Origin of the sequence: Paraburkholderia caffeinilytica, assembly GCF_051027425.1 — a bacterium.
GTDB classification, from domain to species: Bacteria; Pseudomonadota; Gammaproteobacteria; order Burkholderiales; family Burkholderiaceae; genus Paraburkholderia; species Paraburkholderia caffeinilytica_A.
The window spans coordinates 224,301-339,643 of record NZ_CP186553.1 but is presented as its reverse complement, the minus strand read 5'-3'; the positions used below and the strand labels follow the sequence as shown (position 1 = coordinate 339,643).

Genomic DNA, 115,343 nt, shown 5'->3' with positions numbered 1-115,343 from the left:
TCAGGAGCCCAGCCCTCCGATTTCAGGGGCCAAGTTGACGCAGCGCATTCCAAAGGGCAATTTGATCTTGCCCGCTGCGACTCAAAGATACGACTGCTCTCGCCGCCTAGTATGCCCCCGCCTATTTAATGCGATATCCTATCTATATTGAGTCATCCTGCCCCATTTCCCCCATGAACCGGTACTGACTGCGGATTCCAGATTGAGCTTTCAGGGAGTCGTTAGCACCCAGCAGCAAGGCTTGGCTATGGGATATATCCGAATTGTGTCGGGCTTGTCTCCGGAACACATCAAACACGTCGTCGGCTATTGCGCCGCCCCACTAGGCATTCGTACTATCTCCGCAGAGAATGGAAAATTTGTGCGAGCAGTACGCAGGGACATACGGCGACTGCGCTCGCCTGATCGAATGGAGAGTGGTGTGAACAATACGAGATATCTGGTGGTACTGTGCGCGTTGACCGCCCTACTCACTGGCTGCGGCAAGCCGCCAGCGCGGGAAACCACGTCAAGCACATCAATCTGGGCCGGAGTGTCGACACCGGTGGCCGTAGGCGAAGGCGCGCCCCACGGAGCGACAGGTAAGCCGCGCCACAACTACGTGTTCGATGGCGGACACGGAAAATACGGCTATCCTCAGCCCATCAGCGAGGACGATGCGCAGCAGGGGCGACTTTCTGGCGCGCTATTACTGGTGCGGTACATGGGGCAGCACGGCGGCATGCATACGTTCCAGGTCGATGCAGACGAAAATTTCAGTGAGTTGACACGCATTGAGTGCGCCACGCCATGTGATTCCGTGAAAGAGGACAGCATATCTGATGGCCATGTCGTTCACTCGGAAACCATGGCGCTAGTCGAGGGGACTGTGCTGGCCGCGATGTTTGAGGATGCTGGCAACGAGGTCCTCACACCATACATGGCGACAACCGACTCTGGTTCCCCGGGGCATCAGTTTTCCGCTGTTACTGACCGGGATGGCGGAGCTGGCGAGATAGGTAACTCCGATGATTGAGTTACAACGCAAATCTTACGCGGACACCACCACGAGGCGGCTGGCATGCTGGGGGGCACTCGCTGCACTGGCTTGGCTGTCCGTGCGCAGGCACTATGCCCTGCCGCGATAGACACGATTCGGCATACCGCCTGTCGGCAACGTGACATTCGCGGCGTGTCCTCACACGAGCGCGAGAGTCGGTCGTCTTGCAGTCGATGCCCGTAAACAGCAGAGTCTTGCTCTGGCTTTTTTCGTCTCATTGGAAAAAGACAATGTCTCAACACAAAGCCCCGGACAGCCGGTTATCCGATGCAATCCTGCGGATCATGAAACCGTTGAATATCTACACCGTTCAACACCTTGCGCCGCACCTGTCTGCTTTCGTGCCTTCAAATCTCGATATCCGCACAGCTCTCAACAGTCTTATCCATGAAGGGAAAGTCGAAGTGGCCGGCTTCTTCATGAGAAGCGCCACTTACCGCTTGAGTGCAGGCAACGCCGCAGAGCGTCGCGAAGAATTGGTTGGCTATACCGAATCACTCGCACGCAGATCGGCACTGGCGATGCTTGTCCGTCGCAAATAATCGTTGCCTCACTATCCAGGATAGGAGACGTGACTCGTGAACACATCTTCCTTGAACTTATCTACGATGCCCTGAGGTAGGCGAAAAAAGTGGAGACCAACGTTTCGTAAAATGGACGAAACGGAGAACACAATGCACAATGAATCGAGAACCCAAAGCGAGCGACACGAACGAGTGTCACGAACAGACATTGACGACCGTGGGTTACCAGCGAGTATGGTAAAGCACTGCCAACTCTTGGTTGACGTCATGAGAGGATGAGGCAAACTCGCCATCAGCCTATAGCGAGACTCTCTCTGCAAGCGATCAATGTCCGCGCTCTTTCGCCGGAATTGAGGCTAGGCCATTCCGGTGTTCACCTATTTGTCGGCAATGAGCATCAACCTGCTCAAGCGCCCAATTCATGGCAATTGCTTGCGCTTTCGTCTCGGCAGGACAACAAGAGCCGATGAGTCCCGAGCGGGCAATACGGTTTCCGTCGTATAGCACCTCCGCCGAGGCGCGATACATAGAATTTGCAACGGGCTCCACAATGACACGTATAACATACCTCTCCCGGAAATCGATTTCTATCCCCGGAGGCGAACTCTTCAAGCCGTATGGCCGATAGACCCGGCCGTGGGCAAGTGCAAGAACTCCCCATGCCGCGACGATATCGGGTTCCTCACCTCGCCCTTTGAAGTTTTCGGTATTACCTGACTCTTCGAGGTCTGCCACGGGTTGACTATTTCCAAGCGAAGAAACCGGATCAGGCCGGTTCGTGACCCTATCGTGACCTAGTCTGATCCGCTCCGCATACCCATCAGCCAGCGGATGACCATTTTTCTCCAATATATGAAAAATTCTTTCAAGCACGCCGTCCTGTTGCCATTTTCCAAATCGTCTGCGGACAGTCGGAACCGACGGATAGCGCAACGGTAATTCTGACCAAGGTTGTCCGGTAGTGAATATCCAGATGACCGCATTGACAATTCGACGAACATCCACGTTCGGCCTGCCTCGTCGATTTGCATGTTGCTCAAAACAATTGACAAGCGGCTCGACCAAGGCCCACTCGTCATCGCGCAATTCTATGTGGTCCATCGATTCTCTCAATACAGGACGGTAAGAGTGTTTAAAGTCCGCTCCAGCTTGCGGGGGAACTGCTTTCATATCATTCTCCATAACAATTTGGACAACGAAATATTTTCCTGTTCGCTCCATGGGCATCGCTCGGGCGCCACGCGTTCCTTTGGGGCGACTGGTGCACTGACGACATCATTCATGCGCCCACGAGATTCACCGTCTCGTTGTTCTTCCCAAGTACGCTGAAAACCCACGCCATACGTCTGCACCATGGGTTCCAGCGGCAAAGAATTTCCCGCGATTCGATAATATGGGTTTTGTGTTAATGGCTTGTACAATCACAAACGTCGTCATTCCATGCACGGTAGTTATGTTGCCAACCCAGTTCATGAGCGACCGGGCCGGCACACAGGAAACAGCAAAAAATCCAGTAGGCATAATGCTCGCATCCTTGAACATGAAAAACAGACGGAACCTCAAAGACCCAGAACAGCCAAGTTTAAATGCAGTCTGCATTAAATTTGATATGCGCGATGAATCAGGCTCCAATCGCTCTTAATGCATATTCGATCCCCAAGCAAATTCGTACACAGACGGCCCCCGGCATGATGAGCGAGCGCCCGTCTCCCGGATTCACATCAGGGGATTTATCACCACAGGCATTTACTTCAGTAGTTCGCCCAGCGCGGTACGTCGGGGGCCGGCGCGAGAGCTGCAGGTAGCGTCGCTGATAGTGTCAGATAACAGCCCAAATAATTAGGTATCCTAATAAATCACTCCAACATAATTTCTATCGCCCCAAGGATCTGGATAGATTGCGCACCATAATCTATCTATATGCCCGGCAAATAGAAGGGTCGGCACAATTCTCGCACCACACCGCCGTTTCGCCGTTCACAAATCGTAGATCCTCTACCGGCTCATGGCTCCGTGGAAAACCGGCGCATTGCGGCCGAAGAAATTTGTCCCCAGAAGAAAACGCCGAACATTCGTAATTGCAGTTCGCCAGCCCATATGATCGGGACTACATGTATCAAGTCCCGCGACTTCGACATCAATACCGTCCATGTTTAAGGCGAGTCCGATTCATCAGGATGCTCTCATGAAATTGAGTTCGCATCAATATTTATTTTGTCTCGCGCAAAATATAGGATTGATGCGAGAAATTTTCGCGTATGATAAGCGCTACATTGTGTAACCCCAAGCAAACAAGAAGGCGTGAAGTGGCGCAAAACATCAGAAATATGGCGGAATTTTCCCAACTTACCGGTATTTCCCGGCCTACCATCGCGAAGTATTTCGATGACCCTGAGAGCGTTCGCCCGTCGATACGCCAGCAGATCGAAGCAGCTCTGGAACGTACCGATTACAGGCCGAACCTGTTCGCGGTCAACATGAAGAAAAAGCGTCCCAAGCTCCTCGGCGTAATCGTGCCGGACACGGGGGACACGTTTTTCACGGAGTTGGTCCGACGAATCGAGCTTCGCTGCATAGAACTGGGATATCTGGCTCTTGTTCTTTCATCTCACGGTGACGAAAAAACTGAAGCGAAGTCCTTACAGACATTTATGTCCCTACCGATTGCAGGCGCGATCGCGGCCCCCCTTGGGGAACGTTCGGACCTGAATCTGTTTCGTCGTCTCCGGGCGAAAATGCCCATCGTTTTTCTTGATTCGCGACTCGACGTCGATGCACCATTCGTCGGCACCGACAACGGTCAGACGATATCAACAATTACCGAATATCTTTACCGCACGGGAAGCCCACCAACCTATTTCGACATGCCTGCTGTGAACCACAATGCCACGGAACGCAGGCAAGCGTACGTCCGCGTAATGCGTGCGCTTGGCTTGACGCCAGAGATTGTAGATATTGGCCCCAATAATTGGCGCTTCGAGGACATAGCGTTTGATCGAACGCTCGCACTGCTGGATGGCAGTGGCTTTCCCACGCAGACGATCCTGTGCGCCAACGATCGCTGTGCGGTTGGCGTGATGGCCGCGGCCTTTCAGCGAGGGCGGCGCGTAGGTCGTGGAGAAAATTGCGATCTCAGGGTAGCCGGTCACGATGACCAGCCTTCCAGCAGGTTTGGCTGTCCGCCGCTCACGACTGTTGCGCAGGATTTCGATCTGCTCGCCAGGTTAAGTGTGGACCAGTTGCTAGACGAAGTTGCGCTTGACAGGAAAGACCCGGATCCCGCGCATCCTCCTGGAACCTGGTTGCCAGGCAAACTGGTCATGCGGGGGTCCGCCTGAAGGGATTGATTCATGGTGACGTGGCGCAGGAAATGGGGTCGCAGGTCGCGGTTGACACAAACACACTGCAACGACCAAACAACAAACCACACAACTTCCACGTCGCACAAAAGAAACCTGCATAGTGCCTATGCCTGATTTCAGAGGGATTTTCCCAGCCCAGTTGCTTTAAGCGCTCCAGGTCGCATAACTGTCCCTATGATTTATAACAACAATATTGAAAAAACAGAGAGCGAATTCGCGAATTTCCCTGCGGCAGCTTCCGCTCAACAGAACTGTCACGCGGGCGGCTCGAACTCATTTCGGCCTTCCTGCGCTCACTGTGCTACCGGTAATGGCGACTTTGCATCACTTTCGATGAACCGTTTCAGCTGTTCCCATGCGGCGGCGTAACGGTGCGCCGGAATCGATATCAATTGTCGGTCATGCAACGCGAGTATCGACTCGATGGCCCCACACTCGTCCTCCGCCAACGCCCATCCCCGGTGCTGCTCTGCATGGGTTGCGTAGCATTCGAGAGCGCATTCAGCTTCCCGAAAGAAGTCGACATGCTCACCCGCTCCCCCGTCGCGTAGGAACCATGCGAGATACACAGCTTTCAGAAGGCAACTCATCTGGTCAACGTTGCCGTTACCAGTGCGCATGGCTGCCAATGCGAGGTGATTCTCGAGCGAAACAGCGCGCATCTTTGCGGTTGGCAACGGCAGTAGCATGTCACGTGTAACCGGCTTTCGGGCGAACTTGCGTGTGGCGGAACGGGGCATGGAAGTCAGTCAGGAGAACGAGTGCGGGAAACTGGAAGTGGAACTCCGCCGACGATAATGCAACAAATCGCACGTGTCTATATTCGATTCTGAAAGGATCCCGCTCCTTGCCGGTGATCCACGCAGGTTCGCACCCCGGTCCGCTCCATGTCCGTTCATTCACCGGGTCCCGATACTTCTACTTCGCCCCGGGGGCACGCCGGACAGGGCGGCCGCTGTTTCCGAATCCCAGTTTACGCCCACGACCGGTAGCTCAGGTCATGCCAGGACGATTGCGAGAATCATCATAATTCTAAAAGTTATAGGTTAAAAAATATGACTGATTTCTGACATAGAAAGTTGAATGCCAAAATCACAGCACCTTTCATCGAAGGCATAGTGAAAGATATTCCAGCCTACATTAAGCGCGCCAGGGCAGCCGTAATCGAGGTCCGTGCCGCATCTCATCGTTGCAGAACGTCAAAAAAACCTGCCTGTCGGCGCTAGCGAGATCGCAAGCAAAACGAAGTTCAATCCGATGCCATTCAAGATATCCGGATAGTTGCCGATAAGTACGTCTTGTGCGGCTTGTTCTCGAGTCGCGTGTGTGTGTTGACCGCAGCCTGTCCGGGGCGGTCCTTTTTCCCACGAAGATCTGCTCGAATCATGACGGGAATGCGAAAATGATCGACCGGCCGCTCGCAGCCGAACTGGGTGCCAGAAAGGCGACATTGAGGCAGGAGCGTGAGACCGTACTTCGCCGCCTGCGCGCAACGATAATGGCCTAGCCATTGAGGCAAACGGGCCGGGACCATACAGGCGCATTTTGTATCACACCAGACCGGTCAATCAGGATGAAGCGCGCACTCCAGTCGCAAGTGGAGCAGACGCGACGATCCGCCGGCAGGGATCTAAGGTAAGCGCTGTATCGTTTCCAGATTGCCAATGAGCGCCGTAAACTCGTATATTCTGGCAATCGTCGCAACACACCGACACAGCCTCCCTCAGGCTCCACCATTTTTTGGACACCTCAGAGAAGGTGGAGTTTTTTTGCGGTCACCTCAGCGACCGCTTTTTTGCGCGTGGTCATGCCCTTACCCGACCGGGCTCGGACTGATTTGAATGGGAAGTCAATGGTCGGGGGCCGGTGCTGTTGACGACGATGCCTGCCCGTCAATCAGGACGTTCGTCGGCTCCTGGCGACCACAGATACGGGAAGTAGCGGATCGTATAGGCAGCGAAGGTGCCAATCCAGCATGCGCCGGCAACATCGAGCCAAACCATGTATGGTACACTGGGGAGAAGCGGCCCGAATACACGGGAAACTGCCGCGCCGATCACCAGCCAATAGCACGCCTGCTCCCACCCTCCCGCGGCGAGCTTGCGCCCCGTATGTCCGAGTGCCGTGCGCGTGATCATCGCGACGACCGCCCCGCCGATGGCGCCGACCGCCAACGCATGGACGGCGAGCGAATGCGGCACGACACCGGCCGCAGACAAGCCCAGCATCGCGAAGCCAACCGGAATCCATAGGCAGGACGCGTGCAGGATCCACACGATTGGCCGGTTACCCACGCGCCAAGACCGCCAACTCGCGATCCGGACTGCATGCAGGAGCGCGGTCACGCATGCGGCACCGGTCACGACCGCTGCAGACGCGCCGAACGCATCCGCAAACAGCGTCAGCATGACAAAGGGCGCGGCCATTGCGTCGACGGCGCGAAAGCGCCGCATGGCGAAACCGGGAATTGCATTCACCGTGAACATCGGCACGATGCGCCCGGTGATGACCACAACGAAAAACACGATGACGCCCGTCGCCGCATACGCGGTGTGCAGCGCGAGGTCAGAACGGCCGATCATGACCGAGACATGGAACATGACGTTCAGGCCACCGAGCAATGCAAGCTCGACCGGGAGAAAGACGTTGAGCCGGCTCCGAACGGAAATCAGCACGCGCAACAGCACGAAGGCTGTGGCCGGCAGGAACAGCGAATCGACCACCGCGCCGGCCCACTCCGGCCCTGACCAGATGAGCACCCGCCCCACCGCCCACAGTAGCCACAACGCACCGAGAGGGGCACCCTGCAACGTGTCGCGCGAAGTCCACGCGCGCACAGCAGTCAGCAGAAAGCCGACGACGATCGCCGCGACGAAGCCGAAGATCATTTCATGCACGTGCCAGATCAGGCCCGCCATGGCTGCGTCGCGTCCAGCATATGGCCAACCGTGCAACGCCGCCAGCCAGAACGCAAGCGCGATACTCGCGAACAATGCGCCGCCGAGATAGAACGGCCGCATCCCGAGTTGCAGGACCGGTAGCGCGACGTGTGCTGACGACGGCTTCATCGGTTCGCGGATATTCATACCGATCTCCTAGAATAAATGGACAGCCACGCTCATCGTAGACCCGTGCGAGTCGCACACGGCTAGTGCCCTTGCGGTCCGCGGTGGCATCATGCGAGTAATGACTACCGTCAACGTCGCGTGGCATGAATATGTTGGCGCTGCGATGCAGGTGACTGCGACAGAATGCGCGTCGCAAACCCTGTCGGGAACGCCTGCGCATGAATCACGCGCAGCGTCGATTGATCTCACCCGTTCCTGCGAGCCCGTGAGTCGAGTCTATGAACGGCATTGACCTACCGTCTCTATCCGAGCTAACGACCCGCGGCACACCGCTCTGGTGTCTGCGCCACCATTACAGCACCATGAAGGGGATGGACGCCGGAATCCATCATGAGGCGGCCACCGCTTGAGGTCATCAGTCTTTACGGGTGGAGCTACTGCCCGGAAAGTCGTGAAGGTGGGCCCTCAATCAGCCGGACGAGTTTGGTGCGACAATTTTTACATCGCCCATGAAGTATGAGGTCGCCTCTACCCATGCGGGCGCTGGTAACAATGATGGTTACTGCTTTACAACAGGAAGTGCACTGCACGCCTGTCAGAAGCTTGCGTTGTGTGCGTGTGGCTATCGCATCCCAGAAACGTTGAGCCGTCGCCGAGAATTTATTCATACATTCTGGTTTCCAGTGTTAGAGGGTGCGTCAGGTGCAAAACCTGCACAAGGCATCGGGCTGTGAAAGCATTACACAATCGGTATCCGCAGAATCTTCGCTGCTGAATCCGGACTGGCATCGGCTGCGCTGGAAGCTATGGCTGGCTGTGTGCCCCGCACACATCGCCTACAGAAGACTTCGCGGTTTTGTGATGGAAAAGTTGCTCACCGATGCGAGTAGCCATATGCGCGACGGTATTGCCCAAGGTATCCGGCCTGCCGTGGCGAACACTCCGGCGGGCATCGTCAAACCATTTTCAACAACGCTCTTCAGTGCCGAACCTCCGTCACGTACCACGCGAAGCACTCAACCAGTTGCACAGGAATGCAAAGTACATTTCTTCTGAGACTCGCGTACTCATATAAATGATACTCCACCGGTCGACGCGGAATGAGCGCACTACCTCAACGGACGGTACGCGAACTAACTGTCTGGCGATCACCGGAGCGAGCCCGGCCGTGCGGGCGACAGTAATATCGCGAGTCACGCAGTCGCAGGGCCCCGCGAGACAGGTAGAACAGATCAGGGCCAGCGCTAGGGCGGCAAAAGGCATCCGGTACATTATCACGCCGCAGTTTGCCGACCGGCTCTGGCGCGCACGTCGGCGGCAGTGGCGATGGTTAGCGCGATGAAGCGTTCCGGCAGTTCGCTGTACGTGCGCTCAAACGGCAGATAAAGGCGCGCGATCCATTGTTCGCAATCCTTGCGGGCCGCGTATGGACGAAGCATTTTGCCGTCCGATGTAAGTTTGTCAAAGCACAACACGCCCTTGTACGGGTAAGGCATGACGACTTCCTCGAAGCGAGCATGCATCATGTGATTGATTTCGTCGTCGGAGTACCCCGAATGGCTTGACGTGTCGGCTTCATGGATTGCGGCCTTGCGCCCCCCCGGTCAGATCGCACCGTTCGATTTCCTGCTCATCGAAGACGACTTCCTTCGCGACGTAGGGCGACCGCGCGATACCAGAGCGAACCATCGTTATCAAGCTGGATTGCAACGATGGTGCGCGTGCCGACGCCCGTACAGCACCACCGCCGAAAAATTCGAGACCGATATGAAGGTCGGCATCTTTCATTCATTCAGTTTCCATAGAGCGAACCGATGCCGCCGATGAGCGCCACATGATAGATCTGGTTGTTCATCTGGCACCTCTGCCTTTGACCGAAGCCACACAGCGTATATGAACGGTAGTGAGCGAACTTAACCTGCCACTCCAAGTCGGATCGTACGCGATCAGAAAGCAGGATAGCCTGTCATACCTCAAAACTTGCGATGCTGGAGCCTGTTTCGAGACTTTTCCCAAGTCCGTTGTCGTGAAAATACGCCTAGTCTTGTCCTCTACTCTACATCTGGAGAATCTGCGTGGCGACCATGGAGCGCACCGCTATTTCGCACACTCCCAAAGTGCTTGCGACCAGCGAACTCGTGGCCTGTTACGTACCTCTGCCCGAACCTGAATGGGCAAAGCGCAATCTTCCATTCGACGGAGCCATCGGAAATGCCAGCATCGTGATGTCGGGGAGCCCGCGCGCGACCTCAGCCTCGGCCTGCGCCAGCGCACTGGTTGCCGGATCGCGCGCACCAAGCCACGCGCGAAGTTTCCGTACCGACACGGCCTTACGGAACCGTTCGCCGGTGGGCCGCACTGCATCGCCGGCCTCGGAGAGCATCGGCCGCACGGCGGAACAGATCTGTTCGGGGGTAACGGCGGCCGGACGGGGCATGCAGGACTCTTGGTGGCGAAAAGAGCGATTTCGGCCATGCGACGAAACGTTGACCTCCACTTTTTTCTGCCTACCTCAGTGAATGGGCGGCTGCTCGATGCCGTCAATGATGGATGAGTCCATAGGACCATCTGAATACCAGAATTTTCCCATTCCCCTGAGCGTGCCGACGCGATATTCTAGCAACCGGGCATGTGTGGTGCGGCGCCTTGAACGTCCCGCCGTGTTTGCGTGCGGCGCGCTACACATGTCCACCCCAATCACCAGAACCCACAGTACCTCGCTTCCGGCAGGGCAACGCTTCTTCTTGCCCCCAAGAATGCTCCGCTGGCCGCAACCTCGAAACCAGAAGATATGCCAGTTGATGTGCATCAAGTCTGGCGGCTGCTCCTGTTGCAGTTTCGCAGACTCGCGAATAGATTGTCCTGCGTGGAGCGTTGTCGTCTGGCCTTGCGCAATGCACGGCCACGCTTGGCAGGCGCAACGTGCGACATACGCTTCACACTCGCATCCTGAACTGCCCCATGACGAAATTCGGACTGTATCAGTCTCAGGCGAATACGTTTTTTCTCACGTAATTCCTGCATTGAATCACTATCCTAATCTGCGACAAACATTAGTCGCGATGCTCATTGCCTGCGGTCGTACGCCGGATTACGCTTGCGGCCAGCGTAGATCCTCAATCACCTGTGGTAGCGTGGCAAGCGGTCGCCGGTTCGGCTGACACGGCGAGCATCCTCTGGGGCTACGCGTACCCTTGTGTAGAAGTAAACTTTGACCTCATCCGCTTGACCTGCGCATGATGTTTTTTTGGAAGCGTCATTACGGGAAATTGTGCTGTTCATGGCACTACGCGCACGAGAATGCAATCGCACTTCAGTACTGGCAAGCGTTTTTTGGATGCCAGCCCCATATTTCTGATAGCGTGTGTCCCTCACCGATCCAACTGGCCGCCCGGCCGTATCGCATTCCGCACCGCAAGTGCGGCGCGAAAGTTCAATAGACCCTTCATGATGAAAAACAGACACTACTTTCTGCTCGGTGCTGCCGCATTACTGGCCGCCTGCTCCGCTATTCCGGTTCGACATGATGCGCAAATGGTGCGCCTGACCAACACCGAGCCGACCGGTTGCAAGTTTCTTGGCGATGTCACGGGCGGTCAGGGTAATTTCCTGACCGGCGATTTTACTTCCAACACCGCACTGGAGACGGGCGCACGTAACGACATCAAGAACAAGGCTTCCGCGATGGGTGGCAACGTCGTATACCTGCTCACTCAGCGAGCCGGGCAAAGCGGCGGCATTCATAACGGCAGCGGACATGCTGCACAGACCAACGTCACTCTGACCGGCAACGTCTACACGTGCCCCTGACTGGCTCAGGCCAGTCGCATGCCGTGTTGTGACTGGCATCGACACTGCTATAACACGCGCGGCACGTCAGTCTCCAACCTCAGAAACGACTGGACAGACATGACCCTTATCGGAAAATCAATCAGCCTCGCGCTCACCTCACTCCTCCTGATGCTGGGCGCGTGCGGCCACGGGTTCGGAGGCCACCCCGCGTCGACACAGAGTCGAGACTCGGTGGCCAGCCAGACCATTCCATTTGATCGGCTTGACTTCCCGCAATACCATTTCTTCGCCAGCGCATGGGACGACTCAAGGCAACCGGTCAGGTGTGCGCTGATACGTACGCCGTCCGAATGGCGGGCCATCATGCACCCGGCGCCCGTCATGTTCTGGTCGCAGCCGCGATTTGCTCTTCCGGACGCGTTCTATGACAGCCAGCAGATCCTGCTGGTTGCGCGCGTCACGCCGGCGGACACTGACGATGCACGCGTGCTGGACATTCACAGCGTGACGTTGCACGAGGGCACGCTGAACGTGGATTACCAGTATCGGGAGCCGTTAGAGACAGCTGGATTTATGGTCACGAACAGTTTGCTCGTTGCCATCCCCCGATTGAAGACGCCTCTGGCACGCATCCAATTCATCGAAAACGGTCGTACCGTATGTTCGCTCACGCCGGCAATCTGACTGATGGCTGTGGTGCATCACGTGCGGGTTCCTGACGGCGGCCGTCACTTACAGACCGGGGGAAATCGCGCCGTTGCGGCTGAATCGCGGCACAGGGCGCGGGGTACTCTATTCCGGACTATCGCAAGCGCACAAAGAATCCTATGATCAATCTGACAGATACGGCATGGCCCGTTCTGGAGTACCGATTGATGTCAAAACCAGCTACTCAACGCAACTCTGTTGCAGGAGTTCGACATGAAGAAAATCCGCAAGGCATTCGCCTTGATTCTGCTGATCGGCGTTTGCGGCGGAGCCACCAGTGCCTATGCCGACACTTTCGACGGTCTCGACAGTTTGGCCGGCGCAGCAGTTGATAGCATTCTGGGGACAGTTTTTGCTGGCATGGAAAACATTTTCGGGTAACCGTATTTATCTGGACATTAGCGCAGCGCGACAATGACCACATGGCCTTGCCGCGTTGCGCTTCGCTTGCCCCGATCGTCATTCAGTTCGCTCCACCTATTTGAGCCTCTCTGAGGCTCCACACCCAAAGCCCGATGCGGTACTGCTCCGACACTTACGGGGGGCGGTATTCAGAAGGGAACCATGACACGCCCGGGACTCACCCGACTGGACGCCACAAGCGGCCACGCTCGCCCATCGCTTGCAAATGGCTCTCCGTTCGGTGCGCTTAAATTACCGCTTACCTCCAGATCGTCATCACCATCATGCCTCATGCGCACACGGCATGGGAGCGGCCCTCTCGAGGCGCTTACGTCCATTATTGTGTCCGCGATTTTGGATTGCGAACGCAATAATGAGCCCATTCATCGGTCATGGCCACGTGTGGAATATTTCGCGCTAACGACTCACGAAGTCCTGTGTGATAAGACTGAGCAACCGGCATGACCGTTGTCACACGGAATGTGGGCGATTTTGTCCGAACGGGTGTTGACCTTCTCAACCCATGGGCACCGGATAAGAATACACTATGACTGAGCCGAAGTCGGCAAAGCCCCATATGAGGAGAACAGAGGACGTCGCTATTGAAAACCCGTCTGGCCGCGACGGACGAGAAGTTGGTAGCCTTGAAGGACGCGCGCAAGGCCGCTGATAAAGCGCGTCGCAAAACTGTGAAGGAAAGCCGGGCCGATCGCGAACGTAACCCAGGCTGGTTGGCGAGGTAGTCCTTCACCGAGTTGCTTGCGGCGCAGTACCACCTCGCCTTATCAGATGCTTTCCGGCTGTCCCTCAGGCCCTTGAGTCGCTGATCGGTCGCAGCCAGACGATCTTTAAGCGTGGCCACAGATTTCAATGTTATGGGCGCGGCGCCAGAAGCGGCGCATCATGCTCCGTATTCGGCTGTTTGATGCCGCCACCGAACTCGGGGCGGCCCTGTTCGTACAATGCAACGAGGCGTTCCAGTGGAGCGGTTCGCGCGAAACGCCTCAACTGCGCGCGGTACTCGCGATCCCTCGTAGTTGCTTCGATCTGCCTCTCCAATTCTTGACGCACGCGCTGTTCACGTTCGGCAATAAAGGACATCAGCACGCGCGCGTACAGCGACTCCTTGTCGGAGATCACCATGTACTCATTCATCAAGTCGACGAGTTCATTCATGCTTTCTTGCGGTCGTCCGTGGCTGCTGGGCCACACGGTATAAAGGAACCTGACAAGTTGCCCCCCCTAGAATGGAGAATCGCAGCGGCGAGATGGCCAGGATGAGTAGCCAAATACTAAGTGGCCAATTTATGAGAAATTGTACAGGAATACGAATCATATGCCGAATGGAAAACGCCTTGTAATCACCCGTCTAGTTGCAACGCTGATCTCTGCCGCGCCGCTAGCCCCTGTATAAGCGTGAACACGATAACTGTTCAAGGACCGCCAATTTTCTTCGAAACAACATACACGTCGACACCGCTCATGGAGCACTCGGACGACGAAGATTCGCTTGCCGTGATGACTTCGATTGTGCGGCCCGACTTCTCGTAGAACGTAATGTCGTACACGTCGCGATACAGGTCCTTGCCGATCTTCTGGGAGGCAAGACGCACGCTGCGGGTTTTCGATTCATCAAGCTGATCAGGGGCAGTGATACCGGCGTTTTTGAGATGAACCTGTGCCATATTCATGGGCCAACTTACGCATTGAGAAGGCGATGACGCAAGGCACAGAGCAGGCACAGCCAGCGTGAAAGCGGCAACAAACGTGATGGCCTTCATTGCTTCACCATGAGCGTTCTATCGCCACTTGTCCATACCTGACGACGGACAGTGAGGTTCTGGACAATACAGCAGTCCGATGCCTGACCAAGATGATGCACGCTGTCACCGCGCATCATAAAGCCCGAGCGGCCAAAAGTACGCGGCCCAGCTTGCGAAGTAAGCTTCATCGAGTAGACGCCCGTGAGTGGATGCGTGAAGGGCGCGCTGATTATATAAGTGCCTCGCGGGATAGGTCCGATACTTTCCTGTGTCTGCGCCATCGGGTTGTTCTTTCCCACATCACGGCCAGAGTAACCGATTCCTTTGAAAGATCCGTCGTGCAAGAGACGACCAGTATTCTGGCTGTACGTCCACGGCATTATTCGCATCCTCACAAGTTGGGTATGTGTTGTTTATTCAGGTGAAAAATCATATAGCGGGCATCCGTTGTTCCTACCTTAAAAAGACAAGCCCTATCCGCATTTCTCCACACATAACAACAGATCACTTTTAGCGACCATCGTACTCTGACCAGTACCGATCGGAGTACGATGGCGCATGAAAATGAGGCAAACGTCCACCGTCGACCGGATGAGCAAGATGACAACGGGGGGGAACGTGTCCGGTCGAGAACAGTTTAAAAAATGACCCACCCCGGCTGGGAGCGGGTCCAAACGCCGGCTCTCAGACCAAGAAGCCACGTTGCTGCAAATCCATCCGGGATCATGGAGTGACAGCAGCTAGGATGTATTGGGCCATCGTTAAAATCACGAGGATATGGGAAACATCTGATTTTGATCGTTTGAGGATCGGAATAGGCAGGGCTTTCGCATGAATTGTTAAAGCACCATGAGCCCTACCAGCCAATGATCTGAGCGCGATAGCGATCACAGGAGGCGGCTTTAAGTCGACGTAGTTTGAGGCTGTTTTTTGTCTGCGTATCGCGCCTGAACAGATTCATTGCTATACGCCGCAGGATGGCAAAGTTCTGCGAGGCGTTGTCGATTCGCGCCCGGCACTGGTCTTCGCCGAATGTCATATCGAGCACCCAGTGTGAGCTGTTCTCGATGGCCCAGTGTGCACGTACCGCGTGTGCGATGTGTGTCGCGTTGGGCGGCAGGCTGGACACATAGAAGCGGCGCTCGGTTGCCACGTTGTCGCCGATTTCACGCGTGGACTCGATCATCACAATCGAGCGCATCCCAGGCCAGGGTTCGGGCTCAAACTGCAGGTCGGCCAGGATGTCGGTGGCAAGGCAGCGGCGCGTCTCAATGCGCCCGTGGCCTTTCTCGACTTCGCAGTGCTCGCTTACGGTGGCGAGTTTCCGGTAGCCGTCATGGAACCTGTCAACGGCCTCGAGCGCGGTGCGCATGCGTGCCAGCAGCGTGGGCAGGTTGCCCTTCACGGCCAGCACATAGTGGGCGCCGGCCTCAGGAATCCGTGTGGCGATGTTACGCTGGCAACCCATCGCGTCGATCGTCACGATCGCGCCCCTGAGCAGCAGGGCGTCAGGCAGTTCAGGTATCGCAGTTATTCCGTTGGACCTGTCGGCGGTACGCACCTGGCCGAGCACGGCACCCAGGCCACTGCCATAGGCCGAAACCAGATGGATGGCACGTTCGCCGCGCTGATGCGAGCCGCGTACAGTCTTGCCGTCGATAGCGACAATCTGCCCGGCCAGCGCCGGACACAGGGTGCTCATCCAGCGGATGAAGCAGGCTTCGAACTGCCGGGAGTTCAGGGCGGCAAAGACCCGCCCGAAGGTGTCGTGAGACGGAATGCCGTGCACCAGCGGGATATGGCGACGCAGCCAGTCGAGTTTCGTCTCGCCCCATACCTGAATACCGAGCCAACTGTCGGCCCCCGGGAGGATCGCGCATAACGCCACCACCAGCATCTCCGACAGATTGTGCGCCGGCGTTCGGCTACGCGGGTCTCGCAGATCACCAAACGCCTGCTCGATACTCAGGATACCTTGTTCTTCTTCCATCACTTCTGTCGCAAAAAGACAGAAGTAAACCCTCAATTACACACGGTTTTGTAAACCATTGATTGTTAACGGCCCTTCATGCGAAAGCCCTGTCGGAATAGGGGTCCGGGGAGCAATGGAACGGCCAATCGGCTTAAGCCACACGTATCACCCGTGCCGGTCGGAGTCTTCCATACGAGCCTCATTCTGCGAGAAGATGTTCTACGCCAGAACCCCCGAACCGTCCCTTGCTCCCAAGACTCGCCTGATCTGCGTTATCGCGACAGAGCCGTTCAATTCACAGACTCAAAAAATCCGATACATCACTTCGTCCGTAATATCTGGCGTACTGAGATGAAGGAAAAAGAAGGGTGCGGATTGGTATTGTTCCTTGCTCAGTGTCGGAAAAGAAACAGTGCCCTGTCCGTTGGTAACCCGAGTCTGCTCACCGACCACAGAGCCGTGGCGACCAATGAGTCGCCACGTCACATTCTTGCCAGCAGCCGGTATACCCTCACGCCGATAACGAACCTCAAGGTGTGCGGCGTCGCCCAGCTCCGCGGGAGATAACGGGGGCGAGATCAGTTCCAGGACCGCGTCGTCGACCGTGATCAAAAATTCAACCATTGGGTACGGTGCCATTGTAATGGAGATCCAGGCAGGCCCACTTTGAAGGGTCGTCTGAAACGTCAGACTCCCTATACCTGTTTTAGCGTCTGGCGTATTGTCCGGGGAGAGGATTTTGATAACGTCAGGAGTGGCCGTTGCGATTTTTGCGGGATGCACAGGAAGAGGGTTCCCTGGACTTTCTCCTAGCGGATGTTGCGGAAACAGCCGGTACTGCAAGGTGTATTCCGATCCGGTACAAAAGCGTAAGGGGACGACTGGCCTATCTAACATAGTGTTTAGCGACAACGTCAAAGCAAAGTCCACCGTCGGGGAGGCTAGGACGTAGGTGCGCTTCAAATGATGATCCTTTTCCAGGGTCATTGTCAGGCTACTGCCGCCCACGTTCAGCGGCAACAATCGGCCATCTAGTTCCCAGAACGCTACCTCTCCGGGCTGACGCGCGTGCGGTTCGGCGGGAGCCTTATAGTTGATGCTGCAGACCGTGCCGGATTTTACGGTGCTGGCAGGGGCCACCTCGATCGTCCCCTCATCGCTCTCACAGGTCAGGGTACAGTTGACCGAAGAGCTTTCCTTGAACACCGCCGTAATCGTCTGGGCCGCGTCAACAATCAGGTCGACGACCGGCATGCCACCCAGCAGCACGTCCCCACGACGCCACTGGACAAACTCGTACCCTGCCCGAGGAATGGCGGTAAGACGGATGGTGTCATATGGGCCGTACGGCCCGAGCCGGTCGGGCAGCACCGTGCCTCCCAGTTCGGGGGCTACCTCCGTATCCACCGCAAGGACCGCCGTTGCGGGTGCCGGATGGCTTCTGTATCGGGCCACTTCACGGGTGCTGAGGCGGAAGAGTCGGGCAGCATCTGCCGCATCGGGTTGTCCAACGGCGATGCCGGTAGGCTGACCGAACGATGTCCCTTCTGGGGTCGAGTACGTCGGGATCATTGCATACTCGATCTTGGGAATACCCCGCTGGAGCGTTACCATACTGTTCCTTTCGTAACCCATTATGGTGGTAAATTCCTGATTTTCAGGCACATACCCCCTGGCAAAGTCATATTGCCGTTCCCTTCCCCCTGCATCAGAGTGGGGAGTCCAGCGATCATGAGCCCCACCCAGCAAATGGCCAAGTTCGTGTGCAACAACCCATGATTGCGGCAGGTGCGACGACCTCGCACACACGAAAAGTGCATGGTCCAATCCGGAAGCGAGGTGGCTGACCGGGTGGGGGATCGCACTGGCTAGGCCTTCCAGCGGTTCGCCCGACGGCGCATCAGGCGCAAGCATCATGAGGATGTCTGCGTTATGTGTCTCACGCAGCGTCTTGAGCCTATCAATTGCCTCCTTTAACCAGTCAGGTGGTTTGACATCCCGGGCGGCGCTGATCAGGTCGGATAACTGATCCGCCGTGCTGCCCGGCAACGCGCACGCTTCATGCTGCAGTACAACCTGTGCGGGGATTGCGCTGTTGGCAAACACCAGATTGACCCCGGATTGCAATTCGGCAATCAAGGCGTCCAGGAGAGCCGGACTATAGTGGCTAAACATATGGTCCGGATAAACCACCAGGAGGTGAAGCTTTGCCGTATCTTGATCTGCCTGGAAGGGGTTCTCTACCGGGTTTTCCTCTCCGGAAAACCGGCTTGGGGCCACCGATCGTTGACTGATGGGCATGCGTTCAATATGGACACTCTCCGATACTCCCGGCCGCACGTGATAGACCAGCCCCTTCAGATATAGGGTTCCGGATATCACCGTCGATCCGGGGGTATCCAGTCCACCGATCCCCAAATTCGCGCAGATCCCGGGATCCCTTGGGTCTGCCCCAATCCATGCCATCACACCTGGTTTGAGGTGCTCCACTCGAACCGTGTGTAGGTTGATTAAATCCCTTGGGAGCCCGAGCCCATCCAGATGTAATGTCACGGCAGGAAGTGCAACAGCTGTAGGATCGCGCAGCAATTGAAGGGCTGGCGTGTCGATGTGCATAGTTAACCGCCCGTCTAACGGGAGGCGTTCGGCTGGCTTGCCCGAACGGTGGGTGAAGAAACTGGGTTGAGACATGGTGAACTCCAATGCTGAGGGGGCAGACAGGTTCGAGTACAAATTTAGCCGTGCAGAGGGGGGGTTCCGAACGTGCCGAGCCGCTCATGCCGAAAGCACGGCGTTCCCGATTGTAGGCATAGTTTGATCTTTGAGGCGCAGACGGCTGTCAACGTCGGACGTAATCTCGGTCTAGCCACGAGATGGCTAGACCTCTCGTGGCTAGGGCGACAGAACCCGATTTTTTCATGTACCTTTCCTGGTTATTGAAGAAACCTGCCTACGATTCTTCGTGGCCACCGGTGAGCGGTCGTAGCTCGCCACACGCGACAGCTTCCGGCACCGAAAACGAGTAGCGCCCAAGCATGTTGATATGCTCATGGCCGAACGGTGACAGCCGCGCTTCGTCTTCTGGCCTCATCGGGTAGCCCTCGCTGCGCAACTGCGCCAGCACCGCGTCCATGTACAGCGTGTTCCACAGCACGATCATGTTCACGACCAGACCGAGCGCGCTCAACTGTCTTCCTGCCCTTCGCGGTAGCGCTGGAACAGCTTGCCACGCTTGCCGTGGAAGACCTCGCGCGCCAAACCGGGAGCTAACGAAGATAACAGCGAAAACCATCATAAGCCTAGAAGTTATCAGTAAAGCTGGATGTGGCGAATTTTGGGCATAAAGAGATAATTGCTGATCTCGGCCAGGATCGCCGCGCCCCGCTCCAAGTTTCATCTAATAATCAGTGCCCCTCAAAATAACATCGAGCTCAAAGGGCGTCATTGCGCAGAAGATCGCCTTTTTCATCTGCTGCGGTGCAAACGTAAGCGTCATTTCGTGGCCGCACGGACAGAGCTGAAGCCGGTGTCCAAAGTGATGTCCGTTACTTCAAGTGGTGGGGACTACTTTGGACACACGGAATGCGCGACCATCGAATCGTAAAGGCCGACCGAACTACACACCGGAGTATCGACGGCAAGTTGCCGTCGCGGCGTGCGAGCCGGGTATCTCGGTGGCCAAGCTCGCACAGGCGCACGGATTGAATCCCAATATGGTGTTCAAGTGGCGCCGGCAACTGCGGGCGGGCCTTTTTGAAGATGTGGCGCACAGCACAGCGGTGTTGCTGCCCGTAGCGCTACCTGATGCACCGACCGGCGAGACCGCAGAACCGGCGTCGCTCGCTCTACAGCCTGTCCAGCCACATCGCGAGAGCGTACCGGCAGCGTCAGGCATCGAGATCGAACTGAACGGTGGCCGTGTACGCGTCACGGGCATGATCGACCCCGTGCAGTTGCGCCTCGTGCTGCGCTGCCTGATACCAGCATGATCGCCGCTAGGCGGTACCCGCGTGTGGCTGGCAGCGGGCGTTACCGATATGCACCGTGGCATGGATGGACTTGCCGCGCTGGTGCAGTCAGCACTCGGTCGTGATCCCTTCTCGGGGCACGTCTTCCTGTTTCGTGGGCGTCGCGGCGACCTCATCAAGATTTTATGGTGGAGCGGCGACGGCATGAACCTGTACGCGAAACGACTCGAGCGTGGACGCTTCGTGTGGCCGCAGTCGGATTCGGGAACAGTCCATCTGTCAGCCGTCCAACTGTCGATGCTGCTCGAGGGGATTGACTGGCGGCATCCCGAGCGGACGTGGCAACCGACGCACGCAGCATAAGGCAGGGTGCGGGAACCCACAAGCGCGTGGCCTTCATTTACACTGGCATGCATGCCAGCCATCTGCCCGATGACATCGCCGCTCTCAGGCGCATCGTTGCCTCGCGCGACGAGACCATCGCGCAATTGCTGGCCGATATCTCGCGCCTGAGGCGATAGCAGTATGGCCGTTCATCGGAGCGCATGACAGAACTGATGGACCAACTGCAGCTCGCGCTCGGTGAGCTGTCTGTTCATGAGCCTGATATGGCCGCACCGGCGAAGGCGCCTGATGCCGACGCGACTGCGGATACGTCGGCCACTACGAACCTTGTCCCACTGCGCCGCAAGTCACGGGACTTCCCTGTCCATCTTCCCCGCGAAACGGTTGTGCATGCGCCGTCAAACTGCGGATGCCCGGATGCGTACGCTGGGCGAAGACGTCTCCGAGGTGCTCGACTATGTGCCCGGCTACTTCAAGGTACTGCGTCACGTACGTCCGAAGCTGAGCTGCCCGTGCTGTGCCGCAGTAGTACAGGAGCCGGCGCCTTCGCGGCCGATAGCACGCTCGATGGCGGGTGCGGGGCTGCTCGCACAGTTCGTCGTCGCAAAGTACGCTGACCATATGCCGCTATACCGGCAGGCCGGCATCTATCGGCGCGCGGGCATCGAACTGGACCGGGCAACACTGGCTTCGTGAGTGTGTGAAGCGGCAGCGCTGCTGCAACCCCTGTCCGACACACTCGGTGGTTACGTGCGCACCGCAGACAGGATCCATACCGACACGCCCGTGCTGGGGCGTGGCAAGGCACGCACGGCGCGCCTGTGGACCTATGTGCGGGATGACCGCCCGGCAGGGAGCCGCGCGCCACCAGCAGTCTGGTACAGGTACTCACCCGACCGCAAAGGTGAGCGACCTCGGGAGCATCTGGCGGGCTCCTGCAGGCAGATGCCTTCAGCGGGTATGACACGCTGTATCGTGACGGCACGGTCATCGAGGCCGGGCGCTGGGCGCATGCGCGGCGCAAGTTCTACGACCTGTACAAGCTGGACAGTTCGCCAATTGCCGAGGAAGCACTGCGCCGCATTGGGGCGCTGTATGCTGTTGAACGCGAGGTTCGCGGCCAGACGCCGGACGAGCGTCTGTCTGCGCGTCAGTTGCGCTCGACCCCATTGCTCGCTCAACTGAAGACTTGGCTCGAACACACGCTGTCACATGTATCAGTGAAGTCGGGGCTGGCGAAGGCGATCAGATACTCGCTGGGGCACTGGCATGCACTTACGCGCTACTGCGAAGACGGGCGCGTCGAGGTGGACAACAATACGGCGGAGCGCGCGATCAGGCCGCTCGTTCTCGGCAGGCGCAATTACCTGTTCGCAGGCTCCGACGGCGGTGGCCAAAGCGCGGCGGTGATCTATAGCCTCATCGGTACGGCGCGCCTGAACGGCATCGAGCCGTTTGCCTACCTGCGCACGGTGTTTGAGCGCATCGCCGATCATCCCATCAACCGCATCGACGAGTTGCTGCCGTGGCACCTGATGCCGGCTGCACAAATCGAGCAGCAAGCCGCCTGACAATCAATCCGATGGTCCAACCCCGCAAACCTGCCGTGCACCTGGTCAAGGCGCTAGTGCCCGATTACGTACTGCGCGTTGAACTGAAGTACATCAAGCCGGTGATCTGGCGACGAATCATCGTTCCCGGCTCGGTCAGGCTGGGCAAGCTGCATGTTGTGCTGCAACTGGCCATGGGCTGGGACGGCGGGCACCTGCACGAGTTCGTCTTCGGCGAAAGCAACTATGGTGAACCGGATGACTTCGGATTCCAGAGCGATCCGCCGATGCTCAATGAGGCAAGGGTGACGCTGGCGAAGGCGCTGGGCGGGCTGAAGTCATTCACCTACATCTACGACTACGGTGACAACTGACAGCATCGGATCAAGGTCGAGAAGGCTCTGGTGCCTGATCCAGACATGCGCCGGCCGCTGTGCCTGGACGGGCGGAATGCGTGTCCACCGGAAGACGTCGGTGGAGTGCCTGGATATGCCGACTTCCTCGAAGCGATCACCGATCCGACGCACGAGAAGCACGACCACTTCCTCGAGTGGTGTGGTGGCAGCTTCGATCCCGAAGCCTTCGATCTCGTGCTCGCGAATCAGTTGCTCTCAGAGGTCAAGTTCTGATAGTCAAGACGGCCCCGGATTGACGCTTACACTCATTAACGGTGCGCACAGTGTTCTGACGCACGCGAAAGATCCCGGCCCTTGGGTCGGGCAGATGAAGAAGCGACGACCGACGAACGTGATTGTTGTTGCGTTGGCCAACAAGATGGCAAGAACGATCTGGGCCGTGTTGGCCCATGATCGGCAGTATCAAAAAGGCTACGTGAGCGTGAAGCTGGCTTGAGCGGTCAGCGCCGTATAGTTGATGAATAACCGTTTTAACACGGGGTGAACGTCGAAAGGCTGCGCAGCAATCGAGTGTGATGACAAGCCAGGTAGGACCGGGGCCCGCGGCGGCTGTACCGTCTGCATCAAGGCCGGATATAGAGCTGCAGCCCATCCTGTCTATCAGAACACGCGAAAACTGTTGCAAACGGGACGCGTTCATATAAAACGGTATGAAAATTGAACTGATGGATTCGAGCAAAAAGCTCGCAGAACAACCTCAGCAGGAATGGTTCGGCGACAGCGCTCCTGGCTTATACACGGCGTTGTTTGCCGGCAATGACATGTCTTTACAGCATGAGCGCGACGGTCACTTTCACCTTTACTACCCTGGTTACGCCGCGCACGACTTCGCGAGCGCAGAGGCTGCGAAGAAAGCGGCGCCGGAGTTTGCTCGACGAGTGCTGGCGCGACCGAGCGACATGATTGCGGACTGATCGGAAAACAGATGATTGTTGAACAGACCACGGAACTGGCTGAGACGATGTGCTTGGCACGGCAGGTGTCGCTCATTGTGTTCGCGCTGATGATTGTGGGGACAGCAATGCTTGCCTTCAGCGAGAACGTTCACTTGCGGCTGATTGGGGCACTGGGTGTGGGAATTGGCATTGGTGTGCTGGCCGCTTCGAAACTGGCGTTGTGGAAAGCGTAGGGCCAGGAAAAGCCATGTCACCTGCACTCGCAGATTTCCCGGCAACGATGCTTCAACATGCCGCGCGGAACAAGCGCATGTCCGGAAACAGATTGCGACCTGGCTGCGGTGGTCGAGCTGCGGTTGCGCCTCGAAGTTGAAAAAGCACGCGCCAGCGTCATCGTGTCGGCCGAGCCTGCCCAGCGTGAACAACACGGACTGACGGCGCGTACGTTGTAGCAGGGACACGGCATCTGCCTGCAGGTGTCGTGCCTGGCATGCCCTGATTGCGCAAGGTGTATCGAATTGTTTCCCGCAGCGCCAGCGCTGCGGGATCCTCCGTATTCCTAATATAGATACAACAAATTACGAAAGAGCGAATAATGTCTCCGTCCGGTTTCGTGCACCGTCGAGGAACCGGGCACGATCCAGCTCACACGACGTCGGAGACCTGATCGAAGCGCAGCAGACGGCCGCTCGGCTGCTGCGTGAACGGGCTCATGCAGATGTACCCGGCGCTTTGAACATAGGTGTCCTCGGTCACCATGTATCGCGGCCGGCGCACGTCTTCGTCTTCAATACCTCGACCGTGTTGGCGAAAGTGGAAAGTGTTGACGCGCGAACGGTGCATGACCTTCGGGGTTTCGTGTTTCTGGCGCAAGTCCGACAAGGTGTCTTTACTACCAAGTAGTAGGCACATCCTCCTCATCCTCCTCCTCATACTCGATCCAATCACCTTGCCATACAAAAGCATGCTGACGAATCAGGGCAGCGGGATCTCCGCCGCTCACCATATGGGCTCCTGTTTTCGTCGTTCCATTGATGGTTCGCGTCATAAGCACCGAACAATCCGGATTGATCGTATAGGTACCGGAAATGGCTGCTGTCGTGGATCCACTGGGGCTGGATTTCTTTTCTGTACCGGAAAGAGCGCCGTTGTTAAAAACCTCGGACACAACACCCGAGACCGGATTGCCGACGTTGTCGTGGCCTCGCTCGATTCCGTTGGTTACAATACCATTCAGCGAAAATCCACTGCCGCATGCGTTGGTCCCTGCTGGATCGACGGTACGCACCATCTGCAGGGATTCGTCATGGCCGGAGTCAGCATCCAGTACCTCCCCACTGTGAGCAAGTCCATTCGCGTCTACATCGTTCACTTCAAGAGTGAACATGAAAACCTGGCCGTTCAGTGTCAGGCTGAGCGTTCCATTATTGCAATCGCTAACAGAATAGGTACCTGCACTCTTGTTGACGATACCAGTATCCTGCACGCCAGAGTTGGTCGCCTGAAACAATCGCGCTGAAGTAATGTTGCCGTTACCATCAGCTACGATATAGCCGGTCGACGACACGGTCGAATGAGCTAGGCAGATACCACCAAGTATGCAAACGTTATACATATCACCCTGGCCGGACAGGACGTATTTTCCGTTCAGGCTCGCATTACCGCACGTCTGAGCCCAGGCAGGGCCGATAAATGAGGAAAGAAATATCGCAAGAACGATAGAAAACATCCGTTTCATTGAAACCTCCATTTTTACGATAAAACTTCATAGCCATTTAGAAAAATGACGCAGGCAGGGGTAGCCTCAGGATTCGTTTTTTGCGCACGTTAGCGGGCCGCCGAGCCTTACCGTGTAAGGCTCGGACTAACGCCGGTCTCGGCAATCTGGATGCCAGTTGACGCAACGCCGTTGATTCAATTAATTGTGCGGTTAGCTACGTTTTCGTCCGTTTCCTGACGGCACCCCTATACGCTGGAACCGTCTCCAGCATATGTCGCGGCCTCGGTCGAAGCCAGGAAAACAATTCGTCGCCACAATTATGATTGTGTTCAGCGAGACGGTCGATACTGCGTGTTGCCTTTCGCCGTAAAGGGGCCGGGTGTTTTCGGCATAATGGCGCCAGCGAAAGGCGTTTGATCCGGAGATCAGGAATCCTTGTTTTTACCTCCTTTCGCAAGTGCTGATTTTGGCCAGATAGTGTATGTCGAGCGTGACTGGTGACACTTTCCGGCGTTTGAAACGCATTCTGAATATCTGTCTCCAGATTGTCATTTGATTTATCCGGTAGTTATCCTAACATGATATTTCATCCCTGAACCCGGTCTGTTTGTCTCCTGGATAGAGAGGATGTGGCATTGCTCCTGCAGCATCGTTGATGTTGACCCGGCTTGAATTTTCCGCGAAAAGCGCCAGGAGAAATTCATGTCATACACACGCCTGCTTCGATGGGTCGTCGCTGCGATCCTTTGTCCGATCCTGTCTCCTGCCTGGAGCGCTCAACCGTACTATCTCGCGCTGGGTGATTCGCTCGCAAAAGGTGAGCAATGGAGTCCAACTGGCGAAGTCTATTATCAAGGGTATGCGGAGGACCTGGCGCCGGCGATCAACATGCGACTCGAGAATCTCGGCTGTGGCGGGGAGACGAGTGCCACCATGGTCAACGGAGGCCTGTGTACCTACGCCGGTTATCCTTCCCAACTGGCGGCGGCAGAAGCTTTCGTTCGCCAGAACGCGGGCAATATCGGCCTTGTCACGATCGACATTGGCGCCGACGATTACAGTAGCTGTTTGCAGATCAATCTCGACTTTGCCACCTGCCTGGTCGGCAAGACGACACAGGTCGTTGCTGATCTGCAGACGATCCTGAGCGGCTTGCGGGCAGCGGGCGGCAGCGCCTTGCACATTGTCGCAGTCAATTACTACGATCCCTATCTTGCATACTGGCTGCAAGGTGCAACGGGGCAGCTGGAGGCTAGCGCCACGCTCACCGCAATCACGGCATTCAACGTCGCGGAGGCCGCCCAGTACGCGCTCAACGGCGTGTTCGTTGCCGATGTCGCGACCGCCTTCCAGTCCCTGAACGTGGTTCCAACGTCATATGCTGACCGGCAGGTTCCGACCAATGTCGCGGTTATCTGTCGCGACACATGGATGTGCACTCACGGGAACATCCATGCGAATACCACCGGTTACCAGCTCATTGCCTCAACTATCCGTGGACTGCTCAAGGGTATTGGGTGGGCGGATTCGACATCACCGGAATCCGCAACATCATGAACGGATCTGCTGAAGATCGTGCCCGGGACAGGTCGCGTCAGGCAGCGCGGTCGGATCCAGATAGTGCCAGATTATCTGACGCAGAGCGGGCTGAAATTATTCAGCAACTTGTTCAGTTAATGCGCGATTATGGTCTTACAGTTAAAGATCTTGCGGAAGACAACGGCCAGCACGCGCAACGCAAGCGTCAGTATCAGAATCCCGTGCGCTGATACGGGTGCCCGGCCTATCAGGCAGCCCGCCCACATGACTGAAGGTGATTCACTATCTGGCCGATATAATTTCAAACTGCCTACGCAATTGAAAAATCCGCGTCCCGTCGGTTTGCGAGGTCTCATGATGAAACGAAAACTGCTGTCGTCCAGCCTCATCGTCGCCTTGACGTTCGGCTTGCCTCTACAGCTCGCGAGCGCTGCCACCTACTCGAACGGCACCGCGACCACCACGTTCACCGTCACGCTTACGCTAAACGCCAACTGCTCGATCAGCGCGAACCCGCTGAACTTCGGCAGCAACGGCGTGCTGGCCACCGCGATCAACCAGCAGAGCACGCTCGCCGTGACCTGCACCAACACCACGCCGTACAACGTCGGCCTTGACGCCGGCACGGTCACCGGCTCCACCGTGACGAGCCGCCTGATGGCCGGCACGGCCACCGGCAATACCGCCACCACCGTCGGGTTCCAGCTGTACCAGGATGCCGGCCACACGACCCTGTGGGGCAACACGCAGGGCACCAATACGGCCAGCGGCACCGGTACCGGCTCGGCGCAATCGATCGTCGTGTACGGCCAGGTGCCGGCGCAGACTACCCCGAAACCTGATACCTATCAGACCACCGTCACCGCCACGGTCTACTTTTGAGACGGTCTGCAAGACTACGGTCCGCAACCACGCGCGTCGCGAGCGTCATTGGCGCGCCTCACCGGCTACTGACAGCCGCCGCATTCGCATGGTGTCTGACGGCACCGCTCGCGCAAGCCGCGACGCTGCAGATTTCGCCGGTGATGGTCGATATGCCCGCTGACGCCAATGCGACCGGCATCACGCTGAAGAACCCCGGCGAGAAACCGCTGTTCGTCCAGGTGCGCGTGTTCCGCTGGGATCAGGCAAACGGCGAAGACACGCTCACGCCCACGCAGGACCTGGTAGCAAGCCCGCCGCTGATCCAGATCGCCGCGCATGCCGATCAACTCGTGCGGCTGGTTCGAACGATTACGCAGCCGTCGACCGCCGAGCAGGGCTATCGCGTGCTGATCGACGAGTTGCCCGAGCCCGATGCAGCGCCCACTAGCGGCGTGACAATCCGTCTGCGCTACTCGGTGCCGGTGTTCGTCGAGCCGCCCGCCGACATCGGCCTGCCGAAGCTGTCCTGGCACCTGTCGCGCGGCCCGCAAAGCTGGCTGCTGCGCGTCGGCAACGCGGGCAAAAAGCGCGCGCAGATCGCCGCCGTGGAATTGATCGACCAGGCAGGCAACACCTATGTGGTCAACAAAGGGCTGCTTGGCTACGCGCTGGCCGGACGCGAACGGCAGTGGCCGGTGACGTTGCCGGACAACGCCACCCGGAACGGTCCGCTGAAGGTGCGCGCCGCGATCAATTCACTGCCGGCCGAAGCGACGGTCAATGGCGAGTGAGCGCACGAGGGAACACGGGCCAACACACGTGCTGACGCCAGGCAATCGATGAGAACGACACGACGGCGAAAACGTCATGGATGGAGACTGCAGGTCTTTGCCCTCGCGGCGACGCTGGCCATGCTGAGCGCGACTCAGGCCGGCGCACAGGCGCCGCTGCGATTCGCCGATACGGGCGTCGATGTGCGCGCGCCCGCCGATGCGCCCATCGACAGGAGTGTCAGCCCAGGCGTCAGCATGGGCGCGGACTCGAACACGGATTCGAACACGAGCACCGGTTCGAGCGCCGCGCCGGAGTCCAGCCAGCGCGCAGCGGCGAAGCCCACGCCGGACAACGCCGCAGGCCGTGATCTATATCTGGAAGTCATGCTCAACGGTCAGCGCACTTCGCTGATCACGCACTTTCGCGAAGTCGGCGGGCGGCTCAGCGCCACGGGAAAGGACCTGAGCGAAGTCGGCATCGCTACCGACAAGCTCGGCGCCGCCGACACCGCTTCGATCGAACTCGACCAGATCCCAGGCCTGCATTACCAATACGACGCTTCGCATCAAACCATCGACCTGCAGGTGCCCGACGCGATCCGCAAGCCGTACACCTTCGATACACGTGAGCTGACGCGAACGCCGAATGCCGCCGCGTCGCGCGGTTTTCTGATCAACTACGACGCGTTCGCGCAAACCGACACCAACGCGCAGTTCGCATTGTGGAGCGAGGAGCGCTACTTCGACCCGGCCGGCGTGCTGAGCAATACCGGCATCGCGTATCTATACCGCGACCTGCATCGCTATGTGCGCTACGACACCTCGTGGAGCACCTCGAATCCGGCCACGCTCAGTACCACGCAGTTCGGCGACACCATTTCGTCTTCGCTCGACTGGAGCCGCTCGATCCGCATCGGCGGCTTCCAGTGGCGCAGCAACTTCGCTTTGCGGCCCGACCTCGTGACGTTCCCCGTGCAGGCATTCGCGGGCTCCGCGGTCGTGCCTTCGGCGGTGGATCTCTATATCAACAACGTGCGTCAATTCAGCGGCAACGTGCCGAGCGGGCCGTTCATCGTCAACAACGTGCCGGGCATCACCGGCGCGGGCGAAGCGACCGTGATCACGCATGACGCGCTCGGCCGCACCATCTCGACTACGCTGCCGCTCTACGTCGATACGCGCATGCTGGCGGCGGGTCTGTCGAGCTATTCGTTCGAAGTGGGTTTTCTGCGCCGCGCGTATGGCATCGATTCGTTTTCCTACGATCCGCGCCCAGCGGTCAGCGCCACCGCGCGGCGCGGCATGAGCGACACGCTTACGCTCGAAGGACACGCGGAAGCCACCGGCGGCCTCGTCAATGCGGGTGCCGGCGCGCTGGTACGCATGGGCATGGCGGGCGTGATCAACGGCTCATTGTCCGCGAGCGCGGGCAAGCTGAACGGCACCCAGGTCGGCCTCGGCTATCAGTTGATCGAACCGCACTTCTCGATCGATGCGCAAACGCTGCGCGCCTACGGCAACTACGGCGACCTCGCCGCGCGCGACGGCACGCCGGTGCCCACGGCCACCGACCGCGTGACGCTCGCGCTGCCCCTCTTCAGCCGCCAGACCGTGTCGCTCAGCTACATCGGTTATCGGTTTCCCGGCATTCCGGCCTCGCGGATCGGTTCGCTGTCGTACACGCTGAACTTCGGCAATCTGGCCTCGCTCACGCTCAGCACGTACAACGACTTTCTGCAGCACAACTCGCGCGGGGTGTTTCTGACCGCGAGCTTCGGCCTCGGCAACAACACCGCGATCAACGCGAGTGTCGGCCGTCAGAACGGCCAGTCCACCTACAACCTCAATGCGCAGCGGCCACCTGATTATTCCGGTGGTTGGGGCTGGGGCGTGCAGGCGGGCGGCTCGGGCGCGGTGCCGTACCGCCAGGCGCAGGCGCAGTATCTCGGCAACTACGGCGAGGTGACGGCGCTCGCGCAGGACATCGACCGGCACGCGAACGCCTCGCTCGACGTGACCGGCGCGATCGTGCTGATGGACCACAGCATCCAGCCGGCGCGGCGTATCGACGACGGCTTCGCGCTGGTGTCCACCGACGGCGTCGCGGGCGTGCCGGTACTGCACGAAAATCGCGTGATCGGCACGACCGACCGCAATGGCCATTTGCTGATACCCGATCTGAACGCATATCAGCACAACCAGGTCGCGATCGACAGCATGAATCTGCCCGCCGACGCACGTATCGCCACGACCTCGATGGACCTCGTGCCGGAGTCGCGCGCGGGCGTCCTCGCAAACTTCCGCGTGTCGCGTTACAGCGCCGCCTCGGTGATTCTGCGCGGCGCCGACGGCAAGCTGCTGCCGCCAGGCACGCGCGTGCATCACGTCGAAAGCGGAAGCGATACGATCGTCGGCTATGACGGTCTGACCTTCGTCGAGAATCTGCAGCGCGACAACCATCTCGAGATCGACAACGGCGACGCGCATTGCAGCGTCGAATTCACCTACCAGCGACCCGCCGACGGCTCGCTGCCGACGCTCGGACCGTTGACCTGCGGCGGCAATGCGGCGGTCCCCGCGTCGCCGGCAACAGGAGCGGCGCGATGAAGCGGCTCCTTCTGCTCATGACGCTATGCGCGCTGCTCGGCGTGTTGCCGCAGCGTGCAAGTGCGCAAACCTGTTCGGCGAGTCCGTCGGCGCTGAGTTTCGGCAACGTCAGTCCGATCGGCATGAGTGCGGTGGCCGCAACCGGCACTGTCGGCATTTCGTGCACATGGCCCGCGATTACGCTGACGCCGAGCGTCCAGGTGTGCCTGAACATGGGCGGCACGACGCCGCGCTATCTGGCGATCGGCGCCAACCAGTTGCAGTACAACCTGTATCAGGACGCTGCGCATTCGCTCGCGTGGGGTTCGACCGCGCTCGGCACAACGCCGATTTCGGTGGTTCTCAACAAGCCATTGACCGGCAATACCGCGACGACATCGGTCAATTTCTACGGCCAGATCACGGCCAGCCAGCCGACCGTGCCGACTTCCGGCAACGCCAACACCGTGTATTCGCAGACCTTGAGCCAGACTTCGCTCACCTACGGGTTTTTTCTGCTGGTCACGCCCGGCTGCGCCGCACTGACGACAAGCGCCGGCAGCTTCGGCTTCACGGCCAGCGCGACAGTGGTGAACAACTGCCTGATCAGCGCGACGAACATGGCGTTCACGTCGACTGGCGTGCTGAGTTCGGCATTGAACGCGACTGGCGCGATCACGGCCCGTTGCACGAACGGCGACGCGTACGAGATCGCGCTCAGCAGCGGCGTGAGCGGCAATGTCGCGGCACGCCAGATGCAGCGCTCGGGCGGCGGTGGCGCGGTGAACTATCAGCTTTATACGGACGCCGCCCACACGAGCGCATGGGGTGACGGAACGGCGGGTACGACGATGGCCACCGGCACGGGCAGCGGCAATGCGGTGTCGATCACGGTATATGGCCGGGTGCCTGCGCAAACGACGCCGATGCCCGGCAGCTACAGCGATACGATTACCGCGACGATCAGTTTTTGATCTTTGGGCCGGAAAATCGACAGCCGGCAGCCGCAGTGCCGCGCGGATAAACGGCGATTTCTAGAAGTTGACGGTCCAGACCGTTTGCTGGGCGTCGTGGGTGGCGACGAATTCCACCGGCTGTGCCTGAGCCCGGCCTGCGTCGCCCGGCACGGTGGGATCGAATGCGGCTTGGGAAACCTGGAACGGCGCCCCGTGCAGACAGGCAACCGCCGGTTGATTGGCAACGGTAATCGCCGCGTCCACCGACTGGATCACGCAGGTTTCCTGCACAGTCAGGCTTACCGGAATCGAGGCCAGCCCCGCCGGCAATGCTTCTGAGGCTGGCGTTGCCAGCAGGATCGCCACTAGCGTGGCGGCTACGTTGCGCGACATCATGATGGCTCGGAATCGGCTCGCGGCACGAGTATGGATTCCGGTCTTTTCGGCATTTCATGCAGGAAACTTTAGGCTCGGTTCGCCATCTTCGCGGGTGGCGTATGGGTGAAGGATTTCGCCGTCCGGTGCAAGTCGACGTAGCGATCGATTCCATTGACGCAGGAAGAACAACGCAGGTCTCGTCTCGTTCTGGCAGCACGGGATCACTTGATGCACGAAGTAAGCATCGTCGAGATCAGCGTCGCGCCACATGAGGTCCGGTGGCCGTTGAGCGCGACGGCGCGTCCCTCGGTGTGCAGGTACGGGTGCCCCTCGACGATCACGCAGTCCTCGTGTCCCGGCATCGGACACGTGCAGCGATCGCCCACGCGCGCGACGCCGCGATCCATGACCTTTGACAGTTCGCTGCCCGTGACCACTACGCCACCGTGACTTGTTTTATCGCCCACGCGGATAACGCCTTGCATTGTGTTGCTCCATTCCGAACAGAATAAAAAACGATCCCCAGCACAGCGCCTAGTTCCGTCTGCCTTTCGCCAGCAGGGTAAAGGGGTCCTTCCAGTGCACCGACTGTGCGGCCAGCGTCGCGGCATCGGGCGGACTCACCATCATGATGCTCGCGATGCCGTTCGGGCTGCGGCTTACCGTTGCACTGGCCCCGCCGTCGAAGTAGCTGCCAATCAGACCCAGCCCGAGCTGGACCATCTGCGAACTGACACCGGTATTGCCGATCCGGTAGCCGATGTCGTAGCCTTCCCGGACATCGCTCAGATCCAGACCGGCTGCATTGCTCATCAGCGCCTGGCTGAGCGGGATGACCCATTCGCGATCGCCCGTGGTGTCGTAGAAGATCCGTTGGGGTTTTTCTCCTTCGGGCAGTGTCGCCAAGGCCTGCCCCCAGCCCGTCTTTAGTGCTGCGGCCTGCGCGGTGGTTTTGAGCAGGTGGCCATCCGCGCCCGTCAGCTTCACTTCGACCGGACGGTGCAGGTAGCCCAGCAACAGCGCACTGTCAAACCTGTCAACCTGCCAGGTCGTCCAGCGCACGGGGATGTACGGCGACGGCGTGAAGTGTCCGGGGCCCTTGTTGTTGATCGTCTTCCAGAACCCCGGGAGCTGCTTTTGCCACCAGTTTGAGGACATCGTTCCCGGCGACATCGGATGGTCATAGCCCATGTCCTTGACCTGGTTCTTGTAGAAGGCATCGAAGCCGTCTGGCCCCTGACCATCATTTTTTTCCCAGTAGAAGTCCCACAGTTTCGAGACATCGTATTGCGTGGTATCCATGTTGACCGCATCAGTCTGTTCAACGACGAATGGCCGGATCAACCGGTCGACGCGGTCGGTACGCGTCACCAGCATGGCCATCATGCTGTCGGGCATGGCCGGGACGAACTGGCCACCGGGCAACAGACCTGATCCCGGTGCTCTCATCATGTCCCGGGTCATCGATCCGTCGATGCTGAACACGATCGCCGCCGGCGCATCCGGATGCGTGTCGAAAAAATCAAACAGTCTCTTCACCATGGCCGGGCCATCATCGGTGTTGGCGTCCGCTTCCCACAGGAACAGCGTCACACCCAGACTCGCCTGCTGTCTTGCATCGGAGATGAACGCTGCGGCCCTGAAGCTGTTCAACGTGTCCTTCGGTGGCTGCCACACGATCACCGGAATCGGCCAGTACTCCACAGCAAACCGCGCCGCACCCTTCATGGCGAGACCGGTCGTGACTGTTGTGTAGGTGAGGCGGATGTCTGCGCTGTTGGGATAATCCGCCGGATTCTGCGACAGGTACGATGCGTGGGTGTCGGCCTTCTTCTGGATGGCCTCCCAGATTTCGCTGCTGAACAGATCGCCCACACATACGCCGAGGCCGCGGACTTCCAGGACGTACTTCTCGCCGGTCTGGGCCAGCATCGCCTGCACTTCGGCGCTGGATTTCGTCTGCACCGTGCCCGCCGGCATGGCCCACGGAGTACCCGCCTCGCTGTGCGAAGCGCGATGCATCCAGGCAGTGCTTGCACTCCATACGACGAGCGCAGCGCCGGCCAGCATCAGCAACCCTGCGATGAGTCGACTGCCCATGTTTGCAGTGTTCACGCCTGGGACCTGTGAGTTGGAATGGGCTCCGATCATGACATACGCGACCCATGCGAGTGCAGCTATCGCGAACACGATGACATACGGCCTGACGCGTGGTCTGCTCCTCATCATCACCGGAGCCCTCCGAGATCGACCTTTGACGTCAACGGAACCGGTGGCGGATTATCCCGTTGCGCGTAGGTCTCGCTGGTCACCAGCGGCGGCATGGTTTTTAACGGAACAACGGACTCGTCAGGAAAGATGCCTTTCTGATAGTACGTGGCTGTTGCCTCAATGAGGTTTTTTGTCCTCTCGTTCAATCGTCCGTAGTTCGGATTGGCTTGAAGTGGCGTCATCGCCGCTGTCGTGAGCCGCCAGTCCGCCATACGAATGAGCAGATCGCGCCAGTCGGGATCATCGAGACTGACGGCCTGCCCAATGGCCACATCCATCGCGGTGACCCATCGATGATTCTCCGGGCTGTTGAGAATCGCCGAGTGGTAGCTGTTGTCGTCATAAGCGTGCGGATCGGTCTTCATCCGCTCACGTGCCTCGTCCGGCGTTTCTTCCCGCTCCACTGTAAAACCCGGAATACCCAGGCGGGGCACGATCCGCCAGTTCTGCGACTGGCGGTCGACGGGTCTGTTCGCGTTGAATGCGTTCCTGTACCCGCCAAGGTCCAGCGGCGGCAACAGCGTGTGTTCCACCGTCTTCCAGACCAGTTGCGCATCCTGGTTGCCCAGCGCCACATCCATCGACACATCATCCGGTGCAAATTTGCCGGCCTGATCGGCATGTCCGGGCCGGGGGGCGCCGCGCACCACCTCGCCACCGTACAGGTCGGGCTCGTGCTGCGGCTTCAGTGCCTCACCGTTGATCAGGCGCATTTCATGGCGTTCATGCGGCGCCTGCAGGAATGTCCCTACCACGCCAGCGACGCCCGTATCCGGCCCGGGCAACAGCCGTTCAAGGGGCTCGCGAACCGGAACGTGCGCCTCCGGCATTCCGACCGGCACCTTTTTGCGCTTCCCGTCGCCGTGATCACGCTCCATAAGTGTCCACATGCGCTGGAAGAAGCGTTTGTCCTTCAGCTCGTTCATTGCCTGGAGCTTATTGCGGGACTTCGGCGTTTCGATCTCGTCGGGGATGCCGAAGGTGCCAATACCGCGGATATCCCTCATTCCGGTGGCGGTGTCCTCCGGACAGAAATACAGGTAGACCTTGCCGCGGTTGTCGCGTTCGTCGAAGCTGATCCAGGTTTTGCCATCCTTGTCGCGGCGTTTGCCGTGCTCCGGCGTCCAGTCGTGCCCCGCACGGCCTCGCTGCCACTCATGTGACACCGTCAGGTGATCGAGCAGCGGGATGGGGTAAGGTGATTGCGTGACTTCGTGGACGATGTCCATCAGGGTCTTCAGCCGGGCCCGCGCAGTCTGCTTGCTGCCATGGGTTTCCTGCACGCTGTACGGGCTGTCCACCATGATCAGGCAGTCGGCGCACCGCTCGCCGCGCTGGGCCAGGATCGCCTGGGCCAGCAGCGCAATGAGGGTTCCCTGGCTGTGCCCCATGATCGTGATGGTTTCATGTTCGGGAATGATGCATGCCTGCTTCGCGGCATCAGACGCCTCGATCGTGCGGATGGTGCTGATCAGTGCTGCGAGGCGCTCGGCGGCCAGCACGAAATAGCGCCGCTGCGGCCCATCGGCGATGTATGTATAGTTTCCGGTCGCCCCGGTGTAGGTGAGGGCTTCTCCCACTGCCGGCGCCCTGAATCCCGCGCCGTACATGTCTGGAATGTTGTTGGTCGCATTGCCGAAGAAACCCCCGGCCTTCGCAAAATGCGCGTCAAGCCGGTTGCCCTGGCGGTCCTGATACTGGCCCCGCGTCATCAGGTTGCCGTCCTGATCGGCCGTGCGGCTCCTGACTTCGCCCGGCGCGTTGACCTTGGCGATCTCGTTGCTGGCCGCCCTGTAACCCCAGTAGAACGGCAGGAACACGCTGCGCGTCGTGCTGGCAACTTCACTGCGCATATAAAGATAGGTGTCGGGATCATTGAGAATATCGTCCTGGACGCCTTTGAGGCCTTTTTTTGCCTTCTCCGCGCGATATGCCTGGCCATACTCACCCGGCGTCAGATCAACCCGCGAGAGCCGCTCGTTGAGCCCCTGGCAGAGGCCTTTCTCGACGTTTTCATAGGCGGCGCCGGGATCGTTGACACCGTGAATGTAGATCACGACGCCGGGCAGATCGGCGGGGATCTCCACCTGGCGGTCACCAGGCCGGTTGGGAATCGTGAGCGCCTGCGCCGAGGCGATGATGTGATGAGTCTGGCGGGTATTGGTCATGGGAGATCGGGGATGAGGGTCGTCATGGCCCGCAATGGCACACCAAGGCAGCGCTCACAGTCTGTGTTTCAGGATGTCGACGCTGACGATGCGCATCACGTCATCCTTCGACAGGTCGGTCAGTCCGTGCGCGTCGGCCATCCCTTCGACCACGCGCCCATCATCCAGTGTGATCCGGTACGACCGGCTGACCGCAGGCACCGGACCTTTTTCTGTATCGTTGGGGTAGTGCAACCGGAAACGCTGATCGGTAGGCGCATTGGCAAACCCCGGCCGGTCGACGTGGTCGGTCGACGGACCACTCCAGAGATGCGAGGCCGCAAGGATCTTCGCGTCGCCGTTCGTACCCAGCGTGATGCCGTTGCCGATCAGGAGGTAGCTGCCATCTTCGGCCACCAGGCGCACCTTTTTGCCGGAGATCACCACTTCGTCTTCGTTGGCGAGGATGTGCACCGCCTTCTGTGCAGTGACGCTCAGCGTGTCGTGCTGCGCCTGCAGCGTGAAGGGGCCTTCGCCGGCGGTCGCCCGGATGCCGACACCGCGCGAGAAGAACTGCATGCCCTGGCCCGCTGTTGCATCCAGCCGCTGGCCGCTCATGAGTTGCAGGTGATGCTGGGCGACCTGATCGATGTTGCCGCCGGCGTAGATCAGGTGCGTTTTCGGGGTGAGGATGAGCGAGCCTGCTGCGGCGCCGAATGCCATGATCCCGTGCGTAGCGTCATGTGTATTGCCCTGGGTGTCTGCCGGCGCGGCGGTGCCGGACGTGTTGTCCGCTTCCAGGTTCTTCAGCAGCGCAGCCAGCTGGTTCTGCGCGGTCACGTCGCCCGCACGGCCACCGTGCAGGCCAACATAGTCACCGAGTGCCCTGAAGAGCTCCGTGCATTCGCCGAGCAGCTGGCCCAGTTCCTGGCGATCGAGCTGGTGACCCGCCGCTTTGTTGCGGGCGAAGGTCGTGAGCATCATGCCGATCGCTGCGCGCATCACCGCGACACCGTCGGTGCGCAGTTCGGCCCCTTCGCCGCGCTTTTCTCCGTGTCCATCCGCGCGCGGATGCGTCAGAAAACCCAGGTTCAACTCGCTCGCCGCATGGTCGCTCGCGAGTTGCGCGCTGATCTCGCCCGGCGAGTCGTCAAAGCGCAACTGGTTGGCGCGCCGGCCTTTGACTTCCTTTGTCTTCCTGCCTGACAGGTACCGGTTGCCGGGCAGCCCGCCGGTATGACTGAAGGTCGCGGGCCTGTTCGGTCCGTTGTGCAGCACGCCCGAAACGAACATTCGGTCCGGATCGCCACCGACGAAATCCAGCATGACCTCCATCCCGACGCGGGGCAACACATCGTCGCCGTAGCCCGGCCCCGCCCAGGCACTGCTCACGCGCACGAATGTGCTGTCGGCGTCGGTGCCGCGTGTGCCCGCGCCCTGGGCATGCGCATGGTCGTCCGGGTCCAGCCCCTGAAGCTGGACCTTGATGCGACCATATTCATCGCAATACACCTCTTCGTCTTTCGGCCCGACCACGATGGCCGTGAGCGGGTGGACCCGCGGCAGATCGACTCTCGGGTCATAGGCCGGCTTGAGCGGCACGTCGCGCTTTACGCACGTGAAGGTGTTTTCGTAACGGGATTCAATGATGTCATCAGTCGCCGCACTTCCAGGCTGATCCTGCCGGAACCGCGCACCGGACGCCCAGCGGCTCGCCGCGAACAGCGCCTGCGCGTGTTCGTTGAGCGCCTTCGGCAGACTGTTCTCGCCGGTATGGTGCAGGCGAGTCACGACGAACTGCCGGTCCTGCGGCGGCTGGCTGTCGAGCTCAGGGTGATCGCTCAATCCGAACCAGTGGCCGACCGCGAGATCGCGTACGCTGCCGGCGCCGTCAATACGCGCGGCCCGCATCTCGTGAGCAAGAATGCGGGCACGGCCAAGACGATGATAGTCGGCCCACGAATCGCCCGCGTGGGGTACATCAATCACGGCATCGCGCAGAAGGCGGCCCAGATCGTTGCCGGCTTCGCCCTGGTCGATCAAAGTGGTCTCGTCGGCCTGCGCCATCTGGCCGGACTTGTAGTCCCAGCTCACACGCCGCACCTGGCCCGGCACGAGTTCACGCGACGCCGACCAAAGCGTGACCGAATCACGCTCTTCAGTGGCGGCGTCCCGGTGATAGCGCACGGTCCCCGTCGTCGACTCCCGCAGTTTCATCGCATCGTCGAACAGCACCAACGTGTGAACCGGCAAGCTGTTCCTGCGATTGTCCATGGCCTGTGTTCGCGCGCCGGCCGCGACAAACCACGCAATGCCGTCGCGCCGGCACAACCGCCGGATGAAGTCCGCATCGGACTCCTGGAACTGGACCGTCTGCTCGCGTGCGGGGTACCGGGCACGATCCAGACCCGACAGGTCGAAATCAAAGGCTCGCCCGAGTGTCGGGCTCTTCTGCTGCCATTCCCGCAACAGGGTTTCCAGAATGTCGGGCAGGCTCTTCTGCCGGAAAATCCGCGTACTGGTCCGGCGCTCCAGCACCGACAGGGCGTCGCGGATGGTCAGCTGGTACGTTGCCAACGAGCCATCCGATTCGCCCGCGCGTGCATGCGTAACGATTCCGCAGATCGAATGCAGCCCCCCCCGGTCGGTGACCAGTTGCACGCCAACGGGCAGGCCGATGAAGGTCGTGAGCGGAAGCCCCGCGCACGAGGACAGACACGTGATGTGGCCTTCGATCCCCGTGCACAGGCCTTCGCTGATGTCGAGCCGTTGCGGGATCAGCACCCGTTCGAGCGAGCGGTGGGGGCTGTGGGTATGGCCAGTCTCGCCCCAGTTCAGGCGAAAAGGCCGGTTGGCCTCACTCAGCGCCAGTGAAGCAAACGCGCCCGGCAGGTCGTTAGGATTCAAGTTATCGGTTCTCTCTGCGGCACAACGAATACTCCCGCTACCAAGACCATTGGGCAGTGGTGTGCTATTTGAGCGCAGCCCGACCGGCAGGGAAATGGGATTCGTCTGAAATAGCCCGCGGACTGATTTCGCGCAAGGCGATTGCAGCACCGATCGCGCCTCGCATACTGCGCTGATTCGATGCGCACAAAAAAAACTCATCCACCCGTCAGGATGAATGAGGCCAAAGTCGTGTCTACGCAAGGGTGCGCGTAGCGCCCTCCGCTGCGTGTCGTGTCAGCCAGATCCCAGCACACACCGTTTCCCATGTCCCAACAGATGGTCGAGGGCCTACGCTGGCCGCAAGCATAGGTCGTCGCACGAACGCAGGCAACGGACATCGTGATTGCGCCTGTCGCAGATTAAGATAGTGGCCTGATACAGAGGTGGCCTCACTCGTTCGGACAGTCTTCTGATATTTTCAAGTGGAACGTCTGGGGCTGTCATGCTGCCAACTTCATTGCAGGCAGCATTGCGAAGTATGCAGGTATTAAGTACAAAAAATGGCCGCATCAGCTTGTGACTGATGCGACCCGGATGTCATCGCGAAGGGATAATCATGAGACAGGTGTGAAGCGTACGTCGCACGTAGGCTTTCCAACCATGACCCTGCATTGCGCAAGACTGGACGACGACGCTTCACATTGGGCAATCTATTCGTGACTACGCGAAACCGCAACCGGAGCAATCACAGGACTTGATGCACATCAACTGATCCGGCGATTGCGACACACGAAGCATTCGTGGAGACGAGTACCGGCGGGTGATCCGGTGCGATGACTAACCGGATCTGAACGAGCGGATCGATGCACTATTTGAGGAAATCCAAGATGCGGCCGACACTGGTTGGAGTACGATAGTTGCCGGAAGTGATGCGAGCAAAATGTCTGATTTTCTGTAACTGGCAGGCGACCCCGCTTCGCGATCAGCTGCCAATGCTCCCGCCTGCCGACCAACGTCGTGTCGCCTTCGATCCGGTGCCGCTGTCGACCCCATTCAAGCGTTATTAGCGCGAGGATAATCAGCAGGCGCTGGCCATGTGCGCGAAGATATCACCTGTCATCCATTTTCCCGGGCACGGCGCAATAAGATGGGGCGAACGAACTGAGTGAAGATCGGGGCAGGCGAAGCTCAACGCGGCAAAGCCATGTGATCGTGGTCGCGCTGCGCTAACGTCCAAGTAGATACCTTTACCCGATAATGAACTGACCCCGCAAAGTTGGACACTTCTGCAGGGAGTCTTGTGGGCAAGTATTCGGAAGGGACAAAGCTCGCGGTCGTCAAGGATTATTGACCGGGAACGGCGAGGCTCAAAGTCGTTGCTCGCCGCCATGATGTGGATGTTACGTCGCTACGCAAATGGGTGGCGGGTTATCGTTCGCATGGTGTGCTACAGGTGTCAGGAAAAAAGCGCGGACCACCTACTGCTTAAAATTCAAGCTGTAGGTGTTGCGACGCATGCGTAACGAGGGCCTTTCCTATCGGCAGGCCGCCGCGCTGTTTGATATTCGCAACGTCAATATCGTCGCTAGGTGGGAGCCCAACTACGATCAGGGCGGACTGGAAGCATTGTCTCCGCTCGCTTCCTTACGCCGCAAGAAGATGACAAAGCACCAGACCACAGAATCTCCGAAATCATCAAAGGGCGCCGCTAGTCGCACTCGCGACGAATTGATAAAGGAACTGGACAACCCCGCATGGAGAATGCCTATCTAAAGAAGCTCAATGCCTTTGTTCAAACGAGCGCGCAGCACTTTCTATTATCAACAGAAGGCGCTGCATGTGGCCGACAAGTATGCTGCCCTCAAGACTCGAATCAAGACAATCGGCAATGTCCCACTGACAGTTGAAGGTTGGGACGGCGGGTGCAACATAGATTAGGTAACCTTCCGATTATAGTCAATGTTCGATTTCGAGGGCGGATGCTTCAAGGCTGCCGCGTGTATCCAGAGCTCGCTCACGCCAAAGCTTTTCCGGAAGTGCTTCTCTCAATCCTGCTGCTGCCCAGCGCACTGCCATGTTGGCATCACGATAGCGCTTCACACGCCCCGTGCCATTCGGGTTCTCGATGAGGTTAATCGTCGACAGGCCCACCTCGTTCACCGTGAACGTCGCCTCCAGCCCTTCGAGCAGCGCGGCCGAGGCATCCGAGTGGCCGGACTGGAGTCACGCCGCGTGAGTCCTGAGCTTGGTCATTCCGTCCTTAGCCGACAGCTTGTAAGCCGCTTTCATGACCGCCGCGGTTTGCGAGATGCATTCTTTCTGCTGGCGATCGAGGACGTCTCGCAACTTGTGCGCGCGACAGCGCTGCACGCGGGCACGCTCGCTGACAAGCTCCTCTATCGCAGAACGCAGCGCCTTGAGCCGTCGATCACGAACAAGTACTCCAAGTCCGTGGACAAGCCGCGATCGAGCAACCCGCGCAACAGATCCGACTACCGAGGCGTTCTCGCTCGAGCCGCTCACGAGCCCCATCAAATGTTTCTTGCCAGCATTGTCCACGCCGATGGCGGCGACAATGATGCCATCTAGGTAGAGGGCCAAGAAGTCGTACTCGTCGAAGCGCCTGCCCATCAGTTCGGTGAATGCAGTCTTGCTGGCCTAGATGAACTCGCACGAGACGCTGCTCTTGGAGATGCCGACCGTGCCAACCATCTCGGGCGGCATCTTGGCATATTTGCGCGTCGACACGCCCGTGACCATGATGTCGTGCCCGCTCGGCGAGCCGCGGATCTTGGCTCAACTGCTTGTAGGTGGGTTGGCACTTCACCGCCGCTTCGACGCTGCAGGCGTGGCCGCTCGATGCTCAATTTGCGCTCGTCCATCACGATCTGGCCGCGCTGTGAGCCGTGCCAATGAATCTCGCCATCCTTGCAGCCCGGGCGCTTGCCACCGGCAACAAGGTGAACGACGGCTTCTTGGTGCCATTGCCGTCAGTGCGCAAGTGATCTTGCCCGACAGCCCGGCGATGGTTTGTAGCAGTTCTTCGGGCTCGCGAGAACTCGCTTGCGCATCCAGCGACCACGATTGCGAGCGACCGGGACGCGCTCCAACGCAGGTCTGTGATTACACCTTGAGACTGTCGTCCAACATGATGATCCTGATACTTGAGAGGAGACGGGCCACTATTTCGACTCCGACCGAAGGAATCGGCCGGCTCGCCAACAACTACAGCTTCAGTTGGCGCCTAGATCTTGCCGACCAGTTCGAGCGACGGGGTCAGCGTCTTCGCGCCTTCCTTCCACTTGGCCGGGCAGACCTGCCCTGGGTTATTGGCGACAAATTGCGCGGCCTTCAGCTTGCGCAGTGTTTCCGACACGTCACGGGCGATCGCGTTGTCATGGACTTCCAGCGTCTTGATTACGCCTTGCGGATTGACGATGAAGGTGCCGCGCAACGCCAGGCCTTCTTCTGGGATATACACGTCGAAAGCATTAGTCAGTTGGTGGGTCGGGTCACCGACCAGCGGGAATTTCGCCTTGCCGACCGCTTCCGACATTTCGTGCCATATCTTGTGCGAGAAGTGCGAGTCCGTCGTAACAACGTAGACTTCTGCGCCCGCCTTCTGGAACTCGGCGTAGTTTTCGGCCGCATCCTCGACTTCAGTCGGACAGTTGAAGGTGAACGCTGCCGGCATAAAAATCACGACCGACCATTTTCCCAGAAGCGACTGCTCCGTTACCTCAACGAACGTGCCGTTGTGGAATGCCTGTGCTTTGAACGGTTGGACTTGGGTGTTGATAAGCGACATAACGTTTCCTATAAGCTTAGGGTAGTTGCGAAAAGATGCCATTGTGTAAGCAGGTGCAATACCGCATTATATCTTTCAAATGCGCAGTTGATAAATCCGATGCATTTTAATGCGCCTCATAGCCAGAATTTATTAAGCAGGAGACCACTGGCGGCGGAGCGAATGCCAGACTGCGGCACGCAATACCACGCCGCATACGTACTAGGGAAATTTCTTCAGATTTGCGTTTATCAATAGGCCTTTTCCTAATCGCGTATTCCTCGGCATCTGAATTTGACAATTTTCAATTAAAAGGCAAATCACATATCAAGAAGGAGGCCCAAGCTTCAAGGCGGGGCGGCCGTTTCGTACCGGTGCGCGACGGCCGAAGAAGGAGAGGCGCACGGATTGATCAATTCAAGACTATTCTGATAGCCCCAATGAGCCTGAATCACCTACTCATTATTATTAGCGCTGCTTACCCGGGTGCCTCCAGCAGACATACTGTCTTTACTGTTAGTCAGTATATCGCGACTTCGCGTTACAAGCCCGCGCATGTGATAGCTCGGAGTTTTTATGAAAACTCGTCGTGACTTTGCTATCTTTCAGCGTCATTTTTTTCCCGCCGTTGCCAAGGTGGAGGATAACTATCCGGCATCTGACAGAAAGCGCAACGAGACGTATATCCCTCAAAACTGCGAGAGGGCAAGCGCTCTCTAATCCCACACCGTCGGCAACGAATTGCTGCAGCGCCAATATGTCACCGGTGAGCACAAGACCAGAATCCGGCCTTGCAGATCACGGCACTCAGGAAAGCCGGATGCAGGAATACCTGTGACGACGATCAGTGAGCGTCGAGCCCTTAGTATTGCGAGCGGGAGACACCTCGGTCGTCTGGAAACTAGGTCGCTTGGGGCCCCCAAGGTGGTGGTTGATTGGGGAATGAACTGGAACACACAGGGCGAATTTCGAGAGTCTGACTGAGGCCTTTCATCAAGACCGGTCCTGCACCGATCGCGCGGCGCAACCGGATCGGTTTGCGCTGCCGCAAGTTCCATCGGCCACATCGGTGGACACAAAACGCCGCAAGATCACATGCACGAACGAGGAAACTACTATCCAGTGATTTGGTGCCGCGCCAAAGCCCTAACCGAATGCCATTATTCGGCTCACCCCACATTAACGATCGTGCGCCCTCGCGAAGTAGCGACGGGCACATTCTGCCTGCCACGCAGCGGCAAACCAATTTGTGCATCGGCTAGGTCAATTGTCCTTGCCGCGTTGAATAACCCATCGATCGAGCAGCTTTCCCGCCGCTTCGCGCCCACCGAGGCCAAACGACAATGCGACAGCAACAGCGATCGCACCGAGGACGAGGCCGAACGCGAGCTGCACGATTTCGTTGGCGATGCCCATCGCGCGCAGGCTCATCGCGAACACAAGACCCAGAATCGCGAACTGCGCGATACGGGACAGCAGACCGCTGCAATCGTGATCCACCTGATGTATCACCCTGCGCGCGAGACGCGCGAGCCACAAGCCGATTACGAGAATGACACTGCCCATCAGGATGCGCGCACCGAACTCAATAAACAGCGTGACGACGTCGCGCACCTGCGTGAAGCCGAGTCGATTCGCGGCCTCGACGGTGGCAAACAGCATTGCGAAGAAGACCATGAGTCGGTCCGCCAACACAGACGGCTGCAGCATGCCCGAGAACACCCGCTCGACGCCGAGCAAGACGGGGAGTCCGTCGACACCCGCCGCGACCAGCAGCTTCCGCACGAGTACCGCAATGAAACGTGCAACGTAGTACGTGATCAGCAAGATCACGACAGCCGCGACAATATTAGGCACGGCGCTCAGGAACTGGTTGAGCAGGTTGGTGGCTGGGCTTGAGATAGCATTGATCTTCAGCGCATCGAGCGCGGAGATCAGCGTGGGCACGAACACGAAGATGTAGACCACGGTGCCGACGAGGTTTGACAGCCTTACCGGCGTCGGACTGTCAATACTCTGGGTGAACCTGTCGGCGCCCGCCGCGACGAGCAGGTTGGTGACAAGCCCGCGCAGGATTTTCGCGAGCAGCCAGCCGACGAATCCGATCACGGCTGCAGCGAAGATGTTTGGCACGATCGCGAGGATCTTGTCGACCATCCCTTGCACGGGGGAAAGCAACCCGTTCAGATCCAACGCGGCGAGGATCGCCGGGATGAACATCAGGATCGCGAGCCAGAAGAGCACGTCGCCGAGATGCGCGCTCATCGGCCGCATCCCTGCCCTCTCGGCAAGCTTGTCATCGACCTTGCTAGCCTTGAGCGCCTTGTCGGCGAGGCCGCGCAGGAGCGACGCAATCAGCCATGAGATGAGCGTGAGCACACCACCGCCGATCAGGTTCGGCAAATAGTTGAGGATCTTCGCGACGAGCAGTGAGAACGGATTCGACACCGCGTACAGGTTCAGGACATTGAAAATCCCGACTGCGGTGACGAGCAGGATAAGCCAGAACAGGCCACCCGAGATGACGTTCTCGACCTGGGTACCCTGGCCCGTGCTTTCAGCGATGCGGCGGTCGACTTTCATCGCCGCGAGCAGCTTGCGCATGCAAGCCCGGACGACCACCGCGATCAACCAGCCGACGATCAGGATGCCAAGCGCGCCGGCGATCTTCGGCAGATAGACTCCCAAGGTATTTTGCAGCGACGTCAAGAAGCTGGATATGTCCATGTGTTCTCTCCAGAAGGCATGCTGCCCGCGACTGGTTACACCAGTAGGTGTGCACAGGAGGGCGTAACCCGTACGATAACCCACAGGAGCTTCCATTGAATCTAGGAACATTCCCATTGGCGTACGGATGTCCCCTCCCTATCCAGGGCCTTCGCATGAAGGGCCGTTAACAATCAATGGCTTACAAAACCGTGTGTAATTGAGGGTTTACTTCTGTCTTTTTGCGACAGAAGTGATGGAAGAAGAACAAGGTATCCTGAGTATATCGAGCAGGCGTTTGGTGATCTGCGAGACCCGCGTAGCCGAACGCCGGCGCACAATCTGTCGGAGATGCTGGTGGTGGCGTTATGCGCGATCCTCCCGGGGGCCGACAGTTGGCTCGGTATTCAGGTATGGGGCGAGACGAAACTCGACTGGCTGCGTCGCCATATCCCGCTGGTGCACGGCATTCCGTCTCACGACACCTTCGGGCGGGTCTTTGCCGCCCTGAACTCCCGGCAGTTCGAAGCCTGCTTCATCCGCTGGATGAGCACCCTGTGTCCGGCGCTGGCCGGGCAGATTGTCGCTATCGACGGCAAGACTGTACGCGGCTCGCATCAGCGCGGCGAACGTGCCATCCATCTGGTTTCGGCCTATGGCAGTGGCCTGGGTGCCGTGCTCGGCCAGGTGCGTACCGCCGACAGGTCCAACGGAATAACTGCGATACCTGAACTGCCTGACGCCCTGCTGCTCAGGGGCGCGATCGTGACGATCGACGCGATGGGTTGCCAGCGTAACATCGCCACACGGATTCCTGAGGCCGGCGCCCACTATGTGCTGGCCGTGAAGGGCAACCTGCCCACGCTGCTGGCACGCATGCGCACCGCGCTCGAGGCCGTTGACAGGTTCCATGACGGCTACCGGAAACTCGCCACCGTAAGCGAGCACTGCGAAGTCGAGAAAGGCCACGGGCGCATTGAGACGCGCCGCTGCCTTGCCACCGACATCCTGGCCGACCTGCAGTTTGAGCCCGAACCCTGGCCTGGGATGCGCTCGATTGTGATGATCGGGTCCACGCGTGAAATCGGCGACAACGCGGCAACCGGGCGCCGCTTCGTTGTGTCCAGCCTGCCGCCCAACGCGACACACATCGCACCCGCGGTACGTGCACACTGGGCCATCGGGAACAGCTCACACTGGGTGCTCGATATGACATTCGGCGAAGACCAGTGCCGGGCGCGAATCGACAACGCCTCGCAGAACTTTGCCATCCTGCGGCGTATAGCAATGAATCTGCTCAGGTGCGATACGCGGACAAAAAACAGCCTCAAACTACGTCGACTTAAAGCCGCCTCCTGTGATCGCTATCGCGCTCAGATCATTGGCTGGCAGGGCTCCTGGTGCTTTAACAATTCATGCGAAAGCCCTGAGCGGCACTGTAGATATCTACAGTCAATCGCATGCGGATGGCGGCCTGCAATCAGGCAAACAGTTGCGATTTCCCCCCTCTGTTCCGGATATTGCAGTCCCCGTCATGAGCTATTCTGAATGCCTCTCAGGTTCTGGCGGGTTGCCTCGGACTGTCGTCCAGAACATTCAGCCGGCGCGTCCGCAAGGACGCACCGGCGTTTCTTTTTTTAGGTACCGTTGCTCTGTGTCGGTTCGGGTAGACTGGTCAGCAAGTCCTCATAGCCCTTTTCCCGATCAACTACTCAGAAGCGAGCCTTCCCTGCCCAACGCTGACACACGCACAGTTAGTCTGATGTCGCACGATGGCGCATTTTATGTTCCCCAATCCATTCAAGGGCTCGCCATCTGGCGGGCCTTTTGGGGGTATTTCAACAGCCTGCTAACCAGTAAGCCTGATGTTAGGAGATTTGCGCCATCACTGACTGCGACACCGCCATTACAAGCTGGATCTGTCAATTACATCTGCACCGATATTCGAGCCTGCATATCTAGGACAGACGGTATGCCAGTAGCTAAATCCTTCTGCACAGTATTGCAAACTCTCGCCCCATGTCCGGATATCCCCGCTTGATAGCCTGACCATTCGCTCAAGGGACTGAACAGATTTGTTATGGATAACAATCAGCTTGATGCGTGCCTCGTGCACACCACATCCGTTGATTTGCGAGCATACATTGACGAGATTGATCCAGTTTGTATCCTTCGAGAAACTCACCAGTTCATTTGCAATCCCGACAATCCTGCAGGCGACGCGTACCATGCCTCTTATCGCTCTTGAGTCTGACAGCTTTGTGCCCGCAAAGGTTTCAAGGAGCTGGGCGGTTGGTATCATGCCGATCGTGATCATTCTCCTGTTCAGGTATTTTCCGAATCCGCCTGTAACCGCATTTCCGACGCTCCTGCGCTCCAGGTCCGCCGTCCTGACCCATATTCGCATGCTCTCCGCCAGCCGGTCGAAGAATTCCTGGGAGTCGTTCCTGTCGCGCAGATCCGAAACGATATTCCGCCATGCAAGCATGTAGCCGTTTTCCCTGAATGGGCCAGGAAGAACTGAACATGAAAATATCCTGTGAAGGGCTTTTCCGACCTCCTTCAGGTTTTCGTGCTTTTCAACCACAAAGTCATCCCAAAGAAGCCAGAGCGTAATGTATTTCGCGTACAGCAGGGTATCCTCATAGGCGCCATTGGGATATGAAAATCCAGCGTATTTTCCGACATCCATATTCTTTACACGATCAAGTTTCTCCCTGTCGTCGAGCAGCCCCCATTCATGCATCCATGCAATCACTTCGTTTTCCAACACTCCGGAATAAGGCGACTGTCTTACATGTATTAGAACCATGGGTGGCAGTTCCGGGTGGGGAAAACTGTCCGCACTGCCTGTGCTGGCCGGCTTTTCCATCGACCTCTCCTTCATCTTCAATCACATCCCGAAGGTCCCCGACACCATGACGGATCAGCCGGGCATATATTGACCAGGGCGTCCGACCCATGCGCCGCGAGAGCTTTCGGGCGTCCATGTCACCCTGTCCGGCGTCAAGGTGATGCACGTTCAGCAGAAGGGTGACAAAGGAGAAGGAAATTGCGCCGCCTTCTGCCGCGAATCCTCAATCACTGATAATGGAAGCAATCCACATCATGCCGGACGCTTTCCCCTTACTCCGACACAGTCGCATCAACCCTGTTGTGTTTCCCTGAATATCGATCTGGCGTGCTGGTATCGCTGACTTCTGGTTTGCCAGACCCACGTCGTCATGATGCCCCACTCGACCGCCTGAACAAATATCCCGGTCGCCCGGAAGGCGGGCGTGCCATGCCGGCCTGCGCATCTGTTCTTCAGTGCTCCCGACAACGTCACGAAGTGCTCCATCAGATCCCGCAAGATCATCATGATTGCCTCCACCACTTCGCCAAGTGTCAGCGCTGGATAATTCAACATCAGAACCACAACGAAGTTGGATTGGGACTGATGCGTCACAAATTCCTTCTCAAAAGAGATCAGATCGTTAGAGAGGCCTCCAATGAGTGCACACAGCCAACACAAATTTCGCACGTCACTGGCCAGACAGTACTCAGTCAGTGTCGACCAGTCCAGGTATTCATCCCGGGAGAATTCGAAATGCGCCAATGTATAGTACAGCCCGGACTGGTGCGGGCTGTTTTGCAGGTAGGTGAACACGTCCGGAACCTGCCCCAGGTTTTCTGCATTGATATTTCCGCAGGAACGTTGCACATGTCCGATCCACATCTCCAGAAATCTGGAAAACCACGTTGGGTGTCCGGACAGTGCCTGCATCTCCAGCAGCATTTCGACACAGGCTTTATCGATCAGGGGGGCATCTGGTGCCACCTTCATGGCCCTGGATATCTCAACAATATGTTCACGCAGAGCCATCGCATTGGCCTGCCCGGCCGGGCTCATTGTGGGTGCCCACTCCCGCCCGATAGAATCGTTCAGGTACCAATCCACGGACAGACATTTTGCAACTGCGATAAACCTGTCTTCCCCGGCTTCCGGGTGAAGAAATGCTGCAATGTCGTGACAATGCTCTGAAATACCGGGAATCCATATACCATGACTTTCCGACCATGCCTGAATCTTCAGGTTTATCGATTCCCCAACCGGATTTGGATGCAGATCGCGACAGTATTCGTTAATACTGAAGCCCGGATAGTCGAATGCCTCCCTGAAGCAGAATACATTTCCCCGCATGGAGAGGGTTGCATATTCGCTCCTGATCTGCTGCAGTCGTGCGATATCCGCAGCCTCAAAGGTCCGTCCGCCGTCGGGATTGCGTTCCGTCAGGATTTCCCATGGTTGAGCCGAAACTGTTGATACGGCGTTCGCGATCTTTGTAGCAAGATCAATCGATGCCCTTGCTGGGTCCATGGCGACTGCCTCCATGAGAGTTACACAACAGAATTGATATTGGACTGGCCATTTACCCCTCCATCCTATGTGAACAGGTGATCCTCATGGGGGGTAATGTCGATGCGTTCAGATAGCCCGGGCAAAACCTGGCACGTTGACGTGCTCGCGTATCGCTTCAATATCGCCTCAGCAATGCCTTTCGAATGCAAGCCGCACAGAGCGAGCAATTGCGCGAGATCGCCGTGGCAAAGGAAACGGTCGGGAAGACCCAGCCGTAGTACGGGATTGGGCTTAATAACCCCACTTTCAAGGAGGGCTTCCACACAGGCCGAACCGGCGCCGCCCATGATGCAGCCTTCCTCGACGGTCACGAGGTAGTCGTGTGCTTCGGCTAGCTGTTTCACGAGGTCCGAGTCGAGCGGCTTCACGAAGCGCATGTTCGCCACCGTGGCGTCCAGTTGCTCGGCCGCCGCCAGCGACGGCGCGACCATCGTACCGAAAGCCAGGATCGCAATCCGCTTGCCGGCCGGTTGCGACGTTTCACGACGGATCTCGCCCTTGCCGAGCGGCAGCGCCGTCATTTGCTTGACCGTTGCCACGCCCGTGCCGGCGCCGCGAGGATAGCGCACCGCCGTCGGATTCGGCTGCTGCAATGCCGTGTACAGCATCTGACGGCATTCGTTTTCGTCCGATGCCGCCATCACCGTCATGTTCGGAATGCAGCGCAGGAACGCCAGATCGTAAGCGCCCGCGTGCGTTGCGCCGTCCGCGCCGACCAGACCCGCGCGGTCGATGGCGAACACCACCGGCAGGTTTTGCAGCGCGACGTCGTGGATCAGCTGGTCATAAGCACGTTGCAGGAAGGTCGAGTAGATCGCGACCACCGGCTTCATGCCGTCCGCGGCCAGGCCGCCGGCGAACGTCACCGCATGCTGCTCGGCAATGCCGACGTCGAAGTAGCGATCCGGGAAGCGCTTCTCGAACTCGACCATGCCCGAGCCTTCACGCATGGCCGGCGTGATACCGATCACGCGATGGTCCAGCTCGGCCGCGTCGCACAGCCATTCGCCGAACACCTGCGTGTAGGTCTTCTTCGACGGCGTGGTGGCGGGCTTGATGCCCTCGGCCGGATTGAACTTGCCCGGGCCGTGGTACAGCACGGGATCGGCTTCGGCCAGCTTGTAGCCCTGGCCCTTCTTCGTGACGACGTGCACGAATTGCGGACCGCGCAGTTCCTTGATGTTCTGCAGCGTCGGGATCAGAGAATCGAGGTCGTGACCGTCGATCGGGCCGATGTAGTTGAAACCGAACTCTTCGAACAGCGTGGCCGGCACGATCATGCCCTTCGCGTGCTCTTCGAGCTTGCGGGCCAGATCGAGCATAGGCGGCGCGACGCGCAGCACGCGTTCCACACCCGCACGCGCGGCAGCGTAGAAACGGCCCGACATCAGACGCGCCAGATGGCGATTCAGCGCGCCGACCGGCGGCGAAATCGACATGTCGTTGTCGTTGAGGATGACCAGCAGCGGCACGTCGTCTTCGACACCGGCGTTGTTCATTGCCTCGAAGGCCATGCCGGCCGTCATCGCGCCGTCGCCGATCACGGCGATGCCCATGCGGTTCTCGCCCTGCAGCTTGCTGGCAACGGCCATGCCGAGCGCAGCCGAGATCGAGGTGCTGGAGTGCGCGGTGCCGAAGGTGTCGTATTCCGACTCGTCACGCTTCGGGAATCCCGAGATGCCGCCCAGTTGACGCAGCGTGTGCATCTTGTCGCGGCGGCCCGTCAGGATCTTGTGCGGGTAGGTTTGATGGCCGACGTCCCATACGATCCGGTCACGTGGCGTGTCGAACACATAGTGCAGAGCAATGGTCAACTCGACCGTGCCGAGATTGGACGAAAGATGGCCGCCCGTCTGCGATACGCTGTCGAGCACGAAGGCACGCAACTCGTCTGCAAGCGGTTGCAATTGGCGGCGATCGAGGCGGCGCAGGGCAGCCGGGTCGTCGATGGTTTTCAGCAAGTCGTACATCGTCGTCACTTCTGTCCCGACAACCGTCAGGCAGTCCGGGCTTCAAGCGGATTGTTACCGCTGGTGATCCGTAGCGGTGTTCACGGCAACCGCTATTACACCGAACGGACACCCGCCGGACCTAGCTGATCCGGTTCACCGCAAAACTGGCCAGCTCCGCGAGCTGCATCGCAGGTGGCCCCAGGGGCTGCAAGGCCGCAAGCGCATCCTGATGCAGCCTCATGGCAAACCTTCGCGCATCTTCCAGCCCCATCACCGAAACACAGGTCGGCTTGCCGGCCTGAGCGTCCTTTCCCGTGGTTTTTCCCAATGCTGGTGAATCCGTGGTGACATCGAGGATGTCGTCGACTACCTGAAAGGAAAGGCCAACCGCGAAACCATACCGGTCCAGAGACTCATACAACGCGGCATGGCCCTGGTCGTCCGGCACACTGCATAGTGCGCCCATTCGTACCGCCGCCCGGATAACGGCACCGGTCTTCATGCGATGCATCTGGACAAGTTGTGGCAAGCTCATGCTCTGCCCCACGTGGGCCAGGTCGATCATCTGCCCTCCCGCCGCACCTGTTGCTCCAATTGCCCGGGCAAGCTCGCGTGCCAGAATCACACGATATCTGGATGCGACATCCACTTCCATAAGGGTCAGGAATGCCTGGGTCTGAAGCGCATCCCCAACGAGAATGGCGGTTGCTTCACCGAACTGCACATGCACGGTTGGTTTGCCGCGTCGCAACACATCATTGTCCATTGCAGGCAGGTCATCGTGGACCAGCGTGCACGCGTGGATCATCTCGATGGCGGCCCCCAGATCATCGAGTACCATCAGCGGAGCAGCATGCAGTGCCCCGGCCGCATGGCACAACATTGCGCGGATACGCTTTCCACCGCCAAGTGTTGCGTAATGCATGGCCTCGGCAAGTCCAGATGCCGGACCGTCACAAACAGGAAGCCGGCGTAACAAGGCTCGCTCGACTCGAACCGCGGTAGCCATCATCCACTCTGGCATTTCCGGGCTGACCGGATTCGCTGGTGTCGTTTGTGCGTGGGACTCGTCCATAACCCGTCGCCCTGCCCGTGACGTGAAAACTTCATAACATTATAGAAAACGGGTTTGAAACCGGGAAGGTAACAATCGATAAAAGCGAAGCCGACCTGGCGGCACACGAAGACACTAACGCCACCCGTGGTATTTCAACGGCCTGTTAGCGTACGTAATGTGATGGTCACCCTCGCCCCGTGAGTGCGCCAGGCTTGCGACGTCAATTCTCGACTGGAGACCATCATGCAAGACGTGACGCTGGTTGGCATCGATCTGGGCAAGCACAGTTTTCATCTGCATGGACAAGACGGGAAAGGAAAGGCAGTGTTTCGCAATAAGCTGGTGCGCAAACAGTCGATCGAATTTTTCGCCACGTTCCACGCATGCATGGCGGTGATGGAAACCTGCGCGGGTTCGCATCACATGGCACGCAAGCTGGCCTCGTTCGGGCATCAGGTCAAACTCATTTTGCCCCAGTTCGTGCGGCCCTTCGTCAAGAGCAATAAAACCGATTTCGTGGATGCTGAAGCGATCTGCGAAGCGGCTTCCCGTCCTGCCATGCGGTTTGTAACGCCGAAGACGGAATCGCAGCAAACCCTTTCGGCTCTGCATCGCGTTCGTGACTCGATGGTGCGGGACCGCACGATGCTGACGCAGCGGCATTCAAACGTCGTTGCCTGCGCACTGGCCAATAAGCTGGCCCGAACGAAGTGGGCAATCATGGCTCGCAATACCGTGTTTGACGCTGGGTCGGCTGACTCTCCGGCTTGACCGAGCGGTTCTACTCTCACTTTACGAATCACCCAACTGGTTTTACGACGACTGAAAATTGATGACGTGAATGGCACAGTGGCCTGCCAGCAAACCGGATCAAGAAACAAGTCTTCGAGATCGTGTCCGTTTTTAGGACCGTCAGGCGCAAATCTCATCGTGGCACGGAGGGCTATCCCCAAAACGACGCCGAATTAGATTTACGCAAGCCAACAACGACATCGACAAGCGGTCTTACAAAAATGGGGAAACCATAGATTCTTGAGGGCACCCCGATTCAGACGGGCTGGATCAGGCGTTATCCCGCGCGGAGGAGGTCACCGTTGACGTGTACCCGCTGCCCCGCGTAAACGGAGGGTTGTGTCGGATACGTCAGAATTCGGGACGAGCCGTCTTCCATCTGCAGATGGACTCGCCACACCGTGCTGGAGCGGATCCGGTTTTCGGCCATGTTGCCGCCGAATGCGCCAGCCAGACCGCCCACGATTGTGGCCGCCATCTTGCCTCGTCCGTTACCGAACTGGTGTCCAGCCAAGGCGCCCGCTGCTGCGCCACCGATTGCGCCCAGCCCGGTCGACGACGGCTCGACCTGAACGGGCTCAACCGACGTCACATAGCCAGCGTAAGGATCAACTGGGGGTGATGCCGGTGGGCGGCGAGCGGCTGAGTGGTGTGGAGCGGGTGCCGCATCACGATGATGTGCAGAAGTACGAAGCCGTTCCTGTACCGGACGAATGGAGGGCGAAGACTCAGATGCAACAACTGGATTCGCGACAGTCGCTGTGCTGGCCATAGCAGATATTGCCGACGCTGGCGGGATGGCCAGATTGCTGGCTGATGGAACTACAGCGAATGAAGGTCTCGCGGGTAACAGCCCGGTCAGCGCACCTATGCCGACAAGGCTGACCAGAATCACCGAGCCCGCAGCGACTGCGAGTAATGGATGCAAGCGGGGGCGGGACGGGTCTAGCGTACGAGCGGGAAGTGGATCTGCCATCAAATACTCTTGAATCTCAAATGTGGACTACAGGAAGCCGAAAGAGCGGACGTATTTATACGCAACCCGCAATCATCGAGCAATAAGATATATCCCAATGCCACGGTTCCGCGCATGGAAGGGTAGGGCTTTCGCATGAAGGGCCGATAACAATCAATGGTTTACAAAACCGTGTGTAATTGAGGGTTTACTTCTGTCTTTTTGTAACAGAAGTGATGAAAGAAGAACAAGGTATCCTGAGTACCGAGCAGGCGTTTGGTGATCTGCGAGACCCGCGTAGCCGAATGCCGGCGCACAATCTGTCTGAGATGCTGGTGATGGCGTTATGCGCGATCCTCCCGGGGGCCGACAGTTGGCACGGTATTCAGGTATGGGGCGAGACGAAACTCGACTGGCTGCGAGGCCATATCCCGCTGGTGCACGGCATTCCGTCGCACGACACTTTCGGGCGGGTCTTTGCTGCCCTGAACTCCCGGCAGTTCGATGCCTGCTTCATCCGCTGGATGAGCACCCTGTGTCCGGCGCTGGCCGGATAGATTGTGGCTATCGACGGCAAGACTGTACGCGGCTCGCATCAGCGCGGCGAACATGCCATCCATCTGGTTTCGGCCTATGGCAGTGGCCTGGGTGCCGTGCTCGGCCAGGTGCGTACCGCCGACAAGTCCAACGAAATAACAGCGATTGCTGGGATCGCTATCGCGCTCAGATCATTGGCTGGTAAGGCTCCCGGAGATTTGCAATTCGTGCGAAAAACCTGTTGCGAGCAATCGCATGAAGCCCTGCCACAGAACGTCGAGCCACAAGGCTCGGCTCACGCAGGTTACGCGAGCGAGGTCAGGAGTAACCTACCTCCGGAATGCATTCGTATTTTCAGGGCACAGGCAATCATGGGTGGCACTCCATGAGTGCCACAAGGAACGTCCCGAGCGCAATCGCGCATTAGCAGCCCAGAACAATGATGCACAGATATACATCAAGGTCGGCGACGACCCTGGTTGCGGTTTCTCAGACTGACGGATAGATTGTCTGTTGTGAAGCGTTGTCGTCCAGCCTTGTGCAATACAAGGCCTTGCCTGGAAGGCGCGACGTACGCGTCACACCTGCCTCACGATTTTCTCCCTTCGCGATGAAATCTAGGCCGTATCCGTAGGCACGGATACGGCTTTTTTCGTGGTGCAACCCTGATGTACAGGCCGCTGCTTTGATCTGCGACAGATCTGGCGACGATGTCCGTTGCCAGTATCCGCGAGCCGACCTATGCTTGCGGCCAGCGTAGATCCTCCATGGGAAACAGTGTGCCGGGTTATGGCTGACATAGCATGCTGCGGGGGACTCTACGCGCCCCTTGTGTAGAAACGACCTTGACCTCATTTGCCTGAACGGCGAATGAGGTTTTTTGTGCGCATCGATTCAACGCAGTATGCGAGTCGCGGTCGGCGTCGTAGTCACCTCGCGCGAATATTGGGAGGAGCGGTCAACTCAAGATCATTCTGATGGCTTCCGCGTACCCGAATGGCATATCGTTATGCGCACATAGGGCTCGCGGTCTGGATTTTCCCAGACAGGCTTCATCTTTTCTCTTCACTGCTGCGGGTTATATCGCGACAGCGTGCTACCGGCCATCACAACGTACATGGCTCAAGGTTCTCATGAAAAAAATCGTCACGGTCCTATTATCCCTCAGCGTCATTCTTCCCACGGTAGCCAAGGCCGCGAATGACTATCAGACATCCGACAGAAAGCTCAACGAAACGTACAGCGCGCTGCTCAAGAAGGTCAGCCCTCAAGGCGGGATCAGATTGCGCCAAGCTGAGCAGGCGTGGATAGCTTATCGCGATGCGCAGTGCACTTTTCTGACCTTTCAATCTGGCGGATACAGCGCAGAACCGCAGGCTCGGGCACAATGTCTGACCCGGCTGACCCGACTCCAGACTTGGCTTCTTGATGAACAGTTGCATTGCAAGGAAGGCGATATCGGTTGTGGCCAACAGTAAACTGTTGCAACGATACGCGTACTTCATGCCCCATTACGCTCAGAGGTGCCGCCGCGCGGGGCGAAGCTAGGTGCAGCGCCTTATCCGGACGCCCTCTCCCAGCACCTGCTGCGTTGCTCGTCGTTATGTTAACGGCGCTCAATGATATGGTTCGCTCTATTCCGAATGCAGGCCCGCTCGGCGCGTGTACACTTGCGGCGCAGCGTGTGACGCATGCCGTTCCAATCGACGACGGGCAGGTGGCCGTCAGCCGCACCATCAGCACTGGCGAGCTCGAATGCAAAAAATCGTCTTTTCTGTTGAGCGGGCAGCGAAATCCGCTCGCCCGCATCCAATGCAGCCTATGTCGCCGTGATCTGCCATGACGCCTGAAAATGAGCATCGACCAAGCCCGCTACCGAACGCTGAGGCAACCGGCAATAAGAGCAGTCGCCTTATCGGGAGTCTGCGCCTTCAACACGGCGCACGCTTACTGAGCACCAGTCTTTCAGATCACCCTCAACCAGCGAGAGCCCGCCTGAGCGAAGTAGTGTAGCCAGCCTCCATTTACAGAATGTGCTACTCTGCCCAGTGGCCGCCATGGCACGCCCGAGAACATTGGAAAGCGGAATCGGCGCGGGTGAGGCAAGCGAGAGCAGATGAGCATCGTAATGATCGATGGGGCATTCCAGCAGCCGGCCATTATCCCAGATCCGAACCCCTTCTCCGCGATCCCGCAACTCGATCCATTCGGTGGCCAGTCGCACACGCTCCTCATGCGTGACTCGCGAACGCTGTTCGAAGCGTGAGCGCAGACGCTCGGTCGGAACCAAGGCAACCGGTGCGTGAATGCAACAACGGGCAGCCTCGGTCACGTCCTGTATGCTGACGATCACTTCCGAGATGGGTACCGTGGCTCCCATCAGCCACCAGTGCGTACGGCGGCGCAGTGCCTGCTCTGTCGGATGAGACCCTGCCCAGATAACAATCTCCGTGGCGCCCGTCGCAATCCGCGACAGCGCATCGCTGGCCCCGCAGAATTCGGCGCGCCAGTCGATCGGTGGATTCAGGCCCTCCAGTTCAAAAAATTCCGTCCAGAAAGCAACGCGAGCATCGGGTGATGGCGAATCGACGTCTGCCAGAGGCCCGATTGCACAGTTGTCCGCAATCTCGAACACATCGTCGCCCACCGCCTCCCTGACTCGTTCCGCTGCTGTCCCGCCCTGACATACGTGACGTACCGATTTCATTTGCCATTCCAAGATTTGACTGACGGCATCCCTCCATCAAGGTGAGTGCCGGGGGCGGTTATATGTGGTCTCACTCGCGCAGCCTTTACCCGCATCGCATTCTTAATTTGACATTCTGTCGGCCGGCGGGATGTCGCGTCTAGACCCAGATCAAGAAAAAAGCAGTCCCTGAATAAGAAACAGGCCCATTTGCGAGGATCTGTACCGCCATTGTGCCGTTGCGCGATCTGACCGCGCAACTTTCCGAACACGTCGGCCTGCGTCGTTCGATCGAGAAAAAACTGCAGCATTCGCACGAGGCGCTCAAACCATGCCGCACTGCCACCAGCGAGCTGCTCGAACACAAAGCACATCGGCACGAGCAGCAGGTCCAGCACCTGCAGGCTAAACTGCGCCAGGTGAACCAGACGCTGGTCGTCAGGCAGAACGAAATCACCCAGTTGAACAGGAACAAAGCGCGACTCGTCGCCGAAACCGGTGTCGCGACCAGGTACGATGCGCTGCAGATAACGGCGAGGACTCAGGCGACTGAACTGACGCAGGTGCGCGAGGCACGTGAATCGCTGGGCGCCGCCCTGACGAAGCTCACGGCGCGGTTCGACGCGCAGCAGCAGTTACTTTGGAACTATCGCATCGTCTTCGAGGACGAGCGCTTCCACAAGCCAGAACCGATACCCGAGAACGGCGAAATCGCCGTTGCAAAATCCAGCAAAAAACCGCATCCTTGAGGCCGTTCGAGTCCGCGTTTGACCCCATTTTCAATGGGCGCCATAACGACGATCCGTGGCATCGCTTCAGGGTCGCCCAGTTTTGACAGCCGGAATTCTTCAATTATTCAAACAATATGACCGTCAATCGGGGAAACCTTTACGAGGTCAACAAAGATGAAAAGAAGAATGACGAGCGTGGTTCTCAAGCCTACCCTGCTTGCTGCATCCGTTCTGCTGTTAGTCGGCGCATCGTACAAAAATGCACAGGCCTATCCAGCATGGACGCCCGATACCTACTACTCCGCTGGGACAATCGTCACCTATAACGGCCAGAATTATCAGGCAATCCTGAATCAGACCGATTATTCGAGTTCCGGCTGGAATCCAACGGTGTCAAGTCTATGGACACCGGTCGGGGCGAATTCAAGCGGCGGCAGCACGTCCACTACGTCGCCTCCCACATCGACCAGTTCATCCAGCAGTTGCCCTGCCAGTTGGAATGCGAGCGCGGCCTATACCGGCGGCAGCATCGTGACCTACAACGGCATCGAGTACAAGGCGAACTGGTGGACCCAAGGCCAGAATCCAGCGTCCTACAACGGCGGCTCCGGAAGCGGTCAGCCGTGGACCGTGATCGGTAACTGCGCCGGGGCGACTCCGACTCCGACTCCGACTCCGACTCCGACTCCGACTCCGACTCCGACTCCGACTCCGACTCCGACTCCAACTCCAACTCCAACTCCAACTCCAACTCCGGGGAGCTGGACGGGCGGATCAGTGCCCGGTTGGCCTTCCTACGTCGCGATGGGCGCAATCGGTGGTCCCAACATCACACCGCCAACGGCCACCTCGACGGGCGGCAATGACGACTTCGGTGGCAAGCCTGTCGACGTCGCTTTCAAATACGCGGGCGTGAACGGAAATGGAGATCCGGGCGTCATCGATCCGCCGACTAACGCCTGGAGGATGACCAACGACTTCAATGTGCTTGCCCCGATCAACCAGCATCCGACCCGCGTTGCAATCGTCGAATACACCGCGCAGATGAGCGGCGGCGCCAACTTCGACGATTTCACCAACGGCGTGGCGGGCCAGAGCTCCGGCAACCCGACGGCGACCTATCTGATGGGACGTCACTTCGCCAGTCTTGCGGCCGACGCGATCATGCTGCAGAGCTTCCCAGTGACGTACCAAGGGAAAAGCTACTACGGTTCGCTACTGATGAACCCCGACCTGCTGGGCGCGATGCAGCAAAACGGCTATGCAGGCGTCGCTGATTCGGCGTTGCCTGCCGGTGCCGTCAACAAGGCCGTCGCACAGGCGATGTGTCTGATGACGACGAGCCGCAGTTACACGAACACGTCGAACCCCAATGGTGCGGGTTCCGCACCCTATCTCGGCAAAACCTACACAGGTACGCCGGTGCAAATCCTGCGCAACATGCTGGCGGACGGTTACCCCGAGTGGAGCATTGACGGTTCGAACGATCCGTTCTGGAATTCAGGCGGGAACAATGCGACCTCGGCCGGCGCCTATAGCCAGGTGGGTACCTGGTTCAATGCCTGCGTGAACAACCCTGTGTACGACACGAACACGTACCCCACACCGACGTTTCCGGCCGGATTTGGAGGCTGGGTGCAGGCGAACAACTGGCTGATCCGTACGCTCGCCCCGAAGGGGACGGTAACGTTCGGCTGGCAGGACAATATGTGGGCCACAGGCACGGGCTTCTGGCTGCATCAGAACCTGACTGCCGCGCAGATTGCATCGACCTATTCGACGCCTGTGTCGAACTGGCTGAACAGCAATGCGCCTGCTGCGATCAGCATGTCGAACGCGGTTGGTCCCGACTTCATCCTGTTCGACCGCTATGAAATGGACGACAGCGCGGCACCAGGCGCCGCGACGCTCTACAACGCACGATCGTGGGATAACTACCTGAGCGCAGTGGGGCAGCTTAGCCAGGCGAACAGCAATATTCCGGTCATGCTGTGGCAGATTCCCGGCTCGCACATTCCGAATACGGTCGAGAAGAATCCGGAACTGTTCCAGGGCACGGCGGGTTCGTACGTCTTCAGCACGGCACCCGTCTACTTCTTCGGCGACAGCAATCTCACCGCAAATCTCGACAACATCATCAAGGGGGCTGCAAGTAGTTCGAACACGAATACGTCGGTCGGAAATTACGCGGCGTCATGCGGAGCGACTGCGTATAACTGTCTGACGTCGAACTCGACCTACCAGCAATATCTGCTCGAGTACAAAAGCAAGCCGAACAACTACAACTGGAGCGCCGACAATGGCAAGCTGGCTCTTGCAGCAGGCAACAACGTGTTTGCGATCCTGTGGGGTGGCGGCAATACCACCAACGTGATCAGGAATTTCAGCAACACCGACGATCACGGGTGGCTCGCGAGCAAGCTGATCAACTATTACGCGAAGCCGACGCCAGTCGTTCTGCATTGAACCGGGACCGAGCCAAACAGAGTCGCGATGACCGCGGCTGATTATTAGAGGAGTTAGCGGTAATTTCACCCGCGTCTCGCGGGGCCAGTCGAAAAGGGTCAAACTGCGTCCGCAGACAACCACATTGCGGACGCAACCTATGACTGAGCCTGACGACTGACTCTGACTTTCTGCCCCTTCGGGTGATGTGGACTTCCGCGGACGGCAAGAACCGGTACGACCCCGTGGGCAAACGCAAACTGATCGAGGCATGCCAGAAGCCGGGCACCCAAGGCTGGCGTGAATGCGAGCCAGCTTCGCAAATGGATCAGCCTGGAGCGGGTGAAGACGCGCCGTGCACGGCAGTTGCCGCCTGTGGGGATCGCTGAAGCAGGCAAGCATTCACGGCCAACGCTTTGCGGAGCGTCGCGAAGCAATAGACGAGGTGAGACTGGTTGAGCGTCTACAATCATGGGCGTCTGCACTCGACGTTGAACTTCGTCAGTCCGATACAATTTGAACAAAACTGGCACGCCACCCAGCGAAAGCAAGCGGCATAATAAACTCTCGATTAGCGGATACGAAATTCGCGGGCAACGTCACTCTTCCTTTCCAGCGTTGTTGATACGATACCACTTCAGTTCAACAAACTTGAGCGTCTTGCCCTTGGCCGCAGCCTGGTACAGGTAGGGCGTGGATGCATCGAATTCCTTCTCGATGGTCATTGCCGAATGTACGCGCCGGCCGGTGATCCTGCCGTTGCTGCCGCCCACTGGCAGATTCAGGCCGTGCAGGAAACCCACGACCGCGATGCCTCCCTCTCGTCTCTGAACAGTGGACGAACCCCTAATATCGGGGCCACCATCGTCTTTCACCCGTCGATATGCTGGATTTTCCATCTGTTCTCCTCTGTACTGGATAAGCCGGATAGCCATAAGCGCAAGGCTGCAGGCCCACGCTGGATAGCTGCATCGGGCGGGATGAAACCATGATCCATCCCGATCATGCAAGGAGCGCATTTTTTGCGCTAAATCAGACCCAGCCGAGCCGGTGGTTGATCTGCGTGGCTTCGTGACGAGCGACGGATGGCTCAGATTGTCGCGCACGAAGCACAGATCGATCTGCTGGTCGCTCATGTACGAGCCGGCGGTACGGCGCACCCAGTGGGCTGATGCGCTGGCGATCTGATCGGCCTGCGCGTGCCGTTCCGACCCGCGTGCGCGCAGCCTTGCGGCTGCCAGTGCAAAGGCCCCCTTGACGATCAGGTGGATCGCGCCGCGCGAGAGCGACTTCTCCTGTCCGATGAGCAGCGGCCGCGGTACAGCAAGAGTGGCAGACCGTTCGCCCGACGGTAGCGGGCTCGTTCTGCAATCAGTTCGTCGGTGGCAGACGCACAAGGCGGATTCGATTCCCTTTGCCGAGCACCTCAATCCGCTCAACGCCAGCGGCATCGCGCCGGCAGAAGACCGCTCCCATGCGCTGAGTGCCCTCTCAATTTAGAACGAGTTGCGAAGAGCATCGCCGATATGGCTTGCAGGTACGGCGATCGGTCGCGGCGACGTCGCGGACCTGCCTTTACCCGGCACGAAGTCTTGCTCATCGACGCGCCGAGCCGCTCCCGGTTGATAGTGGGAAAAATCTCTGCAAGAACATTCTTATTGATAATGCTTGCATTGACATCCAGTATTTCTGTAATACGTGCTGTAACGAGAGCATTTACCCGCATCAATGTTAAACCTGCAGCCTTGAATCTTCGACACGGAAACAAAATGAGCGCAATGCATAAATTTGTCGCACTTTCATTATCTGTCATGATATTTGGCATAATGAGCGATCACGCTATATCCAGAGAATCCGTCACCACTGCTAATGCACAGCGAGGTAAAGCTATATCTTATGAGGTAGCGATCACTTCGAAGTTATTTGGGAATGTGCACGAAATCCGAAAGGGTTCGTTAGAAACGTCCGGCACATCGCCAGCAAGCTGGAAGCCAGATGTGTTAGATGTAAGTGTCATACCGCCCGGCGGCCCGGTATATTTGCCATCGGGCTGTTCCGTAACACGGTTACGTCGAAATAACCACGCGCAATTGCTTGGGCGAGCCATTATTGAGTTTACCTCGATAGAGAAGGAACCCGGAAGCGCGCGCGTGATAGTACGACTTGATCGTTGGCGTCCGATTGTCGAAAGAACGCGCGGCAAATGCCCTCGAGAGGAACACACCGGCCAGATAGTAAATATAGCTACGATGCCTGTCGATGGTAGAACAATTTCGAGAGAATTAAGCGATGGAGACACACTGGCTGTCAAGATAAATGCGCAATAACTACGCACACACGTTGCTTGGCCGTTATCCTAGCCTTCCCTGTTCGGAAAAAATCTGCGGTTAGGGGCCATGCCAGAACCGATGCAGATCGGGCGTGTATCCTGTGGGTTCCAGCAGCGCCTTTCCGGAGATACCTTTTGCTTCGAGTTGGCGCACGCGCTGGTCGATCGCGGCGGCGATGCGGTGTTCGTCGACGAATTTGCGTTCCTGACCGGAGGACACCTAGATCTGCCATGTGGCCACGCCCGTGGCGGGCGTTTCTACGATTTTCGCATAGCGATAGAAACCACCGAACTCCTGCCCGAGAAGGTTGATGGCAGGGTTGTTGAGACTTTGCATCAGGCGGTGGAAAACGGACATGTGATCGACCATCGCTGCGAGAATTTCGGTCTCATCCAGTTCTGTCGCTTCGAAATACTGCATCTGCGCATCGACGCGCGCTGCGATCTCGCGCAGCTCAAGCGTGATAGATGCGGTCGCGGCCTGTTGTCGGCGTTTTGCTTCGCCCATGTCGGTACTCCCGTGTGATACAGACTTTATCTGATGCACCGGCGACGATGCGAACGTCATCGACGCCGCTCAAAGCTGCTATGCCTGCGGGGAAGCCTGATCCTGCTCCACCATGCCGGATCGGCATAATACTCGGCTAGGGCGTCGATATCCAAGCGTGCGCCGCCTAGCGTAAATTCAAATGGGCCGAACAGGTTGATTTGTTGCCTGGCGACGGACAAAATCCACTTGCGAAGCTGGTTGGCATTTACGCTGGCCTTGAGTGCTAGCCCGACCACGGAGGCGCCGGGTTCCTGGCACGCTTCGATCAGATTGCGCTTGCTATCCCGGTCGTACCTGTTCTTGCCGACAACCGTTTACCCGAAAGGGCCGGAAGTCAAAGTCAGTTTGTAGGTCAACCATAAGCTGCGTCCGTAGTATCTAGTTGCGGACGTAATCTTGTTCCCTCTCATCTTCCGCTTCCAGATGAGTCGGAACTACCGCTTACCAATTTCCATTGGCCTCGAACGAGGCAACTCACATCGTCAACAAGCAGCGTGAACTACTACAAGGTCCGCATCAATCGACCGGTAGCGGTGCAATCGAGCTTAGGTTTGATGGTCATTGTGTATGCCGCATCGGATCGAATAGTGATTGGAATCGTGTAGGTTCCCCCGGCTGCGGGGACAATTCTCCGAAACGAAAAAACGATACATCTTGCTCCGGCGACATCGGGACGCCACTGAACTCAAGACTCAATCTGCCGGCCAATCCGGTGATCGGTGCGCCAGAGGTATCTTTTGCCATGAGAGTCAATAGAACGGGCTCAAAATTCCGTCGACGCGGACAATTGACTTTATATTGTTTGAATAATTGGAAAATTCCGGCAGTCAAAACTGGGCGACGCGTTGATGCGGTGTCACAGATCGTCTGTCGTGGCGCCAGTTGAACGTGGTGTCGAACGCGGATTCGAACAGCCTCAAGGATGCGGTTTTTTACTGGATCTTGCAACGGCGATTTCGCCATTGTCGGACATCGGTTCTGGCTTGCGGAAGCGCGCGCTCTCGAAGACGATGCGATAGTCCTCAGGCAACTGCTGCTGCGCGTTGAACTGCGCCACGAGCTTCGCCAGTCCGGCCTGCCGACTAGGACACATGGGTGAAAATGAAGTGCAACAGAATATAGCAGGCCTTGCTGGCGACCATCCCGCCGCGTTTACGCGTCCAGCGACGCGAGTCGCCTAGCCTAGTATACGAACGATACGAATACGCGTACGTATCAGCGCACGGGATTCTGATACTGACGCTTGCGTTGCGCGTGCTGGCCGTTGTCTTCCGCAAAATCCTTAACTGTAAGACCATAGTCGCGCATTAACTGAACAAGTTGCTGAATAATTTCAGCCCGCTCTGCGTCAGATAATCTGGCACTATCTGGATCCGACCGCGCTGCCTGACGCGACCTGTCCCGGGCACGATCACCAGCAGATCCGTTCATGATGTCGAATCGGCCCTACCCCTGAGCAACCCTCGGATAGTTGAGGCAATGAGATGGTAACCGGTGGTATTCGCATGGATGTTCCCCTGAGCGCACATCCATGTGTCGCGACAGATAACAGCGACATTGGTCGGAACCTGCCGGTCGTCATATGACGTTGGAACCACGTTCAGGGACTGGAAGGCGGTCGAGACATCGGCAACGAACACACCGTTGAGCACGTACTGGGCGGCCTCCGCGACGTTGAATGCCGTAATCGCGGTGAGCATAGCGCTAGCCTCCAGTTGCCCGGTTACCCCTTGCAGCCAGTATGCAAGATAGGGATCGTAGTAATTGACTGCGACAATGTGCAAGGCGCTGCCGCCCGCTGCCCGCAAGCCACTCAGGATCGTCTGCAGATCAGCAACGACCTGTGCCGTCTTGCCGACCAGGCAGGTAGCAAAGTCGAGATTGATCTGCAGACAGCGGCTGTAATCGTCGGCGCCAATGTCGATCGTGACAAGGCCGATATTGCCCGCGTTCTGGCGAATGAAAGCTTCTGCCGCTGCCAGTTGGGAAGGATAGCCGGCGTAGGAACACAGGCCTCCGTTGACCGTGGTGGCACTCGTCTCCCCGCCACAGCCGAGATTCTCGAGTCGAATGTTGATCGCCGGCGCCAGATCCTCCGCATACCCTTGATAATAAACTTCGCCAGTTGGGCTCCATTGCTCACCTTTTGCGAGCGAATCACCCAGCGCGAGATAGTACGGTTGAGCGCTCCAGGCAGGAGACAGGATCTGACAGAGGATCGCAGCGACGGCCCATCGAAGCAGGCGTAGATATGACACGAGCGATTGCCCGAAACCTTGGCTGGATTGCACTTCGTCGTATTCTCCGTGCTTATGCTTGTCGTAAGCGTCCGAACGAGGCCGTAGCTCATGGAGTTGGCGTACGGGACGAAAACAGCTATTGAATGGGGCTGACTTTCGCGGCGGTGGGCAGATGCGGCGCGACGTTCCAAGGCAGCAACTCGTCGATGCGGTTGACCTGGTGATCGGAAATGCGCTCGATGACGTAGGCGAGATACGCTTCGGGATCCAGACCGTTCAGGCGTGCGGTGCCAATCAGGCTGTACATCGCGGCAGCCCGCTCGCTTCCTGCGTAGGAGCCGGCGAACAGATAGTTGCGGCGCCCCAAGGCGACCCCATGCAACGCACGCTCGGCAATGAGGTTGTCGATTTCCGCACGGCCGTCGTCGAAGTAGCGCACGAGCGCCAGCCAGCGATTCAGCGCGTACTGGATCGCCTTTGTCGTGTCGGACTTTGCCGAGAGCCTGGTGAGCGTCGCCTCGAACCAGCGTTTCAGGTCCTAGAGCAGTGGCACCGCCTGCGCCTGGCGCACGCACCGACGTTCGTCCAGCGGCTTGCCGCGTATCTGTGCCTCGATCGCGTAGAGCGCGCCGATGCGGTGCAGAGCCTCTTCGGTCAGCGCGTTGGGCCGCACGGCATGCAGATCGTGGATTTTTCTCCTCGCGGGCGCCCAGCAGGCAGTTTCCTGAATCTGCCCATGACGATACAGTTCCTGGAAGCCAGAGAACCCATCGGCCTGAAGCAGGCCATTGAACTTCGCCAGATGCCGCTGCGGATGTTCGCCAGTGCGGTTAGGGGAGAAGGCGAACCAGACTGCTGGCGGTTCTTTCGATGCGCTGTTGCGATCGTCGCGCACGTACACCCAAAGGTATCCTGTCTTCGTCTTGCCATTGCCCGGCGCGAGTACCGGCAGCGGTGTATCGTCCGCGTGCACCTTGGTGCCGCCAAGCGCGTAGCGGCGCACTGCGTCGACCAGTGGATTGAGCAGCCAGGTCAGGCTGACCAGCCAGTGTCCCATCATGCCCGGTTCGATCGGCACACCGTCGTGCGCGTACATAATCGACTGCCGGTAGAACGGAAGGTGGTACGCAAACTTCGCCGCAACGATGTGAGCCAGCAGCCCCGGACCCGGCAGGCCTCGTTCGATGGGGCGGCTGGGTGCGGCGGCCTGAACGATGCACTCGCAGCACAAACAGGCCTGCTTCGGGCAACGATGACGGATGACACGGAAGTGTGCGCGCACGTATTCGAGCTGTTCGGAGACATCTTCGCCCAGTGGTTTGAGGCCAGTCGAACCCCTCAAGAAGCAGCGACAGTTGTGCGCTTGTGAGTGCCACGGCACCGCCGTCGGCACGAGGCCAGGCGAAACGAAACGCCCCTTCTCAAGACGTTTTGCAAGCAGGCATAGGCCGCCGTCACTCCAGTACAAAGCCTTCAGCAGATCGCCACGTTTGCCTCGGAAGAGGAACACGTGGCCCGAGAACGGATATGCGTCGCGCCACATATCCGTTCTTATGTGGCATAGCGAAATATGTAGCCGCTGACCGCGAATAGGCGGGTTGCCCGAGATTCCGCGGCTCCCGTATCCGCGGTCGACGACACATAACGCTACAGATTCTCGAGTAGACTCAAGACGGCATCCTTCGGCCGAAACCGATGACTGGCGACCGCTTGAATATCTGCCTTATCCAGTCCACGTCTCATCATTTCGACATCTGCTGTGGCGTAGCGGTGCGTAGTAGTAACCTGGGCGTGTCCGAGCCAAGCCTGGATTGTAAGAAGGTCAACTCCTGATTGAAGCAGCATCATTGCGAGCGAGTGTCGAAACACGTGCGGTGAGATTTCCTTGCACGCGAGCTCAGGCATTTGTATGGAAGCTGCTTCTGCGGCACGACGTACGATGTGGGTAGCGCCGAAACGCGTTAGCCGCTCGCCGCGCACGCCAGCGAATAGTGGCATCGCCTCATGATGGCCAACGCCATTCTCGCGCAGCAAATTGTCGATTGCTGCAACGAGGTCACCGGCCAAGGAAATCACGCGTTGCTTACGCCCTTTACCGTGAAGCGTGACGTGCGACCGTACCCCGTCCAGCAACAGGTCGGACGCGTCTACACCGAGCGCCTCTGAGATTCTGGCACCGGTGCGGGCAAGGAACAACAGCAGAACGCGGTCGCGCCGGCCACACTGTGTGCACCTGTTCGGCGCATTGATGAGTGCGTCGAGTTCGACCCGGGACAGATATCGGGGGTTGGACAGATCCGACTTCTTGATTGGAATCGAAAGCACACGTTGAGCGACACCAAGCGAGCGGGATCACGAGTCGAAACATGACGGAAGAACGAACGTATCGCCGTGAGACGAGAGTTACGAGTATGCACACAGTTGCCGCGTGAGCGTTCCAGATGGTCCAGGTACGCCAGGATCATGTCGCGGTCGAGGTCGTCAACCGCCAGAGCGCTTGGCTTCTTGCCAGTTCGCTCTGAAGCGAAGAGGACAAGCAGTCGGAGAGCGTCCCGGTACGCAGCAACAGTGGCCGGCGTCGCGTTACGCTGCTGCATCAGTCGCTCGCGAAAGAAGGACTCGAAGTGCCTTGCGAGTGAGGGTTGACCGTTCATGCCAAACCTTCTGTGCTGAAAACATTGTCTGCGACCAGACCCAGCAGTTCTGGCGTAGCGGTAATGTAGTAGGCGGTATCACTGTACCGGTTATGCCCCAAGTAAGTCGCCAGCATCGGCAGCATCGACTGAACATCGACCTTCTGTCGGTGCCAGTGAGCAAGGCGAGTGATGGCGAATCGATGGCGTAGATCGTGAGGCCGCACGGACTTGGTTCCGGGCCTGTTCAGGCCAGCGAGTTTACAAGCCTGTTGGAAACCGTAGTGCAGACCGGCCGGGGACAATTGGGTACCGCGCGTGCTGACAAAAAAAGCAGAACTCGCTTGTACCGGAAAGACGAGGTCACGATACCTTGCATAGGCTTGCAGGGCCACCAGGGTAGTGGTATGTACGGGAACCAGTCGGTCCTTCCGGAACTTGGTCTTGCGGAATTGCAAGATACCTGTGGCCAGGTCAACATCAGCGCGGTCGAGACGCAGGGCTTCGCCCGAACGTAGTCCGGTGCTCGCTAGGAGACCGATCACTGTAGCTAGTGTTTGGCCCCGCAATGGCTGGACGATCGATAGCCGCATGCTTGCGTTCATCAGGGAGCGTAGTTCGTCTTCGCTCAAGATCCGCGGCGGCGGAATGTGGCGCGATCTAGGCAAGGCACGGCTATCGAAGGCCCCAGTACAAGGGTCGAACGCTGCGTAGTATTCCGCAAAGCGTCGAACTACTGCGTAGCTAATAGCCCTGCCGTTCGGCGTGAGATTGCTTGCCATGACGAAGTCCACCGCTAACGCTTGAGATAGCGGACCTTCCGAATGGCTTGAGCGAACGTAGCGGAGAAATGAGCGAAGCGTCGCGGCCTGTTTGCGAAACAGATAGCCCAGCGCTCGCTGAAGTGCAATGTAGTTCTCCGTTCCCGCGGTCAACGCAGTCAAGAACGTGTTCATGACGCACCTCCGGGAAACGGCAATGGAACGTCCGCAAGTTGGGGTACAGCGACCTTGACGTAGAAGGACGTGCTATCGATGTTCCGATGACCCAGTAGATCGGCAATCTCCTCGATTGGTCGTCGCTTCTCAACCAGTCGTGTCGCGAGGCTGTGGCGTAGAAGATGTGCACCACAACGTTGAGCGTGGAGTCCCGCGCGCTCAAGCCGGAAACGCACAATGCGCGAGATGCTGCTGTGAGGGAACGAGCGCACTGGCGGAACGCACGAAAGAAACACCCGGCGGTTGGCGGTTGGCGGTCGCGCGTGAAGAACGTATTTAGCGAGGGCTTCACCTGTTTCCGGGAGCAGCGGCGCGACACGTCGTGACGTCCCTTGGTGTGACGCAGTAGAAGCTCTCCGTTGCGCCACCGTATGTCGTCTAGCTCAAGTTCACGGAGTTCCCTGTTGCGCATGCCTGTCGTGGCCAACAACAGCATTATTGCTCGATCACGTATACCCGATGGCGTCGTGCTCTCGATGCTATCGATCGCACGACGCACGTCTTCCCAAGGAAGTCGCGCCGGGAGATGAGCGTGGCGCCAACACGGTGTCTTGGGTACGAAATGCGCCAAGTCATCGGTGTTGAGACTCTCCCGGTAAATGTAGTGCAGAAAAGAGCGCATGTGAGAGGTGGTCGATGATCGGGCGCTGTCGGTTCGGCACCCGGATAGCAGATCGCGCGTCATGACTAAAACGTGTTTAGCGCCCAGCATGGCGAGGGGCATGCCGAGTAGATGTTGCCTCTGCCAGGCAAGCATCCGCCGGGCTGTCAGCGCGAGCCCTTCACAAGTCTTAGGATGCAAACCACGAACGACGCGCAGATGCTGCATGTACGCGGTCAGCAACGGGCGGTCCCGATCCTCTTGGGGCGGCTCAGTTGAAAATCGCTCCGGAAAGCATCTGGCTGCAAAACAGAGCGCTGCGTGTGTGGCCCAACGGGCCGCTGTCGTCGGTCGTGCCTGTAGATAGCGATCGACGATCCGAGGTGGGATCGGCATCGACCTGCGGCAACCACATTCGGTTGCGTAAGTGCTGAACCGTGCGATGCGCGCCAGATACAGCTTCGCAGAATCACGTTTGTACCCTGCGTTTAATAGGCTGGCAGCAATGCGATCGATCTCATTGCCGAGCGCACCGCTGCGAAATCGCGCAATTACTCCGGTGTACTTGAAATATAGCTCTAGCATGATCACTCCTTCCGTGACAGCCCAGGGACAATCCCTGGCACGGAGAGAGTGAAATCCAAATCTTATGTGGCGGCAAATTGCTAAACAGCCGGTGAAGCCCGGGGGCGTTTGCAAGTTACGCCACATACCAAAATTCGCCACATAAGAAGGGATCGCGTTCGAGTACCGTTTGCACCTTCACTGCGAGCGAATTGAAGCCGGACCTCATGTCCGTTACGCCGGCAGCGACCCAGATCCTCGTATTCGCAGGCAGGCCGATCATCGCAGACAGTCGCGCAGGAACTGCTCGGCGCGATCCATTGACAGGCCGCGAATACGCACGCGCCGTTTGCCAATCTCGAGTTCAACGTCGCAACCGGCGGGCACTGCTCCACATGCTTGTGTGCCGCGCTCGGCTCCGGCATCAATGACTTTGACCGGCAGCAGTTCGGTAACTGATGACATCGGAACCGACTCCGTCGGCAGCTTTGCCTTTGCCTGCGCGTCACGATAACGCCGACGCCATTTGAAGACCATGTTGTCGTTCAGATCGTGCTCGCGGGCAATTCGCGCTACCGACGCCCCTAGCTGCATCATCATTTCCACGATCATCTGCCGGAACTCCGCTGAAAAGTTTGGCCGCTTCGGCCCGGCTGTCACAGTGTGTTCAGTATTGTCCAATTTCGCGTCCGCAAAAGTTATCGCGGACGCTATCCTGTGCTCCTATCAGCATGTCTTCAAGACGGCCTTGATCTGATGCTTACTGCTTGTCCACTTTGCCGCCCTTAACAAAAGTGCCTAACACTATCTAGCATTCATTGCTGTACGCCTGCATATAGGGCACTATTAAACTTCATATCGAATAATTCATCGTAGTCCGTCTGCAATACATCTGAAGTTACCCGCTCCGATTTACGACTCACCTCCCCTCCTATTAAGGCCTCGACCAACGCATAGGGGTTAGTTGCCCCCACGCTCCTCGTGCCTGCCTCGATCCCGGCGGATACCGTGTGTGCATCGAGTTGTGGTAGGTACACGTGCATCCCCACGACAACGAGGGCAATGTTCAAAGCACCCTTGGCGTGTCTCATGCCTACTCCTCCTGGTTGCTAAATGCCGCGACATATAGCCGAGAACAAATATGATCAACAACTTCTTTACTGCGATCCCAAGGCAAGACTGGCCGGCAAGCCAATACAAGGCCTAAGTAAAATCGAAACCTTCGCTTCGTTGTCGTTGCCGTCTTGGAAATCAAGCATCTTCACCACCAGACCAATGGATCAATATCCTGTTCCGTTGACATCAACATGCTACGCGAACGACATCGCCCGCAACCAATTCCAGATATGTATTACGGGATCAGTTGTTTCTCGACCTGCTTGTCTTCACTGCTGCTACTTTCCCCCGTTATTACCTCATTAATCCCGCCTATGGAGCACGCGGTCGCGACAGCATTTGGACCACCAGCCGGTGAACCATCATCGATCGCTGTCAGGCTACCCGGTTCAACGTGGAACGGATGTATATCCCCCGCCGCCGTCTCGAAGTTCCCTACCGCCTTGCCGTTACTGCCGATGCATCTGACGGTGCCGTGGATAGCCCCGCCTGGCAGGGTAATCGACGACGCATTGCTCGTGGCAGGATTCCACAGCGCAGGCTCATAGAATCCCGCCTGCCCGCTACCAGCCAGGAAATTCACCGCGACCAGCCCCGCATCGCTTAGGTCCGCATCGCTTAGGTCCGCACCGCGCGTACGCAACGCCTGGCCTCCATTGACCGTCAGCAGCACCGTTGGCCCTGTACCGCCCGGACCCCATACAACTGCGCGGTGGGTATCCGTTCCATAGATGCATTCGCCGAGAATCTGGTTATGGATGTTGATCCGGCTAACGTTGCAATAGCTCGCGCCGCCCGGCACGGGAAACGCTGCATACGCCGCCCCCAAGGTTGGCCAGAATACGGCCACGTTCTTGCCACCTCCACCACCGCCCGCCGGACAGTTGCCCACGACCGAAGGTGTCTGCGCATCGTTGATATCCGCCGGGACACAGTTTGCCTGCGGGGCAAGCAGTGGCACGTTCAGGGGCGTGGCCGCTCCTGAGTTGGGTGCCCAGTACACGGGCAATCCTGAGCCGTTACCGTCGACGCTTTCGCCAATCACCACGCCCTGCACATTGACACCGGTTGCACCGGTCCTCACCCCCCCACCAATGATACCCAGCAGGCCGGAAAACGGCATCAGTTGGGTGGGCGAGCCCGGTGAACCCGAGTTCCAGGATACAGCCTGGAATACGTTGTTCGCGTCCCGGCACGCACCCACTACCGTCTCCTGTCCCTGGGCCGCGTTGTTGATCATGTTGACTGAACAGGGCACACTGCCAGCGGTAGCTGGTAGCGCAGCCAACTGGGTGGTCGCCCCTCCGACTGTCACGAAGGGCACGGAAGCGTTCGAGACCTTGCAGTTCTCCACCACCGTGCCAACATCATTCACATCGGCTGCGGCACACTGACTGGCGCTGGCGGGATTTTCGTCCGTCCAGGCATACGCGCAAGGCACATCCATACCAACGAGTACGACACCGGATACAGCGCAAACCAACAGGAAAAAGGAGCGAATCGGTTTCATTACTTCCTCACATAAAAAGTGACCTCAACCGGTCACCCTAGCGAATTAAATTTCCATTTCCCCGATCCATGTAATTATCTAATCTACCTGCATTGAAATGGCGTTACCGGAATTCCGTCCGCGTTGAATATGATATTTTTATGAAACGGTCGGGTCTGGAGGGATGGTTTCCCGTACGCTCAGGGGAAGGCACCCATGTCTTGTTCACGAACTGCCGATGGATGCGTCGATAGAGTTTCAATCCCGTGCGCATGGCAATATGAAGTACACAAGGAACTGATTTTAAAAATCTTATCGGAAGTATAGGAACGACATAGAAAGATTCAAGGGCCGCAAACAGAAAATGTTATTCTTGGGAGGCTGTTCCGCATCAATGTGGACGATGACCCGACTTCGGAAAATGATGAACGATGCGCTCACGCGCGCCGCCGACCGTGCCCTGTTTGATCTGGACAGGCTTCGCCGTCAGAAAAAGGCGCCCCACCTGTAATGAACAAGGTCCGCGGGACTCGTGCGCCATGCCTGTTCGCCGCCTCGAGCGCTGTATGCATATGGAGGGGAGCGCATGAATCCGGACACCCTGAAATGTCCTTACTGTCAGACCAGCGTGAGGCGTGACACACATGTCTGCCCCGGCTGTCAGGCATTTTTGCGCTATGGGGCACCCGATGCGGCGTATGGGCTCGCGGTAATAGCAGGCGCCGCCGCCGGTTTCATTTCCGACATGAAACTGCCGTCGTCGCTGGCCTGGATCAGCTGGCCAGTGGGGTTGATGGTGCTGGCCGGCGCCGGGGTTCTGATCCGCAGGCTGTACCGGCATCACGTCGAGATCAGACGGGCCGGAGAAACGTGGCGTTGAGAACGCTTGTCCGGTACCACGAGACGCTTCAGCGCTCGATGTCTGGGTCACAAGTCGGGTGAGTCGTCGCCGGCGCTGTGCTCGTCATTGCCCGGACGGTCAAGCTCACCAGCCAGAATCACGCGTTCGTCCATCTCGTCGCGTGAGAACTCGCGATTCTGCTTCTGCCCCTTCTCAAGGTATTCCTTGATACCGTCGTAGTGGCCGCTGATCCGGATCAGCATGAGCCCGACTCCAGGGAAACCGGTATCGCGAGCCGCCGTTCCACCATCGCATGCGGCACCCTAGGTCAAAATAGGTACGGGCCGTCAGGGCGTGACGTACGCGCTCGAGTGCCAGCCGGGCTGACCCGCAGTGGTCACGCGTAAGCACATCGCGCCAACCGTCAACAGTCGCAAGGTGTTGCAGGGTTTCGTTCGACTACGGCCCAGATCGCCTTCTGCACGTCGCTCATATCAGTCGACCCTGCGAGCGTTACCTTCAGATACCGGGAAATCATCTGCAACTGGTCGACCAGTTGCTCGTAAGTCGCCTCGGACAGCTTGCCGCGCACGTGCTCCGAGTTCGCCCGGTGGGCGATCTGGCTAAGGTTGTTGCTGGTCTTGTTGAAAACGTACAGCAGACGCTTGCGGTCGGCGCTCGCCTCCGGCTGCGCGACGATCTGCGTGCGGTTGGCCAGCACCGCCTGCCGGAAAAACTCGGACTGGCTCAGGCCCCCTTCCACTTTTCTGGACATGCCTCTCCTCTTTTTCCTATGGCCGCTCACGCGTACGCGCCGTCTTTTCTGTATGACGGATATGACTGGCAAGCAGATGAACATGGCTTAGCCACGCAACCACCACCTCCGCAAGCACGGCACAGCCCACTGCCACCAGCGCCACATACCAGTTGCCCGCGTGCAGCCCCCACGCCAGGCCCACGACAAACACGATCCACGCAAGTACCTCGATCCCCGTCCGCCACCATGGATGAACCCCTCCGGATCTTGAACGCACGAACACCCAAATACTGGCCGGGACCACCACAAACAGCATAACCAGTGTGACTGCGATCATCGTTTGAGCCCTCTGTTACGCTATTCGATATTCGATGTCCTGGCCACGTCGCGGCCCGCTCAACACCTGCCACGGAACACTTCGGCGGCACCACACTTCCACGCTGCGTAGCTGCGGGGGTTAATGAGGAGATGGCCCCCCAACCTCCTCTGAGCCTAGTAAGCTACTCGCCTGTAACCCTCTTCTGGAGACTCCGAGATGCAGGACCCTAGTAGGTATCGACCTGGACAAACATTCGTTTCATGTGCACGGTCAAGACAAGATCGGCAAAGAAGTCTTCAGAAAGAAATTCAACCGCAAACAACTCATCGAGTTTGTTGCCCGCATCCAACCTTGCACCATCGTTATGGAAGCGTGCACGGGGTCTCATTTCATGGCTCGCGAGCTCGTCAGCTTCGGGCATCAAGTGAAACTCATTGCACCTCAGTTCGTCTGAACGTAGACGAGTTTTTGAGCCCGGTGACACCAGCAGCGTGACGATCAACGCTCGCCCCGTGGCTCGCTGACATCCAGAAACTGCGGGCGGCCGGCTGTTCCTTCAAACAGGTCCGGGCCCTCCTTTCTGCAAACAACGTGCTCATTTCGCTGTCCGGACTGGCAAAGTTTGTCACCACTCAGACACTCCAGTAGCTCGCAAAGCGTCCGGACGACACGGCAACAGCGACCGAAACTGCCCCGCCATCAGCAGCAACCGGTGCCAGAACACGCAAAACACGCGAACATTTGGCCGCCGAAAATCCCGACCGCTTCAGCCAAACAGTCCGCGAACTTTTTGCCCGCCGGTACAGCAATAACACGCCGGGATCGCTCGCGCAGCAACTGGCCGCGCGCGCGGCAAAAAAGGGAGCACTGGCGCCTGACAGAATTTTGACAATGACGCGGTCGCCCTGCAGAATCAAAGTCCCCCTTTTATTACGCGATCTCCGTATGGCCGCCATCAACCTGTCCACAGCCACCAGCGAGCTTCCGGCACTCACCCACGCGACGCACCGAAACCGCCATGCTCGCCACGCTGATCAATGCGGCGATCGTCAGCGGCGTGACCCGCAAGGAATTGCTGGAGCGGCTACATCGGAACGACTTCCGATGGACATGGCTACCTTTGATAACGCCCTCTATCGCATCCGTAAGCGGCTCGGCAAGATTGCGCCTCGACTGATCGCGCCAATACGCAGCACGCGGGCACCGGCAACCGATCACCCAGCGTCGCCCCATCCGCTCACCGCTGAGGCTCCGGCGGCTGAAACCGTGCCGGCCTCCGCGACAAGCACCGTCAGGGCATACAGGACACGACGGCAGATTGCCGACGAAAACCCCGATCTATCGAGCCAGGCAGTCCGCGATCTGTTCGCGAAGCAGTACAGCGAAAATGCACCGGGATCTCTGGCGCAGCAACTGGCCGCACTCGCTGCAAGGAAGGGGGTTAAGCCGCCGTCACCTCGCTCAACAGCTCCGGGCGCCGCAGCAGTTTCACTAGGGTCTCGCCCGTCTCGTACCGCGAAAACGCGCCCATCCCATTAATGCCGTTTCCAGAACAATTTCCCAAAGCCCGCCGCCAATATCTTGCCCGGACACCTAACGGCAGGCGCCCGCCTGATGAGGCTATGCCTGCTTGTTGAATAACTCGGCGGCCGGCCCGATGCGTACCACTTCATCCACCCCGGAGCAGGACGCGCGGCGACATACAACATTCGCAGTCATCGCGGATAATGATACCGCCATGGAGGTTGCCACATGCTGCTGCATACGATTTATCTGATCGCGATCGTGGCTGAAGCCATCTCGGGTGCGATCATGGGTATGAAACGGAAGATGGACCTGTTTGGCATCGGCGTGGTCGGCACAGTGACGGCGTTGGGAGGCGGTTCCGTGCGCGACGTGCTGCTCGGCACACGGCCGCTTGCCTGGATTGCCCATCCTGAGTACCTAATGCTCACGCTTGTCGCCGCGCTGTGCACACCCCTCTTTGCCCGTCATCTGCATCATCTGCGCGCAGTGTTTCTTGCGGTCGACGCGCTCGGCCTGGTAGCCTTCACCATCATCGGTTGCAAGGTCGCCCTCGCCGGGCAGTTCCCTCTGGCGATTGCAGTAATGGCTGGCCTGATAACCGGCGTGTGCGGCGGTTTGCTACGCGACATCATCTGCAACGAAATTCCGCTGGTATTGCGCCGGGAACTGTACGCCTGCGTGGCGTTGCTGACCGCCGTGCTCTATCTGGGCCTGCTGGAACTGCGCATGGCGCCCGCCAGCGCGACTGGGGTCGCGCTCGGATGCGGTTTCGCGCTACGACTGCTTGCCATTCGGTTTCACTGGGGGTTGCCGGTCATCCGTGCTGACAACCTGCGCGGCTTCGACGAGCCAGACCGGGATTAGCAACAATGCCGTTCCGGACCACATCCAGCGACGCCTGCTGAGACTGGCATGACCTTCCCGTTGCACTCGCCTAGGTCATCGTGACTCCACAGCTCCGCAGGGCACGCATCTTCCCCACCGCCTGAAACAGTTCGGTCGCCTTGACCCGGTCGAGGGTAAACGCTCAAGCAGCACCGTAGCGCAAGTCGTTGATGGCGAGACGCCGAAGGCTAGCGAATCGGATTGACTCGTGCGGAGGCTGGCAGCAAAGGTGCGACGTTCCACGATAGCAGTTCGTCGACGCGGTTAACCGGCAATACGCTCGATGACATGGCGGAGATACGCTTTGGGGTCGATACCGTTCATGCGCGCCGAGCCGATGAGGCTGCACATCGCAGCGGCACGTTCACCGCCCGAGTCGGCACCGGCGAATAGATAGTTGTGCCTACCGAAGACGACCCCGCGCAGCGCCTGCTCGGCGGGCAAGTTGTCGATCCCGGCCTGACCATCGTTGCAGTAATAGGCGAGCGCAGGCCAGCGATTCAGCGCGTACTGAATCGCTTTGGTGGTGTCCGACTTCGCGGCGAGCGTGAGCTGCGTCGCCTCGAACCACCGCTTCATGTCTGCAAGCAAGCGCACGGCCTGCGCCTGGCGCACGCGTTGGCGTTCCTCCGGTGGCTTACCGCGGATGTGTTCCTCGATACGATAGAGCGCTCCTATGCTTCGGTGGTAACCGGCGACGGGCGGATCGCGTGCAGACTCGTGCGCCTTTCGACGCGCGCGCGCCATGCAAGCAGCGTCCTGAATCCGGCGCTTCGGTACAGCTCTGCGTAGCCGACGAACGCATCCGCCTGCAGCACGCCAGTGAAGTCGGCGAGGTGTTGTTGAGGATGTTCGCCACGTCGATCTGGCGTGTAGGCGAACCAAGCCGCCGGCGCTTCGGTTGAGCCGCTGGGCCGGTCATCGCGCACATACACCCACAGACGGCCCGTCTTCGTCCCCCATTGCCCCACCGGTAGTGGCGTGTCGTCCGCGTGCACCTTGGTGCCACCAAGCGCATAGCGGCGCACGGCGCCGACCAGCGGATTGAGCAGCCAGGTCAGACTCCCTAACCAGTGGCCTATGGTCCCCGGTTCGATCTCGATACCGTCGCGCGCGTACATGACTGACTAGCGGTAGAAGGGGATGTGGTACGCGAACTTCGACGTGGTGATGGGCGCGAGCAGGGCCGGGCCTAGCCACCACAGGCGGAGCAGGCCCTATCGTCAACAGGCAGATGAATGCGCTCTTCGCGCTCGAGGTGATCAGGTAGTGGTTTGCGAGCGGTGTTCTCGCGAGGTTGCCCCCCTTCCTGGGCTCGGCAGCGGCGATGGCGCTTTCGTCGGCCTGCAGGTCGGCCACGCAGGCGTCTCGCTCCTGTACCAGCGCGAGTACGATTGCCTTCGGGGCATCGATGTCGTCTGGCAGCGTGGTCGCGATGAGTTCCATCGCAGCAATTTACGGGCCAAGACCTCCGGAGAGCTTGATGCCAGACAGGGCGTCTACAACGCGCTGCGAGGTCGTGCTGCATCGACCGGTTGCCACCAGGCGAATCCCTCAAGAAGGAGCGACAGTTGCACGGTCGCGGGCGCTACGACACCGCCGTCGGCACGAGGCCATGCAAAACACCCCTTCTCAAGACGCTTTGCAAGCAGGCAGCCATCGTTCCAGTACAAAGCCTTCAGCAGATCACCACGTTTACCGCGAAAGAGGAACATTGGCCCCGAGTATGGATCGCGTTCGAGCACCGTTTGCACCTTCACTGCGAGCGAATTGAAGCTGGATCTCATGTCCGTTACACCGGCAGCGATCCAGATACGCGTTCCAGGTGATGAACCGATCATTGCGCCAGACTCTGAATAATGACACGTAAAACGGATGCGCTGGCATCGCTACGCACTAATACGCGCGCACGTTTGAACTCAGATTCAATGACGCTCCCGCTACAGGCCGTGGGGAGCACCCGCTGCGATGGTTCGTAAATGATCACAGGCAGCATGACGCGCTACTGCGTGTCCGGCACTGCCGGGACCGAACTCCGTTGCTCTGCTCGGTATTTGCTGCGCCACTTGAACACCAGAGAACACCAGATTGGCGTTCAATCCATGTTCGAGTGCAACGCGCGACGCCGACGCACCACGCCGCATCGTCTTCTCGACTATCTCGCGCCTGAACTCGCACGAGAAATTCGGCCGTTTGCCGACCGGCAGCACAGGCCCCACGTCACTGTCAGATTTGTCCAATTTAACTCCCACCATAACTTGGTGGACACCATCCAGGACGATTGCCGCCAAATTCGCGAGACAGGGCACATTAGATGCTTACGGACAACCATCAGGATGTGTTTTTTATCTCGCGCTGAATCGAAACGATCGCCAACAGTTGCGTGTCGGTCGGTTGACTGCCTGCATGGACGTAAAGAGATGCCTATAGGCCGTTCGCAAGGTTCATGGTTGATGTCAAACGAGTGAATTGACTCGACGCGCCAAAAGCCCGGATAGGCGTTTCACTAAAGAGCGCGGATTGGACGACCCTCGCGCCACCCATGGTGCCTGTAATGAAGCGTTGGGTCCGCACCCGACTCTCGGACATCGGGATTGGCGCGGAGATACTGTTCAGGATCAAAATCAGGCGGAAATTCGAGTGGCTCCAGAGGATCCAACTCACTGCTCTGCCCGGATGGGCGAGGCGTTGGTCCGTTGTTCGCCGATCTAGCCAGTAGCTCTTCAAGCTTACGGCGCAGACGCCAAAATGGAACTCCGGGTGTCGCATTGCTAGCCGCGCGCTCCATGCGCAGCCAACTTTTCGCGATATGGTTCTTGTCGTGTGAACGTCTCAACGTGACGAAAAATTCGATGTCGTTCCAGGCCGTGTCATGGAAATCTTCACACGCAAGATCGAGTAGGCCCAGTTCGCACAGATCGCTCATCAGGCGGGCAAATGACCTCGGTATGAAAGCCCAGCAATGGACGTCATGGTATGTCCCATTTTCGAAAGCGTCGCGCGCGAGCCAAATGCCGCCGTCCGACGTATGTTGTCGCTTGACGGTCTGGGCATCGATTCGTCCGCGCCATGCGTCTGCGGTATTGATATCCGCGGCGCTCAGGCAATAGTCGATCAATGAATAAGGCTGCGGGACCCGTGCGCGAGTAACGTAGCTCGCGAGGACTTCTTGCAGCTTCGTTTCTTTGCGGAAATAGTCGAATGTGAAGCGCCGGTCGGGAACGGCGAGGCGAATCTCGCCAGTAGGCCTCAGCACCGCCGCCAATTCTCTCAACCAGGTAACCAGATCGGGGACATGTTCTACGACATGTGAGGCCACAACGTAGTCGAAGTATTTACCGCCGACAGCTTCATGAAGAGAATTTCTCCCCCAAATGGCGTCGACATCGACAATCTCCTGAAGCTTGACGTGAGGGTCGTCTTTGTATTTCTGGCGCAGTCCCACCGTGTCCGTATGATCTACGTAAACGACGTTCGCACCGTTTTCGCGACGAACGATTGGCCAGCAGAGAGCACCTATTTCAATACCAATACTATCCTTGATGCTGAGTCCGCGCAGCACCCGCTGTCGACGCGCCTCTCGGGGATCAAGGGTGGCAACTTCATCGCGATTCTTCTGCATGTTGTCTCTCGTAAAGGACCAACTGACGTTGCCCGTGAATTTCGTATCCGCTAACCGAGCGTTTATTATGCTGCCTGCTTTCGCTAGGCGGCGTGCCAGTTTTGTTCAAATTGCTCCACGCTTTGCCATCGAGTGCGCCTCGCAGACGTTCATAGAGCGATTTCAGGGTCTCGTACAACTTTTGTGTCCTAGCTGGAAGTCGGCTCTGAACAATCCGCTTCCCAAGCTGCCGACGTCACGCCATCAGCGCCCTAGTCGGGTCAAGAAACCCCTCATCCTATTACTACTGCACAAGCGCCGCGAGTCGTGCGCACAGTGCGTTCATGCCCAGCCTCTGTGTGTGATCAGCAAGATACCCCGCGCGATCGCCTCAACACTCGCCGGAAGGAAACCGCCCCATTCGCGCTCGAAATACCGGATCGCCGACTGGTAGCCGCGTCGGGTGTTCTCTCGTGTGGCGGCTTCAACGTAGCGATCGATACCAACTACGGAAGAAAAACCGGGAGGGTTGCATTCTGGCAGCACGGGATCACTCAGTACCCGAAGAAAGCATCGTCGAGTTCTGCATCGCACTGCACGAAGTCCGGTGGCCATTGAGGGCGATCACACGCTCCCTAGGTCTGCGGGCACGGATGTCACGTCTATCGTTTCGGATTTTATACAGCGGACATTTACCAAAGAGCCACAACGCTCTGCACCCGCAAGGTTTTAAAGGATTGTTTTTCTGATTTTTCGATTGCCTTGGCTTCAGAAAAAATATCAATTTCGTCAGCGTTGATTTCCACGCCCCCTCCCGAAGGAAAATTCAATAACAACCTTGCCTTCCCTCTGAAATATACCCTTGTTTTTTCAGCATTCGTCTCTTGCTGCTCCGCCGAAATCTCTATTTTCGATGACACGGGAACTTCGAAAGAAGTCACGACTTTACCATTATTAATGACAGATATTTTTTCAGGCAACTCATTCGCCATGGCAGACATACCAAACAAAAATAAACATATAGCCAATGATTTTTTTAGGATGCTCATTTTCTCACCATCAATATTAATCAAACTCAATGCTTCAACACATGCCGCGGATTTTATGCTCGACGTGAACAACCTGACATCCTTTCAACGGCAGTCTGTTATATTATTTCCGTTAGAATACGCATACTGTCGAGTACTAGGCTATGCCGCCCTCAGGAAACCCCTCAATCTCTGTCAGTCTGTTGTGCAGTAAGGTTCTCCATTCTTGCCGCTCGCGCGGCAGGTGATACAGCCAAGGTCGTCCAGTCGCCCGATGTCCCAGATGCAACGTTAGCCGTCCATCTTCGGCGTCCACCGGCTGACGCGCATTGACTCTCAAGCCCCATGGTATCTGCCTGTTCCCCATACTGATCGAGCATCAGCCGACGGACACGCTCGACATAGCCAGCCTCCCGGATAGCCGAATGGATTCCCGTTTTTTCGGCAAGAGCCTAGCTGTATTCAACGTCACCTAGAAATCCCAAGGTCCGCATGCGTTGGAGAATATAACGTTGCAGCTGCGTCGCACGATCCGGATTGTAGGCCACTGGTGCCTTGGGCAACCCCGCGAGCATCAACCTGAGCAACGGTCAATTGATCCAGCGTCTTGCCAGAATAGATCGACGCGGCTATCGCAAATCCGTAAGCATGTTCACCCAGTTCGATAGACACCGAGAGGCCGACCAACCCGGACACCAAGGCCGCGCGGAAACGCACAAAAACAATTGCGGTGACATTACAAAGATTGCGGCAGGCTGACCTGAAGCGGACGCTCGCCGCCAAGGCAGAACAATGGAGCCGATGGGGACGCGCTGTGTTACACCATTGGTCTGTTCCGATAGGTGACAATAGGCGCATGGCGCTCCCGGTAACAGATTTCCCCTGAAACCATTCACAAGACATCGGCCAAGCTCCTGCCTCAATCATTAGAACAGGGCGATGTTCCTGGATACCAGATCGTAACGCAATCAGAACAGTCTTGCGTTACGCCAAGCGCAAGCCCTGTAGCCCAGGGCTTTCGCATGAAGGGCCGTTAACAATCAATGGTTTACAAAACCGTGTGTAATTGAGGGTTTACTTCTGTCTTTTTGCGACAGAAGTGATGGAAGAAGAACAAGGTATCCTGAGTATCGAGCAGGCGTTTGGTGATCTGCGAGACCCGCGTAGCCGAACGCCGGCGCACAATCTGTCGGAGATGCTGGTGGTGGCGTTATGCGCGATCCTCTCGGGGGCCGACAGTTGGCTCGGTATTCAGGTATGGGGCGAGACGAAACTCGACTGGCTGCGCAGCCATATCCCGCTGGTGCACGGCATTCCGTCTCACGACACCTTCGGGCGGGTCTTTGCCGCCCTGAACTCCCGGCAGTTCGAAGCCTGCTTCATCCGCTGGATGAGCACCCTGTGTCCGGCGCTGGCCGGGCAGATTGTCGCTATCGACGGCAAGACTGTACGCGGCTCGCATCAGCGCGGCGAACGTGCCATCCATCTGGTTTCGGCCTATGGCACTGGCCTGGGTGCCGTGCTCGGTCAGGTACGCACCGCCGACAGGTCCAACGAAATAACAGCGATACCTGAACTGCTTGACGCCCTGCTGCTCAAGGGCGCGATCGTGACGATCGACGCGATGGGTTGCCAGCGTAACATCGCCACACGGATTCTTGAGGCCGGCGCCCACTATGTGCTGGCCGTGAAGGGAAACCAGCCCACGCTGCTGGCACGCATGCGCACCGCGCTCGAGGCCGTTGACAGGTTCCATGACGGCTACCGGAAACTCGCCACCGTAAGCGAGCACTGCGAAGTCGAGAAAGGCCACGGGCGCATCGAGACGCGCCGCTGCCTTGCCACCGACATCCTGGCCGACCTGCAGTTTGAGCCCGAACTCTGGCCCGGGATGCGCTCGATTGTGATGATCGAGTCCACGCGTGAAATCGGCGACAACGTGGCAACCGAGCGCCGCTTCTATGTGTCCAGCCTGCCGCCCAACGCGACACACATCGCACACGCGGTACGTGCACACTGGGCCATCGGGAACAGCTCACACTGGGTGCTCGATATGACATTCGGCGAAGACCAGTGCCGGGCGCGAATCGACAACGCCTCGCAGAACTTTGCCATCCTGCGGCGTATAGCAATGAATCTGTTCAGGCGCGATACGCAGACAAAAAACAGCCTCAAACTACGTCGACTTAAAGCCGCCTCCTGTGATCGCTATCGCGCTCAGATCATTGGCTGGTAGGGCTCATGGTGCTTTAACAATTCATGCGAAAGCCCTGGCCCTGTAGCGCTGTCCAATGCAGGGCCTTCGCACGAATCCCTATTTATGTGGCCGCGCCGACCAATTGCGAACGCGAAATTGGACAATACTGAACACACTGTGACAGCCGAGCCGAAGCGGCCAAACTTCTCTGCGGATTTCCAGCGGATAACCGTGGAGATGACGTTGCAGCCTTGGGGCGCCATGAGAGCCGCCCAATCGCCCGGAATGCCGCGGACCACGGGCCATGCTGCGATTGCTCCCCATACAACTGGAGCAGCCAGAAGCACGCCGACGAGCAGCACATCGAACCACGTAAAATTAAAGCCACCTATCACCACTCCTCCTCACTGATGCACGACCGCTGCAGCGCCAGCGGTAACGAGGCCGAGGCTCGCTCCTGGCTGCGCGGAATCAAACGCATCCGTCTCGCAGATCGCGCCTCAGTATCTTGCCAATATTGCTCTTCGGCAGCGCGTCCCTGAATTCGACAAGTTTCGGGCGCTTGTACCCGGTGAACCGTTCCTTGCACCAGTCGAGCAGATCGGCATCGGTCAGCGCTCCGTCTTTACGGATCACGCGGATCTTCACCGCCTCCCCAGAGTGCCGATCGGGAACACCGACAGCCATCGCCTCGAACACGCGAGGATGTTGCGCCACCACATCCTCGATCTCGTTCGGATAAACGTTGAAGCCCGGGACGAGAATCATGTCTTTTTTTCGATCGACAATTTTCATGAGACCGGTTTCGTTCATCACGACGATATCGCCCGACTTGAAGAAGCCGTCGAACGTCATCACCTTCGCCGTCTCGTCGCGGCGCATCCAGTATCCCGCCATCATCTGCGGCCCGCGAATGCAGAGTTGGCCTGGCTGGCCAAGGCCACGTTCGTTGCCGTCGTCATCGCGAATTGACACCTCCGTGGACGGCAGCGGCAAACCGATTGACCGCTATACACCGTGGACACGGGCGAGTTGCACGTCACGCACGCCGAAGTCTCCGTGAGCCCATAACCCTCGATGACCGCCACACCAGTCTTTTCGAACCACCGTTTCGCGACCCACGACCGCGAAAAGCTGCGAGAAGTCCAGTTTGCCGAAGTCTGAATGTTCGAGCATCGTGTTGTAGAGCGTATTCACCGTAGGGAACATGGTGATGCGGTAGCCGCGCAGCGCTTTGATCATGCCCGCCATGTCACGCGGACTCGGAATCAGCACGGCCTGGCCGCCCGTACGGATCGCGAGCCGCGCGCAAACGGTGGGCGCGAACACGTGATAGAGCGGCAAGGCCGCGACAGTCGTGCCGCCGGTAAATTGAAGAAACGCGATGCGTCGGGGCCCAGCTTCGCGGGCGTGAACGACCACTGGGTGCCTTCGGCAAGCGCTACCTTGAACGTCGTATGGCCGGGCAGATGCCACGCGGGCACCATCTTTTTCACACGCCGAACCAGGAGATTCACAATCAGGCCCTTCGCGCCGAGCAGGTCACCCATCGACGCAACCACAATATGCCTGACCGAGGTGTTCTGCACGACAGCTTGCAGCGTCACCGCGAAGTTCTCCAGCAGGACGATCACCTCCGCGCCGCTATCCTTGAGCTGATGCTCCAACTCACGCGGTGTATAAAACGGATTCACATTCATGACCGCGTAGCCCGCGCGCAGAATGCGCCACGAGCGTGACAGGATATTGCAGCACGTTGGGCATCATGATCGCTACGCGCGTGCCACGAGTAAGGCCATTTGATTGCAGTCACGCGGCAAGCCGCCGCGAAAGCCTGTCCAGTTGCGTATAGCTGATCGACTTGCCCATACAGGCGAACGCCGGCTTCGGACCATGCTTGCGGAAGCTCTCTTCGAACAGATCGCCAATCGACGCATAACGCGTCATGTCGATTTCAGCCGGCACGCCCGCCGGGTAGGATTTGAGCCAGTTTCTGTTCATATTGTCGTTCGATCCTACGGTGGAGGTTTCGAAGGTCGCCCGCGGGTGCATGTCGATTGTGGCGGTGCGTGTGTTCAAGACTGCGCGCCGCGCAGGTTATGCACGATCTGCTGCAGGCGTTGCAACGAAGCCTCCGCCGCAGTCAACGGTTCGCCCACGGCGAGCGTGAGGTGACTCATAACACCGCGGCGCAGCGGGCGCGGTACGCGTGCATGGGAGTCGCGCGAGAATACTCTGCCTCAGAGGCCGCGCGGCGCCATCGCGCACGACTCGCACCGGCGTGCGGCGCAGGATTTCCGGACACCATGGCGAAACGCGTTCATCTCGCCTGTGCGGGTCAGCTTACCTTCCGGAAAGATGCAGACGAGTTCGCCCTGCGCGAGTGCCTCTGCACAGCGTTCATAGGCACATTCGAGCAGCGCGGCCTTCATGAGCGGGGGCAATCAGGATCGCCTTCACGTGGCGGAAGAGCCACCCTGCCAACGGCGAACGGAAGATGCGGTGGTCCATCATGAATCGGATCGGACGCGGGCTCTCCGCCATGATCACAATTGCGTCGAAGAAACTCACGTGATTGCACACGAGCACGGCCGCGCTCCTTTCCGGAACGCGCTGCGTATTCACGAGACGAATGCAGTAAAATGGTGTGCATAAGCAGCCACGCGACGAAGCGCAGCATGAATTCCGGCACGAGCGAGTAAATGTACACAGCAACGACGATATTCAGAAAACCAGTCGCCAGATAGAGACCTGGAATCCCTACACCCGCGGCCCCGAGTGCGATGCCCATGTGCGCCGACGCAATCATGAATAACGCGTTGAGAATGTTGTTTGCAGCGATGATGCGGGCGCGATGGCTCGCCTTGCAGCGGCTCCGAATCAGCGCATAGAGCCGCACGCTATATAAGCCCCCGAACATCGCGAGCAGGGACAGATCGCCAAGCACTCGCCAGTGCATTGGCATGGCCAGAAACTCGCTAACGCCCTGCAGATGCGTCATAGCGGGCAACGTGCGGCTCGCAAAGAACAGATCGATGGCGAAAACGCTCACGCCGATCAAGCCCAAGGGCACGAGGCCGATTTCGATGCGGCCGCGCGACAGCCGCCCGCAGAGCAGCGAACCGAGTCCAATACTCGCCGAGAACGTTGCAAGGAGCACCATCACAACATCGGGGTTCGCGAAACCGACGAACGACGCAAGAAATGTCGCGCCCACGAACCACAGCCACGAAATGCCGAGCAGGCCGAGGAACACGGTACAGTCTTCACGCGCCGCCTTGAGATTACACCACGTTTCGCTGAGAGAATTCCAGTTGATTGGCAAATCTGGCTGCGGCGCAGGAGAGCGGGGCACGCGCGACAAAACGCAACGACCCAGGATTGCGATTGCGACATAGAGCCCCGCAAGCACCGTCTCGCCATGCGCGCCCATCACCGCCGCAGCACCGCCCACCAGGGTGCCGATGAGGGTCGCGACGAACGTGCCCATCTCCGCCAATCCATTCCCGCCCACGAGTTCGGCTTCCGCCAGATGCTGCGGCGGATACACATACCTCACCGGTCCGAACAAGGTGGAATGGATGCCCATCAGGAACGTGCACATGTAAAGCACGTGACGCACTATGCAACAGGAAGCCCGCGGCACCTACGAGCATCGCCAGGATTTCGAACGTCTTGACGAAACGCGTGAGCGCCGCCTTGTCAAAACGATCGGCAATCTGGCCAGACGTTGCTGGGAGCAGCACGAACGCAGCCGTCCTGGCATCAACGCCCGAAAAGCGCGTGGCCTCGAAGGTCACCAGCGACGTGAAGCCGATCTTGAACGCGTTGTCGTTCAGCGCACCGAGGAACCGCGTCCAGAAAAACGGCGCGAAGCGCCGCTCGCGCCGCAAGGCAAACTGCGGCGATGACGCTGGGTTGGAACGATTTTCACGGGTTTCGAGAATAGTCAGGGGAGCTCGATATCTCCGGGTTAGATTGAGTGGCGGGCGATTATGGCTTCGAATATCTGCAAGCGTGTACTTCTATATCAAGAGGTGACTAGAATGACACCGTGAGTATCGTTTTTTATACCAACCCAATGAGCGAAACCGCCCAGCTAGTTGAAACTCTGAGCTGCTTGAGGCCATTCATCCGTCGCTCGTTGCACACTTCCAGTCGGCGCTGCTCGCGCGCTTCCAGACGCTCGTCTACCGACCGCTCGAAGCCGCCGCGCTCGCGTCGATTGTCCGCCTGAAGGTTGCGAAGGTCGCCGAACGTCTGCGTCGTCAGTACGACATCGCGCTCACCTCGGATGACGCGTCGACAGACTCGCTCGCGCAGTTGTGTCTTGCACGCGAGTCTGGCGCACGCAACGTCGACGCGTTCCTGAACCAGCGCATCCTTCCGACTGTGTCGCGCGAACTACTCTCCCGGATGGAGGAGGATTCCGTGCCAGCCGGAATTCACCTGTCGATGTCGCCGGAAGGCAGTCTCGCGACCGATTTTGTCGATTCCCGCGACGTGCCAGCAGTGGCCTACGCGACCGCAGTCCATCCAGTTGCCGCCAGCATCTAAAGGGACCTGACGATGCCCGCCGGCCCTTCCCTGTACGACATGCTGCTCGGCCACATCGGCAGTGAACCGCTCAGCGCCCACGACGACAGGACACTCGAGATCCTGAGCGTTCAGCAGAATATCCGCCGTATCCTCAATACGCGCGCGGGGGCGCTCAAGCAACTGCTCGATTTCGGTCTGCCGGATCTTACGAACATCTTCAACGCTCTGCCTGCGTCGTCGCATCTCCTGAAAAAGGAGATGGAAGCCACGCTGCTGAAATACGAGCGGCGCATTCGTGCGATCGATGTCGACATTATCGAAAATGACGATCCCAGCGTCGTGGTGAGCTACGAGATGACCTGTCATCTGAAGAAGGCGAGGCTCGTGCGGTTCGGCACGTATTTTGAGCCGCCGGGCCGCATGCGCATCGAGCGGCGGGTAACAGTGAAGGACGACAATTCCTGATTTGCGGGAGGTGGTCGGCCGAGATTCGCCAGAATCCCGGCAATCCATTGCGTTTAATCTGACTTCTTTCCTTAGATGCCTCGCTCCGTTACAAGCAAGCCTAGCCACAAACCGCTCACGCGCTAGCCGCACTGCGGCCCTTGCCAGTCGCCCCATCAACCAGCACTCCACGCGTGGCGCTGGTGATATTAAGTCGGGTCACCCGATCAGCTTGCCCCCTCGGGTACTTACGGCACCGGGCGTGAATGCCTCCGCCCAACCGGCTCTTCCGCCGAAACCTGTCCCCGCGACAACCGCCAGCGTAGAAGGAGCCGCGTGTACTTACGCGCAATCCGTTCGAGGCAATGGCCGCTCGACGACGGGCGGCCACCCATCATATTGCTGGCGTGAACGAACAGACGGCACGACCGTTTTCGATGAACTGAATGCGCGCCGGAGCAACATCCAATCTGGGGATCGCCACGAGCAGACTGTTCGTAATCATGAAACCTGCCATCGCTAACGGCGCCCGATACTGGTAATCCACGCTCAGAACGCCCTCATGCAATGCCACGTTGTTAATGTCCAGCGCGCGAGCATCGTCAGTGGCTGCCGGCGTGACGCGCGCAACCAGCAGGATCTGCTGACGCTCGAAGAACGCGTCCGGAGGAGCAAATTGCTGCGGCACACGGAACATGACAGGCGCGGGTTGCATGATGGCCTGCCATTCGGACGGCGTACGTATCAGCACACAGCGAACCGGCTGCCTTGAGTCGTCCCATGCGCTAACGAAGGAATGGTATTGCGAGAGATCAAGCCGCTCAAACGCAATCGCCCGGCTGGCCAACGCGTCCCGCCCGCGGGTCAACGCGGCGTGCCCCCGGAACCGGTGAACGCACGCGCCCAGCATCAGGAGGATCGAGGTGCGCGCGAAGCTGATTGATTTTCCGATAAGGGTCATGCTTGCCTGTTTCCCGGTCGCACCCACAGTCAAGAGGCAGCGCTGGGCAGAAAAGAAATGTGCATTTTTCACGAGCAAGGATTGATTTAGTACTCCTGTCACGCGCGCGACCGGCATGCCGCCAAGGCACCACCGCATCACCCGAAAAGCTGAACCTAGCAGCTTGGCGTTCGCATGCTCGTGCGCGTAGCGCATGAACAGCGCATATTCAGGTGTGATGTGAACAAAAATCCGGCATCCACCCGTCCGGGTGAAAAAACGGCAAAGTTACTTCTACACAAGGGTGGGCGTAGAGTCCTCCGCTGCGCGCCGCGTCAGCCCTAACCCGGCACACACCGCTTCCCATCCCCAACAGATGGTCGAGGACCTACGCTGGTCGCAAGTATAGGTCGACGCGCAAACAGCAGGCAACGGACATTGTGACTGCGTCTGTCGCAGGTCAAGATAGTGGCCTGCGACAGGCGTTACATGCGAAAAAAGGCCGTATCAGCTTGTGACCGATACGGCCCGGATTGCATCGTGAAGAGAGATCATGAGGCAAGTGTGAAGCGTACGTCGCGCCTTCCAAGCATGACCCTGCATTGCGCAAGGCCGAACGACGACACTCCACGCTGGGAAATCTATCCGTGAATATGCGAAACCGCAACCGGCGCCGCCACCAGACTTGATGTATGTCAATTAGCACCCCTTCCGCGCCCGATGATTATGACATTCGAAGCATTCGTTGAGACACGAAGAGGCGGCAGCCTCGCCGGAAGCTGCTCAATGAGGGGACTCCCGGTTCTTTCTAGTGGCGGAGGTGGGGCCATGTGCGGCGCGCCGCCCGCAAACACGGCGGGATTTCCGGAGCGTCACACCAGGCCACACATGCCCGGCAACACGAATATCGCTTCGGCACGCTCAAGGGACAGAATAAAAACATTGGGATCGCCGGATCTGGCCGAGACAGCAGCAGCGCTAATCTTCGCCGCGCTGATCTGGCGCAGGAAACCCGCACGCAGGCGAAGCTGATCCGCGCGAAGTGCGCTCAAATAGGCAGACGGTAACGGACCAGACATGCATCATCGCCCCTGCAATCCGCTGGGAACTGCTCATGCAGCGCGCGCTGCGACGGGCCAGCCCTGCTGTTACACAGATGCCCCCATGTAGTTCATCTGCGCGAAGTGGCACACTGGGCGCCCGCGCCTGACGATGTGATCGCGGTGGCATAGCTAGTGTATGAGCTGACTACTACGGTTTCGCCAGACGCGCAAAGTCGAGCGCTTTGCGCGTCTGGCGAAACCGTCGACCATCCCGCAGATGGTCTAGGCAGCGGAGTTGATCCCGAATCGGGCGATCATCGTGGTGCGCGGTCCAGTATTTACCGCGACGTACCTGCAGGAGAAGCGCGCACTACCGACGTGCTGACGCAGGCCGACTTGCGCCCGGTGGCCGAAGTGCGAGCAATCATGGACGATTATTTCTGGCGGTACCCTGAGTTGACCGGATGTTGATGAGCGGATACCAAAGCCTGATTGGCGCTTTCGAGCGCCTCCATGGCTGGTTGTCCTGTTGTCGGGAACGATTGACCGGCTTTTTTGAACTTCTTTATCTGATGATGCGATGAACAGACTGAGCCTTGGAACAAGATGGATAACCCGTGTGCGAAACGGTGGCTACGCGATGCTCGCCTGCCTGGTTGCCGGGAGCAGCATAAGCATGACGGCGGAAGGCACGACACCCGTCGACCGCGCTCCCGCCACTTATAGCCTTCCGGCTCTGGACATACAGGTTTAGCTCTCCCGGTCGGCCGCGAGACTATTGATGCGCCGCCACGAGCGGATCGCGGTGTATGCATCATGGTACGGCACGCCGCTCTCTTCGGCACACAGGGAAGCGGACGAGGCTGGACGCATCGACCTGGGTCACGCAACAGTCGAATTACCGGCGAAGGGTGGTGCGGCGCATCTCGCATCATCGAACGTGAATGCAACGCGTCTGCGTTGGGTATCGGGGCCGCCAGGCGTGAACGTGAACGTCTCGTCTGCGCGCCGGCACTGGCCGGACAACATCCTGTCGTGCGATTTCGTTGACGGCCCGCTGGCCGATGTCGCGCGGCGAACCGTACCGCTGCATTGCACCCTGATCACCGAACGTCGATTGACCCGTCTGGTTGATCATTAATCAGTGCTCACCCACTTTGCCACAAGACGGGGAAAAACATGCAATCGAACCCGCTTTCCAGCACAGTCGTTGCCCTGTGTGTCTGGGCTTATTGCACTTCTGCTGGCCGCATCGCCCACTCAATTGGCACGAATTTCCTGTCAGTTTGCAACAACGACTTCGGAGCATGTCTGGATATGTGTAAAACGTACCATAAGCGGAGAGTTATCAGTCAAACAGAACGACGACGGCCCGAGTCGGATGGTGCACGGGGGCGCTCCATTGCGCCTCGCAGGCGCATCCTTTGGAATCAGTATTGTCGTAAGGTGGAAATGATGAAATCGCATTCAGCACGATTAGCCACGCTCAACACGTTGCGAGTTGGGTGGTCAGCGCCTCACCGCTCCCTGGGCGAAGGCTTGGTTAATCCGGAAAGGCCGCGTCGCTAAAATATATTCCCGCGACCGGCCTGCCTTAAAGCTTGGGACGAACTTGACGCCGGTGCGACCCATTTATCCTCGCGTCACCATGAGAGCCTGGTCCGGCGCATAAGCGTGCCGGCCAGCAGTTCCCCGCATAGGCTACACGCGGGTAGCCAACCTGTTTGAAGGATATGGAATGACTCAAACCGCTCATCGTTTCTTGCCTGGCGGAAGGAAGCTTTTGGCATTGACAATTCAGCTAATTGAACTTGCGGTCCTCAGTGCGATTAACATCGCAATAATTTTCTCGCTAACAGGCGTCCTTAATCACATGCTGCGTATATTTGGACTCACCCAGTCCGGCATGATAACCATGGCTTCATTGATGATAACGGTCATGCTGGTCTGGTGGTGTAACCGCCACTATGTGTTGTGGCGAGTGCGCAAAAAAAAGGCGCAGAAAATGATATGACCTTCCCTCACCCGTGAGCGTGGGGAACGCTGAAGAAAAGATGGATCCTCACAGGCTGACGGCATCAGAGTGTCTAGGGAGACTCTTCAGCACACAGGAATGCAGTGCGCTAGCGGAATGATTCGCGTCATGACGCTACGCGGTCGTTTGAGTGACGTGGTGTTCCATTTTTTTGCATCATTCTGGGTATCAGATTTTTCCCATTTCCTCAAGCGTGTCGACGCAATACAATTGTTAACGGGCATGTGTAGTGCGGCGTTCTGGAAATCCCGCAATGTTTTCGCGCGCCGTGTTCCATGTGCCCGCCACCAGACCCCGCAATGAGCGGCCATCCGCTAGATGTGGCGTGTTTTCGCCTGTTTTCACAAATGCTCCGTGTGCCGCACGGCGCCCCGGACCACGCTCATTGAGCGCGGAAGGCGCACTGCCCGACATGTACTATGCCCCACAAGCATGTCGATTGCGATACACGTCATGAAGATAGATTGGCTGCCGTGACGGCATAGCCGTGCGAGCCTGACTGATGCAGGCAACTGATTGTCAGTCTCGAAGGTGTATGCAAAAGTCCCGACGGCGAAATCATGTTGGCGACGCTGGACGATAACGGCGAGTTCGTTGCCGAATGCGCAATCATTCCGCACACGATCTGGCCAAGCCCGAAACAAGGGCTGATCTCTCATCCACTCCCCCTCTCTGACGCGGACCGGGGCGATGCGCGGCAAGCTCAACTGCACGACCTTGGCCTTGCGTGAAAGCAGGAGAATCCAGGAAGCAGGTGCAGATGAAATAAAGGAAGATGACTTATGTACTTATCAAAGACGACGTTACTCATCCTGTTGGGGTTAGCCGTCGGAATTCTCCATGCAGCCCCTTCTTGGAGCGAGCCATGCAAGGTCACCTTCCATGATTTCGTGGTAGATCGTGACCCCAAAGGCTACCCTGTAAACAGAGCCACGTTGACGGTGACGGGTTACGATGTTTGCCTCAGGAGGGATGGTTCACACGTTAGCACCAAAGAACGCCCCTTCGATACAGAGGTTCTTCTCAAGCATACCCACATCGACGTGGAGGATCTGGTTACCCACAAGCATAGTTACGTACAAACGCCGACCTCCATAGCCATCAGCCGCAAACGCCACCTGGCTGAACTGTCCAATAACTATCTCGCTCAGAACATCGAACTGCCGATTGAGGTGAAAGGCAGCAAGGTCATCGTTAAGGTAACCCAGCCCCCCAGGCGGATCTTCGGTGATCCAGTAGCGCCGGCCTACAGCTTGCGGCTGGGCTCTGAATTGATTATCGACGCCCCAAACTAGCCGAAGATGCCCCGCGCACATCTCATCCGGGGTTCCCGACGGATTGCAGGCATGGCGATGCCTAGAGACGGCAGAATGTCTGGCTTCCCTCCGTCCACCTTGGCTAGCCCGCCTTGCTATAAAAAAAACCGGCGCATGCGCCGGCTGAAAGTTCGGCCGTTTTCGAGGCGAGGCCGAACCTGAGAGGATTTCATCGTACACCACGGCGTTATTTCCGATCGCTGAAACAGACGTGTCAATTGCCCTCTATTCATTTCTGATGCCCGGGCGCACACGTTGTTCGCGCTGGGCCAGTTTGCTGGGCACAAAGCTAACCTAGATCGCCACAACGGAGCGTTTCGCAAGGTTACGACAGGGGATAAGCCCTATCAGCTTATTCGGCATTGAGGGTATCGGAGCAGCCGCTCATTCACCTCTGTCAATTCCAATGCTAGGGGATTGAAAGATCCGCCGAGCCGGCCGATTATTTCGTCGCGATATTGACTGCGACGATCCGCAAGCGTTCTGCACAGTTCGGCGTAACCCCTCGGTCCACCACAGTCTTCTGGCGGACAGGCATTGTTACCGGACACGCAGCGTGGATATCGCACTTTCGCGCTGGCGGGCAGTGCCTTTTCGATCACCACCGCATGTTCCCAGTTGTCGCCGAAGTCGTACACATACCGCAGCGTGTCGCCCGGCTGGCATATCGCTGGGAGTGTTGCCGAGGAGTTGCAGCGCCCTCCGAAAACGGAATCGTCCTGGAAGGCGTAGAGGTGAGTCTGCTGCCAGCCCATGGCAGCCTGAATGATCTGATGCAGTTGTGAAAGGGTGACAGATGCGTGCGTGTCAATGAGGCGCCAGACTGTGGGCTTCACATGCAGCAGTTCGATCCTGATCCGCCAGATGGGCATGTTTTTCGTTGTCATCGCTTTCAGTCGAAGTAGCGCAGCGCGCGGCCCCCGCCACGCGCTCGATACATTATCCTTCGGTAAGCGAGGACATGAGCTTCGAGGGGGCGGTTATGTGTGGTCTCACTCGCGCAACCCGCCTCGGCTCATGAAACGATATTGTGTCGGCAGGCATGAAGTCGCGCTTCGACCCAGATCAAAACAAGGCACCCCCTTGACTGAGAAAAAACCCATTTGTGCGGATATTTACTGCCGCTGTGCCGGTGAGTGTGTCGACGACGCTCTCACGTTGGATAATTGACCATCTCTCGCTGCGCCTGCAACTGGATGAGGCCACTGCCGCCTCCGTAAGCGGGCAGTCCGCACATGTGCACGCAGAACGCGTTGCCGCAGCGCGAGCCTGATGCCGAGCGCCTCATACAACTGGTGCGCGATCTGGACGAACGCCCCAGCGAGCACGAAGATTTTCGAAACCTGCTCGAAGAGAAAGGCCTGCACACGCCACGCTCGAGCATTACCGCACCGCGGGGCAAGACGCGTTGCGTTAAACGTGCATAGCGGTGTCTGTGGCACCGGAACCCGTACCCATCCGGATACCCTCGCAGCACAACGGGAAATCATCATCTGTTTCATTGCGCCACACAGTTCCTGGATCCCTAGCGCTGCAGCGATTGCCGCAAGCTCGCATTCGAGAGCTCTGTCACATTAAATTATTCGCGCAAGGGTACCGGTCATCTTCAGCAAAATATCCGGGCAAAACCCTCGCCCCCCCACGGGGGCCAGCACTCACACAGGGTTTTCCAGACAGAGCGCGCAAAATCTCGGCCTACTGCATCGACCTGGCATAGCCGAGGATCCTGTCGCAGACCCGCCTAGTGAGTTGCTGCCTGACGCCGCCGCCGCCGAGCCTCAGCTTCTGGCCGTCTCCTGTGTCGACGACACCGTTGGCTCCATCGTTGTAGCTGCTGTCGGATTTCGATACCCCTCCTGGCAGCCTGCTCATCAGCGAATCTCTGACCGACGACGCGCTGCTGCCACCGAGGTAGTTATTCCTGATGCAGAATTGCAGCACACCAGCGGTATTGCTGCTGTTGCCGGGCGTCACCGGGCTACCGGACAGCGCGTTACCAAGGCTACCCATACCCGCGCCGGCCAAGTTGCCAAGGCCCGTCGTCGGACTGTTACTGCCTTGGCTGAGCAGGTTGCCGAATTGGGCGTGCGCCGCCGAAAACGGGATCCACAGTCCGATAAGGGTTGTCGCAACTACGATGCAATGCATGTGTACTTTCATGGATTCTTCCAGTCGGTGTCGGTTTCCTGTTGCTAGGTCAGAAATTGAGGGGCCAGAGAGGACCAAGGCCGATTAGCGCGCGGCAAGAGCGCACCGGCCCGCATGCCTGACTCCCTGTCGGGACAGGCCTGCGCCACCTCAGGCACCAATGCGCCGTTAGCGACCGCCATGGTTATGATCGTTGTTGCAATGCACGTTGTTGCGGTGATCGTGCCAGCCCCTATCATCGGGATACCTACGCATCCAGTCGTCGCGTGCCCAGTAACGGTGACCGTCATAATACCGGCCACCATGCCATCCAACTGTCATTCCGGCAGACGCAGGCACAACGGCCGCCGGGGATGGGACGATGCAACCAGTGAGACCGATCGCGAGGCTAGCAAGTAACGCAGTCGCGATGAGAATTTTCATACTTGCCACCTGAAAGGTTTCGAAATTGACGGTGGATGTCTGCCCTCCAGACGGGACACACAGGCGTGCCTGCCGACGCCTGTCAGGATGACTATGATGTTTAACAGTCAGGATTTTCACTCTTCTTACACCAGAGACAGTGTGCCCAAGAGAGGGGCCACCCGTACGATAACCTACAGGAGCACCCCGTGAATCTAGGAACATTCCCATTGGCGTACGGATATCCCTTCCCTATCCGCTGCGCGATGTATCACGAAAACCACTGACGGCGAACGAGTAATGTGCCGTGCCGGAAACAGTGCGAAGCACCGGGAATCTGGTGAGCGGTCCGCATCACGGAAACACTGAACGCAGCCTCATCCTGCTCAAGGTATAGTGGGCACAACCAGGTCCAGTAGAAACTGCCCACCCAGGTAACTGCCGCAATGCTTCGCTCGATCCCTGCTGCGTGTCGCCAGTCTGGAAACGGGAACCGCCAAATATTTCCAGAAGCAACAACGACTTCGCCCCGCGTAACAGCGTCTGCAATGTTTCACTCCCGCGCTCAGACAGGAACTACAGCAACCCGCCGAAAAATGGGACACGAGAGACGTGAGTCCGAAAAAGCGCGCGCTGAAAAAGATCGAAGCAAGTACCGCGCGTCGTCACATTGCCTCTGAGCACATGATACCGCCCCACCTGCGAGACAGGGCTCCCGCCGCGAACCGCTGGCGCACACCGCGAAGCGACTCACTGGCTGAATCCGTCCTCGACGCTGCCAACGCTTCAGCGATCAACGGTCGCGCCTCCCGCTCATATCAGCGTTGGATCGCATTAGAAATGACCCGCCCATCTCGCACAGACGCCAACTTCAACGGAACACGACGCAAAGCCCCCCCCTTGCCGGACACGCTACAACACCAAACATAAATAATTAGCAAGGGCAAAACATAGAGTGGCAGCTATCATTGGACAGCGTTACGTCGAGACCTTTCCCATAGCCTGCCGACTTTTCCTATGGCCAAATGGCAGTATCAAATATGGCTAGCAGCAAGACACAATGGCTCAGAAGGCATCTGACGGAGTCTGATTCGCGTTGTCGTCGGTGCGAAGTGCGACTGGACTAGGCCAGCACTGACAGGATGATCTGCGAGCGTTTTGGGTCATGAAAGCATCGCATGTACCGCTGGCGCTCCCGCTTGGGCCGATGACTGATACCCGCGCTGTTGTTGGCACGTGCTTCGCGTTCGCCTGTTCCGGATTTTCTGCCGTGGCTGCCGGATAGCTACACAGTTGTGTCAGTAACGAATTTTGATGAAGCGTTACTTGCGGTTGAGTCAACACTGATGCTGCGCGAAGTCGTGGCCATTTGTGAGTAGCATTACTAACCAAGAACGAAGATGAAAAATACCTTGAACGTCGTTCGATTTGGGCTGAACCTCTGCACATGCAGCCTGTTGGCAGGCCTTCTGTCTATCAGCGGATGTGTTCAGCCAGACAGAAACGAAAGCGCCCCGGCGGCGCCTAGCGTGGCCGCCTCTGCATCCATTGCCCCGGTTGCCTTATCGCCTGCTTCATCGGCAGGTCATACGACAGGCGGTCCGGTCAAAAAATTCTATATTGGGAATTGGGAGCCTGTCAGCAATGTCTGGCAAGGCATGGGAAATCTTCGCGTCGATAGGCAGGGCGGATTCCGCTGGCATCAGTGCAACACCACTTACGTGGAAGAACGCGCGATACCCCCGGGGTCAGGCGCGATGCTGGTACTCAGTCCGGATAGCAACTGTCGGCTGGATGACATGCTACACACACGGGTATTGTTTGTGCGCGTAGCAAATCAACTGTCGCCTTGTGACGTGAGGGTGGCGGTTTATGCCAGCGATGCTGACATGCATGATGACCGTCCGTCCGCAGAAGGGATTTACTCCCGTCGCCAATGTGGGCCAACGCCGTGATCAAACAATCGGGTGACGTGCAAGAATGCTTGGCGCTTTTTTGCCGTGTCATGCTAATACTCGCTCTGCTTGTAGCGACATGCCTGTGTCCGCGCTTATGGCGCGTACGGCCTGTCCCTGTGAGGCAACCATGAAGCTCTGTTGGGCGTGCCGGGCGACAGTCTTCCTCGCTGGATGCGTGCTTTCCCGACGCATAGAAAACCTAGCACGAGCTGGGTCGAATGGATGAACAATAAACTCAGCCTGTCACTGATTCGCGAGGAACGCGACGGTCGACTTGAGAAGGCGCTCGCGACACACTGGTCAGGATATCGAAACGTCGTACGTGTTGATCGCTCGCACGGCCGTGGACACGACTTGAATCCGAATCAGCGCCCTTTAATAAACTGCCGCTAGGGTGGGGTGACGTCCACGCCGTGCAAACTCACGCAGCCAGACAAGAATGCCATGCAGAAGAATCTCACACGGACTTGCACCCTACGGGCTGTGATTGGCCTGCTGGGCCTGCTGATCATGCATCCAGCGTTCGCTGAAGGGTCGTCAAACTATGATGACTGCATGCTCATTGGATTGCGCGACGCTCGCAATCAGATTGCATCGAACTATATACAGCGGTCATGCTACGCACTGTATCGGAATAGCGAAATGCTGCTGCCGAGGGAGAGGGCTTACTATGAATGCATTCTGCAAAACATGCCCGGTACCAGAGAGCAGTTCGCGATAATGCGTATAAATGAGATCTGCGCTCGACGGGGGCAGTTGTAGATCCACCTGATGCTCGGGCGGCATGAATTCATTCGACGTGACCTCATCCTGAAGCCGTACCACTGGGACGAATGCTGCCGGCTCAACCTCGGTTGCGCTTCCCGTAGTACCAACCTCCTGTCCGGCTTCTCGGCTCTTGATCCACCGCCACAACTGGGTTTGCATTGGTGCCAGCTTTACGAGCCATGGGGGCTACCGACACGCTTGGCAGCAGGCAGGCTTCAATCCACCGAGGCTTGTCATGCTGGGCAGAGCGACGTTTGCCATCGACGCCAACACTCACGGCCTTCAAGGACGGGAAATCGAGATTGCTTTCGCTCATAGGAATATGCCCACTGAAAAAACAGTGCGCACATCCTGCGCCTGTTCAGGAAAGGATTCCATGTGGGGGGAATTTAGTGCGTACTGACATTCGAACTGGCGGGGGAAATGAGCGGCTGCTCGATATCCTCAATGCCGGATAAGTCCTAGGGCTTGGAGATCGGCGCGGTCACACGCCGGCTTATGACCTTACGCAAAAGCTGGTTGTAGCATTGTGCGCCATCCTGTCGGGTTCGGATGGTTAGGTACTAGGTATGTGGGAGGAAAACGGGACTGGCTACTCCGCCCTACTCCCTTGGAACAGCGCGTCCCCTCGCACGACACCTTTGGCCGCGTGTTCGCGACACTCGCGACCCGCAGCAGTTTGAGGCGTGCTCATCCTGTGGATAAGCCACCTGTTCCTGACTCTAGCCGTTCAGATGGTAATCATCAACGACAACCCCGCACACGGCTCGCACCAGGGCGGCCACCGCGCGATTCATCTGGCGGGATTGCTTATGGCAGCGGCCTCGGGATAGTGCTCGGACAGGTAGGCACGGCTGGGAAGTCCAACGAAGTGCAGCAATGCCTGAACTGTTTGATGCCCTGCTGCTCAGGGGCACCATCGCGACGATCGATCCGATGGGTTGCCAGCGTGACATCGCCACACGGATGATTGAAATTGTATGCCCCGAGATCCTGATCAGGCGGTGCGCCACCTGTTTTTGCGGAGCGATCTGGACAATTGGGTGTAGGCTACCTGAATGACGGATCTGATACCATCCGACCGTCATTTAACTAACAAACTTGGAGTCCGACATGGATATCAACTGGAGCGCCATGTTTGATATGGTCATCTCGCCGTTGCTGATGCTTGTCGCGCTGTTTGGCGGTGGCATGCTTCTGATGAAACTGGGCGAGAAGATCATCAAGCGTATCCGCAAGTCGTAATCAATTGGCCGCGCGAAGGTGGCAGTACTTGCCGCCGACATACGCGTAGGCCTGCAGCTGGCCGCTGCCACGCTTCGCGAAGCCAAGCCACCCGGAATCCAACTTATCTTTGACATCCGGTCTGCTCATTCCCGTCACGCCGTAACCGACCGTCTGGTTGCTTTCGTCGACCAGCACAACAAGCGTTTCAGGTTGCGCAAAGCGAGTTGCAATCGCCCAGCCTCTGGCTGTGCGCCCGATCTCATCCGCTCCTGCTCCATCAAGGAAGCCCACACAGAGCGCATCGTTGCGTAGCGCCGGGTCGTACTTGACGACACCCGCGTCGTGAAGCCAGCCTGAGGCATACGGACCGATATTCATGGCCGAGGCGAAATCAGCCTGATTCAGGAACCGGTCATGCGCGATAAGCGGGAATATCTTGCTGGACAGTGCGGGGTGGTCAAAGCCGATCTTCTGGCCAAGCACTGCGAGCTTCCAGTCGTAGATGGCTCCCCTCACGAAATGCGGCATGAGCTCGATGTGGCCCAGTGCCACTGCCTGAAGCGGAACCAGACAGGTCGCAAAGATGGCTACTGCCGATGCAACGAGAACACGCCGGTTCGGAAGAACTTCCAGCAACAACATCGCAAGAACCACGCAGCCGAGCAAAGCTGGAGTCGTGTAGCGGCTATCGTGAGCCGCGTCAAAGCCGATCATCCAACGACCGTGCGAGACGCCGATAGCGGATGCGATGACGAACCCATAGCTTGCAATCAGGAACGACCGGTACGGTGTGACGGCCCGGGTCACGAATAGCCACAGAATCACGCTGGCGGCTATTGCAAACAGGATCAGCCCGAATATGCCTGCCGTCAGATTACTGCCGCCTAGATAGGAAACCGGGTTGCCAAGGAAGACGAAGAAGAACCGCAGCGCGCGCATATGCTCGCCGGCCATCGCTGGCGGAACTGGCAGGAGGTTAGTTTTGAGTCCACGCAGATAGATCTCGGCAGCAATGGCGCCGACGGCACCCACAGTCACGATCTCACGCGGCCTGCGCCTGAGAAGCACACCCTGAATCGCCATCACAAACAGCGCGGCGAGGCCGTTCGCCATACTGAGGATGGATAGAAACGCAAACAGGATCGCAACGGGTAACCGACGCTCAGCGCGGTCAACTCTCGAAAACTGCGCGAAGCCGAGCATCGCAAAGAGGTAGACGGAAATGAACTGGCTCTGGAAACCGGAGGTGAAGTTCTCGTACTGCAGCCACGAGAACATGAGACCGACCGTCATGAAGGCCACAAACCAGCGATTCTCCCGGTCTCCATCTCTCCGCTGCTCATAGATCAGGGCCACGCACAGCATGACCATGAGGACGGAAACCGTGATGACCGAAAACAGGTTCAGTCCACCAAAAACCTTGTAGTCCAGCCAGAACAGCACGCGTGAGAATACGATCCGGTGTTCCATCTGCGGATCCCACCACGCCCGGTACCCACCGTCGTACAGCGCGTGGATGAATCCAATGTAGGCGTCCCATTGGTCCTCGAAGGGAATCGGAGAGAAATAGCGGACAATCCCCTCGATCGTGGTGACAACCATGACGATGGCGACAAGCAGCATCCAGCCGGGCAGTATCTTTCTCAATTTCCCCTCATCTCGCGCATGTTGAACCGCAAGATGATAGCAAACCAGCGGCAGGCCGTGATATTGCAGTACGCTGCGAGCGTGCTGATAGCGAATGCTGCCTAGGCCTCCAGATAGTAGGTAGTGGTGGCGGTGATATTCTGAAGTAGCATCGGAATCGCGGCACCCGTCGTTATTGAACTGCCGCCACCGGGAGCGCTCACCAGAAACAGATTGCCAACGTTCAATGTTGCGCTGGTCTTGCCCGCGCTACCGGAAATATAGGTGAGCGTTGTCGTCGCCCCAGCCGTTAAGTCGAGCACGCCGACGATGAACCAGTCGCCCGCCGTCAACGAAATCGATGTGACGTTGGCCGCCACGTTATTCGACAGGAAAACGACTGAATCGGATGCAATCGTGCCTGAGATGCATTGACCTGCAATCCCAGCCGCAGCAATAGCGCCGGTCGCGATGCTGTTGATACCGTCAGACATCGTGACAGCGCCGGTCGAGTTCGACACCGAGACCGGCGAATCGACAAAAGCTCCCCCTACATATCGATCAAGAGAGAATATATTGCTTGCGCCCAATGCATTGCTCCAATCCCAAGCTGCAGTTTTATGGTTATAGAATGAAAGAGTAGCCTTATTGCTTCCACTCGTATCGCTGATCAGAATTTGGGCATTCGAATATGCAGATATTATGAGCCCTGTGAACGTCGCCCCCGCCAGCGCAGCGAATCCCGATCCGCCACATGTGAATCCGGTTCCGCTAGTCCAGTTAAGCGCACTCATCGAAGTCGGGCAGTTCGGTATTGCAAAATGCTGTCGGCGATGCGCTCGAAGCAGTCACATTCACAACGACAGTATTCTCAACCTGCGCTGCAAGTGATGTTGCCGTCAGGTTGCTCCATGCTGGAGCAGTCGATGAGCCCGTCGAGTCAATCGCTTTCCCGCTGGTCGATCCAGCCGGATTGAAAAGCTGTATCGGTGAAAGCGTGGTAGCAAGAAAACTACCGGCGACGCAAAGCGCCGCGATAAATGCAATCAGTCGTTTCATGTCCATTCCTTATTGGGAGCCGCCGCCGACGGTACTTCCGGTACCGGCGTTCTGCACGTTCGTGTTGTTTACTGTGTACGCGTTTGACAATCATTAGTCCGTCCTGAACAATTCGTTTTGCCGACCACCGGCGTTATGGCGATGGGACCGCAGCAATGCGGCGATTAGAGCGTGTTAGGCACTTTGCGGGAGACCTGGTATCCTGGCGGAATGAAAAGAGCAGATCGCAAAGGGTATCCGACCGATGTGTCCGACGAAGAATGGAGCTTCGCAGCACCCTATCTGACGCTTACGGACGTCACCGCGCCGCAGCGCAAATACGAACTGCGTGACATGTTTGATGTATTGCGCTGGATGGCTCGGGCCGGCGCGCCGTGGAGGATGCTGCCCAATGATTTCCCGCCTTGAGAACTGGTTTATCAGCAGACTCAACGCTGGTTACAGGCAGGCTGTTTTGAGAACATGGTCTGTGATCTGCGCTCGATAATACGCGTGGCACAGGGACGGCAGGGACAGCCCAGCGCCGTCATCCTGGATGGCCGCACGATACAGTCGACTTGCGAGAGCGGCCCGCGTGCGGGCTATGACGGTTATAAGCGCAAGCGTGGCAGCAAGGTGCACATTGCGGTAGACACTTTGGGACAGTTGCTGGCGGTACATGTGACACCGGCCAGCGAACAGGAGCGCGCCCAGGTAGCGGAGCTTGCGCGTCAGATCCAGCAGGTAACGGGACACACGGTCAAAGTGGCATTTGCCGATCAAGGGTACACGGGCAAAGAGCCAGCGCAGGCCGCGCTCGATGAAGGTATTGAACTGCAGGTAATCAAACTGGAGGAAGCGAAAAAGGGTTTCGTGCTGCTGCCCCGGCGGTGGGTGATCGAGCGCAGCTTTGGCTGGCTCAACCGTTTCAGCCGTCTCGCACGTGATTAAGAACGGCTGCCCGAAACCCTTTCAGGACTTCATTTCGTGGTCTTCGCAATGCTCATGCTCGTTCACGCAGTGCCAGTACTTCAAAGTGCCTAACACGCTCTAAGCAACGCAGCCAGAATAAAGACGCAAAGAAGCCGTAGCTTCCTCAGGATCATCCGGAGGTTGTGGCCAGCACCGCGTGCATCGCATCGCCGAGCGCGCCTTTGAGCCAGTTCCTGTCGAGTTTCCCATCTGTCTTCATGTGACCAATGGCTGGCTCGATTGCGCTGCGCCGCCTGATCATCGCGAGTAGTCCGCGTGTGATGTCCCGCCGCAAGCCCGGATGGTAGATCTTCACGCCGTCGACCGCGACACCCTTGTATCCACGGTCGACGATGGCGACTTCCGGCGTGGCGTCGCACAGGATTGCCGCCTGTTCCAGCGCTTCAGCCAGCGTATGACCGTCGTACGGATTGCCCGGCATCGAGCACATGCCAACGACCAGTCCTTCCTTGTGAGTCGTCGTGATCAACACTTTCACGCCGAACTCGTACGGCTTGCGGGCCTTGCCCTTGGCCAGACACTCGACTTCCGGCGCGTGTAGCGCATAGAGCTTGTTCTTATCCTTCGGCTTCTGCGCCAAGATGCGCTTCGTGCGGCCAATCAGCTCCATCAACGCGGCACGGCCGGGGTCTGCCACCTAGGCGACCTGTCGCTCCACGTCGCGCATCACCCGTCCAACGCGCGAGCGCAGCGTGCACAGTGCTTTCCTCATGCGCTTGTACTGCTTCGCGTAAGCGTAGCGGCCAATCTGCAGTCCCAGACGCAGCGCCTCGCGGTTGTAGTTCTGCCGCAGCTTCAGGCCGTGCCGCTCTGCGGCCTTCAGCAGATGTTCGCGACACCACTCGAGCAGGCGTGAATCGGCTGGATGAGCGATCGCTTTTTCCATCACCGTTGTGTCGACGATCACCCGCTTCACGCTCGCGGCCTTGATCACGCCAGCACGTTTTGCTGCTTCGATCGTCTCGGCCAGCAACTCTTCAACGCCGGCCTCGCCCAGTCGTTTGCGCCAGCGCGTCAGGCTCGACGGGTCGATCGGCGGTTCGGTCTGCAAATAGGTTTTACCGGTGAACACCTGCCAGTAAGGGTTCTCCACCCATTGCCAGACAACCTCTTCGTCGGACAGATCGAATGTGTGCTGCAAATACAGCAACCCCGCAATCAGGCGCGGCGAGCTCGCCGGTCGACCTTTGCCCGACACGAAGCTCTCGCCCATCAACGCGCCCAGCCGCTCCCAGTTGATAAGGTCAGTCAGGCGCACCAGCGGATGCTTCAGGTTGATCTGTTCTCGCAGCGGATGCCGGAAGAAATCTTGTTCCGGCACAGGCGTCTTTGGCCCCATCTGCACCTCGTCGAAAAATGCAGGATTCTCGCGTTAATGTGCTAGGTTCCTGCAAATCTCACAACACCATTTCCGCTTCAAAGCTCCGTCGCACGAGGCCCTCCGGGTTATTCAAGGCGAACTCATTACCAGCCAGTTGCCAATCGAACACTGGCACGCGTGGCTGCAGGACCCAACACTCGCCGACACTATTCTCGACCGTCTCGTACATCAGGCACACAAGCTTCCATTGAAGGCGGAATCAATGCGCAAGAAGAACAAACCCGACGAGACCGTAACCTGATTCCGAACACTCACGGCTACGATCGATGCACTACGCCGCACTGCCCTCCGGCCTGTTCGGCGTCGCCGAAACGCCCGTTCGCCATCCCCGAAATCCGCAGTAAGATCGTTGGTTATGCAGCATCGCCACAAGATGCCGATACATAGCCCAATCAGGGTACAGTTAATACCGATGATTCGCGCTGAGGTGCATATTACAATGCACAAGACGCGCTCTTGATTCAACCCTATATTCCCACACCCACAGGGGCGCAGCTAGATTTGACGTGACACGCATGCTAGTTCATAGTTTCAGTCTAATTTTTGCGAGCCACGGACGATGACGACGATCTATGAGTTGATGTACATGCCGGGGCAAGAGCTCTCGGAACAGACGTTTTCACCGATGCGGATGAAAGACAACTCGCACGCTGCATGGCGCGAGTTTCGAGCCATGATCGACTTTTATCGACACGGGGAGCACCGCGGTCGTCGCTCAGGCATCTTCTCGCCGAAATTCGGACTAAAGACCAAAGTACCGGCCGGTGACTTCGTCGCTTTCTGTGAGTCTAATGCGACGGCCGATGTCTGTCTGATTAACCCATTCCCGCAAATTGCGTACTATTCGTACAACGTCTGGATGCAGGGCGAGATCAATCATCCCGGCCTCACCGAGCGCGCGCAGGACTTACTCAACGAATGCGGCATCAGATGGGATCTGGCGCGTGTACCACGCCACGATGCGCGCGTATTGTGCTATTCAAATTTCTGGGTCGGTAATGAGGCATTCTGGGAACGATATGTCGGTGCCGTGCTCAACCGGATAGCTCTGCATATCGAGAGCAACCCGCATAGCACCGCTGTGATCGCGGTGATGGGTGAAACGTGGCACACAGATGCCGCGCCATTCCTCCCGTTCATCATCGAACGCCTATTTAGCACGTTCCTGTCGCTCGAACCGTCAATCCATGTCGCGGTATATCCTTTGCCAGACGTTGCAACGTACTGCCTGACCGATTATGAGCGAGAGCTGGTGACCGGGATCGCGCCGATCATCGATGCGGCTGACGAAACATCGCACTTTACGCCTGACCTTGTGAAGATTCAGCATCTACTTTGCAGTCTCGGCGTGCGGTATGCGCGCGAGCATTTCGCATCAAACGTGCATCCCCATACCGGCAACACTGTTCAGACTTAAGCTCACCAGCGATATCCCAGATATAGCATGTGCGCGCCGTTGATCCCGCGGGGTACACCATTCCCTGTTCCGGCGAAGTGCGGCGGCGCATAGAGGTAGCTGTAGCCAAGCGAGAATGCACCCTTGGACACCGAGAGTCCGGCCACAGCACCCTGATGGGGCACGATCCGGGGCAACACCTGCCCAGTGCTACCAGCTGGACCGAACACGCCATTCTCGTTGGCGATGTAGGTCGAGCGCCACAGGCCAAAGTAGATCGCGGGACCTGCCGACGCACCGACCTCCCAGTCATTTCCGATGTTCCAGAACGCCTCGGCCGCCAGACTCACGGAGTGCGTGATGCCGCTCAAGATGAATGTGCGCATCTGACCGCAGTCATCTTGTTGTAACCGTCCGACCACTACCGTTCTTGACAGCATGTTGATATCGAACAGTTGAACGCAGCGCGTTGAGTTCAGGCGACGTCGTGGTGAAGCTGATCGGCGACGACCCATGGCAACAGCTCGTCGACGCGATTGACGGGATGCTCGGCGATGCGAGCGATGACGTGGCGCAGGTAGGCCTCGGGATCAAGGCCATTCAGTTTGGCGGTACCAACCAGGGTGTAGATAGCGGCGCCGCGTTCGCCGCCACTGTCGGAACCGAAGTGCAGGAAGTTTTTTCTGCCGAGAGCGACGGCACGTAAAGCGCGTTCGGCTGCGTTGTTATCGATTTCCACGGCGCCGTCATCGACGTACAGCGTGAGCGCTGCCCACTGATTCAGCGCGTAGTTGATGGCTTTGGCGGTATCGCCTTTCTGCGACACCGTACCCAATGTCGAGCGCAGCCAGATCTCGAAGGCATCGAGCAGCGGACGCGCCTGCTCCTGCCTGACACGTCTTCGTTCGTCCGGTGGCTTGCCGCGAATCGCGGCCTCAATTGCGTACAGCTCGCCGATCCGGCGCAACGCTTCAGTGTTAACCTCGTTCCTGCGTGCGACGAACAGATCGTGGAATTTGCGACGCGCGTGCGCCATGCATGCAGCCTCGCGCACATCATCACCTTCGTAGATCGCGTTGTACCCCGCGAACGCATCGGCCTGCAACGTTCCCCTGAAGTCCTTCAGGTGGGTCTGTGGATATTCACCAGCCCGTGTGGGACTGTATGCGAACCAAACCGCTGGCGCGTCCTTCGAGCCAGCCGGCCGGTCATCCCGAACGTACGTCCAGAGCCGTGCGGTACGGGTCTTGCCATTGCCGGGTTCGAGCACAGGTACCGGCGTGTCATCCGCGTGAATCTTCGAGGCGGCCATCACATACCGGCGAACGACCTCTACGAGTGGCCGGAGCAACGCACTGCTCTGGCCGACCCAGTCCGCGAGTGTCGAACGGCTGAGTTCCACGCCGTCGCGCGCATAGATCACTGACTGTCGGTATAAGGGAAGGTGGTCACAGAATTTGGCGACCAGAACATGCGCGAGCAACCCGGGACCGGGCATGCCGCGATCGATTGGCCGATTGGGCGCAGCCGCCTGCACGATGCAGTCGCAACAGGTACAGGCCTTCTTGAGTCGGCGGTGACGAATCACTCGCCAATTCCCCGGCACATACTCGAGTTGCTCGGAAACGTCCTCGCCGAGGTCGCCAAGTTCGCCGCCGCATTGCGGACAGCACGTGTCCTCGGGCTGATGTACAACCTCCTCACGATGCAGATGTTCCGGCAGTGGCTTGCGCCCCGTCGACTTGCCGGCCTCAGAGCGGGGCCTTGCTGGTGCGTCGACCGTCGCCGCCCCATCGTCGGCCTGCAGATCTTCGAGACGCAATTCCAGTTGCTCGATCTGGCGATCAATCTTCTCCGACTTGCGCCCGAACTGCATGCGCTGGAGTTTCGCGATCCACAGCTTCAGGTGCTCGATCTCGAGTGCCCGGTCGGAGAGTGTCTTCTGGAGCGTCGTTACAGTGTCGCGCAGATCCGTAAGCTCGCCTTCGCGCTCACGTAACGCAGTCTCACGCGCGAGCAGGAGAGCCTTCAAGGCCTCGATATCGTCTGGAAACGTAGCGTCGCTGGATGCCATGCAGGGAGTTTACGCGTGTGCATTGCGCTACGCCTGCGTTGTCACATACGTTTACAAAGCGCTGCAGGGGCGCGCTGCATCGACAGGCTGTCGCCAGTCGAATCCTTCCAGTAGGAGGCCGAGTTGAGCGCTGGTCAGCGAAACAACACCACCGTCAGCACGAGGCCACGCAAAGCGCCCACGCTCCAGGCGTTTGGCGAACAGGCACAGACCACCGTCGCGCCAGTACAGGCACTTGATGAGGTCGCCACGTTTGCCCCTGAACACGAAGATGTGACCAGAGAATGGATCCTTCGCCAGCACGGTCTGCACCTTCGCGGCCAGGCCGTCGAAGCCACATCGCATATCCGTAAATCCGGCGGCAACCCAGATGCGTGTGTTTGCGAGCGGACCAATCATCGGCTCAGGCACTGGATCACCACGCGCAGCGTGTCGGGATTGACGCTCCCTTCAACGTGTATCTCGCCTCGTGGCAACTGGATGCGTATCTTGCCGGGCGCCGGTGCCGAAGGCGTAGATGCTGCCGGTTCGGCCACGCCGCTGTCACCGGTCTCATTCACGGTAACCGGCAGCAACGCGCATTCGCGACCGTTCACGCCAAGTCGTCCATCCAGATACTGCTTGCGCCAGTCGAACAGTTGATTCGCGTTCAATTCGTGACTGCGTGCAATCTCCGCCACCGAACGTCCACTGGATAACGTCTCTTCGACGATCTGGCGTTTCTCGTCTACGTTACGCCGGCGATACTTCCGGGCGGCTTTGACTTCGGAGAATTCAGTCACTGTGTCCATGATTCCTTTGTGGACACAGTCACATTTGTGCCCCGGGAAAGCATGGCTTCGCCTTCATCAGGCGTCTATACGGTCGGGGTCGGACGGTTACATCTTGTTGGCCTGATCGCGTACAATAAACGGTGCGCGGCGCTTCGTCATGTCAAATCGCTAAATCAGTTCCTGTGTAAGCGTGGCCAGATCGCGCCCGCCTTGCATCGATCGCCATTGCATCCGTTTCCATCCCAGTCTTGCGGATGGTGGCTCGTTGGTCAGGGCTCATCGTGCGCAATGGCTGCCACTCGAATCTGATCTCCGGATCAAATTCGCCGAACTTCGATAACTGAACCAGATTCAGCACCATTTGACACGAATGGTGTATAGATTTCCTGGTTGGCCGACAAGAGGTTTGGCCGGGATACGTAAATATTCGCAGCTTCTGATATTTACGATTACCCTCAACGGGAAATTAGGCAAATCGCCATACAGACAACGGCGCCACCGCCATTTTTCAGGCGGGATCGCACGAGACGTGATACTTCCCAATTATGTTCAGTTTCGCTATCCAACAAAAACAGTGGCTTACATCTGGAATTTTTCAAAGCCAAGTTTGGTTTTAGTGCTATTTTACGGCACCTACAGCCGCAAACTTGACAACTATGTTTGGTTTCAAGCCCGCAACAAGGCCATGCATGAGGAAGAAGCAAGGGTAACTTTGACGACTTGGAGTTCCCGCAATCGCAGCCCGTGTAAGCGCCTCGTTTCGGGCGTACCCATTTCCACACAAAGACGCGACATGATGCGAGCCTGCCGTGGACATGGCGTTAGATCGTGTTCGAGTGGCGCGCAGTCTACCGTAGGGGGCGGCTTGGACAACCCGTATCAACACCATTATTTCTGTTCGGCTTCGCCGAAATACGCACTTTGCTCGTCCGTCTGTCGCAAACGATTATCCATTCGGGATGCTAAAACTATCGCTTACGATGGTTCGACTGCGGCTCCGACCACGAGCGAGAACGCGCGCCAGCGCACGTGGCGAGTCTGAAGGATGTGATCGAACCGTTCGCAAGTCAACTCGCACGACGGTATGGCGAACCATGAACGGTATTCAGGTGTCAGCGGGACGCGGTATCGCGCTCCGGATTTCCGACACCCAGCAGCGTGTAGCGGTCTTCGATGTCCCGCCTGAAAACCTCATCGGGTGTGGTCGACTCGACGAGTCGCGCATAGACGTGCTGGGGAACCTTGTTGTACCAAGCGAGAGTGCCGTTGGCAAACCCGATTTCGAGAACCTGGCCCTGATGCCGCAGGGCCACTTCGCTGACACGCTTCCCGTTAAGCCGGATCATCGGCGGCTCGACCTTCTGCTCAGGCAACGTGCCGTCGTCGCGCGAGGCCCCACCGCCAGCCGGGGGACGAGTCCAGTGTTCTGGCGGAAGGCCCATTTCCATGGCGGCTGAATCGGCGAATCCTTCGACGATGGCTCGGCCTGCGCGGCACAGAAAGGAAAAGAGCCAGTCGAGCAGGCGGGCAAAAATCATGATCATCTCCAGAAAATATTTAACCGTATTTAAAACTTTACGCGGCAATCTGTCATCGGAGAATAGTCTTGGTCGTCGAGGCTGACCTGAACGCGCGGGAGTTCCTGACCGAGATCAGCGCGCTGTCGCTGCAACTGCAGCGCGAGGCGCAGCGGAGAATCCTGTCGTGCTGGATTCACACAAACCACTTGCGTCGTCTGGCCGTCCAGACACGCGACCAAGTGCTCAAGCTGCAAAGGTTTCGCGCGTTTTTCAGTCGTGGGATGCAATGTGGCGATGCCCTTGAGGACCTTGCGCACGTATGGTGCATTGGTCGGGTCTGGAAACCCCTGATCCCGGTGCCACTGCGCGAACGCCGCGAGTCGCGTGCGCAACGTGTTCACGTCTAGCGTCTGTGCGTAGTCGGCGAGATGCTGCGCGATCGCATCAGCGCTCGAAATGCCGGATCACCCACTGGTAGCTGCGCCGGATGTTCTCACGCGTGGCGACTTCAATGTAACGGTCGATACCGATCACGGGAGAAAAACAGGGCGGATTGTGTTCAGTTTTGCACTTGACACGCCACTTAATTCAGGAAATCAGAATGTATGAATGAATTCTCGTCGACGGCCTAACGTTTCCGGGCATCGAGGCCCTGTGTTTCAGGGTATTCCACTCGACGGAGCCATCGCAAACGCTTTCCAGCGCGCAGCGATAGACATGGGAAAACTCTTGCTTGCGACGCGTGTCGTAGAAATGTTGCCGTGAGCTGAACTAAACTTGATTCGCCCGTCCATTACTTCGGAGGGCGTATAAGGCCATCTTTAATAGCGTCGCCAGCAAGAGGTATGACCGGGCTTCGTGAATATCCGAAGTCAAGATATTCACGAAGCGCGCTCGGCCCTCTACCACTCCGGACGAACCTTGCGCGGCAATCAGATAGGCGGAACCGATCAAATGAACTCCATACGTCATATTTGTCAGGGCGGAACTGCTGCTGAGCTGGTAAGAACGGTGGTAGGCGAAAATGTGATTGAAATTCGGGACGATTGTGCGATCGGACCCTTGACTGATGTTGATTCGTCTTCGACTGACGCACGCGTTGCTTTCTGGACCGAGCTTTTCGCTTTGGACGAGGAAATGCGATCAATGGACTGGTACGCCGAATTTTGCGTTGTTAACGAGGCTCTTGCGGATCTGGGGCGGGAAACGACCGAGGTCGTTATCTGGGCTGGATCACATCCAATTGAACAGACAATGCGTCGCCGCGTCCATTGGTGGCTGAAGGATTCTCCCGTGTTGATAACAGAAGTGCTGGTAGGCACTGAGGATGTGGCGAACCCGGATTGTTATATCCACGCCCCGATTGCGCGCGTTTCTATCGAGCGACTGCACGAATGCTTCGAAAGGCGATCATCATCAACGATTGAAGAGCGCAGGGAACTGGCGGCCGAATGGGCTGTGCTGCGGGAGATCGGATGCGGTGTCAGGGTATGGGAAGACGGACGTCTGTCTGAACGCCAGATTGACCACTATGATGCGAGCTTGCTGTCGCTTGTGGAAACCGAACCCGTCAGATTTGTGAAGGTTCTTGGCCAAGCCATAGCCGAAACGGGACGAGGCGACGCATTTTGCAAATGGCGCCTTGCAACGCTCCTCCAGGCGGGGGAAATATCATTGGTGCACGGCCGTTTCCACGACTGGCGTTCGGCAAGCGTGCGCCGAAGCAAGACCACGATACATCAATGATGTTTGCATGGATACCACCATGATACCGTCAGTTGCAGATAATGTGAGCACGCGGCAATGGAATGCAGGCATGGTGGTTTCGTTTGCAAGTCACTGCAAATGGTCAGTCTTTACTCCCTTGTAGTACTTTGACACTCCTTTCGTCAAACGCCCCCGTCAATATCAGCCGTTCGTCTGAAGGGCGTCTTTGTCTTTGCACAGAAACGCGCTTTTTTAGCCGCAGCAATACAGAGGTCCGCCCTGGCTTCAGGCGCTGAACGTCGCTCACCCGAGAGCAATTGTTACCGGTCCCGATTCTTCGTCACGTACCAAGCGAAGCACGC

98 protein-coding genes and 21 pseudogenes (2 of these 119 cut by a window edge) are annotated in these 115,343 nt (G+C 58.1%); 51 read left to right on the top strand and 68 right to left on the bottom strand.

Features of this window, described 5'->3' with window-relative positions; translation table 11 throughout:
- From ACOSV0_RS22130 to ACOSV0_RS22120, 3 genes are all read left to right on the top strand, one after another.
- Positions 1–38, top strand: the 3' end of a protein-coding gene (locus ACOSV0_RS22130) for a hypothetical protein (protein WP_434113572.1). Its footprint begins 214 nt before the window's first position; only the last 38 of its 252 coding nucleotides appear in the window; its start codon lies beyond the left edge, outside the window; it ends in the stop codon at positions 36–38.
- Between the two features lie 383 nt (positions 39–421).
- Positions 422–1,015 carry a hypothetical protein gene (locus ACOSV0_RS22125; protein WP_434113570.1) on the top strand — a complete coding sequence of 198 codons (594 nt, stop codon included), beginning with the start codon at positions 422–424 and terminating at the stop codon, positions 1,013–1,015.
- A gap of 254 nt (positions 1,016–1,269) precedes the next feature.
- Complete coding sequence (locus ACOSV0_RS22120) at positions 1,270–1,581, top strand: hypothetical protein (RefSeq protein WP_434113568.1); 312 nt, start codon at positions 1,270–1,272, stop codon at positions 1,579–1,581.
- 306 nt (positions 1,582–1,887) lie between these two features.
- Here the strand turns inward: ACOSV0_RS22120 and ACOSV0_RS22115 are convergent, their stop codons facing one another.
- Complete coding sequence (locus ACOSV0_RS22115) at positions 1,888–2,784, bottom strand: transposase (RefSeq protein WP_434113565.1); 897 nt, start codon at positions 2,782–2,784, stop codon at positions 1,888–1,890.
- 1,085 nt (positions 2,785–3,869) lie between these two features.
- On the opposite strand from ACOSV0_RS22115, the gene ACOSV0_RS22110 reads away from it, so the two are divergent.
- The gene (locus ACOSV0_RS22110; protein ID WP_434113562.1) at positions 3,870–4,901 is read left to right on the top strand and encodes a LacI family DNA-binding transcriptional regulator; all 1,032 of its coding nucleotides are present in this window, start codon (positions 3,870–3,872) and stop codon (positions 4,899–4,901) included.
- A 317-nt stretch (positions 4,902–5,218) separates the two neighbouring features.
- On the opposite strand, the gene ACOSV0_RS22105 is transcribed toward ACOSV0_RS22110, so the two are convergent.
- From ACOSV0_RS22105 to ACOSV0_RS22095, 3 genes are all read right to left on the bottom strand, one after another.
- Complete coding sequence (locus ACOSV0_RS22105) at positions 5,219–5,614, bottom strand: hypothetical protein (protein ID WP_434116201.1); 396 nt, start codon at positions 5,612–5,614, stop codon at positions 5,219–5,221.
- A 1-nt stretch (position 5,615) separates the two neighbouring features.
- Complete coding sequence (locus tag ACOSV0_RS22100; protein ID WP_434113559.1) at positions 5,616–5,828, bottom strand: hypothetical protein; 213 nt, start codon at positions 5,826–5,828, stop codon at positions 5,616–5,618.
- A 989-nt stretch (positions 5,829–6,817) separates the two neighbouring features.
- A complete protein-coding gene (locus ACOSV0_RS22095; RefSeq protein ID WP_434113557.1) occupies positions 6,818–8,011 on the bottom strand; it encodes an NnrS family protein in 1,194 nt (397 codons plus the stop codon).
- A gap of 684 nt (positions 8,012–8,695) precedes the next feature.
- On the opposite strand from ACOSV0_RS22095, the gene ACOSV0_RS22090 reads away from it, so the two are divergent.
- Positions 8,696–9,049: a hypothetical protein gene (locus ACOSV0_RS22090; protein ID WP_434113555.1), complete on the top strand. Its 354-nt coding sequence runs from the start codon at positions 8,696–8,698 to the stop codon at positions 9,047–9,049.
- A 218-nt stretch (positions 9,050–9,267) separates the two neighbouring features.
- Here the strand turns inward: ACOSV0_RS22090 and ACOSV0_RS22085 are convergent, their stop codons facing one another.
- The 4 genes from ACOSV0_RS22085 to ACOSV0_RS22070 form a co-directional block, all read right to left on the bottom strand.
- A complete protein-coding gene (locus ACOSV0_RS22085) occupies positions 9,268–9,519 on the bottom strand; it encodes a hypothetical protein (protein ID WP_434113552.1) in 252 nt (83 codons plus the stop codon).
- Positions 9,520–9,568: 49 nt separating this feature from the next.
- A complete protein-coding gene (locus ACOSV0_RS22080) occupies positions 9,569–9,781 on the bottom strand; it encodes a hypothetical protein (RefSeq protein WP_434113550.1) in 213 nt (70 codons plus the stop codon).
- Positions 9,782–10,139: 358 nt separating this feature from the next.
- Positions 10,140–10,430, bottom strand: a complete 291-nt coding sequence (locus ACOSV0_RS22075; protein WP_434113548.1) for a hypothetical protein — start codon at positions 10,428–10,430, stop codon at positions 10,140–10,142.
- Between the two features lie 75 nt (positions 10,431–10,505).
- Positions 10,506–10,805 carry a hypothetical protein gene (locus ACOSV0_RS22070; RefSeq protein ID WP_434113547.1) on the bottom strand — a complete coding sequence of 100 codons (300 nt, stop codon included), beginning with the start codon at positions 10,803–10,805 and terminating at the stop codon, positions 10,506–10,508.
- A 488-nt stretch (positions 10,806–11,293) separates the two neighbouring features.
- Here ACOSV0_RS22070 and ACOSV0_RS22065 point away from each other — a divergent pair, with 488 nt between their 5' ends.
- From ACOSV0_RS22065 to ACOSV0_RS22055, 3 genes are all read left to right on the top strand, one after another.
- Positions 11,294–11,803: a DUF4156 domain-containing protein gene (locus ACOSV0_RS22065; RefSeq protein ID WP_434113544.1), complete on the top strand. Its 510-nt coding sequence runs from the start codon at positions 11,294–11,296 to the stop codon at positions 11,801–11,803.
- A 99-nt stretch (positions 11,804–11,902) separates the two neighbouring features.
- Positions 11,903–12,469: a hypothetical protein gene (locus ACOSV0_RS22060; protein WP_434113542.1), complete on the top strand. Its 567-nt coding sequence runs from the start codon at positions 11,903–11,905 to the stop codon at positions 12,467–12,469.
- Positions 12,470–12,706: 237 nt separating this feature from the next.
- Positions 12,707–12,874, top strand: coding sequence for a hypothetical protein (locus ACOSV0_RS22055; protein ID WP_434113540.1), 168 nt, complete (start codon positions 12,707–12,709; stop codon positions 12,872–12,874).
- Between the two features lie 894 nt (positions 12,875–13,768).
- On the opposite strand, the gene ACOSV0_RS22050 is transcribed toward ACOSV0_RS22055, so the two are convergent.
- The 5 genes and pseudogenes from ACOSV0_RS22050 to ACOSV0_RS22030 all read right to left on the bottom strand — a co-directional run.
- Positions 13,769–14,071 carry a hypothetical protein gene (locus ACOSV0_RS22050; RefSeq protein WP_434113537.1) on the bottom strand — a complete coding sequence of 101 codons (303 nt, stop codon included), beginning with the start codon at positions 14,069–14,071 and terminating at the stop codon, positions 13,769–13,771.
- Positions 14,072–14,328: 257 nt separating this feature from the next.
- Positions 14,329–14,676 carry a hypothetical protein gene (locus ACOSV0_RS22045; protein WP_434113535.1) on the bottom strand — a complete coding sequence of 116 codons (348 nt, stop codon included), beginning with the start codon at positions 14,674–14,676 and terminating at the stop codon, positions 14,329–14,331.
- Between the two features lie 838 nt (positions 14,677–15,514).
- Positions 15,515–16,648, bottom strand: a complete 1,134-nt coding sequence (locus ACOSV0_RS22040; RefSeq protein WP_434113533.1) for an ISAs1 family transposase — start codon at positions 16,646–16,648, stop codon at positions 15,515–15,517.
- Between the two features lie 285 nt (positions 16,649–16,933).
- A complete protein-coding gene (locus tag ACOSV0_RS22035; RefSeq protein ID WP_434113532.1) occupies positions 16,934–19,321 on the bottom strand; it encodes an InlB B-repeat-containing protein in 2,388 nt (795 codons plus the stop codon).
- 259 nt (positions 19,322–19,580) lie between these two features.
- Positions 19,581–19,888 (bottom strand): annotated as a pseudogene (locus tag ACOSV0_RS22030) (Tn3 family transposase); the annotation flags it as partial.
- 296 nt (positions 19,889–20,184) lie between these two features.
- Here ACOSV0_RS22030 and tnpA (ACOSV0_RS22025) point away from each other — a divergent pair.
- From tnpA (ACOSV0_RS22025) to ACOSV0_RS21995, 7 genes and pseudogenes are all read left to right on the top strand, one after another.
- Positions 20,185–20,619 carry an IS66-like element accessory protein TnpA gene (gene tnpA / locus ACOSV0_RS22025; protein ID WP_434113529.1) on the top strand — a complete coding sequence of 145 codons (435 nt, stop codon included), beginning with the start codon at positions 20,185–20,187 and terminating at the stop codon, positions 20,617–20,619.
- Between the two features lie 21 nt (positions 20,620–20,640).
- Entirely contained in the window at positions 20,641–20,961 is a 321-nt protein-coding gene (tnpB, locus tag ACOSV0_RS22020) for an IS66 family insertion sequence element accessory protein TnpB (RefSeq protein ID WP_434113527.1), read from the top strand.
- A 47-nt stretch (positions 20,962–21,008) separates the two neighbouring features.
- Positions 21,009–22,514 (top strand): annotated as a pseudogene (tnpC, locus tag ACOSV0_RS22015) (IS66 family transposase).
- 11 nt (positions 22,515–22,525) lie between these two features.
- A pseudogene (locus ACOSV0_RS22010) lies at positions 22,526–23,122 on the top strand (plasmid pRiA4b ORF-3 family protein).
- 19 nt (positions 23,123–23,141) lie between these two features.
- Positions 23,142–23,345, top strand: a pseudogene (locus tag ACOSV0_RS22005) (IS110 family transposase); the annotation flags it as partial.
- Between the two features lie 214 nt (positions 23,346–23,559).
- Entirely contained in the window at positions 23,560–23,823 is a 264-nt protein-coding gene (locus ACOSV0_RS22000; protein ID WP_434113524.1) for a hypothetical protein, read from the top strand.
- A gap of 11 nt (positions 23,824–23,834) precedes the next feature.
- Positions 23,835–24,038: a hypothetical protein gene (locus tag ACOSV0_RS21995; RefSeq protein ID WP_434113523.1), complete on the top strand. Its 204-nt coding sequence runs from the start codon at positions 23,835–23,837 to the stop codon at positions 24,036–24,038.
- A gap of 412 nt (positions 24,039–24,450) precedes the next feature.
- On the opposite strand, the gene ACOSV0_RS21990 is transcribed toward ACOSV0_RS21995, so the two are convergent.
- Positions 24,451–24,717, bottom strand: a complete 267-nt coding sequence (locus ACOSV0_RS21990) for a hypothetical protein (protein ID WP_434113520.1) — start codon at positions 24,715–24,717, stop codon at positions 24,451–24,453.
- Positions 24,698–25,543, bottom strand: a complete 846-nt coding sequence (locus tag ACOSV0_RS21985) for a hypothetical protein (protein ID WP_434113517.1) — start codon at positions 25,541–25,543, stop codon at positions 24,698–24,700. Before ACOSV0_RS21985 ends, ACOSV0_RS21990 begins: the two co-directional genes overlap by 20 nt.
- A gap of 684 nt (positions 25,544–26,227) precedes the next feature.
- Between ACOSV0_RS21985 and ACOSV0_RS21980 the strand changes: the two genes are divergently transcribed.
- The 6 genes from ACOSV0_RS21980 (at position 26,228) to ACOSV0_RS21955 (ending at position 32,261) form a co-directional block, all read left to right on the top strand.
- Positions 26,228–27,082 (top strand): SGNH/GDSL hydrolase family protein, encoded by an 855-nt coding sequence (locus tag ACOSV0_RS21980; RefSeq protein WP_434113515.1) that lies wholly within the window; start codon positions 26,228–26,230, stop codon positions 27,080–27,082.
- On the top strand, positions 27,079–27,294 hold the full coding sequence (locus ACOSV0_RS21975) for a hypothetical protein (RefSeq protein WP_434113512.1): 216 nt from the start codon (positions 27,079–27,081) through the stop codon (positions 27,292–27,294). Before ACOSV0_RS21980 ends, ACOSV0_RS21975 begins: the two co-directional genes overlap by 4 nt.
- 127 nt (positions 27,295–27,421) lie before the next feature.
- Positions 27,422–27,946: a Csu type fimbrial protein gene (locus ACOSV0_RS21970; protein ID WP_434110166.1), complete on the top strand. Its 525-nt coding sequence runs from the start codon at positions 27,422–27,424 to the stop codon at positions 27,944–27,946.
- A 68-nt stretch (positions 27,947–28,014) separates the two neighbouring features.
- A complete protein-coding gene (locus ACOSV0_RS21965) occupies positions 28,015–28,719 on the top strand; it encodes a fimbrial biogenesis chaperone (protein WP_434116057.1) in 705 nt (234 codons plus the stop codon).
- Positions 28,720–28,839: 120 nt separating this feature from the next.
- Positions 28,840–31,308 carry a fimbria/pilus outer membrane usher protein gene (locus ACOSV0_RS21960; RefSeq protein WP_434113509.1) on the top strand — a complete coding sequence of 823 codons (2,469 nt, stop codon included), beginning with the start codon at positions 28,840–28,842 and terminating at the stop codon, positions 31,306–31,308.
- Positions 31,305–32,261, top strand: coding sequence for a Csu type fimbrial protein (locus ACOSV0_RS21955; RefSeq protein WP_434113505.1), 957 nt, complete (start codon positions 31,305–31,307; stop codon positions 32,259–32,261). The genes ACOSV0_RS21960 and ACOSV0_RS21955 overlap by 4 nt, the downstream gene beginning before the upstream one ends.
- Before the next feature lie 60 nt (positions 32,262–32,321).
- On the opposite strand, the gene ACOSV0_RS21950 is transcribed toward ACOSV0_RS21955, so the two are convergent.
- From ACOSV0_RS21950 to ACOSV0_RS21930, 5 genes are all read right to left on the bottom strand, one after another.
- The gene (locus ACOSV0_RS21950) at positions 32,322–32,639 is read right to left on the bottom strand and encodes a hypothetical protein (RefSeq protein ID WP_434109112.1); all 318 of its coding nucleotides are present in this window, start codon (positions 32,637–32,639) and stop codon (positions 32,322–32,324) included.
- 203 nt (positions 32,640–32,842) lie between these two features.
- Complete coding sequence (locus ACOSV0_RS21945; RefSeq protein ID WP_434113502.1) at positions 32,843–33,106, bottom strand: PAAR domain-containing protein; 264 nt, start codon at positions 33,104–33,106, stop codon at positions 32,843–32,845.
- Positions 33,107–33,155: 49 nt separating this feature from the next.
- Positions 33,156–34,736 carry a type VI lipase adapter Tla3 domain-containing protein gene (locus ACOSV0_RS21940; protein WP_434113500.1) on the bottom strand — a complete coding sequence of 527 codons (1,581 nt, stop codon included), beginning with the start codon at positions 34,734–34,736 and terminating at the stop codon, positions 33,156–33,158.
- A gap of 113 nt (positions 34,737–34,849) precedes the next feature.
- On the bottom strand, positions 34,850–37,060 hold the full coding sequence (locus ACOSV0_RS21935) for a T6SS effector phospholipase Tle3 domain-containing protein (protein ID WP_434113498.1): 2,211 nt from the start codon (positions 37,058–37,060) through the stop codon (positions 34,850–34,852).
- A 54-nt stretch (positions 37,061–37,114) separates the two neighbouring features.
- Positions 37,115–39,946, bottom strand: coding sequence for a type VI secretion system Vgr family protein (locus tag ACOSV0_RS21930; RefSeq protein ID WP_434116055.1), 2,832 nt, complete (start codon positions 39,944–39,946; stop codon positions 37,115–37,117).
- Between the two features lie 1,497 nt (positions 39,947–41,443).
- Here ACOSV0_RS21930 and ACOSV0_RS21925 point away from each other — a divergent pair.
- Positions 41,444–41,701 (top strand): helix-turn-helix domain-containing protein, encoded by a 258-nt coding sequence (locus tag ACOSV0_RS21925; protein WP_434113495.1) that lies wholly within the window; start codon positions 41,444–41,446, stop codon positions 41,699–41,701.
- Between the two features lie 183 nt (positions 41,702–41,884).
- Here the strand turns inward: ACOSV0_RS21925 and ACOSV0_RS21920 are convergent, their stop codons facing one another.
- The 4 genes from ACOSV0_RS21920 to ACOSV0_RS21905 form a co-directional block, all read right to left on the bottom strand.
- Positions 41,885–42,088 carry a hypothetical protein gene (locus tag ACOSV0_RS21920; protein ID WP_434113493.1) on the bottom strand — a complete coding sequence of 68 codons (204 nt, stop codon included), beginning with the start codon at positions 42,086–42,088 and terminating at the stop codon, positions 41,885–41,887.
- Between the two features lie 63 nt (positions 42,089–42,151).
- Positions 42,152–42,529 carry a transposase gene (locus ACOSV0_RS21915; RefSeq protein WP_434113491.1) on the bottom strand — a complete coding sequence of 126 codons (378 nt, stop codon included), beginning with the start codon at positions 42,527–42,529 and terminating at the stop codon, positions 42,152–42,154.
- A 643-nt stretch (positions 42,530–43,172) separates the two neighbouring features.
- On the bottom strand, positions 43,173–43,736 hold the full coding sequence (ahpC, locus tag ACOSV0_RS21910; protein WP_434113488.1) for an alkyl hydroperoxide reductase subunit C: 564 nt from the start codon (positions 43,734–43,736) through the stop codon (positions 43,173–43,175).
- Between the two features lie 1,242 nt (positions 43,737–44,978).
- Entirely contained in the window at positions 44,979–46,442 is a 1,464-nt protein-coding gene (locus tag ACOSV0_RS21905) for a mechanosensitive ion channel (protein WP_434113486.1), read from the bottom strand.
- Positions 46,443–46,772: 330 nt separating this feature from the next.
- On the opposite strand from ACOSV0_RS21905, the gene ACOSV0_RS21900 reads away from it, so the two are divergent.
- Positions 46,773–47,969 (top strand): ISAs1 family transposase, encoded by a 1,197-nt coding sequence (locus tag ACOSV0_RS21900; RefSeq protein WP_434113485.1) that lies wholly within the window; start codon positions 46,773–46,775, stop codon positions 47,967–47,969.
- A gap of 358 nt (positions 47,970–48,327) precedes the next feature.
- Here the strand turns inward: ACOSV0_RS21900 and ACOSV0_RS21895 are convergent, their stop codons facing one another.
- The 4 genes from ACOSV0_RS21895 to ACOSV0_RS21880 form a co-directional block, all read right to left on the bottom strand.
- Positions 48,328–49,293, bottom strand: coding sequence for a terpene synthase family protein (locus ACOSV0_RS21895; protein WP_434113483.1), 966 nt, complete (start codon positions 49,291–49,293; stop codon positions 48,328–48,330).
- A 273-nt stretch (positions 49,294–49,566) separates the two neighbouring features.
- On the bottom strand, positions 49,567–50,781 hold the full coding sequence (locus ACOSV0_RS21890) for a terpene synthase family protein (protein ID WP_434113480.1): 1,215 nt from the start codon (positions 50,779–50,781) through the stop codon (positions 49,567–49,569).
- Positions 50,782–50,846: 65 nt separating this feature from the next.
- A complete protein-coding gene (dxs, locus tag ACOSV0_RS21885) occupies positions 50,847–52,793 on the bottom strand; it encodes a 1-deoxy-D-xylulose-5-phosphate synthase (RefSeq protein ID WP_434113477.1) in 1,947 nt (648 codons plus the stop codon).
- A gap of 121 nt (positions 52,794–52,914) precedes the next feature.
- A complete protein-coding gene (locus ACOSV0_RS21880; protein ID WP_434116053.1) occupies positions 52,915–53,799 on the bottom strand; it encodes a polyprenyl synthetase family protein in 885 nt (294 codons plus the stop codon).
- A gap of 276 nt (positions 53,800–54,075) precedes the next feature.
- Here ACOSV0_RS21880 and ACOSV0_RS21875 point away from each other — a divergent pair.
- Positions 54,076–54,477, top strand: a pseudogene (locus ACOSV0_RS21875) (IS110 family transposase); the annotation flags it as partial.
- A gap of 424 nt (positions 54,478–54,901) precedes the next feature.
- Here the strand turns inward: ACOSV0_RS21875 and ACOSV0_RS21870 are convergent.
- Positions 54,902–55,216, bottom strand: coding sequence for a glycine zipper 2TM domain-containing protein (locus ACOSV0_RS21870; protein WP_434113475.1), 315 nt, complete (start codon positions 55,214–55,216; stop codon positions 54,902–54,904).
- 599 nt (positions 55,217–55,815) lie between these two features.
- Here ACOSV0_RS21870 and ACOSV0_RS21865 point away from each other — a divergent pair.
- From ACOSV0_RS21865 to ACOSV0_RS21855, 3 genes are all read left to right on the top strand, one after another.
- On the top strand, positions 55,816–56,136 hold the full coding sequence (locus ACOSV0_RS21865) for an ISAs1 family transposase (RefSeq protein WP_434113472.1): 321 nt from the start codon (positions 55,816–55,818) through the stop codon (positions 56,134–56,136).
- Between the two features lie 3 nt (positions 56,137–56,139).
- A complete protein-coding gene (locus tag ACOSV0_RS21860) occupies positions 56,140–56,505 on the top strand; it encodes a hypothetical protein (RefSeq protein ID WP_434113470.1) in 366 nt (121 codons plus the stop codon).
- Between the two features lie 744 nt (positions 56,506–57,249).
- Positions 57,250–57,594, top strand: coding sequence for a lysozyme inhibitor LprI family protein (locus ACOSV0_RS21855; protein WP_434113469.1), 345 nt, complete (start codon positions 57,250–57,252; stop codon positions 57,592–57,594).
- Between the two features lie 434 nt (positions 57,595–58,028).
- Here the strand turns inward: ACOSV0_RS21855 and ACOSV0_RS21850 are convergent, their stop codons facing one another.
- Positions 58,029–58,823 (bottom strand): DUF3658 domain-containing protein, encoded by a 795-nt coding sequence (locus tag ACOSV0_RS21850; RefSeq protein WP_434113466.1) that lies wholly within the window; start codon positions 58,821–58,823, stop codon positions 58,029–58,031.
- 218 nt (positions 58,824–59,041) lie between these two features.
- Here ACOSV0_RS21850 and ACOSV0_RS21845 point away from each other — a divergent pair, with 218 nt between their 5' ends.
- From ACOSV0_RS21845 to ACOSV0_RS21830, 4 genes and pseudogenes are all read left to right on the top strand, one after another.
- Positions 59,042–59,551 (top strand): hypothetical protein, encoded by a 510-nt coding sequence (locus ACOSV0_RS21845; protein WP_434113464.1) that lies wholly within the window; start codon positions 59,042–59,044, stop codon positions 59,549–59,551.
- 156 nt (positions 59,552–59,707) lie between these two features.
- Positions 59,708–60,082 (top strand): annotated as a pseudogene (locus ACOSV0_RS21840) (carbohydrate-binding protein); the annotation flags it as partial.
- A 228-nt stretch (positions 60,083–60,310) separates the two neighbouring features.
- Complete coding sequence (locus tag ACOSV0_RS21835; RefSeq protein ID WP_434116199.1) at positions 60,311–61,999, top strand: hypothetical protein; 1,689 nt, start codon at positions 60,311–60,313, stop codon at positions 61,997–61,999.
- A 352-nt stretch (positions 62,000–62,351) separates the two neighbouring features.
- Positions 62,352–62,538 (top strand): annotated as a pseudogene (locus ACOSV0_RS21830) (IS3 family transposase); the annotation flags it as partial.
- A gap of 39 nt (positions 62,539–62,577) precedes the next feature.
- Here ACOSV0_RS21830 and ACOSV0_RS21825 read toward each other — a convergent pair.
- Positions 62,578–62,877 (bottom strand): Hcp family type VI secretion system effector, encoded by a 300-nt coding sequence (locus ACOSV0_RS21825; RefSeq protein ID WP_434113462.1) that lies wholly within the window; start codon positions 62,875–62,877, stop codon positions 62,578–62,580.
- A gap of 133 nt (positions 62,878–63,010) precedes the next feature.
- Positions 63,011–63,454 (bottom strand): annotated as a pseudogene (locus ACOSV0_RS21820) (tyrosine-type recombinase/integrase); the annotation flags it as partial.
- A 50-nt stretch (positions 63,455–63,504) separates the two neighbouring features.
- Between ACOSV0_RS21820 and ACOSV0_RS21815 the strand changes: the two are divergent.
- Positions 63,505–64,305 (top strand): DUF6013 family protein, encoded by an 801-nt coding sequence (locus ACOSV0_RS21815; RefSeq protein ID WP_434113460.1) that lies wholly within the window; start codon positions 63,505–63,507, stop codon positions 64,303–64,305.
- Between the two features lie 60 nt (positions 64,306–64,365).
- Here ACOSV0_RS21815 and ACOSV0_RS21810 read toward each other — a convergent pair whose 3' ends face one another.
- The 14 genes and pseudogenes from ACOSV0_RS21810 to ACOSV0_RS21745 all read right to left on the bottom strand — a co-directional run bounded on the left by ACOSV0_RS21810 (position 64,366) and on the right by ACOSV0_RS21745 (position 74,519).
- The gene (locus tag ACOSV0_RS21810; protein WP_434113458.1) at positions 64,366–64,527 is read right to left on the bottom strand and encodes a hypothetical protein; all 162 of its coding nucleotides are present in this window, start codon (positions 64,525–64,527) and stop codon (positions 64,366–64,368) included.
- Positions 64,528–64,815 carry a hypothetical protein gene (locus ACOSV0_RS21805; protein ID WP_434113456.1) on the bottom strand — a complete coding sequence of 96 codons (288 nt, stop codon included), beginning with the start codon at positions 64,813–64,815 and terminating at the stop codon, positions 64,528–64,530. It lies immediately after the preceding gene.
- A 221-nt stretch (positions 64,816–65,036) separates the two neighbouring features.
- Positions 65,037–65,217, bottom strand: a pseudogene (locus ACOSV0_RS21800) (transposase); the annotation flags it as partial.
- A 556-nt stretch (positions 65,218–65,773) separates the two neighbouring features.
- Positions 65,774–65,914, bottom strand: a complete 141-nt coding sequence (locus tag ACOSV0_RS21795) for a hypothetical protein (protein ID WP_434113454.1) — start codon at positions 65,912–65,914, stop codon at positions 65,774–65,776.
- 370 nt (positions 65,915–66,284) lie between these two features.
- On the bottom strand, positions 66,285–67,115 hold the full coding sequence (locus ACOSV0_RS21790) for an SGNH/GDSL hydrolase family protein (protein WP_434116051.1): 831 nt from the start codon (positions 67,113–67,115) through the stop codon (positions 66,285–66,287).
- A 118-nt stretch (positions 67,116–67,233) separates the two neighbouring features.
- A pseudogene (tnpC, locus tag ACOSV0_RS21785) lies at positions 67,234–68,421 on the bottom strand (IS66 family transposase); the annotation flags it as partial.
- Positions 68,422–68,553: 132 nt separating this feature from the next.
- A pseudogene (tnpB, locus tag ACOSV0_RS21780) lies at positions 68,554–68,640 on the bottom strand (IS66 family insertion sequence element accessory protein TnpB); the annotation flags it as partial.
- Between the two features lie 104 nt (positions 68,641–68,744).
- Positions 68,745–69,422: a tyrosine-type recombinase/integrase gene (locus ACOSV0_RS21775; protein ID WP_434113452.1), complete on the bottom strand. Its 678-nt coding sequence runs from the start codon at positions 69,420–69,422 to the stop codon at positions 68,745–68,747.
- Positions 69,423–69,460: 38 nt separating this feature from the next.
- A pseudogene (locus ACOSV0_RS21770) lies at positions 69,461–69,751 on the bottom strand (site-specific integrase); the annotation flags it as partial.
- Positions 69,748–70,686 carry a tyrosine-type recombinase/integrase gene (locus ACOSV0_RS21765; RefSeq protein WP_434113450.1) on the bottom strand — a complete coding sequence of 313 codons (939 nt, stop codon included), beginning with the start codon at positions 70,684–70,686 and terminating at the stop codon, positions 69,748–69,750. The gene ACOSV0_RS21765 and the pseudogene ACOSV0_RS21770, both read right to left, overlap by 4 nt.
- Positions 70,683–71,350: pseudogene (locus ACOSV0_RS21760) on the bottom strand (tyrosine-type recombinase/integrase). The gene ACOSV0_RS21765 and the pseudogene ACOSV0_RS21760 overlap by 4 nt, the downstream one beginning before the upstream one ends.
- Before the next feature lie 679 nt (positions 71,351–72,029).
- On the bottom strand, positions 72,030–72,122 hold the full coding sequence (locus tag ACOSV0_RS21755; RefSeq protein ID WP_434116049.1) for a hypothetical protein: 93 nt from the start codon (positions 72,120–72,122) through the stop codon (positions 72,030–72,032).
- Positions 72,123–72,172: 50 nt separating this feature from the next.
- On the bottom strand, positions 72,173–72,574 hold the full coding sequence (gene tnpA, locus ACOSV0_RS21750) for an IS66-like element accessory protein TnpA (protein WP_434113448.1): 402 nt from the start codon (positions 72,572–72,574) through the stop codon (positions 72,173–72,175).
- Positions 72,575–73,244: 670 nt separating this feature from the next.
- The gene (locus tag ACOSV0_RS21745; protein WP_434113446.1) at positions 73,245–74,519 is read right to left on the bottom strand and encodes a hypothetical protein; all 1,275 of its coding nucleotides are present in this window, start codon (positions 74,517–74,519) and stop codon (positions 73,245–73,247) included.
- 565 nt (positions 74,520–75,084) lie between these two features.
- Between ACOSV0_RS21745 and ACOSV0_RS21740 the strand changes: the two genes are divergently transcribed.
- Positions 75,085–75,378, top strand: coding sequence for a hypothetical protein (locus ACOSV0_RS21740; protein WP_434113445.1), 294 nt, complete (start codon positions 75,085–75,087; stop codon positions 75,376–75,378).
- A 47-nt stretch (positions 75,379–75,425) separates the two neighbouring features.
- Here ACOSV0_RS21740 and ACOSV0_RS21735 read toward each other — a convergent pair whose 3' ends face one another.
- The 3 genes from ACOSV0_RS21735 to ACOSV0_RS21725 all read right to left on the bottom strand — a co-directional run bounded on the left by ACOSV0_RS21735 (position 75,426) and on the right by ACOSV0_RS21725 (position 76,433).
- On the bottom strand, positions 75,426–75,602 hold the full coding sequence (locus ACOSV0_RS21735) for a hypothetical protein (RefSeq protein ID WP_434116197.1): 177 nt from the start codon (positions 75,600–75,602) through the stop codon (positions 75,426–75,428).
- Positions 75,603–75,763: 161 nt separating this feature from the next.
- Complete coding sequence (gene mobC, locus ACOSV0_RS21730) at positions 75,764–76,114, bottom strand: plasmid mobilization relaxosome protein MobC (protein ID WP_434113443.1); 351 nt, start codon at positions 76,112–76,114, stop codon at positions 75,764–75,766.
- 16 nt (positions 76,115–76,130) lie between these two features.
- Complete coding sequence (locus ACOSV0_RS21725; protein WP_434113441.1) at positions 76,131–76,433, bottom strand: hypothetical protein; 303 nt, start codon at positions 76,431–76,433, stop codon at positions 76,131–76,133.
- Positions 76,434–76,617: 184 nt separating this feature from the next.
- On the opposite strand from ACOSV0_RS21725, the pseudogene ACOSV0_RS21720 reads away from it, so the two are divergent.
- The 3 genes and pseudogenes from ACOSV0_RS21720 to ACOSV0_RS21710 all read left to right on the top strand — a co-directional run.
- A pseudogene (locus ACOSV0_RS21720) lies at positions 76,618–76,866 on the top strand (IS110 family transposase); the annotation flags it as partial.
- Positions 76,867–77,433: 567 nt separating this feature from the next.
- A complete protein-coding gene (locus tag ACOSV0_RS21715) occupies positions 77,434–77,592 on the top strand; it encodes a hypothetical protein (RefSeq protein WP_434113439.1) in 159 nt (52 codons plus the stop codon).
- Between the two features lie 581 nt (positions 77,593–78,173).
- A complete protein-coding gene (locus ACOSV0_RS21710; protein ID WP_434116047.1) occupies positions 78,174–78,806 on the top strand; it encodes a trimeric intracellular cation channel family protein in 633 nt (210 codons plus the stop codon).
- A 209-nt stretch (positions 78,807–79,015) separates the two neighbouring features.
- On the opposite strand, the pseudogene tnpC (ACOSV0_RS21705) reads toward ACOSV0_RS21710, so the two are convergent.
- The 4 genes and pseudogenes from tnpC (ACOSV0_RS21705) to ACOSV0_RS21690 all read right to left on the bottom strand — a co-directional run bounded on the left by tnpC (ACOSV0_RS21705) (position 79,016) and on the right by ACOSV0_RS21690 (position 83,477).
- Positions 79,016–80,273 (bottom strand): annotated as a pseudogene (gene tnpC, locus ACOSV0_RS21705) (IS66 family transposase).
- A gap of 53 nt (positions 80,274–80,326) precedes the next feature.
- On the bottom strand, positions 80,327–80,668 hold the full coding sequence (tnpB, locus tag ACOSV0_RS21700; protein WP_434113437.1) for an IS66 family insertion sequence element accessory protein TnpB: 342 nt from the start codon (positions 80,666–80,668) through the stop codon (positions 80,327–80,329).
- 665 nt (positions 80,669–81,333) lie between these two features.
- Complete coding sequence (locus ACOSV0_RS21695; protein ID WP_434113435.1) at positions 81,334–82,449, bottom strand: class I SAM-dependent methyltransferase; 1,116 nt, start codon at positions 82,447–82,449, stop codon at positions 81,334–81,336.
- A 671-nt stretch (positions 82,450–83,120) separates the two neighbouring features.
- Positions 83,121–83,477 (bottom strand): hypothetical protein, encoded by a 357-nt coding sequence (locus tag ACOSV0_RS21690; RefSeq protein WP_434113434.1) that lies wholly within the window; start codon positions 83,475–83,477, stop codon positions 83,121–83,123.
- A gap of 1,081 nt (positions 83,478–84,558) precedes the next feature.
- On the opposite strand from ACOSV0_RS21690, the gene ACOSV0_RS21685 reads away from it, so the two are divergent.
- On the top strand, positions 84,559–85,692 hold the full coding sequence (locus ACOSV0_RS21685; protein WP_434113432.1) for an ISAs1 family transposase: 1,134 nt from the start codon (positions 84,559–84,561) through the stop codon (positions 85,690–85,692).
- Between the two features lie 432 nt (positions 85,693–86,124).
- Here ACOSV0_RS21685 and ACOSV0_RS21680 read toward each other — a convergent pair.
- Together ACOSV0_RS21680 and ACOSV0_RS21675 are read right to left on the bottom strand one after the other, a co-directional pair.
- Positions 86,125–87,654 (bottom strand): annotated as a pseudogene (locus tag ACOSV0_RS21680) (AMP-binding protein).
- A 74-nt stretch (positions 87,655–87,728) separates the two neighbouring features.
- Positions 87,729–89,606, bottom strand: a pseudogene (locus ACOSV0_RS21675) (1-acyl-sn-glycerol-3-phosphate acyltransferase).
- Positions 89,607–89,769: 163 nt separating this feature from the next.
- On the opposite strand from ACOSV0_RS21675, the pseudogene ACOSV0_RS21670 reads away from it, so the two are divergent.
- Together ACOSV0_RS21670 and tssE are read left to right on the top strand one after the other, a co-directional pair.
- Positions 89,770–90,210: pseudogene (locus ACOSV0_RS21670) on the top strand (type VI secretion system ATPase TssH); the annotation flags it as partial.
- A gap of 12 nt (positions 90,211–90,222) precedes the next feature.
- On the top strand, positions 90,223–90,657 hold the full coding sequence (tssE, locus tag ACOSV0_RS21665; protein WP_434113430.1) for a type VI secretion system baseplate subunit TssE: 435 nt from the start codon (positions 90,223–90,225) through the stop codon (positions 90,655–90,657).
- A 373-nt stretch (positions 90,658–91,030) separates the two neighbouring features.
- Here tssE and ACOSV0_RS21660 read toward each other — a convergent pair whose 3' ends face one another.
- The gene (locus tag ACOSV0_RS21660; protein WP_434113428.1) at positions 91,031–91,792 is read right to left on the bottom strand and encodes a hypothetical protein; all 762 of its coding nucleotides are present in this window, start codon (positions 91,790–91,792) and stop codon (positions 91,031–91,033) included.
- Positions 91,793–93,400: 1,608 nt separating this feature from the next.
- Here ACOSV0_RS21660 and ACOSV0_RS21655 point away from each other — a divergent pair.
- The 4 genes from ACOSV0_RS21655 (at position 93,401) to ACOSV0_RS21640 (ending at position 95,949) form a co-directional block, all read left to right on the top strand.
- Entirely contained in the window at positions 93,401–93,760 is a 360-nt protein-coding gene (locus tag ACOSV0_RS21655) for a hypothetical protein (RefSeq protein WP_434113427.1), read from the top strand.
- A 597-nt stretch (positions 93,761–94,357) separates the two neighbouring features.
- Positions 94,358–94,633 carry a hypothetical protein gene (locus ACOSV0_RS21650; RefSeq protein WP_434113425.1) on the top strand — a complete coding sequence of 92 codons (276 nt, stop codon included), beginning with the start codon at positions 94,358–94,360 and terminating at the stop codon, positions 94,631–94,633.
- 581 nt (positions 94,634–95,214) lie between these two features.
- On the top strand, positions 95,215–95,385 hold the full coding sequence (locus ACOSV0_RS21645; RefSeq protein WP_434113423.1) for a hypothetical protein: 171 nt from the start codon (positions 95,215–95,217) through the stop codon (positions 95,383–95,385).
- Between the two features lie 51 nt (positions 95,386–95,436).
- Positions 95,437–95,949, top strand: a complete 513-nt coding sequence (locus ACOSV0_RS21640) for a hypothetical protein (protein ID WP_434113422.1) — start codon at positions 95,437–95,439, stop codon at positions 95,947–95,949.
- 368 nt (positions 95,950–96,317) lie between these two features.
- Here ACOSV0_RS21640 and ACOSV0_RS21635 read toward each other — a convergent pair whose 3' ends face one another.
- Positions 96,318–96,857 (bottom strand): plasmid pRiA4b ORF-3 family protein, encoded by a 540-nt coding sequence (locus tag ACOSV0_RS21635; protein ID WP_434113421.1) that lies wholly within the window; start codon positions 96,855–96,857, stop codon positions 96,318–96,320.
- 348 nt (positions 96,858–97,205) lie between these two features.
- Here ACOSV0_RS21635 and ACOSV0_RS21630 point away from each other — a divergent pair, with 348 nt between their 5' ends.
- The gene (locus ACOSV0_RS21630; RefSeq protein WP_434113419.1) at positions 97,206–97,397 is read left to right on the top strand and encodes a hypothetical protein; all 192 of its coding nucleotides are present in this window, start codon (positions 97,206–97,208) and stop codon (positions 97,395–97,397) included.
- 268 nt (positions 97,398–97,665) lie between these two features.
- On the opposite strand, the gene ACOSV0_RS21625 is transcribed toward ACOSV0_RS21630, so the two are convergent.
- Positions 97,666–98,130, bottom strand: a complete 465-nt coding sequence (locus ACOSV0_RS21625; protein WP_434113418.1) for a DUF2501 domain-containing protein — start codon at positions 98,128–98,130, stop codon at positions 97,666–97,668.
- 2,792 nt (positions 98,131–100,922) lie between these two features.
- Here ACOSV0_RS21625 and ACOSV0_RS21620 point away from each other — a divergent pair.
- Together ACOSV0_RS21620 and ACOSV0_RS21615 are read left to right on the top strand one after the other, a co-directional pair.
- On the top strand, positions 100,923–101,240 hold the full coding sequence (locus ACOSV0_RS21620) for a VF_A0006 family four-cysteine protein (protein ID WP_434113416.1): 318 nt from the start codon (positions 100,923–100,925) through the stop codon (positions 101,238–101,240).
- 1,119 nt (positions 101,241–102,359) lie between these two features.
- Positions 102,360–102,491 (top strand): hypothetical protein, encoded by a 132-nt coding sequence (locus ACOSV0_RS21615; protein ID WP_434113414.1) that lies wholly within the window; start codon positions 102,360–102,362, stop codon positions 102,489–102,491.
- Here the strand turns inward: ACOSV0_RS21615 and ACOSV0_RS21610 are convergent, their stop codons facing one another.
- The 3 genes from ACOSV0_RS21610 to ACOSV0_RS21600 all read right to left on the bottom strand — a co-directional run bounded on the left by ACOSV0_RS21610 (position 102,492) and on the right by ACOSV0_RS21600 (position 105,158).
- Positions 102,492–104,120, bottom strand: a complete 1,629-nt coding sequence (locus ACOSV0_RS21610; RefSeq protein ID WP_434113412.1) for a hypothetical protein — start codon at positions 104,118–104,120, stop codon at positions 102,492–102,494.
- 101 nt (positions 104,121–104,221) lie between these two features.
- Positions 104,222–104,689, bottom strand: a complete 468-nt coding sequence (locus tag ACOSV0_RS21605; protein ID WP_434113410.1) for a hypothetical protein — start codon at positions 104,687–104,689, stop codon at positions 104,222–104,224.
- A gap of 190 nt (positions 104,690–104,879) precedes the next feature.
- Complete coding sequence (locus ACOSV0_RS21600) at positions 104,880–105,158, bottom strand: hypothetical protein (RefSeq protein WP_434113408.1); 279 nt, start codon at positions 105,156–105,158, stop codon at positions 104,880–104,882.
- 210 nt (positions 105,159–105,368) lie between these two features.
- On the opposite strand from ACOSV0_RS21600, the pseudogene ACOSV0_RS21595 reads away from it, so the two are divergent.
- Positions 105,369–106,181 (top strand): annotated as a pseudogene (locus ACOSV0_RS21595) (IS5 family transposase).
- On the opposite strand, the pseudogene ACOSV0_RS21590 reads toward ACOSV0_RS21595, so the two are convergent.
- A pseudogene (locus ACOSV0_RS21590) lies at positions 106,178–107,469 on the bottom strand (IS5 family transposase). The pseudogenes ACOSV0_RS21595 and ACOSV0_RS21590 sit on opposite strands and share 4 nt — an antisense overlap.
- Positions 107,470–107,590: 121 nt before the next feature.
- On the opposite strand from ACOSV0_RS21590, the pseudogene ACOSV0_RS21585 reads away from it, so the two are divergent.
- Both ACOSV0_RS21585 and ACOSV0_RS21580 read left to right on the top strand, forming a co-directional pair.
- A pseudogene (locus tag ACOSV0_RS21585) lies at positions 107,591–107,752 on the top strand (ATP-binding protein); the annotation flags it as partial.
- A 318-nt stretch (positions 107,753–108,070) separates the two neighbouring features.
- Complete coding sequence (locus tag ACOSV0_RS21580) at positions 108,071–108,928, top strand: hypothetical protein (protein ID WP_434113407.1); 858 nt, start codon at positions 108,071–108,073, stop codon at positions 108,926–108,928.
- 2 nt (positions 108,929–108,930) lie between these two features.
- Here ACOSV0_RS21580 and ACOSV0_RS21575 read toward each other — a convergent pair whose 3' ends face one another.
- The 5 genes from ACOSV0_RS21575 to ACOSV0_RS21555 form a co-directional block, all read right to left on the bottom strand.
- Positions 108,931–109,293, bottom strand: a complete 363-nt coding sequence (locus ACOSV0_RS21575; protein WP_434113406.1) for a hypothetical protein — start codon at positions 109,291–109,293, stop codon at positions 108,931–108,933.
- 89 nt (positions 109,294–109,382) lie between these two features.
- Positions 109,383–110,981: an IS66 family transposase gene (gene tnpC / locus ACOSV0_RS21570; RefSeq protein WP_434113404.1), complete on the bottom strand. Its 1,599-nt coding sequence runs from the start codon at positions 110,979–110,981 to the stop codon at positions 109,383–109,385.
- 51 nt (positions 110,982–111,032) lie between these two features.
- Positions 111,033–111,392, bottom strand: a complete 360-nt coding sequence (gene tnpB / locus ACOSV0_RS21565; protein WP_429253750.1) for an IS66 family insertion sequence element accessory protein TnpB — start codon at positions 111,390–111,392, stop codon at positions 111,033–111,035.
- A complete protein-coding gene (tnpA, locus tag ACOSV0_RS21560) occupies positions 111,377–111,772 on the bottom strand; it encodes an IS66-like element accessory protein TnpA (protein ID WP_434113401.1) in 396 nt (131 codons plus the stop codon). The genes tnpB (ACOSV0_RS21565) and tnpA (ACOSV0_RS21560) overlap by 16 nt, the downstream gene beginning before the upstream one ends.
- A 1,094-nt stretch (positions 111,773–112,866) precedes the next feature.
- Positions 112,867–113,292: a KTSC domain-containing protein gene (locus ACOSV0_RS21555; protein WP_434113400.1), complete on the bottom strand. Its 426-nt coding sequence runs from the start codon at positions 113,290–113,292 to the stop codon at positions 112,867–112,869.
- A 68-nt stretch (positions 113,293–113,360) separates the two neighbouring features.
- Here ACOSV0_RS21555 and ACOSV0_RS21550 point away from each other — a divergent pair, with 68 nt between their 5' ends.
- Together ACOSV0_RS21550 and ACOSV0_RS21545 are read left to right on the top strand one after the other, a co-directional pair.
- Positions 113,361–113,681 (top strand): hypothetical protein, encoded by a 321-nt coding sequence (locus tag ACOSV0_RS21550; protein WP_434113398.1) that lies wholly within the window; start codon positions 113,361–113,363, stop codon positions 113,679–113,681.
- A 451-nt stretch (positions 113,682–114,132) separates the two neighbouring features.
- Positions 114,133–115,020: a DUF1835 domain-containing protein gene (locus ACOSV0_RS21545; RefSeq protein ID WP_434113396.1), complete on the top strand. Its 888-nt coding sequence runs from the start codon at positions 114,133–114,135 to the stop codon at positions 115,018–115,020.
- 281 nt (positions 115,021–115,301) lie between these two features.
- Here ACOSV0_RS21545 and ACOSV0_RS21540 read toward each other — a convergent pair whose 3' ends face one another.
- Positions 115,302–115,343, bottom strand: partial view of a hypothetical protein gene (locus ACOSV0_RS21540; RefSeq protein WP_434113394.1) — the final stretch only. Its footprint extends 357 nt past the window's final position; only the last 42 of its 399 coding nucleotides appear in the window; its start codon lies beyond the right edge, outside the window — the gene reads right to left on this strand; the stop codon is at positions 115,302–115,304.

Excerpts from the sequence above, each read along its gene's own strand:
- ACOSV0_RS22120 (WP_434113568.1), top strand. The coding sequence starts at position 1,270 with ATGTCTCAACACAAAGCCCCGGACAGCCGGTTATCCGATGCAATCCTG.
- ACOSV0_RS22115 (WP_434113565.1), bottom strand. The coding sequence starts at position 2,784 with ATGGAGCGAACAGGAAAATATTTCGTTGTCCAAATTGTTATGGAGAAT.
- ACOSV0_RS22105 (WP_434116201.1), bottom strand. The coding sequence starts at position 5,614 with ATGCTACTGCCGTTGCCAACCGCAAAGATGCGCGCTGTTTCGCTCGAG.
- ACOSV0_RS22095 (WP_434113557.1), bottom strand. The coding sequence starts at position 8,011 with ATGAATATCCGCGAACCGATGAAGCCGTCGTCAGCACACGTCGCGCTA.
- ACOSV0_RS22085 (WP_434113552.1), bottom strand. The coding sequence starts at position 9,519 with ATGATGCATGCTCGCTTCGAGGAAGTCGTCATGCCTTACCCGTACAAG.
- ACOSV0_RS22080 (WP_434113550.1), bottom strand. The coding sequence starts at position 9,781 with ATGAAAGATGCCGACCTTCATATCGGTCTCGAATTTTTCGGCGGTGGT.
- ACOSV0_RS22075 (WP_434113548.1), bottom strand. The coding sequence starts at position 10,430 with ATGCCCCGTCCGGCCGCCGTTACCCCCGAACAGATCTGTTCCGCCGTG.
- ACOSV0_RS22065 (WP_434113544.1), top strand. The coding sequence starts at position 11,294 with ATGCAATCGCACTTCAGTACTGGCAAGCGTTTTTTGGATGCCAGCCCC.
- ACOSV0_RS22060 (WP_434113542.1), top strand. The coding sequence starts at position 11,903 with ATGACCCTTATCGGAAAATCAATCAGCCTCGCGCTCACCTCACTCCTC.
- ACOSV0_RS22055 (WP_434113540.1), top strand. The coding sequence starts at position 12,707 with ATGAAGAAAATCCGCAAGGCATTCGCCTTGATTCTGCTGATCGGCGTT.
- ACOSV0_RS22050 (WP_434113537.1), bottom strand. The coding sequence starts at position 14,071 with ATGAATGAACTCGTCGACTTGATGAATGAGTACATGGTGATCTCCGAC.
- ACOSV0_RS22045 (WP_434113535.1), bottom strand. The coding sequence starts at position 14,676 with ATGAAGGCCATCACGTTTGTTGCCGCTTTCACGCTGGCTGTGCCTGCT.
- ACOSV0_RS22040 (WP_434113533.1), bottom strand. The coding sequence starts at position 16,648 with ATGGAAGAAGAACAAGGTATCCTGAGTATCGAGCAGGCGTTTGGTGAT.
- ACOSV0_RS22035 (WP_434113532.1), bottom strand. The coding sequence starts at position 19,321 with ATGTCTCAACCCAGTTTCTTCACCCACCGTTCGGGCAAGCCAGCCGAA.
- ACOSV0_RS22000 (WP_434113524.1), top strand. The coding sequence starts at position 23,560 with ATGAAAATTGAACTGATGGATTCGAGCAAAAAGCTCGCAGAACAACCT.
- ACOSV0_RS21995 (WP_434113523.1), top strand. The coding sequence starts at position 23,835 with ATGATTGTTGAACAGACCACGGAACTGGCTGAGACGATGTGCTTGGCA.
- ACOSV0_RS21990 (WP_434113520.1), bottom strand. The coding sequence starts at position 24,717 with ATGTGCCTACTACTTGGTAGTAAAGACACCTTGTCGGACTTGCGCCAG.
- ACOSV0_RS21985 (WP_434113517.1), bottom strand. The coding sequence starts at position 25,543 with ATGAAACGGATGTTTTCTATCGTTCTTGCGATATTTCTTTCCTCATTT.
- ACOSV0_RS21980 (WP_434113515.1), top strand. The coding sequence starts at position 26,228 with ATGTCATACACACGCCTGCTTCGATGGGTCGTCGCTGCGATCCTTTGT.
- ACOSV0_RS21975 (WP_434113512.1), top strand. The coding sequence starts at position 27,079 with ATGAACGGATCTGCTGAAGATCGTGCCCGGGACAGGTCGCGTCAGGCA.
- ACOSV0_RS21970 (WP_434110166.1), top strand. The coding sequence starts at position 27,422 with ATGAAACGAAAACTGCTGTCGTCCAGCCTCATCGTCGCCTTGACGTTC.
- ACOSV0_RS21960 (WP_434113509.1), top strand. The coding sequence starts at position 28,840 with ATGCTGAGCGCGACTCAGGCCGGCGCACAGGCGCCGCTGCGATTCGCC.
- ACOSV0_RS21955 (WP_434113505.1), top strand. The coding sequence starts at position 31,305 with ATGAAGCGGCTCCTTCTGCTCATGACGCTATGCGCGCTGCTCGGCGTG.
- ACOSV0_RS21950 (WP_434109112.1), bottom strand. The coding sequence starts at position 32,639 with ATGATGTCGCGCAACGTAGCCGCCACGCTAGTGGCGATCCTGCTGGCA.
- ACOSV0_RS21945 (WP_434113502.1), bottom strand. The coding sequence starts at position 33,106 with ATGCAAGGCGTTATCCGCGTGGGCGATAAAACAAGTCACGGTGGCGTA.
- ACOSV0_RS21935 (WP_434113498.1), bottom strand. The coding sequence starts at position 37,060 with ATGACCAATACCCGCCAGACTCATCACATCATCGCCTCGGCGCAGGCG.
- ACOSV0_RS21925 (WP_434113495.1), top strand. The coding sequence starts at position 41,444 with ATGCGTAACGAGGGCCTTTCCTATCGGCAGGCCGCCGCGCTGTTTGAT.
- ahpC (WP_434113488.1), bottom strand. The coding sequence starts at position 43,736 with ATGTCGCTTATCAACACCCAAGTCCAACCGTTCAAAGCACAGGCATTC.
- ACOSV0_RS21905 (WP_434113486.1), bottom strand. The coding sequence starts at position 46,442 with ATGGACATATCCAGCTTCTTGACGTCGCTGCAAAATACCTTGGGAGTC.
- ACOSV0_RS21900 (WP_434113485.1), top strand. The coding sequence starts at position 46,773 with ATGCTGGTGGTGGCGTTATGCGCGATCCTCCCGGGGGCCGACAGTTGG.
- ACOSV0_RS21895 (WP_434113483.1), bottom strand. The coding sequence starts at position 49,293 with ATGGAAAAGCCGGCCAGCACAGGCAGTGCGGACAGTTTTCCCCACCCG.
- ACOSV0_RS21890 (WP_434113480.1), bottom strand. The coding sequence starts at position 50,781 with ATGGACCCAGCAAGGGCATCGATTGATCTTGCTACAAAGATCGCGAAC.
- dxs (WP_434113477.1), bottom strand. The coding sequence starts at position 52,793 with ATGTACGACTTGCTGAAAACCATCGACGACCCGGCTGCCCTGCGCCGC.
- ACOSV0_RS21880 (WP_434116053.1), bottom strand. The coding sequence starts at position 53,799 with ATGCCAGAGTGGATGATGGCTACCGCGGTTCGAGTCGAGCGAGCCTTG.
- ACOSV0_RS21865 (WP_434113472.1), top strand. The coding sequence starts at position 55,816 with ATGAAAGAAGAACAAGGTATCCTGAGTACCGAGCAGGCGTTTGGTGAT.
- ACOSV0_RS21855 (WP_434113469.1), top strand. The coding sequence starts at position 57,250 with ATGAAAAAAATCGTCACGGTCCTATTATCCCTCAGCGTCATTCTTCCC.
- ACOSV0_RS21850 (WP_434113466.1), bottom strand. The coding sequence starts at position 58,823 with ATGAAATCGGTACGTCACGTATGTCAGGGCGGGACAGCAGCGGAACGA.
- ACOSV0_RS21825 (WP_434113462.1), bottom strand. The coding sequence starts at position 62,877 with ATGGAAAATCCAGCATATCGACGGGTGAAAGACGATGGTGGCCCCGAT.
- ACOSV0_RS21815 (WP_434113460.1), top strand. The coding sequence starts at position 63,505 with ATGGCTTGCAGGTACGGCGATCGGTCGCGGCGACGTCGCGGACCTGCC.
- ACOSV0_RS21805 (WP_434113456.1), bottom strand. The coding sequence starts at position 64,815 with ATGGGCGAAGCAAAACGCCGACAACAGGCCGCGACCGCATCTATCACG.
- ACOSV0_RS21765 (WP_434113450.1), bottom strand. The coding sequence starts at position 70,686 with ATGAACACGTTCTTGACTGCGTTGACCGCGGGAACGGAGAACTACATT.
- ACOSV0_RS21755 (WP_434116049.1), bottom strand. The coding sequence starts at position 72,122 with ATGAGGTCCGGCTTCAATTCGCTCGCAGTGAAGGTGCAAACGGTACTC.
- ACOSV0_RS21745 (WP_434113446.1), bottom strand. The coding sequence starts at position 74,519 with ATGAAACCGATTCGCTCCTTTTTCCTGTTGGTTTGCGCTGTATCCGGT.
- ACOSV0_RS21740 (WP_434113445.1), top strand. The coding sequence starts at position 75,085 with ATGAATCCGGACACCCTGAAATGTCCTTACTGTCAGACCAGCGTGAGG.
- ACOSV0_RS21735 (WP_434116197.1), bottom strand. The coding sequence starts at position 75,602 with ATGCTGATCCGGATCAGCGGCCACTACGACGGTATCAAGGAATACCTT.
- mobC (WP_434113443.1), bottom strand. The coding sequence starts at position 76,114 with ATGTCCAGAAAAGTGGAAGGGGGCCTGAGCCAGTCCGAGTTTTTCCGG.
- ACOSV0_RS21725 (WP_434113441.1), bottom strand. The coding sequence starts at position 76,433 with ATGATCGCAGTCACACTGGTTATGCTGTTTGTGGTGGTCCCGGCCAGT.
- ACOSV0_RS21715 (WP_434113439.1), top strand. The coding sequence starts at position 77,434 with ATGCTCGCCACGCTGATCAATGCGGCGATCGTCAGCGGCGTGACCCGC.
- tnpB (WP_434113437.1), bottom strand. The coding sequence starts at position 80,668 with ATGATCGGTTCATCACCTGGAACGCGTATCTGGATCGCTGCCGGTGTA.
- ACOSV0_RS21695 (WP_434113435.1), bottom strand. The coding sequence starts at position 82,449 with ATGCAGAAGAATCGCGATGAAGTTGCCACCCTTGATCCCCGAGAGGCG.
- ACOSV0_RS21690 (WP_434113434.1), bottom strand. The coding sequence starts at position 83,477 with ATGAGCATCCTAAAAAAATCATTGGCTATATGTTTATTTTTGTTTGGT.
- ACOSV0_RS21685 (WP_434113432.1), top strand. The coding sequence starts at position 84,559 with ATGGAAGAAGAACAAGGTATCCTGAGTATCGAGCAGGCGTTTGGTGAT.
- tssE (WP_434113430.1), top strand. The coding sequence starts at position 90,223 with ATGCCCGCCGGCCCTTCCCTGTACGACATGCTGCTCGGCCACATCGGC.
- ACOSV0_RS21660 (WP_434113428.1), bottom strand. The coding sequence starts at position 91,792 with ATGCGCTACGCGCACGAGCATGCGAACGCCAAGCTGCTAGGTTCAGCT.
- ACOSV0_RS21655 (WP_434113427.1), top strand. The coding sequence starts at position 93,401 with ATGCGCCGCCACGAGCGGATCGCGGTGTATGCATCATGGTACGGCACG.
- ACOSV0_RS21650 (WP_434113425.1), top strand. The coding sequence starts at position 94,358 with ATGACTCAAACCGCTCATCGTTTCTTGCCTGGCGGAAGGAAGCTTTTG.
- ACOSV0_RS21645 (WP_434113423.1), top strand. The coding sequence starts at position 95,215 with ATGTTGGCGACGCTGGACGATAACGGCGAGTTCGTTGCCGAATGCGCA.
- ACOSV0_RS21640 (WP_434113422.1), top strand. The coding sequence starts at position 95,437 with ATGTACTTATCAAAGACGACGTTACTCATCCTGTTGGGGTTAGCCGTC.
- ACOSV0_RS21635 (WP_434113421.1), bottom strand. The coding sequence starts at position 96,857 with ATGACAACGAAAAACATGCCCATCTGGCGGATCAGGATCGAACTGCTG.
- ACOSV0_RS21630 (WP_434113419.1), top strand. The coding sequence starts at position 97,206 with ATGTGCACGCAGAACGCGTTGCCGCAGCGCGAGCCTGATGCCGAGCGC.
- ACOSV0_RS21625 (WP_434113418.1), bottom strand. The coding sequence starts at position 98,130 with ATGAAAGTACACATGCATTGCATCGTAGTTGCGACAACCCTTATCGGA.
- ACOSV0_RS21620 (WP_434113416.1), top strand. The coding sequence starts at position 100,923 with ATGCAGAAGAATCTCACACGGACTTGCACCCTACGGGCTGTGATTGGC.
- ACOSV0_RS21615 (WP_434113414.1), top strand. The coding sequence starts at position 102,360 with ATGGATATCAACTGGAGCGCCATGTTTGATATGGTCATCTCGCCGTTG.
- ACOSV0_RS21600 (WP_434113408.1), bottom strand. The coding sequence starts at position 105,158 with ATGAAACGACTGATTGCATTTATCGCGGCGCTTTGCGTCGCCGGTAGT.
- ACOSV0_RS21580 (WP_434113407.1), top strand. The coding sequence starts at position 108,071 with ATGACGACGATCTATGAGTTGATGTACATGCCGGGGCAAGAGCTCTCG.
- ACOSV0_RS21575 (WP_434113406.1), bottom strand. The coding sequence starts at position 109,293 with ATGCGCACATTCATCTTGAGCGGCATCACGCACTCCGTGAGTCTGGCG.
- tnpC (WP_434113404.1), bottom strand. The coding sequence starts at position 110,981 with ATGGCATCCAGCGACGCTACGTTTCCAGACGATATCGAGGCCTTGAAG.
- tnpA (WP_434113401.1), bottom strand. The coding sequence starts at position 111,772 with ATGGACACAGTGACTGAATTCTCCGAAGTCAAAGCCGCCCGGAAGTAT.
- ACOSV0_RS21555 (WP_434113400.1), bottom strand. The coding sequence starts at position 113,292 with ATGATTTTTGCCCGCCTGCTCGACTGGCTCTTTTCCTTTCTGTGCCGC.